Origin of the sequence: Bradyrhizobium sp. 35 (assembly GCF_023073215.1) — a bacterium.
In the GTDB taxonomy this organism is placed as follows: domain Bacteria; phylum Pseudomonadota; class Alphaproteobacteria; order Rhizobiales; family Xanthobacteraceae; genus Bradyrhizobium; species Bradyrhizobium canariense_D.
The window spans coordinates 455,608-569,417 of sequence record NZ_JADPJC010000157.1 but is presented as its reverse complement, the minus strand read 5'-3'; the positions used below and the strand labels follow the sequence as shown (position 1 = coordinate 569,417).

Here is a 113,810-nt window from a genome sequence, read left to right as displayed (position 1 = left end):
CGAGAAGCCTGGCTTCAACGTCACGATAGAGCGCGGCTTCGACCCCGCCGCAGGCATGGTCGATATCTATCCGCAGGAAATTACGCGAGTCGTCCTCAATCTGATCTCGAATGGCTTCTACGCCACTGCCCAGCGCAAGGAGAGCGCCGCAGACGCCTTCGAGCCCACCCTGCGCGCAGCAACCAGAACGCTCGGCGACAGGGTCGAAATCCGCATTCGCGACAACGGCACCGGGATCCCGTCCGAGGTGAAGGAGAAGATGTTCAATCCCTTCTTCACCACCAAGCCGGCCGGCGAGGGCACCGGGCTCGGCCTTTCCATGAGCCATGACATCGTGGTGAAACAGCACGGCGGCACGATCGACGTGAACACCGCACCAGGCGTATTCACCGAATTCATCATCACCCTGCCGCGCGTAATGGCGGCGGACGGCACTTCCGGAGGCAAGACTTGAACGTTTACATCCTGGTCGTCGATGACGAGCCCGACGTCGAGGCGCTGTTCCGGCAGCAGTTTCGGCGCGATTTGCGCGCCGGCCGCTTCCAGATGGAATTCGCGTCGTCGGCACCCGATGCGCTGAAGCTCGCCGCCGAGGTGCGCGATCCCTCGTTGATCCTGATTTTGTCCGACATCAACATGCCCGGCATGAGCGGGCTCGACATGCTGCCGAAGGTGCGTCTTGCGCATCCGGACGTTCCCGTCATCATGATCACCGCCTATGGCGACGCCGAGACGCGCCGGAAGGCGATCGAGCGCGGCGCGGTCGCACTCCTCACCAAGCCGATCGATTTCGCGCTGCTGCGGCAGGAAATCGACACAAGGCTCGAGAAAGCCGCATGACCGCGACCATCCTCTTCGTCGACGACGAGCCGGATCTCGAGGCGTTGGTCCTGCAAAAATTCCGCAAGCAGATTCGCGATGGGTCGGTGACCATCATGTTCGCGCGAGACGGCGTCGAGGCGTTGCAATCGCTCGAGCAGAATCCGCATGTCGACATGGTGGTCTCCGACATCAACATGCCAAGGATGGATGGGTTGTCGCTGCTGGCGAAGCTCCAGGAAGCGGACGACAAGAAGTCCACCATCATCTTGTCGGCCTATGGCGATATGAGCAACATTCGCACTGCGATGAACCGCGGCGCGTTCGACTTTCTGACCAAACCGATCGATTTCGCCGACCTGGAGATGACGATCGAGAAGACCATCCGCCATATCGAGATGCTGCGGGAGGTGCGGCGCCGCCAGACGGAAGCCGAGCGCGCTCACGCCGCGCTCTCGCGTCATTTCTCGCCCGAGCTCGCCAAGCGTCTGGCGGCCGGCGGTGAGAGCGAGGGAATCGAAGTGCAGTGGCGCGATATCGCGACCATCTTCACGGATATAACGGGCTTCACCTCGCTGGTCGAGAGTGCGCCGCCGGAGACGCTGGGCGCGCTTCTCAACGAATATGTCGGCGGCATGACCGAAATCGTCTTCACGCATGAGGGGACGGTTGCCAAGATCATCGGCGATGCAATCCAGGTGCTCTTCAATGCGCCCGGAGATCAGCCCGATTATGCGACGCGTGCGGTTGCCTGCGCGCACGAGCTCGACGCCTGGGCGGAGGATTTTTCCGCGCGCTGGAAGCCGAGAGGGGTGAATTTCGGCACCACCCGCATCGGCATTCACGCCGGGCCGGCACTGGTCGGAAATTTCGGCGGCAACCGGTTTTTCGACTACACCGCGTATGGCGACTCCATCAACATCGCGGCGCGACTGGAAGCCGCGAACAAGCATCTGGGCACGCGGATTTGCGTCAGTGCCGGCATCGCCGAGGCGGCTGAGAATTTTCGAGGTCGTCCCGTCGGGGAGCTAATGCTGCGCGGACGCAGCGAAGCGTTGCGCGCGTTCGAGCCGCTGACGCCGGCCCAATTCGCTGCGCCGGAAACGGCGCTGTATTCCGAAGCTTTTGCCAAGATGGAAGCCGGGGATGCCGCCGCCATGCCGGCTTTCGCGGCGCTGGTCGGCATGCATGCCGGCGATTCCCTGGCCGGCTTTCACCTGAAGCGCCTGCTTAACGGCGACAAGGGCATTCGCATGCAACTGGAATAGGAGTCCGACATGATTGGTGAATTCTCCGCCGGCAACTATCGTTTCATTCCGTCCGTATTCCAGTATTCGGCCGGTGCGGCCGCGGACGACGGCTATGAGATCGAGCGCGTCCGCTTCGACCGGCTGGTGCCGCTCGCCGAAGGCTTTGCGCTTGCCGCGAAGCATATCCAGGAGGCGGGGCGGCCGCTGACGGCCTTCTGCGCTTGCGAACTGCGCTCGCCCGCGGCCTTCAGCGAAGAAGGTTTTCGCGCGTTCAACCTGCACTATGTGAAGACGTTGTCCGAATGGGGCATCTTCGACGGCACCACCAATCCGGTGGCGCGCAGCAATGTCTGTCCAGAGATCGATCCACCGGCCGAGCCGTCGTTCTACGCGTTCTCCTTCACGCGGCCGACAAGCTCGAAGACGCCGAGCTTCGTGATTTCCGGCGGCGCCGAGGCGCGCGAGGGCGGCGGAACCTATGTCGAGCGCACCGTGCGCTACCGCGACCTCAGCCCGGAAGGCCTTCGCGAGAAGGTGCGCTTCACGACGACGTCCCAGATGGAGAACAGGATGACGGCCTTCGGCTTCGGCTGGAAGGACACGACCGGCGTGCAGGCCTATTCCGTGCACGACTTCCACCACGCGCTGGTCGACGAACTCGTCCGCCGCGGGGCGTTGCGGTCCGGCCTGACCTGGCACTATGCCCGGCCGCCGGTGGTCGATCTCGAATACGAGATGGATTGCCGCCGCGTGATGCGCGAGGTCGTGATCTAGCGCTGGCGTGGATCGAGCGCGTCGCGCAGGCCGTCGCCGAGCAGGTTCAGCGACAGCACCACGAGGAAGATCGCAAGCCCCGGCCAGATCGCCATCCACGGCGCCTGGGTCAGGAAGCGCTGCGCTGCGTTGAGCATGCTGCCCCAGGATGGCGCCGGCGGCTGCTGGCCGAGGCCAAGGAAGGACAGCGCGGCTTCGGCGATAATGGCGGCCGCAATCGACAGCGTCGCCTGCACTAGGAGCGCCGGCAGGATGTTCGGAAGGATGTGCGAGAACGCGATCCGCCACGGCGGATTGCCGAGCGCGCGCGCCGCCTCGACATAGTCCTCAGCCTTGACAACCAGCACCTGGCCGCGGGTCAGGCGGATGAAAATCGGGGTTGCCGAGATGCCGATCGCGATCATGGCGTTGCCAAGGCTCGGACCGAGGAATGCGGCGAGTGCGATCGCCAGGATCAGGAATGGGCAGGCCAGCATCGCGTCAGTCATCCGGCTGATCAGTGCATCGACGAAGCCGCCGCGATAGCCGGCAAGCAGGCCGAGCGGAACGCCGACGCCCAGAGCGATCGCCACCGAGGTGAGGCCGGCGAGCAGCGAGGCGCGGGCGCCGTAGACGACGCGGCTCAGGATGTCGCGACCGAGCTCGTCGGTGCCGAACCAGTGCGCCGTCGTGGGCGGCTTGCGAACCAGGCTCCAGCTCGTCGCGATGGGATCGTAGGGAACGACGAGCGGCGCGAGAGCCGCGAAGCCGACGAACAAACTGATCATGACAAGTCCGAACACTGCGGCCTTGCGTTTGAACAGGCGCCGCCGGGCGCGACGCGCCGGGCTGTCCAGCTCGTCAGCTTGCGCGATGGGAGCAGCGGGCAGGGCGGCATCGGTCATGAGTCTAGCCCCGTAGCCGCGGATTGACGAGGATGTAGGCGACATCGGCAACCAGGTTCAGTGTGATGTAGACCGTCGCCGTCACCAGCACGACGCCCTGTACCACCGCGTAGTCGCGGTTGAACACGGCGTCCACGATCAGTTTGCCGAAGCCCGGAATGGAGAAGATCTGCTCAGTCAGAACCGCGCCCGACAAGAGCGTGCCGAGCTCGAGCGCGCCGAGCGTAATGATTGGCGTGAGTGCGTTGCGCATGGCGTGCTTGAGGATGACCGAGCGTTCGGACAATCCCTTGGCGCGCGCGGTGCGGACATAGTCGCTTTCCAGCACCTGCAGCATGGCGCTCCGGGTGTGCCGCATTAGGACCGCGGAAATTGCGTTGCCGAGCACGAAGGCCGGCATGATGGTGGCGGCGAGGCTCGCGCGCCAGTTCTCAGTCAACGGCACGTAGCCGGACGCCGGCAGCCAGCCGAGTTCGATCGAGAACAGGAAGATCAGCATGATGCCGAGCCAGAAATTCGGCGTCGAGATGCCCCACAGCGCGAACAAATTGGCACCATAATCCCAGACGGTGCCCCTTTTCACGGCGGAGACGATGCCGGCGGGAATGCCGATCAAGAGCGCGATCAACATTGCCATCGAGCCGAGCTGGAGCGTCACCGGCAGCTTCTGCGCGATCAGCTCGCGCACCGGCATCTTGTTGCGCAGCGATTCACCGAAATTGCCTGATAGAACGCCCTTGAGCCAATAAACGTACTGCACGGGGATCGGCTGATTGAGCCGGTATTGCTGGCGGATCTGCTCGATCACGGCGGGATCGCGCTCCTCACCGGCCATCACCAGCGCTGGATCACCTGGCAACAATTGCTGGAGCGAGAAGATCAGCACCGACACGAAGAACAGTGTCGGCACGATCTGCGCGATGCGGCGGGCGAGGAAGTTCAGCATGGCGCCGGCCGCGTGTCAGGCGAGGCCACGCTCACTTGAACTTCAGCCCGACCACGCGCACGAGGCCATCTGGCATCTGCTTATAGCCCTGGAGCTTGGTCGTGTGCGCAATCAGAAGCGTGCGGTGGTAGATGTAGATGATCGGCAAATCGTTGAGCACGATCCCGGTCAGCTTTTCGTAGATCGCCTTGCGCTCATCGAATTTGGCGGTCAGCCGGCCGTCTTCCATCAGCTTGTCGGCTTCCGGGTTCGAATAGACGCCATCGTTCTGCGGTGCCTTGCTGCGCATGAAGATGTAGGAGTTGCCGTCGGGATCGATGCGGCCGCTCCAGTTGATCTGGAAGATCTGGAACTCGCCGGCCTGGGCCTGCTTGAAGGTGGTCGCGAATTCGACCGCGCGGATCTTGATGTCGAAGCCCGCTTCCGCCGCCATCGACTGGATCACCTGGGCAACCGCTTCGTTCTCCGCGCCCTTGGGGATCATGTAGTCGACGGTCACCGGCGAGGTGATGCCCGCTTCCTTCAGCAGCGCCTTGGCCTTCGCGACGTCGCGGCCGTGGACCGGGAACGCCTTCTGGTAATAGGGATGTGTCGGGCTGACCCATTGATTGCCTGGGGTGAACTCGCCGTTAAAGACAACTTGGTTGAGAGCTTCGCGATCGATCGACAGATCGAGCGCTTGGCGTACTTTCGCCGACTGGCTGAGCGGCCCCTTTGCTTTGTCGTTGCCGATATTGACGGTCAGGCCGTAATAGCCGAGCTCCGGTGCCGTCGACAGCACGAGCCGCGAATCCGCACGCACGTCCTTGATGTCGGTGGCGAGCACGCGCTCGATCAGATCGAGTCCGCCGGACTTCAGGTTGGCAAGGCGCACCGTGGCGTCAACGATCGGCAGGAAGACCACCCGGTCGATATGGATGTTGTCCTTGTTCCAATAGTCGGCGAATTTTTCGAAGACCATGCGGTCCTGCTGCACGCGCTCGACGAACTTGTAGGGACCGGCGCAGACCGGATGCAGGCCGAACTTGTCGCCGGCCTCCTTGGCAGCCTTCGGCGACACCATCATGCCGGAGCGGTCGGTCAGCTGGGCGATCAGCGGGGAGTAAGGTGTCTTAAGCACCAGCTTGATGGTCAGAGGGTCTACGATTTCGACATGGTCGACGCTGGCGAGCTCGGACTTGCGGAACGAGGTCGGCAGCGTCATGTGACGCTCGATCGAGAACTTTGCGGCTTCCGCGTCGAGCGGCTCGCCGTCGTGGAATTTCACGTTGGGCCGGAGCTTGATCGTCATCTCCTTGCCGTCGGGCGAGGTCTGATGCGACAGCGCGAGCTGCGGCACGATGTTGAGCTTCTCGTCGATGTCGAACAGCTTGTCGCAGAAGGCGGAGAACACGATGCGGCCGACATAGGTGCGGCCGATGCTGGGATCGAGGATGTCAGGATCCTCGGCGATGCCGATGCGAAGTGTGGTCTGGGCTTGGGCCGCGCCTACGAGCGACGTCAGCAATGCCGACGCCAGGAGTGCCAAACGCATAGGACTCATCGCTCTCAACCTCTGTTTTACGGCTATGCCGGGTTCGTCCCCAATGAACTAACCCCGCTGCCGCGGACTGCTTCCGGGCCGCCGCTGAAGGCGGCGACCAATTTTTCGAGAACCGGGGAGAAGCCGCCGTCCGTTGGGACGATCGCCTCGGACGACGGCAGTCCCGACGTTCGGTGGCATGCCGTTGCATGTCCGATGCCATCCTGCACGAGCTGAGGCATTTCGTTGCGGCAACGGTCGACCACGTAGGGGCAGCGGGTGTGGAAGCGGCATCCCGGCGGCGGATTGAGCGCGCTGGGGATTTCGCCCTGCAGCACAATGCGGCTGCGCTTTGCCCGCGGTTTAGGCACGGGAATCGCGGACAATAGAGCCCGGCTGTAGGGATGACGCGGTGCGGCAAACAGCGCGTCCGCCGCCGCCGTCTCGACGATCTGGCCGAGATTCATCACCGCCACGTGGTCGGCGATGTGCTTGACCACCGCGAGGTCGTGCGAGACGAAAATGTAGGCCAGCCCGAGCCGGTCCTGCAGCTCGCGCAGCAGATTGAGGATCTGCGAGCGGATCGAGACGTCGAGCGCCGAGACCGGCTCATCGCAGATGATCAATTTCGGCTCGACCGCGAGCGCGCGGGCGATGGCGATACGCTGGCGCTGGCCGCCGGAAAACTCGTGCGGGTAACGACGCGCCAGCCGCGGCTCCAGCCCGACCAGCCGCAGGATCTCCTCGACGCGTTCGCGCCGCCGGGCGGGCGGCACCAGATTGTGCAGCGCCAGCGGCTCGGTCAGGATCTGGCCGACGGTCATGCGCGGATTGAGCGAGGCGTAGGGGTCCTGGAAGATGATCTGCGCCTCGCGGCGAAAGGCGCGCAGTGCGCCGGCGTCGAGCGAGAGCAGATCGCGGCCTTCGAAACGGATCGTGCCTGCATCCGGCTCGATCAGCCGCAGCACCAGGCGGCTAACGGTGGATTTGCCGCAGCCGGATTCACCGACCAGCGCTAGCGTCTTGCCGGCATCGAGCGAGAAGGAAACGCCATCGACGGCTTTGACATGCGCCAGCGCCCGGCCGAACAGCGAACGCTCGGCGACGAAATGCTTGAGCAGACCCTGAACCTCGAGCAGAGCCATCACGACACCAGACGTTCGAGCGGGGCGCGCAGGCAGCGCGAGAGGTGGCCGGGGCTGACTTCGAGCAGCGGGGGCGGCGCCTTGGTGCAGGCGTCCAGCACGAAGGGGCAGCGTGCGGCGAAGCGGCATCCCGCGGGCGGCTGCATCATGTTCGGGACCATGCCCTCGATCGTGGCGAGCTGGTCGGCGCGATGGTCAAGCCGCGGGATCGAGCCGAGCAGGCCGACGGTGTAGGGATGCTGCGGCGCTGAGAACAGCTCGTCCACCGGCGCGCGCTCGACGATCTCGCCGGCATACATCACCGCGACCTCGTCGCAGACTTCGGCGACGACGCCGAGATCGTGGGTGATCAGGATGATGGCAGCGCCGCTCGCCGCCTTCAATTCGCGCATCAGCTCCAGGATCTGCGCCTGCAGCGTGACATCGAGCGCGGTGGTCGGCTCGTCCGCGATCAGCAGCCGCGGGTCGCAGGCGAGCGCCATCGCGATCATGACGCGCTGGCGCATGCCGCCGGAGAGCTTGTGCGGATATTCGTCGATCCGCCGCTCGGGCGAGGGGATGTGGACGCGACGCAGCAGATCGATCGCCCGCTCGCGCGCACTCCTGCGCGAACCGCCGCGGTGGCGCAAAATCGTCTCGATGATCTGGTCGCCGATGGTGAAGCTCGGATTGAGCGAGGTCATCGGCTCCTGAAAGATCATCGCGAGCCGGTTGCCGCGGAGGTCCCGCAGCGTCTGGTCCGACGTCTTAAGCAGGTCGAAACCGTCGAAGCGGATCGCGCCGGAGATCTCCGCGCTCTGCTTCGGCAGCAGGCCCATGATCGCCAGCGACGTCACGCTCTTGCCGCAGCCGGATTCGCCGACGAGGCCGAGCGTCGCGCCATTGGCGACGCTGAGATCGACGCTGTCGACCGCATGGGTGACGCGGCCGTCGTCGCCGTGAAAACGAATGCGCAGATCGCTGATCTCGATGAGGGGGCTCGGGTTCATGAGCGTATTGCGCGCGCTGCGGCGATGCTGGCGTCGATGACGCTGCGATCGGTGTTGCCGGCAGGGTTCTGCCGGGTTGGCATGGAAACGCGGAAGTGGACCCAGAGTTCGTGGCTGACGCGCTCGAGCCGCTCGAGCTCGCCGAGCGGATCGGGATGATCGTCGGCGCGCAGGTCCAGCGCCGGCCATTCCTCCTCGCCGTGGATCAGGAGCGCGGCGGACTGCTTGCCGCGCTTGTCGCCGCCAGCGGCCTCGCCCGCGCGCAGCGCGGCAAGCAGGCGGCGCGGGAAGGGCAGGCTGTCATTGGCGATATAGGTTTTTGCGGTCTCGTCGAGCACGTCGGCGCCCGCGAGCATGTTGCCGGCGATCGAGAAGCCGCTGCCCGCAATGTGCCCGCACCAATCCACGCAGTCGCGCCCGGTATGCGCGGCAATCGCGCCGCTGGCGTCCATGATGTGAATCTGGCGGCTCTCGCGGCCGTCGTCGGTCGCGAGCAGGGCGGCCAGCACGTCGTGCGCGTTGAGGCCCTCACGCAGCAGCTTGACGCCGTCGATACCGTAATAAGGATTGACGAAAGCCTGCGTCGCGATGGCGCCAAGGCCCGCCGCGATGTAGGGGACACGCGCGCCGACGGCGAAGAAGCGCGTGGCAACGGCGATGCCAAACTGGCCGGTAGCAGAATCGCGCGCGATGATCGACCAGGTCATGTGCTGCCTTTAGCGTCCTGCGGCGTAGCCCTGCATGCCGCGCGGATTGGCGGCGGCGCGGCGGCGCGGACCGACGCGCGAGGCCGCGGTGAGGCGGCCTTCGGACCAGTCCGGACCGACCTCGACGATATGTCCGCGCTCACGCAGGTTCTCGATCGTCGCCTTCGGCACGCGGTTCTCGATCACGAGCACGCCGGGGCGCGCGGTGCGGGGCCAGAACGAGATCGGGAAATGCTCGGAATGCCAGGCCGGCGCGTCGATCGACTCCTGGAGATTGAGATTGCAGTGGACGTGTCGGAGGAAAAACTGCGTGATCCACTGGTCCTGCTGGTCGCCGCCGGGCGAGCCCCAGGCGAGATAAGGCTCGCCGTCGCGCAGTGCCATGGTCGGCGACAGCGTGGTGCGGGGCCGTTTGCCCGGCGCGAGCGAGCTCGGTTGGTTCTCCTCCAAATCGAACATTTGTGCGCGGCTGCCGAGGCAGAAACCCAGCTCGGGAATGACAGGCGAGGATTGCAGCCAGCCTCCCGACGGCGTCGAGGAGACCATGTTGCCGACCTTGTCAATGATGTCGAAATGCACGGTGTCGCCGTGCACCTCGCCGAAGCGCCCCACGGTCGGCTCGCCGGCGCCGAGCGCGCCGACGGCCTCGCGCTGGCCCTCAGCTCGGCGCAGCTTGACCACGCCGCCAAGGCCCTCGACCGTGCCGGGCCGGAGATCGAGCGAAGCTTTCTCGGTAACCAACTTACGACGTTCGTCGTTATAGGCATCTGACAGCAGCGTTGCGATCGGGATTTCGCTGAACTTGGGGTCGCCGTAGAATTTTTCGCGATCGGCAAAGGCGAGTTTTGCGCATTCGATCTGGAGATGGATGAACTCCGGTCCGGTCGGATCGAGCCCATCGAGGGCAAAGCCCTTCAGCAGCGCGAGTTGCTGCAGCGTCACGGGACCCTGGCTCCAGACCCCGGCCTTGCAGACCGTGTAGCGGCCATAATCGTAGGTGAGCGGAGCCTCGACCGTCGGCTGCCAGCGCGCCATGTCGTCGGCCGACAGCACACCTCGATGCGGCGAGCCGCTGACGTCCATCACGTCCTGCGTCCGGCAGAATTTGTCGATGGCTTCCGCGACGAAGCCCTGCGACCAAGCCTTGCGTGCGCGCTCGATCTCGGCATCGCGGCCGCCGCCGCCGCTTTCGGCCTCGCTCAGGATTCGCGCATAGGTCGCCGCAAGTGTCTTGTTGGTGAAGAGCGTGCCGGGCTTTGGCACTTCGCCGTTCGGGAGATAGACGGCGGCCGATGTCGGCCAGTGCGTGCGGAATAATTGCTCGACGGTCTGGATCGTGGCGCAGGCGCGCTCGACCAGCGGATAGCCGTCGCGCGCATAGGAGATCGCGGGCTCCAGCACATCGCGCACGCGCATCGTGCCGTAGTCACGGAGCAGCATCATCCAGGATTCGAAGGTGCCGGGGACGCAGGCCGCGAGCAGGCCGGTGCCGGGCACCATGTCGAGGCCTTCGCTCTTGTAATGCGCGATGGTGGCGCGGGCCGGTGCCGGGCCCTGGCCGCAGATCACCTCGGTGCGGCCGCGCTTCACGTCGTGCACGATGATCGGAACGTCGCCGCCGGGGCCGTTCAGATGCGGCTCGACCACCTGGAGCGTGAAAGCGGTGGCGACGCCGGCGTCAAAGGCATTGCCGCCCTTTTCCAGAATGGCCATCCCGATAGCGGTCGCGATCCAGTGCGTGGTCGCAACGACCCCGAAGGTGCCTTCGATCTCGGGGCGTGTCGTGAAGGGATCGGGATTGACGATGCTGGCCATGGACTACCTCATTTGCGGCGCGCGCAATTGATCACAGGGCCAGGCCGCCGCCAAATGCGCAGGCTGCATGGCACGCGCGCGTCACGCCGGTACCGGCGCGGTGTTGACCGCGTGGCAGGCGACGCCGTCGATCAATTCAGGTGCTTCCCTACGGCAGAGATCGAACGCCAGCGGGCAGCGCGGATTAAAGGCGCACCCGGACGGCGGGTTGATCGGGTTCGGGATCTCGCCCTTCACGGGGATGCGCTGGCGGCCGCTCATGGCAAGATCAGGCACGGCGCCAAGCAGCATCTTGGTATAGGGCATGCGCGGATGGGCAAACAGCTCGCGCCCTTCCGCGATCTCGACGATGCGGCCGAGATACATCACACCGACGCGGCTCGCCATGTGGCGGACGACGGCGAGGTTGTGGCTGATGAACATGTAGGTCAAGCCGAACTTGTCCTGGAGGTCGCGCATCAGGTTCAGGATCTGCGCCTGCACGGAGACGTCAAGCGCGGAGGTCGGCTCGTCGCAGACGATAAACTCCGCGTCGGAGGCGAGCGCGCGCGCGATCGCGATGCGCTGACGCTGGCCGCCCGAGAATTCGTGCGGAAATTTCAACCTGTCGTCGGGATGCAGGCCGACGAGGGTGAGAAGCTCTCCGACCCGCGCCTGGATGTCGCGCTCGCCCTCGATCAGGTCGAACGCGCGGATTGGCTCGGAGATGATGGCGTCGACTCGGAAGCGTGGGTTCAGGCTCGCATAGGGATCCTGAAAGATCATCTGGATGCGGCGGCGCAGTTTCCGCCGCGCCTGGGCCTGCCGCGGATCGGTCATTGAGATGCCGTCGATCAAGACGTTGCCGGAGCTTGGCGGCAGCAAGCCGACGACCATCCGCGCCACCGTGGTCTTGCCCGAGCCGGATTCGCCGACCAGTGCAAAGGTCTCGCCCTTCCTGATGTCGAAGGTGACGCCATCGACGGCCTTGAGATATTCGAGCTGCCCGCCTTCGAGCATGCGGTTGAGCCAGGGTTTCGAGACGTCGAAGACGCGGCGCAGATTCGTGGCCTGGATGAAGGGAGCGCTCATGCCGCGCTCTCCGCCGGCACGCCGTCATAGAGATGGCAGGCGACGGCTTGCGTGCCGCGCGGCAGCGGCTCCGGCCTCTCCACGCGGCATCGGTCGAATGCGAATGCGCAGCGCGGATTGAACGAACAGCCGCGCGGGATCGCCGACAGGCGCGGCATGGAGCCGGGGATCTGCACCAGACGCTTGTCGTCGCCGGCAAGCGTCGGGATCGCTCCCATCAGGCCCTTGGCGTAGGGGTGCAGCGGGTTCCTGACCACGTCCTGCACCGGACCGATCTCGGCGACGCGGCCGGCATACATCACCGCGACCCGGTCGGAGGTCTCGGCGATCACGCCCATGTCGTGGGTCACCAGCATCACCGCAGTGCCGTGATCGCGGCCGAGACGCTTGATCAGCGAGATGATCTGCGCCTGCACGGAAACGTCGAGCGCGGTGGTCGGCTCGTCGGCGATGATCAGCTCCGGTTCGGCGCAGATCGCGAGCGCAATCACCACGCGCTGGCGCATGCCACCGGAGAATTCGTGCGGATAGCCGTCGATGCGCTTTTCCGGAGCCGGGATTCCAACTTCGGCGAGCAGGTCGATGGCTCGGCGGCGGGCGGCGGTCTCGGACAGGTTCAGATGCGTTCTGATCGTCTCGATAAGCTGGTCGCCGACGCGGTAGAGCGGATTGAGCGAGGTGAGGGGGTCCTGGAAGATCATGCCGATCCGTTTTCCCCGGATACGGCGCAGCTCCTCTGCCGGCAAATTGTCGATGCGCAGGCCCGCAAGGCGAATCTCGCCGCCGGCGATGCGGCCCGGCGGATCGATCAGGCCGATCACAGCCAAGCCCGTGACGGACTTGCCGGCGCCGGATTCGCCGACCACGCCGAGTACCTCGCCCTTGGCGATGTCTAAGGAGACGCCATCGATGGCGCGTAGCGTGCCGCGGCGGGAGGCGAACTCGACCTGAAGATTACGCACGGAGAGGATGGGGTCGGTCATGAGCGAGACGCTCTCATCCAGGTTTTGCTCATCCGAATCATGCTCATCCAAGTCTCGCTCATCCGAGTCTTGCTCATCGAAATGTTGTTCATCGGAGCTTCGGGTTGAGCGCGTCGCGCAGCCAGTCGCCGAGCAGGTTGATCGACAGGATCAGGGCAGCGAGCGCGATACCAGGGAAGGCCACAATCCACCATTCGCCCGCGAACAGGTAGTTGTTGCCGATGCGGATCAACGTGCCGAGCGAGGGCATTGTGTCGGGCAGGCCGACGCCAAGGAAGGACAGCGTTGCCTCGGTGATGATGGCGAGCGCAAGGTTGATCGTGGCGATGACCAGGATCGGACCCATCGTGTTTGGCAGCACATGGCGGAACATGATCTTTGGTGCGGGAAGGCCGATCAATTGCGCGGCCGCCACGTAATCCTTGTTCTTCTCGACCATCACGGAACCGCGCACCGTGCGGGCATACCCGACCCAGAAACTCAGGCCAATCGAGATCACCAGCACCACCAGCATGCTGGTTGCATCCAGCCGGTTGCCGAGGATCGATTTGGCGATGCCGTTGACCAGCAGCGCGATCAGGATGGCGGGAAAAGTGAGTTGCACGTCGGCGATCCGCATGATCACGCCGTCCACCGCGCCCCCGAAATAGCCGGCGACCAGGCCAAGCGCGATGCCGAGCGCGCCGGCGAAGATCACGCCGGCCACGCCGACGGCGAGCGAGATGCGCAGCCCGTAGAGAATGGCGGAGAACACGTCGCGGCCCTGCTCGTCGGTGCCGAGCAGGAACGGGCTCTGCCCCTCGGCGGTCCAGAGCGGTGAGATCCGGGAATTCATCAATTGGAGCTGTGCCGGATCGAACGGGTCCTGCACCGCGAGCGCGGAGGCAAAGATCGCGAGCAGGAAGAACAGCACGGTAATGACTGCCGCCACCATGGTCAGCTTGGATCGGCGAAACGAATAGAAGATGTCGCTGTTGAGTGCGCGACTGAACCAGCTGCGGGCGGCATGCGTCGGCAGCGTGCTCGGCTTGTCGGGATGAGAGGCGACCACTTCGGACATACAGGCTGCCTTATGTGGCGCGGCCGACGGTCGCGCGCAGGCGCGGATCGACGACGGTGTAGAGGATGTCGACCACCAGATTGATGGTGACGAAAATCAGTGAGACCATCAGCAAGTAGGCGGCCATAATCGGGATATCGACGTTTTGCACGGCCTGTACGAACAGAAGTCCCATGCCGGGCCATTGGAACACGGTTTCGGTGATGATCGAAAATGCAATAACCGAGCCAAACTGCAGGCCGGCTACCGTGATCACCGGAATCAGCGTGTTCTTCAGCGCGTGGCCGAAATGAATGGCACGGGTTGTCAGCCCGCGGGCGCGGGCAAAGCGGATATAATCTGTCCGAAGCACTTCCAGCATCTCCGCGCGCACCAGCCGCATGATCAGGGTCATCTGGAACAGGCCGAGCGTGATCGAGGGCATGATCAGCGCCTTCAGGCCCGACAATGTGAGCAGGCCCGTGGTCCACCAACCCAGCTTGACGACTTCGCCCCGGCCGAACGAGGGCAACCAGCCCAACGTCACTGCGAACAGGTAGATCAGAAGGATGCCGATCAGGAAAGTCGGCAGCGAGATGCCAATCAGCGAAACCGCCTGGAATAATTTGGCGAGCAGGGTGTCGCGCCTGAGCGCCGAATAGACGCCCATCAGGATGCCGGAGATCATTGCAAATACGGTCGCGCAGATCGCAAGTTCCAGCGTTGCCGGCATACGCTCCATCAACAGCGTCGAGACCGGCTGGCGGAATTGATAGGAGACGCCGAACTTGAATTGCGCCGCATCGGCGAAATAGCGCACGAACTGCACCGGCACGGGATCATCGAGGCCCAGCGACTTGCGCACGGCGGCGCGTTCGGCCGCCGGCGTATCAAGCGAGACGATCTGGTTGATGGGGTCGCCGGCGAAGCGGAACATCGAGAACGCGATGATGCCGACGGCGAACATGACGCCGATGGCCTGAACGGCCCGGCGAAGAGTGAAAGCGAGCATGCCTTCCACTTTCCTTGAGTGTGCGTCTGGCCGACGTCTTTGTCAGCCGAAAAAGGAAAGGTCCCGGTAGCCTGACGCTGCCGGGACCTTGTGTTCAACTGACGCTATTCCTTCTTGGTCGCCCAGTGGAACATGACCAGATTGTCGGCGCGCTGCGGCAGGTTGACCTTTTTCGATACGCCCCAGGCCAGCGCCTGCTGGTGCAGCGGAATATAAGCCCAGTCCTTGATGCTGATCTCATACGCTTGCTTGATCAGCTGGTTGCGCTTTGTGGTCTCGGTTTCGACCAGCACCTTGTCGGTGATGGCGTCGAATTCCTTGTTGCAATAGCCGCCGAGATTGGCCTCGCCGCGCGATGATTTCGCATCGTCGCGACAGCCCATGATGTCGTAGAGCACGTTATGGGAGTCCATCGTGCTCGGCGTCCAGCCCAGCATGTAGAACGAGGTCTGATAGCCGCCCTGCTTCAACACCTTGGCGAAGTATTGCGCCTTGGGCTGCGCCAGCAGATTGATCTTGACGCCGATGCGGGCAAGCATGCCCACGACGGCCTGGCAGATCGCCGCGTCGTTGACGTACCGATCGTTCGGGCAATCCATGGTGACCTCGAAGCCTTCGGGGTACCCGGCCTCGGCCAGGAGCTTCTTGGCACCATCTGGATCGAACTTCGGCCGGGTGAACTCCTTGGACAGCACGAACAATTCCGGAGCGATCATCAGCGCCGAGGGCGTGGACAGCCCGCGCATCACCCGCGTCTTGATCAGCTCGATGTCGATGGCTTTGTAGAAGGCTTCGCGGACCTTGACATCCTTGAACGGGTTCTTGCCCTTGATGTTGGAGTAGAGCAGCTCGTCACGCGTCTGATCGAATCCGATGAAGATGGTGCGCAACTCAGGGGCCTTCAGCACCTGGGCATTCGGGCTCGCATCGACGCGGGAGATGTCCTGGATCGGCACCGGCTCGATCACGTCCACTTCACCCGAGAGCAGCGCGGCGACGCGGGTGGCATCGGACGAGATCGGGGTGAAGATAATCTCCTTCAGATTACCTTCCATCTTGCCCCAGTAGTTGGGATTGGCCTTGAACACGGTCTTCACACCGGGCTGATGGCTTTCGATGATGAAGGGACCGGTGCCGTTCTCGTGAAGCGAGGCATAGCTCGGAGAGGTCGCGGACACCGGCGTCGGCTCGACCGCTTTGTTCTCCTCAGCCCATTTCTTGTCCATGATGTACCAGACATCCCACGACGAATGCAGAATGGGATTGGGCGAGGGCAGGACGAAATCGACGGTGTAGTCGTCGACCTTGACGACCTTGACGTTGGGCGCCAGCCGGGTCTGCATGTTCGAGTTCTTGTTGCGGACGCGATCGGCGGAGAACAGCACGTCGTCGGCGGTGAAGGGGTCGCCGTTATGAAATTTGACGCCCTTGCGCAAATGGAAGCGCCAGCGGGTCGGCTCCGGTGTCTCCCAGCTCTCAGCCAGCGCCGGGATGATCTTCAGGTCCTTGTCGCGCGCGGTGAGGCCTTGATAGACGTGACCGAGATGAGCGTGCGTGGTGGACTCGTTCAGCGAATACGGATCAAGCGACTTGAGATCGCCCTGGTTGGCGTAGCGCAGCGTCTGGCTCGACGCCGGCGAGACCGCCAACGCAAGCATACTGGCGAGCGTCGCCGCAAACAGACTTCGTCCGACTGACATTCTTGACCTCTCCACTCGCCCGCACCGTCATTTTTGATTGTTCGGCGGGGCTGATCGAACCATGTTGCCCAGAGTTCTCGACCCGTGCAAGCGTCATTCCAGCAAGGAACGCGCCAAGTTGCACCGCTGTGCAGCAATGCTGACCGGCATGACGGGAGGACGGGCGCGGCCGCGGCCGATTTTGATTGACCATATCCGCCGATCGGGGAAGCCGGAGCGCCGCCACCGGCTTCAGGTCGCTTGCGTTGTACACCGCCTCGCGGCGATACTGCAGTAGGCCGCTCGAATCTCATCTGGAGGGGACATGAAAGTTAACATCGAAATCGACTGTACCCCCCTCGAAGCCCGTCAGTTCATCGGATTGCCCGACCTGGCACCAATGCAGACGGCGGTCATGGACAAGCTGCAGCAGCAGGTTCTGAGCAACATCGACAAGGTCTCGCCGGAATCGCTGATCCAGAGCTGGTTCACCTTCGATCCAAAGCTTGCCGAGCGATTTCAGGACATGTTCGTCACCATGGCCGGCCTCGGCGGCACGCGCAGCGGCGATAAGAAGAAATAATGCCGCCCGGTCCGGACGGGCCGCAGACCTCAGGCCGGCTTCGTCCGCCGGGCCTTGCTTTGCTGCTCGCCGAAGCCCGTGGGTTGCTCGAACTCAACGCCAGCCTGCTGCTGTCGCCGGTCCTGATGCGGGCGCCAAAAGGCGACGGCCATCCGGTGCTGGCGCTGCCTGGCTTCCTCGCCAGCGATCTCTCGATGGCGCCGATGCGGCGCTATCTCAGCGAGCTTGGCTATGAGGCACATGCCTGGCGGATGGGCCGAAATTTCGGCGGGTTCGGACGGATGCGGGATTCGTTGCGCGCCCGTCTCGCCGAAATCCATGCTGCGAGCGGCCGCAAGGTCAGCCTGGTCGGATGGAGTCTCGGCGGCGTCTATGCGCGCGATCTCGCGCTCCAGGCGCCCGACATGGTCCGCAATGCCATCACGCTCGGCAGCCCTTTTGCCAATGACATACGGGCGACCAATGCGACGCGGCTCTACGAGATGATGTCCGGCGAGCGTGTCGAGGATTTCGCCGAGCTGCGCGTGGCGGTCGCCGGCGATCTTCCGGTGCCAGCGACGTCGATCTATTCGCGCGCCGATGGGATTGTGAACTGGCGGACCTGCCTGCTGCGTCCCTCCGACCGTGCCGAGAACATCGAGGTGCACCTGGCGAGCCATATCGGGCTTGGGGTGAATCCCGCGGCGCTGTGGGCCGTGGCGGACCGTCTTGCGCAACCGGAGGGAGAGTTCTGGCCATTTGACAGGGCAGGGCCGTTTGCCATTGCATATGCCCCGCCGGAACAGGCAGTATCGGCCTGACGAGAAGCGCCGCCTAAGGGCGCCCGTCAAATTCGGGAGGGAACTATGGCTGACGGTAAGAAGCTGTCGTCGCTGGACGCGTCGTTTCTCTATCTGGAAACGCCGGAAATGCCGATGCATGTCGGGAGCATGGCGATCTTTCGTCTGCCGGACGACTACAAGGGCGACTTCTTCGAAGATTTCAAGGCGATGATCGTCTCGCGCCTGCACATCGCGCCGATCCTCAAAGCGCGGCTGGAGAAGGCGCCGCTCGATATCGATCATCCCTCCTGGATCGAGGACGATCAGTTCGACATTGACCGTCACATCTTCCGCGCCAGCCTGCCGCAGCCGCGCGACCGCGCTACGCTCGAACGCATCGTGGGCTGGATGCACGCCAAGCTCTTGAACCGTGCCCGCCCGCTCTGGGAGTTCTACGTGTTCGAGGGCATGAAGGACAACGAGGTCGGGCTCTATTCCAAGATGCATCATGCCGCCATCGACGGCGGCGCCGGTGCGGCGCTGACCAACATGATCTACGACATCTCGCCGATCCCGCGGAAGGTCGATCCGCCGACCGCGGGAGCGAAGCCCGGGCAGGAGCCGCGCGACATCGCAGCGAACCTGGTCGATTCCTACCAGCAGCTTTTCACCCAGCCGCTCGATGCATCGGCGGCCGCGAAGAATCTGCAGCTGCCACGCACCGGCAAGAGCGATATCGGTTCGATCCTGTTCGACAATGCGATGTACCAGATCGAAAGTGCGGTGCGCTTTGCCGGCAACATCCCAACCATGGTCAAGAGCGTCTCGGACGTGCTCGGCAAGATATCCGATCCAAAATCGCGCGAGAGCCTCGCCAGCATGGTCTCGCCGCCGACCATGCTCAACAAATCGATCTCGTCCGAGCGCAGCTTCGCCGGTGTCTCGATTTCGCTGTCGCGATCCAAGGCGCTGGCCAAGCAGGCCGGCGGCAAACTCAACGACGTCGTGCTGGCGCTCGCTTCCGGGGTGGTCCGGCGCTACCTGCAGCAACATGGAACGCTGCCGGCGAAGTCCTTGACCGCTGCCGTACCGATCTCGCTGCGCGAGGAGGGCAACACCGACGCCAACAACCAGGTGTTCGGCATGATCTGCTCGATCGCAACCAACATCGACGATCCCAAGGCACGCCTGGAAGCCATTATCGCGCAATCGACCAAGTCCAAGGAGATGTCGCATCCGCTGCGGGCTCTGATGCCGCAGATCTCCAATATCTCGATGCTGGGCGCGCCGATTGTCGTGCAGATCATGGCGCTGCTCTACAGCCGCTCCGACTTGTCGAATGTGTTGCCGCCGGCTGCGAACATTACGGTGTCCAACGTGCCGGGGCCGCGGCAGACGCTCTACGCCGCGGGCGCGGAGCTGTTGCACATCTTCCCGGTATCGATCTCGACGCACGGACAGGCGCTCAACATCACCGTGCAGAGCTATCGCGACCAGCTCGATTTCGGCTTCATCGTCGGCGCCAACATCATTCCGCACGTGGAGGTGATGTGCGACATGCTGCCGGAAGAATTCGCCGCGCTCGAGGCTGCCTATGCTTCGCCCGCGGCGGACATCAAGGGCGCCGCTGAGTAGGAATGTTCCGATGATTGAAATGCCACCGCTCAAGTTCGTACAGACGAACGGAATCCGCATGGGCTATTACGAGGCGGGCCCGGTTACAGACAAGCCGCCGATGGTGCTGTGCCATGGCTGGCCCGAACTCGCATTTTCCTGGCGCCACCAGATCAAGGCGCTGAGCGAGGCCGGCATCCGCGTGATCGCGCCGGACCAGCGCGGCTACGGCGCGACCGACCGGCCAGAGCCGGTCGAGGACTACGACATCGAGCACCTGACCGGCGATCTGATCGGCCTGCTCGACCATCTTCAGATCGATAAGGCGATCTTCGTCGGCCATGACTGGGGCGGTTTTATCGTCTGGCAGATGCCACTCCGGCACATCGACCGGGTCGCCGGCGTGGTCGGCATCAATACGCCTCATACCAACCGCGCCTGGGCCGATCCGATCGAGCTCCTGCGCGCGCGCTTCGGCGAAAAGATGTATATCGTGCAGTTCCAGGATCCCGCGCGTGAGCCCGACAAGATCTTTGGCAGTCGCGTCGAGCAGACCTTCGATGCCTTCATGCGCAAGCCCGTAGCGCGCCCGGCAGATGCTCCGGCGGAGGAAGTCGTCGCGGGTGTCGGTGCCTCCCCGCGACTGAACCTGGCATTTCCGCAGATGATCGCGGGCTACGATGCGAAGCACGATCCTCGCACGCCGATCCTGTCGCCGGAAGAGAAAAAGGTGTTCGTGGACAATTTCACCAGGACGGGCTTCACCGGCGGCATCAACTGGTACCGCAATATGTCCCGCAACTGGATGCGCGCCGAAGGGCTCGATCATACGGTGCGCGTGCCGTCGCTGATGATCATGGCCGAGAACGACGCGGTGTTGCCGCCGTCTTCCGCCGATGGCATGGACAAGCTGATCCCCGATCTGGAAAAATATCTGGTCCGCGACAGCGGCCATTGGACGCAGCAGGAGAAGCCGGAGGAAGTCAGCGCCAAGCTGATCGAATGGCGTAGAAGGCGGTTTGGCTAGCTCGCAACGACGGCGTTGAATACCGAGGCAGGGGAAGCACTTTTAATGTCATCGAAGAACCGTCTGGACCCGATCCCGCAGCCGCCGACCAAGCCGGTGGTCGGCAACATGCTGTCGCTGGATTCGGCCGCACCGGTGCAGCATCTGACCCGGCTTGCCAAGGAGCTGGGGCCGATCTTCTGGCTCGACATGATGGGCTCGCCGATCGTGGTCGTCTCCGGCCACGATCTCGTCGACGAGCTCTCCGACGAGAAGCGTTTCGACAAGACGGTGCGCGGTGCCCTGCGGCGGGTGCGCGCGGTCGGCGGCGACGGCTTGTTCACGGCCGACACCAGGGAGCCGAACTGGAGCAAGGCGCACAACATCCTGCTCCAGCCTTTCGGCAACCGCGCCATGCAGTCCTATCACCCGAGCATGGTCGACATCGCGGAGCAGCTCGTGGGCAAATGGGAACGGCTCAACGCCGACGACGAGATCGACGTCGTCCACGACATGACGGCGCTGACGCTGGATACCATCGGCCTGTGCGGCTTCGACTACCGCTTCAATTCGTTCTACCGGCGCGATTACCACCCCTTCGTCGAGTCGCTGGTGCGCTCGCTCGAAACCATCATGATGACGCGCGGCCTGCCGTTCGAGCAGCTCTGGATGCAGAAGCGGCGCAAGACCATGGCTGAAGATGTCGACTTCATGAACAGGATGGTCGACGAGATCATTGCGGAGCGCCGCAAGGGAGGCGAGGCGACCGACGACAAGAAGGATATGCTTGCGGCGATGATGACGGGCGTCGATCGCTCGACCGGCGAGCAGCTCGACGACGTCAACATCCGCTACCAGATCAACACGTTCCTGATCGCAGGCCACGAGACCACCAGCGGCCTGTTGTCCTGCGCGCTCTATGCGTTGCTCAAGCACCCCGACATTCTCAAAAAAGCCTATGACGAGGTCGACCGCGTCCTCGGTCCCAATGTCGACGTGCGTCCGACCTATCAACAGGTCACGCAGCTCACTTATATCACGCAGATCCTCAAGGAGGCGCTGCGGCTATGGCCGCCGGCGCCGGCCTATGGCATCTCCCCACTGAACGACGAGGCTATCGGCGGCGGCAAGTACAAGCTCAGGAAGGGCACGTTCACCACCATCCTGGTGACCGCGCTGCATCGCGATCCCTCTGTCTGGGGTCCCAACCCGGATGCGTTCGATCCGGAGAATTTCAGCCGGGAGGCGGAAGCCAAACGGCCGATCAATGCCTGGAAGCCGTTCGGCAACGGCCAGCGCGCCTGCATCGGCCGCGGCTTCGCCATGCACGAGGCCGCGCTCGCGCTCGGCATGATCCTCCAGCGCTTCAAGCTGGTCGACCACCAGCGCTACCAGATGCATCTGAAGGAAACGCTCACGATGAAGCCGGAAGGCTTCAAGATCAAGGTCCGTCCGCGCGCCGATCGCGAGCGCGGCGCCTATGGTGGACCTGTAGCGGTGTCGTCGGCGCCGAAGGCACCGCGCCAGCCCACCGCGCGCCCCGGCCACAACACGCCGATGCTCGTACTTTACGGCTCCAATCTCGGCACCGCCGAAGAGCTGGCGACGCGGATGGCCGACCTTGCCGAGATCAACGGCTTTGCCGTGCATTTGGGGCCGCTCGACGATTACGTCGGCAAGCTGCCGCGGGAGGGCGGCGTCCTGATCATCTGCGCCTCCTATAACGGCGCGCCGCCGGACAATGCGACACAATTTGTCAAATGGCTCGGCGACGAGCTGCCGAAGGATGCGTTTGCCGATGTGCGCTACGCCGTGTTCGGCTGCGGCAACAGCGACTGGGCCGCGACCTATCAATCGGTACCGCGCTTCATCGATGAACAATTATCGGCGCATGGTGCGCGCGCGGTCTATCCGCGTGGCGAAGGCGATGCGCGCAGCGATCTCGACGGCCAGTTTCAGAAATGGTTCCCGGCGGCCGCCCAGGTCGCGACCAAGGAATTCGGCATCGACTGGAATTTCACCCGTACCGCGGAGGATGATCCGCTCTACGCGATCGAGCCGGTCGCGGTGACCGCCGTCAACACCATCGTCGCCCAGGGCGGCGCGGTGGCCATGAAGGTGCTGGTCAATGACGAGCTTCAGAACAAGGCCGGTTCCAATCCGTCGGAGCGCTCGACGCGCCACATCGAGGTGCAGCTGCCGTCCAACATCACGTACCGCGTCGGCGATCATCTGAGTGTGGTCCCGCGCAACGATCCGACGCTGGTGGATTCGGTTGCCCGTCGCTTCGGCTTCCTGCCGGCCGACCAGATCAGGCTTCAGGTCGCCGAAGGCCGCCGCGCGCAATTGCCGGTCGGCGATGCCGTGTCAGTGGGCCGCCTGCTCAGCGAGTTCGTCGAGCTCCAGCAAGTGGCGACACGGAAGCAGATTCAGATCATTACCGAGCATACGCGTTGTCCGGTCACGAAACCAAAACTGCTGGCCTTCGTTGGCGAGGAGGCTGAAACACTCGAGCGTTATCGCACCGAGATTCTGGCGAGGCGAAAATCGGTGTTCGATCTGCTGCTCGAATATCCGGCCTGTGAATTGCCGTTCCACGTCTATCTGGAAATGCTCTCCCTGCTGGCGCCGCGCTATTACTCGATCTCGTCTTCGCCGTCGGTCGACCCGGTTCGTTGCAGCGTCACGGTCGGCGTGGTTGAAGGACCGGCCGCCTCCGGCCGCGGCACGTACAAGGGTATCTGCTCGAACTATCTCGCCAATCGACGCGCGGGCGACGTTATCCATGCAATCGTGCGTGAGACCAAGGCCGGCTTCCGGCTCCCGGACGATCCATCCGTGCCGATCGTCATGATAGGCCCGGGCACGGGACTGGCGCCGTTCCGCGGCTTCCTCCAGGAGCGCGCCGCGCGCAAGGCCAACGGCGCCGCGCTCGGCCCGGCCATGCTGTTTTTCGGCTGCCGTCATCCCGGTCAGGATTTTCTCTACGCGGACGAGCTGAAGGCGCTGGCGGGGAGCGGCATCACCGAGCTGTTCACGGCGTTCTCGCGCGCGGAGGGGCCAAAGACCTACGTGCAGCACGTCCTCGCTGCGCAGGAGGACAAGATCTGGCCGCTGATCGAGCAGGGCGCGATCGTCTATGTCTGTGGCGACGGCAGCAAGATGGAGCCCGACGTGAAGGCGGCGCTGGTCGCGATCCATCGCGAGAAGAGCGGCAGCGATGCCGCCACGGCTGCCCGCTGGATCGAGGAGATGGGTGCAAAGAACCGGTATGTGCTGGACGTATGGGCGGGTGGATAACCCGGCAGCCGGACGTGCTAAAGCTCTCGCATGATTCCCTGGGAAAAGATCGATACCGCCAAAATCCCCGGCTCCGATGAAGAGCTTCGCCTGATGCGGCGAGGCAAGGAGTTCTCCATCAAGCTCGGCACCGACGAGCTGATGAACAACCGCCTGTCGGGCTCCGAGGCCGCGCTCGCCACGCTCGCGGCGAAGCAGATCGAGACGGTCGCAAAACCTGTCGTCCTCATCGGGGGCCTGGGCATGGGTTTTACGCTGCGTGCTGCGCTGACCGTGCTCGGAAGCAAGGCGAAGATCGTGGTTTGCGAGCTCGTGCCGGCGGTGGTCGCCTGGGCGCGGGGTCCGATGGCGCAGGTGTTCGGCGACAGTCTCGATGACGTCAGGGTGAGCATTCGGGAAACCGACGTTGGCGAAATCATCCGGGCGCAGCGGTCGGCATTCGATGCCATCCTCCTCGACGTCGATAACGGGCCGGAAGGGCTGACCCGGAAGGGCAATGATGCGCTCTACAATGCGAGCGGGTTGAAGGCGGCGAAGACGGCGCTGCGGACGGGCGGCGTGCTCGCGGTCTGGTCCTCGGGGCCCAACCCGGCCTTCACCAAGCGGCTCGGGAGCGCCGGATTCGAAGTCAACGAAGTCAATATCCGCGCCACCGGAAGAGGCGGTGGCGCACGTCACGTGATCTGGCTGGCGAGGAAGAGCTAGGCCGCCTGCCCAGCAACCGGTTCGATCCGTCAGAACATCGTGTTGTTGTTCGCCGGATTTTCCGGGATCGGTTGCACGACGTCCCAGTGTTCGACAACCTTGCCGTTCTCCAGCTTGAAGATGTCGACGATCGCATTGCCCCTGCTGCCGGGCTCGCGAACCGCGTGAACGTGCAGGATGACGTAGTCGCCATCCACGAAGCTGCGCTTGATCTCGCTGTGCGAGTTCGGGAATTTCTCGCGCAGGAAGCCAATGAACTTTCGGAAGCCGTCCGGGCCATCGGCTGCGTTTGGATTGTGCTGGACGTAGCGGTCGCCGATGTGGGCGAGGGCTGCATCGGCGTCCTTTTGGTTGAGCCCCTTCTCGTAGAACGCAAGCACAGTTTTGCGATTGGCTTCTTCTTGCGCGCCACCCGCCATCGCGGCGCCGCTGGCGAGGGACAGCGAGAGGACTGAAGCAGCGACGATTGCGGCCGACCGGACGATGAGATGCATGTGAACTCCGAGAGGCCGCGGCCTCTTTGTTGGCGATTGAGGTTCTCGGCGATTGAAGGAGGCCTGTATAGCTTTCGCACCGGCACGCGTTAAGAGAGTAACCGGCAGCTCACATGGTCACCGTGAGGAGACTGTCTGCGTCGGTCAATCTACGCCGCCTGCACCTCCGCGCCATGGGCGTGCTTGGCGATGGCGTCGATGATGTCCGGCCAGAACCGCATCGGCAGCGCGTGGCCCATGCCGTCGATCATCAGCAGCTTGGCCCCCGGAATTGACTCTGCCGTGTCCCTGCCGCCCTCGGGGCGGACCAGCGGATCGACGGTGCCGTGGATGACGAGTGTCGGCGTCTTGACGCCATGCAGCCGCTCCTTGCGGCTACCCGAGGCGAGCACCGCGCGGAGCTGCCGGCCGACACCGGCCGGATTGAGCCCGCGCGCGAACACGCGCTCGGCACGACCGGGATCGAGCGCCTCTTCCTCCGGGAAGGACCCGGCCCGCAACACGTTCCAGGTCTGGCCGTAGCGGACGATGAACTCCTCCTTGCTGCGCGGCGGCGGCGCCATCAGCATCGCGGCGGCCTCGCGTGTCGGGGGCGGCAGGCGCGGATTGCCGGTCGTCGACATGATCGAGGTGAGCGAGCGCACCCGCTCGGGAAACGACAACGTCACTTCCTGCGCAATCATGCCGCCCATGGACGCCCCGACCAGGTGCGCCGACTTGATGCCGAGCGCATCCATCAGCCCGATAGTGTCTTTTGCCATGTCGATCAGCTTGTAGGTTGCGGCCACGGGAATCCTGAGGAATCGGAGCTTCAACAGCTCGAGCGGCGTCAGACGCTTGCCGCCTGTGAGATGGCTCGACTTGCCGATGTCGCGATTGTCGAACCGGATGACGCGAAAGCCGTGCGCGGCGAGCTGCTCACAGAACGCATCGTCCCAGTGGATCATCTGGGCGCCTAACCCCATGATCAGAAGCAGCGGCTCGGCACTGTCGTTGCCGAAAGTCTCGTAACAGATGTCGATGCCGTTGGCGTGGACGGTTTGCGGCGGATGATAGGCGTTCACGGGTGCGTTCCCTCGGCTTTTGATTAATGCTGTATCGCACGGTTTCCCCTCGCAATGAAGCCGCGTCCGCGACACCGGACCCGCTGCTTGCCGGTTGACCGGCACCTCGCAACGGTGTGGTATGGCGAAAAAGGAAGGGCATCGAAGCTCTCGCTTTCAGGAGGACGCCGATGACCGACAAAAGCAACGACCCCATTGCCATGTGGCAGAAGATGGTTGGCGAGATGGAGAAGGGGTTCAACTCCTTCGCCAATCAGGCCATGTCGTCGCCCGAGTTTTCGCAAGCCGTGAACCGGGCCGGCGGCGTTGCTGCAGGTGCTCAGAAGCAGCTCGGCGACCTCATGGAGAAATATCTGGTCTCCATGAATCTGCCGAGCCGGGACCAGGTCACCGGCCTTGCGGAACGGCTACAGTCCATCGAAGGACAGATCGGTGAGATCAAGTCGATGCTGAGCCAGATGGCGGCAAGTTCCGGAATTTCTCAGGGCTCCGATACTGCATTGCGCCCGCCGCGCACCAAGCGCCCGCCGTCTGAAGGCGGAGAGAAGACATGAATGCACCCGCCGGATTAGACTTCGCAGGGATCCCGGAGCGCATCCAGTCCGAGGTGCAACGCGCCATCCAGAGAAGCATCAAGGGCGTCGAATATTTCTCGACGTCCGGCCCCACGCTCGGGTCGACGCCGAAGGACATGCTGCATTCACGCGGCACGATGAGCCTCTACCACTATCGACCGATGTCCGACGAGATCTATCGAATTCCGATTTTGATCGTGATGGCGACCACCAATCGCGGTTACATTCTCGACCTCGTGCCCGGCCAGAGTTTCATCGAGTTCCTGTTGAAGCGCGGCTACGACGTCTACATGCTCGACTGGAGCGCGCCACGGCCGGAGGAGAAGAGCCTCCGCATGGAGGATTATGTCCTCGACTTCATCCCGGACTGCATCCGCCGCGTGCAGCAGGATTCCGGCGAACAGGACGTCTCCGTCATCGGCTATTGCTTCGGCGGCGTGCTGTCGCTGCTCTACGGCTCGATCCACAAGGATGGGCCGATGAAGAATTTGATCTGCTTCACCACGCCGATCGACTTTCGCGAGATGAAGCTGTTCTCGAACTTCTCCGACCGTCGCTATTTCGACGTCGATCGCCTCGTCGACAGCGTCGGCAACGTGCCGCCCGAGATGATCCTGTCGTCGTTCGAGATGCTGCGCCCGGCCTCCCGCACCGTCAGCCAGATCCAGCTCTGGGAAAACATCTGGAACGACGAGTTCGTCAAATCCTACCGGATGTTCGACCGCTGGGCGACCGACACGCTGCCGCTGGCCGGCGAATATTTCCGCACCATCACCAAGGACCTGATGTGGGACAACAAGCTGTTCAACGACACCATGTCGGTCGGCGGCCGTGCGGCGAAGCTCGAGGACATCAAGGTGCCGTTCCTGCATGCGGTCGCCGAGCATGACCACATCGTGCCGTATGAGGCGGCAAAGCACCTGATCGCCAAGATCGGATCGGAGGACAAGGAGGAGGTGATGCTGAAGGGCGGTCACGTCTCGCTGGTCGCCGGCGCCAATGCGGTGAAGCGGCTGTGGCCGAAACTGGATTCCTGGCTGGGGAAGAGATCGACATGAGTGAGCAGCGTTCCTATCCGCGCCATGTGAAGACGGACGCGGGCGATATCGAGATCCGCCTGATGTCCCCGGCGGACGAAGCCGCGGTGCTCGCCTTCGGCAAGGGCCTGCCGACCCACGACCTGTTGTTCCTGCCGCGCAACATCAGTGAGCCGAAGGTGCTCTCCGCCTGGGTCAAGGAGATCGCGCGCGGCGCGATCACGAGCCTGCTCGCGGTCAGGGACGGCACGGTCGTCGGCTGCGGCACGCTGGTGCGCGATCCGCACTCCTGGTCGCCTCATGTCGGCGAGATCCGAATGGTGGTTTCGCTCGACGTGCGCGGGAAGGGGGTGGGAAGGACGCTGTCGCAGGAGACCTTCGCCCTCGCGCTCGGGGCCGGCCTCGAGAAGCTCTCGGTCCAAATGACGGTCGATCAGCAGGCGGCGATCACGCTGTTCGAGAGCCTTGGCTTCAAGGCCGAGGCACTGCTGCGCGACCATGTTCGCGACGTCGACGGCAAGACCCACGATATCGTGGTGCTCGGGCACAACATCGCGCAGGTCCAGGCCCAGATGGAGGCCTATGGGCTGCTTGGCGCCGCCCAGCATTGAGAACCGCTGGACGGTGTTCGGGAACCCGGATGGTCAGGGAGGCGCCAGATCCCTCTCAACATGGCTATTCACGGTTTCGTGATATCGCACTGCAATATGGATATTGCATCGCACAATTAACTATGGCATATAAGCCGTGCCCCGGGCCAAAACCGGACGGGGTGAGCCCATAGCTCAACCAATGAGGATGGAGAGACCCCCAATGACCACCGAAACCAACACCGCTTTCGAAGGCTTCAAGGACGCGTTCAAGAACATCCAGAACCTGGAAGTTCCCGAGGCCGCCCGCGAGTTCGTCAAGAAGTCCGCCAACACTGCCAAGGATCGTGCTGCCGAGGTGTTCGCTGGCTCCGAGCGCGTGACCGCCGCCGTCGAAAACGCGGTGACCGAGACCGTCACCGAAGCCGGCAAGATCAGCCGCAACATCCAGCAGGCGATCTACGAGGACGCCGAGGCATTCTTCGCGGGCATCGACAAGCTCGCGTCCGCCAAGTCGTTCAGCGAAGCTGTCGAGATCCAGTCCGGCCTGCTCCGCGCCCGCGGCGAAGCGTTCGTCTCGCGCGCCAAGGCGACCACCGACTATTTCGGCAAGCTCGCCGCTAACGGTGCGAAGTCCGCTCAGGACAATTTTGCCAAGGTCTACAACAAGACCGCCTGATACGGCCCCCTGAGTAAAAACTGAATTTGAGGCCCGCTTCGGCGGGCCTTTTGTTATTCCGCCGTAGCTGTCATTGCGAGCGAAGCGAAGCAATCCAGTCTGCCTCCTTGGAAAGACTCTGGATTGCTTCGCTTCGTTCGCAATGACGGATAGGGTGATGCTGTGATGACTCCATCAGGCGCCTTCTCTTTCGACACTCCCGGCGATGCCGAACGCGCAGCCGAATTGCGCCGCGTGAAAGCGCTGGCGACGCTGGTGCTGGGCTCGACGCTTGTCCTGTTCGTCGTTGCGAAATGGCTGCTGCCCGTACATCCCGTGTTCGGATTCATCGCGGCCTTCGCCGAAGCCGCGACCATCGGCGGGCTCGCCGACTGGTATGCGGTGGTCGCGCTGTTCAAGCGTCCACTCGGCCTGCCGATCCCACACACCGCGATCATCCAGAGCAACCAGGCCCGTATCGCCGACAAGCTCGGCGAGTTCATCCAGGTGCATTTCCTCGAGGCCGCTCCCGTCGAGGCCAAGCTGAAGGAGATCGATTTCGGCTCCTTCGTCGCCGACTGGCTGCGCGATCGCAAGCGCAGCGATGACCTCGCGCGCTTTGCGCTGCGCCTGCTGCCGGAGGCTGTCTCCGCGACCGAGAGCTCCGGTCTGATGACCTTCATCATCCGCCGCATGTCCTCGCAGCTCCAGGCCGTCGATCTGGCGCCGCTCGCGGCCGGCACGTTGCGCGGCTTCGTCGCGGAAGGGCGGCACCAGATCCTGTTCGACGATCTTCTGCGCGTGATGCACGAGACGCTGAACCAGACCGAGACGATGGCGATCATCCGCGAGAAGGTGCGCGCGGAATTGCCAACCTTGCTCAGGCTCTATCGCGCCGACAAGTTTCTGGTGAACAAGATCGTGGCCTCCGCCACCGCGTTCTTCAATGAAGTGCGCAGCGATCCCAAACATCCTTTTCGCGGCGAGTTCGATCGCATGGTGCTGAGCTTCGTCGACCGGCTCGGCACCGACCAGGCCTATATCGACCGCATCGACGGCTTGAAGCGCGATCTGCTCGCGCGTCCCGAGCTTGCCGATCTCGCCCGCACCGTCTGGGCCAATACGCGGTCCTTCATCGAACGTAGTGCAAGCGGCGAGACGCAGGTGCTGCAGCATCATCTCGCGGGCATGTGTGTCGCGGCGGGCGAAGCGCTTGCGGGCGATGCCGAGCTGCGCGGCGAGATCAACAAGGGGCTGGTCGCGGTGCTGCGCAGTTTCGTCGCGGACCAGAAGAGCGGCGTCTCGACCTTCATCTCCGACCAGGTCAAATCGTGGGATATGGCGCAGCTGATTTCGCTGATCGAAATCAACATTGGCCGCGACCTGCAATACATCCGCTTCAACGGCTCGCTGATCGGCGGGCTGGCGGGTCTTGCGCTTTACTCCGTAGAATTCCTGCTTCGATTGTTGTGACTTTTGCGTCACGGACGTCAGCATTAACGCGCGGGCCTATTGTGGCCCGGGGTGTCTCCCGCTTGAATGTCGGGAACCCGCTGCCTAGCTGATTCATGTTGCGTTGCGGAACGATCAAGAAGCCGGCGTGTTGGAATCCCATACCCATTTGCCGGCAAACAACCGGTGGCCTTTTCAGCAATTTTCCCAAGGGGACCATGGATGACCGCTACTGCCCAGACGCTGAGCCCGCCGTCTCGCACCCTGATGTTCCTGGAAGGGCGAGCGATCCACGAGTTCGGCGCCTTCCTCGGCGCGCTGCCGCTGCTCAGCCTCGCGCCGCGCGGCGATGGGCATCCGGTGCTGGTTCTGCCGGGCCTCGTGGCCTCCGACGGGTCCACGCGTGCACTGCGCACCTTTCTGTCCGGCAAGGGCTATGCGGTGAGCGGCTGGCGCCAGGGCCGCAACTATGGCCTGCGCGAGGGCGTGCAGCACGCGATGGTGGATCTGGTTCAGGAGCTCAGCGACAGGCACGGCCGCAAGATCAGCCTGGTCGGCTGGAGCCTCGGCGGTCTCTATGCGCGCCAGCTCGCCAAGATGATGCCCGACCGCGTACGCCAGGTGATCACGCTCGGCAGCCCCTTTGCCGGCGATCCGCATTCGACCAATGCCTGGCGCGTCTATGAATGGGCGAGCGGGCGGAAGTCCAACGAGGTCGATCCGCAGTTCGGTGGCGATCTCGCCGTTCCGCCGCCGGTGCCGACCACGGCGATCTTCAGCCGCACCGACGGCGTCTGCGCCTGGCAGGGCTGCGTGGAGAAGACGGGCGCACAGACCGAGAGCATCGAAATCGAGAGCAGCCATTGCGGCATGGGCCATCATCCCGCCGCCGTCTTCGCGGTGGCTGATCGCCTTGCGCAGAAGGAAGGCAGCTGGCGGCCCTTCGACCGCAGCGGCTGGCGCAGCGTGGTCTATCCCGATCCGCATCGGTAATTCTTTGCCTCTCTCCGTAAGAACGGGGCAAGGGAGAAGAGCGTCGCACCCGTCCATTGTCGTGCCCGCACCAAACGCGCTATGCCTCGCGCATGGCGCATCCGTTGTCCCGCATCATCGATCAGCTCAAGCGCGAGCCGTCGCGCACCGGCTCTATCGTCATCACGGTATTCGGTGATGCCATCGTGCCGCGTGGCGGTTCGGTATGGCTCGGCACGCTGCTGGAATTCTTCGAGACCCTGGACATCGACAGCGGCGTGGTGCGTACCGCGATGTCGCGGCTTGCTGCCGATGGCTGGCTGACGCGCGAAAAGGTCGGCCGCAATAGTTTTTACCGCTTGGCCGACAAGGGCCGCCAGATCTTCGAGGCCGCGACGCGGCATATCTACGATCCGCCGCCGTCCGACTGGACCGGGCGCTTCGAGCTGCTTCTGATCGGCAATGGGGAGGATCGCGATGCCTCGCGCGAGGCGCTCCGCAATGCCGGCTTCGGCAGCCCGCTGCCGGGCGTGTGGGTCGCCCCGTCAGGCGTGCCAGTGCCCGGCGAGGCCGCGGGCGCCATCCGTCTGGAGGTCTCGGCCGAGGATGACAGTGGTCGCCGGCTGCTCAGTGCGAGCTGGCCGCTGGATCGCACCGCGGACGCCTATCTCAAGTTCATGAAGACGTTCGAGCCGCTGCGCGCCGCGATCGCGCGCGGCAGCGACTTGTCCGAGGCCGACGCCTTCACGGCGCGCATCCTCCTGATCCACCATTATCGCCGAGTCGTGCTGCGCGATCCGCTGCTGCCCGAAAGCCTGCTTCCGGCGAACTGGCCAGGCAAGGCCGCCCGTGCGTTGTGCGGCGACATCTATCGCGCGCTGCTTGTCCCATCGGAACAATGGCTTGATGGTCATGGGACCAATGAAAAGGGGCCATTGCCGCCGGCGCGGAAACTCCTGGAGAGGAGATTCGAGACTTGATTGTTATGTTACAGAAATATCTTGCGTGATCTGATTCTTGTTATATATTGCCCCTCAATAAAATGGGAGGATGCGCATGTATACCCAGGCGCTGAACACGGCCGAGACCGATGATCGCGGCCTCGAGGATGCGGCCAACGCTGCGCAGTTCCAGACGCGCATCGATGCCGAGGAGCGCATCGAGCCGAACGACTGGATGCCGGCGGCTTATCGCAAGACGCTGACCCGCCAGATCTCCCAGCACGCTCATTCCGAAATCGTCGGCATGCTGCCCGAAGGCAACTGGATCACGCGAGGGCCGTCCTTGCGCCGCAAGGCCGCGCTGCTCGCCAAGGTGCAGGACGAGTGCGGCCACGGGCTTTACCTCTATGCCGCGGCCGAGACGCTCGGCACTTCGCGCGAAGAGCTGGTCGACGCCATGCTCGCGGGCAAGGCAAAATATTCCTCGATCTTCAATTATCCGACGCTGACCTGGGCCGACATCGGCACCATCGGCTGGCTGGTCGACGGCGCCGCGATCATGAACCAGATCCCGCTGTGCCGCTGCTCCTACGGTCCCTATGCCCGCGCGATGATCCGCGTCTGCAAGGAGGAGTCGTTCCACCAGCGCCAGGGCTACGAGATCATGCTGACGCTGTGCCGTGGCTCGGACGAGCAGAAGGCGATGGCGCAGGATGCCTTGAATAGGTGGTGGTGGCCGGTGCTGATGATGTTCGGCCCGCCCGATGCCACCAGCCAGCACAGCGACACCTCGACGAAGTGGAAGATCAAGCGCTTCTCCAATGACGAGCTGCGGCAGAAGTTCGTCGACGCCACCGTGCCGCAGGCGCAATATCTCGGCCTGACCATTCCCGATCCCGGCATGATTCAGGACGCCGACGGGCACTGGCGCTACAGCGAGATCGACTGGACCGAGTTCAAGCAGGTGCTCGCCGGCAACGGCCCATGCAACCGGGATCGCATCGCGGCACGCCGCAAGGCGCACGATGAGGGCGCCTGGGTGCGCGAGGCGGCAGCTAGCTATGCCGCAAAGCGCACGCAGCGTCGAACTGCACAAGCGGCAGAGTAGGGAGATCGCGATGGCCACGCCGAACACGCCGCTGTGGGAAGTCTTCATTCGCAGCCGCAACGGGCTCGCGCACAAGCATGTCGGCTCGCTGCATGCGAGCGACGCCACGATGGCCTTGCAAGCCGCCCGCGATATCTACACGCGTCGCGGTGAGGGCCTTTCGATCTGGGTGGTGCCGTCGACGGCGATCACCGCAAGCGATCCCGCCGAGAAGGGCATGATGTTCGAGCCGGCGGAATCAAAGATCTACCGCCACCCGACGTTTTACGAGGTGCCTGAGGAAGTAGGACACATGTGATGGCGAACATCGAGGTCTCCGAAACACCGCTGGTGCTCTACGCATTACGCCGCGCCGACGACGCGCTGATCCTCGGCCACCGCCTGTCGGAATGGTGCGGGCATGCGCCGATGATGGAAGAGGACATGGCGCTCTCCAACATCGCGCTCGACCTCATCGGCCAGGCCCGCGAGCTCTACACCTACGCAGCCAAAGCCGAAGGCAAGGACAACGACGAAGACAAGCTCGCCTACCTTCGCGATGTCAGGCAGTATCGCAATCTGCTGCTCCTCGAGCAGCCGAACGGCGACTTTGCCCAGACGCTGGTGCGGCAGTTCTTCTATTCCGCCTTCGCCGATCTCTACTGGCGCGCCATGATGACCTCGCGCGATACGACGCTCGCTGCGATTGCCGCGAAGTCGGAGAAGGAGAGTGCCTATCACTTGCGGCATTCCTCGGAGTGGATGATCCGGCTCGGCGACGGCACCGACGAGAGCCATGCCCGCGCGCAGGCTGCGATCGATCATCTCTGGGCTTTCACCGGCGAGATGTTTGCCGTCGACGACGGCGAGCACGCCTTGATCCATGCCGGTATCGCCGTAGACCCAGGCACCTTGCGGGGTCGTTGGCTGACGACACTTTCGGATGTGATCGGCGAAGCAACGCTCAAGCTGCCGCAGAACGACTGGATGCAGCAGGGCGGCCGCGTGGGCCGGCACAGCGAGCATCTCGGCCATCTCCTCTCAGAGCTGCAATCGATACAGCGTACCTTCCCGGGGCAGACATGGTGACGGTGCTGGAGCCCCATAGCGACCTGCGCCGACGGGCCTGGGATGCCGCGGCGAGCGTGGTCGATCCCGAAATCCCGGTTTTGACCATCGCCGATCTCGGGGTGCTTCGTGATGTCGTCCTCGACGGCGATCAGGTCGAGGTCGCGATCACCCCGACCTATTCGGGCTGTCCGGCCATGAACATGATCGCGCTGGAAATCGAGGTCGCGCTGGAGCGCGCCGGTTTCCGCAGTCCAAAGGTCCGCACCGTGCTGTCGCCGGCCTGGACCACCGACTGGATGAGCGAAGAGGGCCGCCGGAAGCTTCATGCCTACGGCATCGCACCGCCGCAGGCCTCGAATTCACGCCGCGCGCTGTTCGGCGAGCAAGCCGTTGTGTGCCCGCAATGCGGCTCGGCGAATACCGAGCTGCTGTCCGAATTCGGCTCCACCTCCTGCAAGGCACTCTGGCGCTGCAGGGCGTGCCGCGAACCCTTCGATTATTTCAAGTGTCATTGACCATGTCAGCAGTCGCACCACGCTTTCATCGCCTGGCCGTCAACGACCTCCGCCGCGAGGCGTCGGACGCCATATCGCTGACATTCGCCATCCCGACGGAGCTTGCGACCGACTACGCTTTCACGCCCGGCCAATACCTCACACTCCGCACCATGCTGGATGGCGAGGAAGTGCGCCGCTCCTATTCGATCTGCTCCGGCCCCGACGACGGCGAGATACGGATCGCCGTCAAGAAGGTTGATGGAGGCGCGTTTTCGAGCTGGGCAGCGGACGATTTGAAGTGTGGCGACGCGCTGGACGTGATGACGCCCACGGGACGCTTCGGCGTGATCCCGCCGGCCGGCGGCGGCCGCATCCATGTCGGCTTTGCCGCTGGGTCCGGCATCACGCCGATCCTGTCGATCGTCAAGGGCGTCCTCGCGCGCGAAGCCGACAGCCGCTTCTTCCTGTTCTACGGCAATCGCACGACCGACAACATCATGTTCCTCGAGGCGCTCGAAGAGCTCAAGGATCGCTTCATCGACCGCCTCTCGATCTTCCACGTCATCTCGGGCGAGGAACAGGACATTCCGATCCTGCACGGCCGGCTCGACGGCGACAAGGTGAGGGTGCTGCTGCGCTCGCTGGTACCGGCGGAAAGCGTCGATCACGTCTTCATCTGCGGTCCGTCCGGCATGAGCGAGGACATCGAGGCGACCTGTCGCGATCTCGGCATCGCGGAGGAGCGTATCCATGTCGAGCGGTTTGTCTCGGAGTTCGGTGGCAAGCCGCGGCCGAAGAAGATCGTTGCGCCGCACGCGCCGCCGAAAGCGATCGCGTTGCTGATCATCGACGGCAAGCGCCGCGACGTGCCGGTGGCAGAGGACGAGGCGATCCTCGATGCGGCGCTACGCGCCGGTGTCGATCTGCCCTTCGCCTGTAAGGGTGGCATGTGCTCGACCTGCCGTGCCAAACTGGTGGAGGGCGAGGCGCCGATGGACATCAACTACTCGCTGGAACCCTGGGAGCTGAAGGCCGGCTTTGTCCTGACCTGTCAGGCCAAGCCATCGTCGGAGCGGGTCGTGGTCGACTACGACCACGTTTGACAGTTTTAGCCAGGCAGCAGAACATCGTGTCCAAACAATCGGACGGGAGAAGCGCGTGAACGTCAAAGCCGCCTTGTCGCCCGAGGATATTGCCCGCGCCTGCGCCGATGCGATGTGGGCGGAGGACGATGCCTCCAAAGGACTCGGCATGGAGATCGTCGAGATCGGCCCGGGGTTCGCGACGCTGGCGATGAATGTGCGGCCGGATATGGTCAACGGCCAGCGCATCGCCCATGGCGGCTTCATCTTCACGCTGGCCGATTCCGCCTTCGCTTTCGCGTGCAACTCGCACAACGACCGCGTCGTGGCGGCGCAGGGCCAGATCACCTTCATCAAGCCAGGCAAGCTCGGCGATCGCCTCGTCGCAAAGGCCCGCGAGGTCACGCGTGGCGGCCGCTCCGGCATCTATGACGTGCGCGTCACCGCCGGCGATACAGTCATCGCCGAATTCCGCGGGCATTCGCGGGTCATTCCCGGAAACTGGCTGCCGGCGCAGGATCAATAAAGAAAAACAATGATACGGGGAAACGAGGATGGCTCTGACGAGGCTCAAGGAAGGTGGCAACACCTATAAGGCCGAGCTGGATGCGCACGAGCGCGCATCGCGCGACGAGATCATGGCACTCCAGGTGCAGCGGCTGGCCTGGTCGCTGAAGCACGCTTACGACAACGTCGCGCACTATCGCAAGGCCTTCGACGCGGCCGGCGTGCACCCGTCCGACTTTCGCGAGCTCTCGGATCTTGCGAAATTTCCGTTCACCGTAAAAACGGACCTGCGCGACAATTATCCCTTCAACATGTTTGCCGTGCCCCGTGAGAAACTGGTGCGCGTGCATGCGTCCTCCGGCACGACGGGCAAGCCGATCGTGGTGGGCTATACGCAACGCGACATCGACACCTGGTCGGACGTGATGGCACGCTCGATCCGCGCCGCGGGCGGCCGCACCGGCATGATCATCCACAATGCTTATGGCTACGGTCTTTTCACAGGCGGGCTTGGCGTGCACTACGGCGCCGAAAAACTCGGCTGCACTGTGGTGCCGATCTCCGGGGGCATGACCGAGCGGCAGGTGCAGCTCATCAACGATTTTCGGCCCGACATCATTACGGTGACGCCGAGCTATATGCTGGCGATCCTCGACGAGTTCAAGCGTCAGAAGCTCGATCCGCGCCAATGCTCGCTCAAGGTCGGCATCTTCGGCGCGGAGCCGTGGACCAATGCGATGCGCGGCGAGATCGAAGATGCCTTCGACATGGATGCGACCGACATCTACGGTCTCTCCGAGGTGATCGGCCCCGGCGTCGCGCAGGAATGCATCGAGACCAAGGACGGCCTGCATATCTGGGAGGATCATTTCTATCCCGAAGTGATCGATCCCGACACCGGTGCGGTGCTGCCCGACGGGGAGAAGGGCGAACTGGTGTTTACATCGCTCACCAAGGAAGCCTTTCCGGTGATCCGCTATCGCACCCGCGACCTGACGCGGCTTCTGCCGGGCACGGCGCGGCCCGGCATGCGGCGGATGGAGAAGGTCACGGGGCGCTCGGACGACATGATCATTCTGCGCGGCGTCAACCTGTTCCCGACCCAGATCGAGGAGGTTCTGCTCGCCACCGACTGGTGCGGCGGGCATTTCATTCTGGAATTGACTCGGGAAGGACGCATGGACGAGTTGACCATCATTGCCGAGGCGCGGCCGGAGAGTTGGGATGGCCGTGGTCTCCTCGACCATGCCGATCGGATCTCAACCCATATCAAGAACACGATCGGGATCAGCTCCAACGTGCGGGTGGTTGCGCCTGCGACGCTGGAACGCTCGCTCGGCAAGGCGAAGCGGCTCTACGACAAGCGGCCGAAGGATTAAGTTGACGGGATTGACTTGACGGATTGACTTGACTGCCCTCAGAGGCGACAAGGCCCGCGAGAAATCGCGGATCTTTTCCATGTCATCAGCCAATCCCAAAGCCGTCGAGGCGCGCTGCGTCCGCGTCCATGCCAAGGCCGAGAACGCCGCTGGGATTGCACCTCGCGTCGAGCCTCATACGCTCGCGCGCGGTCCGAACGATCTCCTGATCGAGGTCAAGGCCGCCGCCGTCAATCCGTCCGACGTCAAGGCCGCGACGGGGCTAATGCCCTATGCCATCTTCCCGCGCACGCCGGGGCGCGATTACGCCGGCGTGGTGATCGACGGGCCGGCCGGTACGATGGGCCGCGAGGTGTTCGGCTCCTCCGGCGATCTCGGCATCCGCCGCGACGGCACTCACGCCAGCCATCTCGTCGTTGAATCCGACGCGGTGGTGGAGAAGCCGAAGACCGTGTCTTGGGAGGAGGCCGCCGGCATCGGCGTGCCCTTTGTCACCGCCATGGAGGGTTTTCGCCGCGCCGGCATTCCAAAGCCCGGGGAAACGGTGCTGGTGTTCGGCGCCAACGGCAAGGTTGGTCAAGCGGCGGTGCAGATCGCGACCTGGCAGGGCGCGCGTGTCATCGGCGTGGTGCGCAAGGCGGAACCTTATGAGGGCCACACCAACGCATCCATCGAGGTGATCGACGCTTCCGCGACCGACGTCGCCACACGCGTGCGCGAGTTGACCGATGGCAAAGGCGCCGACATCGTCTTCAACACGGTCGGCGATCCCTATTTCCAGGCGGCGCACAAGTCGCTCGCGCTTCGCGGCCGCCAGATCCTGATCGCCGCCATCGACCGCATCGTGCAGTTCAACATTCTCGAATTCTACCGCGGGCAACACACCTATGTCGGCATCGACACGCTCGGCCTGTCGTCGATCGCGACAGGCGCTGTGCTGCGTGACCTCGGCCCGGGCTTCGCGAGCGGGCACCTGAAACCGTTTCCGATCAACGCGAACGCCGTCTATCCGCTCGAACGCGCGAAGGAGGCCTATGTCGCCGTTGCAGGCTCCTCGCGGGATCGCGTGATCCTGAAACCTTGATCATGGATTCGTCTCCCCAACTCATCATCCTCGCCGGCCTCGTCATCGGCCTGGTCTACGGCGCTGTCGGCCTGCTCAGCGGCTTCTGCCTGATGAGCAGCATGCGCGGCTGGTTGTCGGAGGGGGATGGGCGGTTGGTCCGAACCTATGCGCTGGCGATCGCGGTTGCGACCACAGCGAGCCAGTTCCTCGCCGGCACCGGCATGGTCAATCTCGGCAAGTCGATTTACCTGCAACAGTCCTTCTCGATGCCGGTGCTGTTTCTCGGCGGACTTCTGTTCGGATACGGCATGGTACTGTCCAACGGCTGCGGTTCGCGCGCGCTGGTGCTGCTCGGTCGTGGCAATCTCCGCTCCTTCGTCGTGGTGGTCGTGCTCGCCATCGCCGCGCAGATGACGCTCAAGGGCCTGATCGCGCCGGCGCGCATCGCCCTTGTCCAGGCCTCGCAAACCACGGTCAACGTGAATTCGCTGCCGTCATTGTTGGCCATGTTCGGTCCGGCTGAAGCGCTTTCGCGCGCAATGGCTGCTGCTGTCGTTGTCGTCACGCTGATCCTGTTTGCTTTCGCGCACCCAGCGTTCCGACGTTCGCCCGGCCAGATTGCAGCCGGTGTCGTCGTCGGTCTCCTCGTCGCCGGCGGCTGGTTCGTCACCGGCTATCTCGGCGCGGATGATTTCAACCCCGTCCCCGTGACCTCGCTTACCTTCGTCGCGCCGATCGCGGACAGCCTGCAATATGTCATGCTCTCGACGGGCCTGACGCTGAATTTCGGCATCGCGACGGTTGCAGGTGTCTTCGCCGGCAGTCTGGTCACCGCGCTTGCGACGGGCCGTTTCCATCTCGAAGGCTATTCCTCGCCACGCCATATGCTGCGATCGGCGGCTGGCGCCGCACTGATGGGCATCGGCGGCGTGATGGCGTTCGGCTGTTCGATCGGCCAAGGGCTCACCGGCGTGTCGACGCTCGCGCTCGGCTCATTCGTCGCCGTCGCCGGTATCCTGCTCGGCACGACGGCGGGATTGCGCGGGATGCTGCGCGTTCAGCCGTTCGCGGTAGCCTGACCACGCACCAGGCGATCGCCGAGCGTCGCGAGACCGATGCCGGTGATGATCAGCGCGGCCGCTATCACCAGACTCATGTCGATCGGCTCGCCCAGCAGGATCGCGGCGCTGGCGATGCCGACGAGCGGCGTTGCGGTGGTGCCGAGCGAGGTCGTCAGGGCCGAGATGCTCTTATTCACCATCGACATCGCCCAATAGGCGAGCACCGTCCCGATCAGCCCGGAATACAGGAACAGCAAAACGAGTCTCCACGACCACTCCACATGCGGCAGGCCATCCGCGATGGTCGCGCTCACCGATAGCACGATGGTTGCCACGAGCACTTGCCAGATCAGAAGCTGGAGCGGCGAGGCAATCCAGCGATGGGCGCGGATATAGATAATGTTCGCGGCCCATGAGATCGCGGCCAGGATCACCATGCCGGCGCCGAGCACGACATTGGTGTTGGTCCAGTCGATCGAGGCCGGGTTCAGGATGACGACCAGCCCGATCAGGCCCAGCAGCGCGCCGGCGACCTTCGGCGCCGTCAAAGTGTCCTTCCCGAGCAGCGGCGCGGCGATCGCGACCCAGAGTGGCGTGGTGTAGCCGAGCACAACGGCCTTGCTTGCGGGTAGGAAGCGCACACCGGCCGCAACCAGGACCGAGAACACGGTCATGTGCAGCAGTGCGACGCTCAGGACCACCGGGATGTCGCGACGCTCCGGAATCACCAGATTGTTGCTGAGCCCGAGGATCACGAACAATCCAGCCAGCGCGATCCAACTCCGGATCGCTGAAGCCCACAGTGGTGGAAGGAATTGGACGAGTTGCTTCGTCACCGACCAGTTTATGCCCCAAGCCAGCACGACGATGAGAAACAGGCCAACGGCTGCGCGGGGGGATAGGGAGTTCATTTCGGAGGTCCTTGAAGCAGTCCAGTCCAGCGGATAGCATCTCGTCTGGCACCTGAAACAGTGCCAGATCGGAAAGGAATAGGGTGCCAGTTCCGGACAGCATGATCTCCGCCCTGATCGACCTGAACCGGGCCGACGACGAGGGGCTGGTGGCTCAACTGACGAGCCAGCTCCGAAGCTTGATCGCGACCGGGCGTCTCGTCAAAGGCCGCACGCTGCCGTCGAGCCGTGGGCTTGCGAGCGATCTCGGCGTCTCGCGCAACACCGTCAGCTATGCGTTCGAGCAACTCGCCGCCGAGGGATATCTCGAAGCCTCGCACGGCCGCCGTCCGATGGTTGCGGTTGACGGCGGCGAGCGCGTCACAGAGGCTGGCGCCGTCGCATCTCGCATACGCCCTGGCAAGCCGCGGCTTTCGCCCTGGGCGTCGAGCCTCACGCAGACCGACTGGCCGATGTCTTATCAGGCGCGACTGAGACCCTTGCGTCCCGGACATGGCGATTTCAGGGAGTTTCCCAACGACGTCTGGGCGCGCTGCCTGCGCCGCAGCGCTGTGCGCGCGGCGAGGCGCGAGCTCGGACCGGTCAATCGGCCGCGCCTGCGCGAGGCACTGGCGCATTATCTTGCGACCAGCAGGGGCGTGCGCGCGAGGGCGGATCAGATCCTGATTCTGCCGAGCGCGCAGGCTGCGCTGACCCTGATCGCGGCCGCCGTCATCACCCCCGGCGACGATGTCTGGGTCGAGGATCCCGGCTATCCCGGCGCCGCGGCCGCCTTCCGCGCATCCGGTGCGCGCGTGATCGGGATGAGTTTGGACGAGCAGGGCATGCAGCGGATTCGTGGCTTGGCGGCCCCGACCTTGATCTTCATGACGCCGTCGCATCAGCACCCGACCGGCCGCCTGATGTCGCTCTCGCGCCGCACGGAGTTTCTTGGCCTGAGCAGGCCCGGCAAGACCTGGATCGTGGAGGACGATTACGACGGCGAATTCCACTATGATAGCCGGCCGGTGCCGGCCTTGCAGGGACTCGATGCCCACGGCCGCGTGTTCTATGTCGGCACGTTCTCCAAGGTCATGACCTCGGATATCCGGCTCGGCTACCTCGTCATACCGCGGGCCATGGTCGGTACTCTCGAGATCGTACAGCGGCACATCGGACTGATCGCCGCGAGCCACATCCAGGAGGCGCTGGCCGAGTTCATTGCCGACGGGCATTTCCTGGCGCATCTGCGCCGGGTGCGCCGGATCTATCACGCCCGCCGCGATCACCTCGTGGAGGGATTGGAGCGCCATTTGGGCGATGTGCTCTCTGCCGAAGTGCCCCCCGGTGGCATTCAGCTCGTCGCGCGTCTCAAGCGCGGTCGCGCTGATCAGGTGGCGGTCAAGCGGCTGGTCGAAGCGGGCGTTGAAACGCGTGCCCTGTCCGGCTTGGCACTGGGCAGGCCGCGCGACCACGGCCTGCTGCTCGGCTTCGCGGCCTGGCGCGAGAGCGAGATCACCGCGGCGGTGGGAACAATGGCGTCGTGCTTCTAGCGCAGTCGCGCTAATCCACGGCCTTGGTCACGATGCGGATTTCCGACGTCAGCGTCCGGTGCACCGGGCACTTGTCGGCGATCTCCATCAATTTCTTGCGCTGCTCGGCATCGAGCGCGCCGTCCATCGCGATGTCGCGCTCGATCTGGTCGAGCATGCCATCGCGCGTCTCGCATTCCGCGCAGTCTTTTGCATAGATCTTGGAATGCTTCAGTGAGACGGTGACACGATCGAGCGGCAGCGACTTGCGGTCGGCATAGAGGCGCATGGTCATCGAGGTACAGGCCCCGAGGCCAGCGAGCAGGAGATCGTAAGGACCAGGGCCGGCATCCTCGCCGCCGGCGGCGACCGGCTCGTCCGCGACGAGCTGATGCGGACCGACGGAGATGGTCTGGTTGAACTTGCTCTTGCGGGTCTCCTGCACCACGACCCGGCGCGGCGCCTCGGGGAGATCCATCGCCTTCGCAGGTTTGGCCGCGTCGATGTACCGGCTCGCCCAGGCCGCGATCACGTCGGCTGCATAGAGCGCGTCGGCCGGCTTGGTCAGGAGATGATCGGCATGGTCGAGCGAGACGAAGCTCTTGGGATGCCTGGCGGAGACGAAGAGCTTCGTCGCATTGTCGATACCGACGGTATCGTCGACCGGAGAATGCATCACCAACAGCGCCTTGTGCAGGCCGGCGACGTCTTTCATCAGCTCGTGCTCGGCGATGTCGTCGAGGAATTCGCGCTTGATCCGGAACGGGCGTCCCGCAAGCGAGACTTCGACCTCACCTTGCGTGCGAATGTCGCCGAGATGCTCTTTGAAAAGGCCGGTGACGTGGGCGGGATCGGATGGTGCTGCAATGGTCACAACCGCCTTGGCTTCCGGGATTCGTCCTGCTGCCGCAAGGATCGCGGCGCCGCCGAGGCTGTGACCGATCAGAATCGACGGCGCCTTGCGGACGCTACGCAGATGATCGGCGGCGCGCACGAGATCGGCAACGTTGGAGGAAAACGTCGAATTGGCAAAATCCCCCTCGCTGGAGCCGAGCCCGGTGAAGTCGAAGCGCAGCACCGCGATGCCCTTGGCGGCCAGCGCGACCGAGATGCGTTTGGCGGCCAGCGTGTCCTTGCCGCAGGTGAAGCAATGCGCGAACAGCGCGAAGGCCCCGGGCTCGCCGTCGGGTAGCTCCAGCGCGGCCGAAAGCTGATGGCCGCCTTCGCCGGTGAATTGAAAGCGCTCTGTCGGCATGGGTTTCCCCCGTTCCTTGCTGAACCTAGTCGCCCGAATAGCGTTGCTCTGCCCAGGGATCGCCGCGGTTATGGTAGCCACGGACTTCCCAGAAGCCCGGCGCGTCCTCGGTCAGGAATTCGATCGACTGAACCCATTTGGCGCTCTTCCAGAAATACAGATGCGGCACGACCAGCCGTACCGGGCCGCCATGTTCGGCCGACAATGGCTCACCGGACCAGCTATGGGCGAGCAATGCGTCCTCGGCGGCAAAGTCGTCCAGCGCGAGGTTGGTGGTGTAGCCATCATGGGAATGCAACACGACGAAGCGCGCGTCCGGGCGCGGCTGGCAGGCCGCGAGCAGCTCGCGCGTGGCGAGCCCCTCCCACTCATTGTCGTAGCGCGACCAGGTGGTGACGCAGTGGATGTCGGAGATGAACTGCGCCCGCTTCTGGGCGGCGAACTCGGCAAAGGTCCAGAACACGGGGTTCTCGATCGCGCCGTAGACGTCGAGCCGCCAGCGCTCGCGCGAAATCGGCGGTACGACTCCGAGATCGAGCACTGGCCAGTCCTTTGTCTGGTGCTGGCCGGGCGGCAGGCGCTGATCTTCCGGGCGCGTGATCTTGCCTGTCAAAAAGCGGCCCTCGCGCGCCCATTTTTCCTTGGTGCGCGTCAGCTTGCTGTCGGGCGGCTCGTTGTCTTCGGCCATCGGCTACTCGTGGCGGTGCATCGCGGAGGCATGCTTGGTGTCGCGCATGGTAGATGCTCAGCGACAGGCAGATGATACCAGCGAGATAATAGTAGAACCACTCCTCATGCCCGATGGTCTTGAAATAGAGCGCGATCGCCGGCGCCGTGCCGCCGAACATCGAGACGGTGATCGCACAGGGCAGCCCGACGCAGAGGTTGCCGATCGAGCCGATGAAGATCGCCTTGATCCGCGCTGGGCGCTGGCGATATCAAAATGCTCAGAGGCCGGTTTGATTGCTTGCTCAGTCAAGTCCGGCCTCTCCGTATCACTGTTTGGAGAGGTCTACATCGCCTTTCCAAGCAAAAATGGCAACTGGCGGGGGCCTCTGACGGTTCCTTGGGACCAGGTCACCGTGCCTGCCGGATCGAGGGCGAAGTCCGGAATGCGCTTCAGCCATTCCTCGAGCGCAACCTGCATCTCCATGCGCGCAAGGTTCGAGCCGACGCAGCGGTGGATGCCGAGGCCGAAGGCGGCGTGGCGGTTCTCGCGGCGGTCAATCACGACCTTATCAGCATCCGGAAACATTTTCGGATCCCGGTTGGCGGCCGGGAAGGACAGCAGCACCATGTTGCCTGCCTTGACCGGGCAGCCTGACACCGTGGTCTCCTTGACCACTTCGCGCGCCATCGTCACCGGCGAATAGGCGCGCAGCAGCTCCTCCACCGCGGTCGGGATCAGCTCGGGCTCGGCAACCAGGCGCTCGCGGTCGGCGGGCGTCCGGGCAAGGTGCCAGAGCGAGGAGCCGATCGCGCTCCAGGTGGTGTCGATGCCGGCAATCAGGAGCAGGCGCAACGAGCCCAGCACATGCGAATCCTCGAGCGGATTGCCGTCCTTGTCCCTGGCATTCATCAGGTAGGAAATCAGATCGTCGGTTGGCTTGTTCTTGCGCGCTTCGATATGGGCGCTGAAATAGGCGCTCATCTCGTGCACCGCCTGGAGCAACGTGTTTTCGTCCTTGATGCCAAGTTCCAGGATCATGTGGATCCATCGGATGAAGAGATCGCTGTCCGTCTCGGGGATGCCGAGCATGTGTGCGATCGCGCGAACCGGAATGTGCTTGGTGTAGCGCTCTGCCGCGTCAAGTCGGCCTTCAGTGATGAAGCCGTCGATCAACTCGTTGCAGATCGCGCGCACCCGCGGCTCCAGCTTCTTCATCGCGTCCGGCGTGAACGGCGGCAGCAGCAATTGCTTGGCTGGCTTGTGCACCGGCGGATCGGACGTGATCGGCGGGGCGGAGTTTCTGCTGGTGATCTCCGGCCGAACGTCCCGGACGATGATGCGGCGCGAGGAGAAATGCTCGCTGTCGTTGGCGATCTCGCGCACTGCCTCATAGGTCGTCGGCATGTAACAGCCGAGGAAGCGTTCGGTATGCACGACCGGGCTTGCGGCGCGCAGCTCGTCCCAAATCGGGAAGGGATCTTCCGTCCATTGCGGATCGGTGTGGTCGAAATCATGGACCCAGTCGGTCACGGGCGGATGGGCGGTGGGCTGGCTGATGTCGGACATCTCGAAATCCCTTGAAATCCCTTGGGGGCTCGTGGTCGCGGAAGGCACGCGGGCAGAAGCGGGCGCGCTACTCCTCGATCACGTCGATCGCGATTTCCGGGCAATTGGACTTGGCGAGCCAGGCCTTGTCTTCGAGGCCGGGCGGGACCGTGCCGTCGCCGGCTTCGTGGGCGTTGCCGTATTCGTCCAGCTCGAACAGCTCCGGCGCCAGCGCCTTGCAGCGCGCGTGCCCCTGGCATTTGTCGGGATCAACGTGAACCCTCAGTCGCTCTGTCATGGCGGCTTCCTCGATGGTGTGCACTCCGGCCCGAAGGCGGCGCGCGCTCCCATTTGAGTTTTTGTTCAAGTTATAGGCTATTACATTCGCGGCAGGCTTCCCCTGTCAAGCGCAAACTTATAGGCTCTGCGCAACATGCGTTCACAACTTGCCCGCAAGCCCGAGAATACCTACCACCACGGCGATCTCCGCGACGCCTTGATCAAGGCCGCGCTGCGCGAAGCCGAGCAGGGCGGGACGGAGGCGATCAGCATCAAGGCGCTGGCAAAGCAGCTGGGTGTTTCGCAGCCGGCGCCCTACCGGCATTTCGCCGATCGCGAGGCGCTGCTTGCGGCGGTGACGGCGGAGGCGTTCCGGCAGCTCAACGGGATATTGCGGGCGGCGATGGCAAAGCCGTCGAAGCGGTCGAAGCTGTCGCTGCTGGCGCAGGCGACGCTGGATTTCGGCTTACGCCGCAATGGCATCTACCGCTTGATGTTCGCCTCGCGCACGGTGTCGTGTGCGGCGAAAGGCAGCGAGCTGCACGAAGCGACCCGCGAAACCTTTGCGCTCGTGGTCGACGCATTGGAAGCCCCGGCCGTTGATTATCTGCGCGAGCGGCAGGCGCTCAAGATCTGGGCGGCGGTGCACGGCGTGGTGATGCTGGCTGAGCAGGGACTGTTCACCGGCGAGGCGGCCCATGCCACGCGCGAAGACCTGGTCGAGGATTTTGTCAGTGAAACCAAGGCCGCGCTTGCGGCGGCGATCAAAGGCGCGCGGCGCCGGAAACAGGCTGGCGCTTAAGCCCTCGCCGCCAACAGCTTCATCAGCTTCTCGACGGCGCTGTCGGGCGTGGTCACGACAGGGCGGCCGGTGGCTTCTGCCACGAGAGGCGCGGTTGCCGCGATGCTGAACTGCGCGAGCGCGACGACGTCGCAATCGCGCAAATCGCGTGCGGCTTCCACGATCAGCCGGTCATGCGTAGCGCGGTCGCCACGGTCGAGCGCGGCCAGCGCGCCTTCGGCGAGTTTCGGCACGATCTGGACGGAGGCCGGAAATTCCGGCGGCATCGAAGCCAGCGTCGGCGGGAAGGTCGAGAGCAGGCCGATCCGCTGGCCCATCGTCATCGCGCGCTCGATCATGGCTTCGTTCGGCTTGAGCACCGGCATCGGCGCATGTGCGCGCGCAACCGCCTCGATGCAGGAACCGAAGGCCGAGCAGGTGAACAGGATCGCGTCCGCGCCTGTCGCCGCGGCGTAGTGGCCGAGCGCAAGAAAGCGTTCGGTCATGGCATCGTTGAGCTTGCCGTCACGCGCCAGATCCGACGACAGGCTGTCGTCGAGCAGGTTCATCAGCCGCGCTTCCGGCCACACCTTCGCGAACGCAGCTTCGATCGGGGCGATGGAATGCTTGAGGGCGTGGATCAGCGCGATGCGAGGAGACTTCGTCATTGAACGTTACCTGATGGAAGGTCGCGAGCTCCGGACGCAACGCGTCCGGGACACGCAAAACGTTTACTTGAACGGCACCGCGTACATCAAGCCGCCCTTGCTCCAGAGACCGTTGAGGCCGCGCTCGAGCTTGAGCGGGCTCGCCTTGCCGACATTGCGCTCGTAGATCTCGCCGTAATTGCCGGTGGCCTTGATGGCCGTGACCAGCCATTTGTTGTCGAGCCCGAGCCGCGAGCCGAGATCGCCGGAGGCACCGAGCAGGCGTTGGATCGCGGGCGTCTGCGACTTCGCCATCTCATCGACATTGCCTTGTGTGACGCCGAGCTCTTCGGCCTCGATCAAGCCGTAGTGCAGCCAGGTGATGATGTCGCTCCAGACCTCGTCGCCATTGCGGGTGAAGGGGCCGAGCGGCTCCTTGCTGATGGTCTGCGGCAGCACGACGTAGTCGGCCGCGTTCGGCGCCGCGGTCGTCACGGCGCCAGCAAGCGCGGAAGCGTCCTGGGTCATGGCATCGCAGCGGCCGCCGAAGAAGGTCTGGTACATGGTGTCGACGCGGTCGAACACCAACGGCTTCCAATCGATGCCGTTGGCGCGGCCGTAATCGCCGAGCGTGACCTCATGCGTGGTACCCTGCGCGACGCAGACGGTGGCGCCCTTGAGGTCCTTGATCTCCTTCACGCCGAGGTCTTTCTTCACGACAAAGCCCTGACCGTCGTAGAAGTTGATTGGACCTTGCCGCAGGCCCAGCGTGACACCGCGCAGATAGGTCTGCGTCGAGTTGCGATAGAGCACGTCGATCTCGCCGGACTGGAGCGCGGTGAAGCGGTTCTGCGCGGTCAGCGAGACGTAACGCACCTTGCTGGCATCGCCGAGCACGCCGGCGGCGAGCGCGCGGCAATAATCGACGTCGAGACCCTTGTAGTTGCCTTGCGAATCCGGTGCGGAGAAGCCGGCGAAACCGGCGCTGACGCCGCATATCAGCGTGCCGCGGCTTTTCACCGTGTCGAGCGTTGCCGCCGACGCCACCACCGTCGACGCCGCGAGCACGCCGGCTATGATAACCACTTTCCTCATCATGCTTTTCTCCCCTCAGTGATTGACACGACGCAATACGCTGTCGACGGCCGTGCCGAGCTTGTCGACGATCAGATCGATCTCCTCCGCGGAGGTGATATAGGGCGGCGCCAGCAGCACGTGGTCGCCACGGATGCCGTCTGCGGTGCCGCCGCCGGGATAGCAGCCGAGGCCGTTGGCGAAGGCCTCCGCCTTGATCTTCTGATTCAGCTTCAGCGCGGGATCAAACGAGGTTCGGCTGGCGCGATCGGCGACGAGCTCGATCGCCCAGAACAGGCCGCGGCCCCTGATGTCGCCGATATGGCGGTGATTGCCGAAGCGCTCGGTGAGCCGCTGCTCGAGCTGCTTGCCGCGCTCCTTGACCCGGTCGAGCAGGCCCTCCTCGCGGATCACGTCCTGCACCGCGAGCGCGGCGGCGCAAGCGAGAGGGTGCGCCAGATACGTGTGGCCGTGCAGGAAGGCGCCCGAACCTGAGCGGATTGTGTCGATGATCCTGCCGCTCGCGAGCATTGCACCGATCGGCTGGTAGCCGCCGCCGAGACCCTTGGCGATCGCCTGGATGTCGGGTGCCACGCCTTCCTGCTCCCAGGCGTGCGTGGTGCCGGTGCGGCCCATGCCGCTCATGACCTCGTCGAGAATGAGCAGCGCGCCGTGTCGGTCGCAGATCTCGCGCACCGCCCTGAAGTAGCCGTCCGGCGCCGTGACGGCACCTGCGGTGGCGCCGACGACGGGCTCTGCGAGGAACGCGGCGACGGTGTCGGGGCCAAGCCGCTGAAACTCGGCTTCGAGTTCGGCGGCGAGCCGCGCCACGAACTGCGCGTCCGATTCACCATCGTGCTTCTCGTGATAGGCGAAGGCCGGGGTCACATGGCTGAAGGCGTCGGAGAGCAGCGGCGCATAGGGCGCACGCCGCCAGGCATTGCCGCCGGCGGCCAGTGCGCCAAGCGTGTTGCCGTGATAGCTCTGGCGCCGAGCGATGAAATGCTGCCGCTGCGGCTCGCCGCGTTCGATGAAAAATTGCCGCGCGAGCTTGATGCTGGCCTCGATCGCTTCCGATCCGCCGCTGACGAAATAGGCGTAGGCGAGGCCACCGGGCTCGTGGCCGACCAGCGTCTCGGCAAGCGCCTCCGCCGGCTCCGACGAGAAGAAGGCTGTGTGGGCATAAGCGAGGGTCGAAGCCTGCTTCGTGATCGCTGCGATCACGCGTGGATGCTGGTGGCCAAGGCAAGAGACCGCCGCGCCGCCGGAGGCGTCGATCACGCGGCGTCCGTCCTCGGCAAAGAGATAGACGCCTTCGCCGCCGATTGCCTTGGGCGGCGTTTCGCGCAGCGAGCGATGCAGCACGCGGCTGGTGCGGGCGGCCATGGGTCAACCTTTCTCTGATACGTAAGTTGAAGCCGCGGCCAGCCGGGCCTCGGTATTCTCCAGGCGCTTTTTCGCGGCCGTGCCGCCGAGCGAAAACGTCACGGCGGCGAGCGATTGCGCGATCGCGATGGCGCCGGTGAGGCTCGGGAAAAAGCCGGGAGAGGAGGCCGCCTCGAACAGCAGCACGTGGTCGGCACCTTCAGCCATCGGCGCCGATGGGCTATCGGCGATCGCGATCAGGGCCGCGCCGGCGCGATAGGCGGCCTGCGCGACCCGGACGCTCGCGTGGGTGTAGGGCATGAAGCCGATGACGATGACGGCCTCGCCGGGCCGGAACGCGCCCATATCGAGATCGTCGGGGCCGGACGCGCCGACGAGCTGCACCTGTTCGGGACGAAACAGCCGGAGCTCGTAGTTCAGCAATTCCGCGACGCTGCGGCAGCTTCGGTAGCCGGTGATCCAGATCCGCTTGGCGTGGTGGAGTGCGCGCGCCGCCTCCGCGATCGGCCGGGCCGGGATGCGCGGAAGGCCGGCGGCCTCGGCCTCCAGCTTGTCGGTGATGAGCGCGACATCGGCGTTCGGGCCGTGGCGGCGGCCCTTGGCGCGGCCGGAGAAAGGCGCTAGCTGCGAGGGCCGCCGCGCCTCCGTCAACGCCGCGCGCAATTCATCCCAACCCGAATAGCCGATCGCCTTGGCAAGCCGCGTGAACGCGGCGGGATCGGCGCCGGCAACCGCTGCGAGATCGCGCATCGAACGCGTGGTGGCGTCGTAATCGTTGGCTGCAACGAAACGCCCGACCTCCTGCAACCGCATCGGAAGCGATGGCAATGCAATGCGCAGTTCGCTCAGTGGCGAGGATTTCGCGGGCTCGGCCATGAAACATTTGTTGCACGAAGCTGAGTTTGGTGCAACAGTTGACGTGCGCTGCCGGAAATCGCCGTCTTGAGAAGGATTTTTGTGCTGTGACGTCAGACGGTCCGAGACCGCCGCCGCGCCGTCGCTTCTTCGGCGCCTTCGGGCAGCGCGAGCTGAAAGGCCTGTTCTGGCAGGTTCTGGTGGTGGGGATCGTAGTCGCGGTCATCGTGTTCCTCTGGTCCAACACCGTCACCAATCTCTCCGTGCGCCGCATCACGACCGGTTTTGCCTTCCTTGGCCGTGAGGCCGGCATGCCCATCGCCGACAGCCTGCTCGCCTACAATCCGAGGGACTCATATCTCTGGGCCTTTGTCGTTGGCATCGCCAATACCCTGCGCGTCGCCGTGATCGGAATCGTGCTTGCAACGATCCTGGGCACGGTGATCGGCATCTCGCGGCTGTCGGCCAATTGGCTGCTGTCGCGGCTCGCCGCGGTGTATGTCGAGACGCTCCGCGACATCCCGCTGCTGCTCCAGCTCCTGTTCTGGTACGTGCTGATGCAGGCGCTCCCGGCCGCGCGCGCGGCATGGCGGCCGATTGAGGGCGTGTTCCTGTCCAATCGCGGGTTGATCCTGCCGGCGATTCCCATCGGGACGCCGCAGCTTTGGGTGCTCGGCACCGCAGTGCTCGGACTTGTCGTGTTCTATGTGATCCGGCGGCGGCTCATCGCGCAGCAAATGCGCGACGGCAAGCCGCGGCCGGCCTGGCCTTTTGCACTCGGCTTGCTCGTTGTGCTGCCTGCGGCGGTGTCCGTGCTGCTGGGCGTGGCCTGGACGATCGAATGGCCTGAGTTGCGCGGCTTCAACTTCGTCGGCGGACTGACGCTCGCGCCGGAATATTTCGCGCTGCTGATCGCGCTCGTCACCTACACCTCGGCCTTCATCGCCGAGATTGTGCGCAGCGGCATCCAGTCGGTGCCGCGCGGCCAGTGGGATGCCGCCAACGCGCTGGGACTGCGCCGCAGCTTCATGCTGCGGCAGATCATCCTGCCACAGGCGCTACGCGTCATCGTGCCGCCAATGACGAGCCAGTACCTCAACCTGACCAAGAACTCTTCGCTCGCGGTGGCGATCGGCTATCAGGACGTGGTCTCGATCGCCAATACGACATTGAACCAGACCGGGCAGGCGATCGAGGCCATTGCCTTGATCATGGCGGTGTTTCTCACCATCAGCCTCGGCATCAGCTTTTTCATGAACTGGTACAATTCGCGCATCGCGCTGGTGGAGCGCTGACCATGACGGCGATCGCCGACATTCCGGAAGCACCGCGCGCCGTCCGCCGCCCGCAGATTGGTAACCCGGTGCTGCGCTGGCTGCGCACCAATCTGTTCTCGTCGATCCCGAACGGCATCCTCTCGGTCGTGTTGCTGGCGGTGCTTGCAAAGGGCCTCTTCAGCTTCGTGCAATGGGGTATCGCCAATGCGGTCTGGGTCACCCCGGCGAACGATTCCAGCGCCTGCCGCGCGGTACGCGGCCTCGGTGCATGCTGGGCAATCATCCCCGAAAAATACCGCTTCATCCTGTTTGGCACCTATCCGTTCGACGAGCAGTGGCGGCCGGCACTGGCGGTGCTGCTGTTCATCGCCCTGTTCTATCTCTCCAGCCGCCGCGCCTTATGGCGGCGCGAACTGGCCTATCTCTGGATCGGAGCGCTCGCGCTGATCAGTATGCTGATGTGGGGTGGCATACTCGGTCTGTCGTTCGTCTCGCAGGACCGTTGGGGTGGTTTACCGGTGACGCTGATCCTGGCGACCTTTGGTCTGGCCTTCGGCTTCCCGCTCGGCATCCTCGTCGCACTAGGCCGGCGCTCAAAACTGCCGGCGATCCGCTCGCTCAGCGTGCTCTATGTCGAGCTGATCCGCGGCGTGCCGCTGGTCAGTCTGCTGTTCATGGCGAGCGTGATGTTTCCGCTGTTCATGCCGAACGGATTCAACATCGACAAGCTCTTGCGCGCGCAGGTCGCGATCATCCTGTTCGCGGGTGCCTATCTTGCCGAAGTCATCCGCGGCGGCCTCCAGGCCGTGCCCCGCGGGCAATACGAGGCCGCCGAGGCGCTCGGCCTGTCCTACTGGCGCAAGAACCGGCTGATCGTCCTGCCGCAGGCGATCCGTCACGTCATCCCGCCGCTGGTCAACACCTTCATCGCCTTCTTCAAGGACACCAGCCTCGTTCTGATCATCGGTATCTTCGACCTGCTCACCACGGCCAAGACCGCGATCATCGATCCGGCGTGGCAGCAATTCTCCGTCGAAGTCTACATCTTCGTCGCCGTGATCTATTTTGTCTTCTGCTTCGCGATGTCGCGGTATAGCCGGAGCCTGGAGGCGACGAGCGGAAGGTGAAGGCCGCGCGTGTTCCGGACAAGGTGCGGCGCAAAGCGCTGCACCGCAGAGCCGGGACCCAGAGATACACGGGAAGTCCTGGAGACTTGGGCCCCGGCTCTGCAGCGCACCGCCGAAGAGGCGCTGCGCCGCGTGCGGGGCACGAGAGCGGGAACCTAGTTCTTCACCCGCGGATCAATCGGCGTCGTGCCACGCACGCCCAAAATATCCTCCAGCGTCTTCGCGCCGGCGATCACCTGCGCATCCGCGCGCGGAGCCCCGACGACCTGCAGGCCGACCGGAAGTCCCGATGCGGTGAAGCCGCACGGCAACGACAGCGCGGGACAGCAGGCGAGCGTGATGGCATAGACGATGCCGAGCCACTCGACGTAATTGTCGAACTTCTTGCCGGCGCATTCGGCGACATAACGGTGCTCGATCGGGAAGGGCGGCACGATCGTGGTCGGTACCAGCAGCAGATCGTAGCGCTTGAAGAACTCGATCGCACGCGCTGTCATGCCGACGCGCTGCGCCTCGGCGCGTTCGAGCTGCTCGGTCGTGAGCTTGAGGCCTTCCTCGATGTTCCAGATCACCTCGGGCTTGAGCAGGTCGCGCTTGGTGCGCAGCAGCTGCGCCTTGCTGATCGCGAAGTCGAACGCGCGCAGCACGTGGAAGCACTCATGCGCATCGCGCCAATCCGGATGCGCCTCCTCGACGATGGCGCCGGCTTCGGCAAAGCGTTCCGCCGCTTTCCGCGTGATCGCTTTGACTTCGGGATCGACCGGTGTGATGCCGAGATCCGCCGAATAGGCGATGCGCTTCGGTTTGCTGCCTGACTGCGCCGCCGAGAGAAACGACGTCAAGGGCGTCGGCAGCGACAGCGGGTCGGCGGCATAGTCGCCGCTCATGGCGTCGAGCAGCAGCGCGAGATCCTCGACGTTGCGTGCCATCGGACCGACGACGCCGAGGTTACGATCGATGGCCGCTTTCGGCGTGTGCGCGACGCGGCCGATGCTCGGCCGCATGCCCACGACGCCGCAGAAAGCTGCCGGACTGCGCAGACTGCCGCCCATGTCGGAGCCTTGCGCGAGCCAGGCCATGCCGGTGGCGAGCGCAACGGCCGCGCCGCCTGACGAGCCGGCTGCCGATTTGGACGTATCCCAGGGATTGAGGGTTGCACCGAACACCTCGTTGAAGGTGTTGGCGCCCGCACCGAATTCCGGCGTGTTCGACTTGGCATAGACGACCGCGCCGTTGGCCTCGAGATTTTCGACCAGGATGTCGGACGTCGCCGGGATGTTGTCCTTGAAGATCGGCGAGCCCTGTGTGTTCAGCACACCTGCAACATCGGTCAGATCCTTGATCGGCACCGGCAGGCCTGCGAGCAATCCGCGCGCACCGGCCGGCTTCCGCATCAGCGCCTTTGCGCTATCCCGCGCGCGATCGAAGCACAGCGTCGGCAGCGCGTTGACCTTGCCATCGACTTCGGTGATGCGCTTCTCCAGCACATCCAAGAGCTCCAGCGGCGAGACGTCGCCGGAGCGCAGCTTGTCGACGACGGCGCAAGCGGATTCGCGGATCAGGTCCTGAGACAACTATTCTACTCCTGTGCTTATTTTAGGCGTTATTGCGAGGAGCGAAGCGACGAAACAATCCAGACTTTTGCCGCAGATACATTCCTGGATTGCTTCCGCCTTCGCTAAAGCTTCGGCGGACAAGTCGCTGCGCTCGCAATGACGAGGATAAAGTTAACCCCATCCTGCGCTGATTCCGCCATCCACCGTATAGATGACCCCCGACGTATAGCCTGCGCGATCCGACGCCAGGAACGCCATGAGATCGCCGATCTCGCGCGCATGCGCAGGCCTGCCGAGCGGCAGGCTCTTCTGGAATTCCTTGTAGCGGCTCTCGTCGCCGAACTGGTGGTTTGCCCGCGTCTTCAGCAGGGTGACGTGACGGTCAGTGCCAACCGGGCCGGGATTGATGCCGACCAGACGGATGTTGTCGGCGAGGCTCTTGCCCCCGAGCGCGCGGGTGAAGGCCATCAGCGCGGCATTGCCGGCGCTGCCGCAGATGTAGTTGGCGTCGAATTTCTCGCCGGCGGCGCCGATGTCGTTGACGATCACGCCGCCGCCCTTCGCCTTCATCTGCGCATAGATCATGCGCGTGAGGTTGATGTAGCCGAACACTTTCAATTCCCAGGCGTGCCGCCAGGTGGCCTCGTCGATCTTGTCAATGGAGCCGCCGGGAATGTCGCCGGCATTGTTGACGAGCACGTCGATGTCGGCGGCTTCCTTGGCGAGCCGCGTCAAATCCTCGCTCCTGCGCAAATCCACAATGCTCGTGGCGGCATCGATCTGGTGCGCCGAGCGCAAGCGCTCGGCCAAAGCCTTGAGCTGATCGCCATTGCGGGCGGCGAGGAGGAGATGGCAGCCTTCCTCGGCAAAGGCCTCGGCGGCGGCTGCGCCGATACCCTTGGACGCGCCCGTGATCAGGACGCGCTTGCCACGCAGGTGCAGATCCATGGGAGTTACTCGCAGGAGAGGAACGGGAATAAAATCAGTAGGCGGTCGGCCGCGCCATGGTCAACATTGCAGTGCAGCGTTGCACTGCCGTCGCGTTTGGTCCATTGCAGTGCGGTCAAAAAGACGGCGGCTGCCGGACCAATCAAGGACGTTCTCGATGAGCAAGAAACAATACCGGATCGCGGTCATTCCCGGCGACGGAATCGGCAAGGAAGTGATGCTCGAGGGCCTGCGCGTTCTGGAGACCGCGGCGAAGAAGCACGGCGTGTCCCTTCATTTCGATCATTTCGACTTCTCGTCGTGGGACTATTACGAGAAGCACGGCCAGATGATGCCGGACGATTGGAAGGATCAGATCGGCAAGCACGATGCGATCTATTTCGGCGCGGTCGGCTGGCCGGCCAAGATTCCGGATCACGTCTCGCTCTGGGGATCGCTGATCAAATTCCGCCGCGAGTTCGATCAGTACGTGAATTTGCGCCCGGTGCGGCTGATGCCGGGCGTGCCGTCGCCGCTGGCCAACCGCAAGCCCGGCGACATTGATTTCTGGGTGGTGCGCGAGAACACCGAAGGCGAATATTCCTCCGTCGGCGGCCGCATGTTCCCGGACACCGACCGTGAATTCGTGACGCAGCAGACGGTGATGACCCGCATCGGCGTCGATCGCATCCTGAAGTTCGCATTCGAGCTCGCGCAGTCGCGGCCGAAGAAGCACCTGACCTCGGCCACCAAGTCGAACGGCATCTCCATCACCATGCCCTATTGGGACGAGCGCGTGGAGGCGATGGCGAAGAAGTATCCAAGCGTGAAGTGGGACAAGTATCACATCGACATCCTGACCGCGAACTTCGTGCTGCATCCGGATTGGTTCGACGTCGTCGTCGGCTCCAATTTGTTCGGTGACATCCTGTCGGATCTCGGCCCGGCCTGCACCGGCACCATCGGCATCGCGCCGTCAGGCAACATCAACCCCGAGGGCAATTTCCCGTCGGTGTTCGAGCCGGTGCACGGCTCGGCGCCCGACATCGCGGGGCAAGGCATCGCCAATCCGATCGGAGCAATCTGGTCCGGCGCGATGATGCTCGAGCATCTCGGCGAGAAGGAAGCCGGCAAGTCGATCGTCGATGCGATCGAGCGCACGCTGGCAGAGCGCACGCTCCGCACCAAGGATCTCGGCGGCAATGCCGACACTACGGCTTGCGGCAAGGCGGTCGCGGATATGGTGGATTAGAGCGCTGCTTTCCCTCCCCCCTTGTGGGGGAGGGTGGCTTCGATGCGAAGCATCGAAGACGGGTGAGGGGTTGTCTCCGCGGAGACAGACCTCTCAATTGTGCATTTCCCTTCGCGGACAGAACCCCTCATCCGGCGCTTCGCGCCACCTTCTCCCACAAGGGGAGAAGGGAAGAGCACCGTGCTCCGCCTCACTACCCCGCGATCTTCTCGATCGCCGCCTGATCCAGCCCGAACTTCTTTCCGGCCTCCAGAATCTCCTGCCAGGTGGTCGGATCGACAGGGATGCCTTCCGCGAGCCGCTTCTTCTTCGTCGCGCGCTCGGGCTCACCCGCGATCTTCACCTTGTCGACGCCTGGGGCCGGAGGTGAGCCGGTGTGCCAGGCGACGAAGCTCTCGACTTCGCGCGCGAGATTCTCCGCGGTGCCGAGCTTGCCGGGGTCGATGATGATCGAGAGCATGCCGTTGAGGACGTTGTGCTTGCCATCGGACGGACCCTTGACCACCTGCCCGCCGGAGAGCGCGCCGCCGAGGATTTCGCAAACCAGCGCGAGCCCTGAACCCTTGTGCTCGCCGAACGGCAGGATGGCGCCGTATGGCGGGATCACGGTGTAGCGCGGGTTGGTGGTCGGCTTGCCCTCATTGTCGATGATCGTGCCGGGCTCCAGCTCGACGCCCTTGTTGTGGGCGACGCGGGTCTTGCCCTGCGCGATCCTGCTGGTGGCGAAGTCGAGCACGATGGGGTCCTTGCCCGCGCGCGGGATGCCGACGCAGAACGGGTTGGTGCCGTGGCGCGCATCGCTGCCGCCCCAGGGCGCCACGATGGGACGCGAGATCACGTTGACGAAGTGGATCGAGACCAGCCCATGGTCGATGCACTGCTCGGCCCAGTGGCCGATGCGGCCGATATGGTGCGAGTTTGAGAGGCCGACGAGACACACGCCGTTGCGCTTGGCGCGCTCGGCTGCCAGCTCCATCGCTTCATGGCCGATCACTTGGCCGTAGCCGGTGAGCCCGTCGAGGGTGAGAAGCGGACCGGTGTCGAGCACGACCTTGACGTGCTGGTTCACGGCGAGGCCGCCCGTGGTGACGCTCTGGACATAGCGCGGGATCATGCCGACGCCGTGCGAATCGTGTCCCTTGAGGTTGGCCTCGACCAGATTGGTGGACACGAGCTCGGCCTCGCGGTCCGTAGACCCGCCGGCCTTGACGATGGCGCTGATAGCTTCGATGAGCGGCTGTGCCTTGATGGTGCGGTAATCGGCCATTGTTGTTGCTCTTATTCCTTCACGATCCGGCGGCAGTGCTCCCATGCCGCGCCAATCAGGTTCTCGCTCGCCTCTGGGGTCCGGAACGCCGAATGCGCCGACAACGTCACGTTCGGCAGTTTTGTCAGCGGATGATCGCCGGGCAATGGCTCGATATTGAACACGTCGAGGCCGGCATGGCGGATGTGGCCCGACTTCAGGGCATCAATCATGGCGGCCTCGTCGACGACGGCGGCGCGGGCGGTGTTGATGAGGATGACGCCCGGCTTCATCTTCGCGATCATCTCGCGGGTGATCATGCCGCGCGTCTCGTCGTTGAGCAGCAGATGCAGCGATACGACGTCTGCTCTCGCCAACACCGTGTCGAGATCGGCGAATTCCACGCCCGGATAGCTCTTCGGCGAGCGGTTCCAGGCGATCACCTTCATGCCGCTGCCCAAGGCAATGCGCGCGACCTCCGCGGCAATACCGCCGAAGCCGATCAGGCCGAGCGTCTTGCCAGTGAGCTGCATGCCGTCTTCGCGGAGCCAGTTTCCGCCGCGCATCTCGCGGTCCATCATCGCGATGACGCGGGCCGAAGCCCACATCAGCGTGATCGCGCATTCCGCGACCGCCGTGTCGCCATAGCCCTTGATCAGGTGCACGGAGATGCCGAGCTCAGCGAGCTCCTCCGGGTTCATGTAGCTGCGCGCGCCGGTGCCGAGGAACACGACATGCTTCAACCCTGTGCACTTCTTTGCGACGTCGGTAGGCAGCGCGGTGTGGTCGACGATCGCGATCTCGGCGCCGTCGAGGATTTCAGGATATTGTTCGGGTTTGATGTCGGGATCCCTGTGGATCCGCACCTTGGGATCGCCGGGCTGCTCCAGCCGCTCCATGATTACGGCGAGAGCTTCATTGGCGTCGACGAAAACTCCGCGCATGGTTCTCTCCGGTCAGGATGCGACGCCGGCGATCGCCAGCACCGTGTGCATGAGGACGTTGGTGCCCGCGGCGCAATCGGGCTGCGTGGCGTCTTCCAGCTCGTTGTGGCTGATGCCGTCCTTGCAGGGCACGAACACCATTGCGGCCGGCATGATTGTGTTGAGATTGCAGGCGTCGTGGCCGGCGCCGGAGGTGATGCGGCGAGAGGAGTAGCCGAGCGTCTTCGCCGCGTTCTCGACTGCGGCAATCAATTTGGGATCGAAATGCGTCGGCGGCTTGCGCCAGACCAGGTCGATCTTCACCTCGACCTTGCGGCGTGCGGCGATCTCGGCAATCGCGCTGCGCAGATCGCGATCGAGCGCATCCATGATCGCGCCATCCGCACTGCGGCAATCCATCGTGAAGGCGATCTCGCCGGGAATGACGTTGCGCGAGGGGTTTGCGATCACGGCCTCGCCGATGGTACCGACGGCCTTCGGCCCGTACTTCCTCGCAATGGCCTCCATCGCCAGCACGATCTCGGACAGCGTCGCCAACGCGTCGCGCCGCAGCGGCATCGGCGTCGATCCGGCATGGCTCTCGAAGCCGGAAATCTTGCCGTCGTACCAAAGCACGCCCTGGCCGGAATCGACCACGCCGATGGTCTTGCCTTCGGCCTCCAGGATCGGGCCCTGCTCGATGTGCAATTCGACGAAGGAACCGAGCTTCTGGAACCCGACCGGCTTGTCGCCGCGATAACCGATGCCATCGAGCGCCTGGCCGACGGTGGTGCCATCAGCGTCCCTGCGCGACAAGATGTCATCGGTGGTGAAGTCGCCGACATAGGCAGCGGAGGCCATCATCGCGGGAGCGAAGCGCGAACCCTCTTCGTTGGTCCAGTTGACGACGCAGATCGGCGCCTCGGTTTCGATCCCGGCGTCGTTCAGCGTGCGGATCACTTCGAGCGCACCGAGCGTTCCCAGAATGCCGTCATACTTGCCGCCGGTCGGTTGCGTGTCGAGATGCGAGCCGATGCCGACGGGCGGCTTCGACATGTCGCGTCCCTTGCGCAGCCCGAACTGCGAGCCGAGCGCATCGGTGTGCACCTCCAAGCCGGCGTCCTCGCAGGCCTTGCGGAACCAGTCGCGTACCAGCTTGTCCTCCGCGCTCAGCGTCAGCCGCCGCACGCCGCCCTTGGCCGTCGCGCCGAACTGCGCGGTCTCGTGGATGGAGCCCCAGAGGCGGGCGGAATCGATTTGCAAATTGGTGGCGGCTCGGCTCATGCGGTCAGTCTCTCAATTGTCCGGCGCCTGTTTCAATGACGCGCCGGCGCGGGCGCGTCAACTGCGAGGCTGCTCTGCGCAATCTGACATGCAAGCTCTGCGACCCGCTCCACCGCCACGACATCGGGCGAGGCGAGCCAGCTCGCGGTGAATGTCAGCGGCGCGATTTTGAGATCGGTGTCGAGCAGTTGCAACCGCCCGTCTGCGAGCTCGTTCTCGACGATGGCGTCGGGGATCACGGCGATGCCGAGGCCCTCGACCGCCATGTGGATGACGGTCGCAAGCGAGGCGGAGGCGTGCAGCCGGATCGGAGGCAGCTCCGGCCGGTCGAACACTTCGCGCACGACCTCGTAGGGACGCGTCTTCCGCGGGAAGGTAATGATCGGAAACCGCGCGAGCTCAGCCCGCGTCACCGGTCCATCGCCGAGGCCGAGCGAGGGGCTGGCGAGAAAACCGATCGGATAGTCGGCGAGGACGCGATTGTGCACCCCGGAGGCCGAGAGCGGACCGACGACGAAGGCAAGCTCGATCTCCTGCGCAAGCAGGCGCGCGGTCAGGTTCGGCGTGATGTCGACCTCGATCTCCAGCGACAGGTTTGGGTAGACGTCGTTCATGCTCTTCACCAGCCGCGGCAGCCAAGTGTGCACGATGGTTTCGGCGACGCCGAGTCGCATCACGCCGCGCATCGCCGAGCGGTCGCCGATCTCGGCGATCATCGCGGCGCGCAGGCCGATCAGCTTCTCCGCATAGACCATCATCTGTCGGCCGCTCGGTGTCGGCGAGGCCACGCGGTGGTCGCGATTTAGGAGCTTCACCCCCATCTCGCGCTCGAGCTGGGCGATGCGCTGGGAGATCGCCGGCTGAGTCGTGTTGAGGCGTGCTGCGGCGCCGCGAAAGCTGCCGAGCTTCACAACCCAAAGGAACGTCTCGATCGATCTGAAGTCCAGCATTGGAAGGATTCCCGTCCGATAAATGAAATTTATCGATATTGATTAGAAAGGAAGATTAGACTTTATAGCACGCGTGGTGTTGGCTTGTCTTTGTCGAGTTTATAGGCAGGTCGATCCCATGACTGTTTTGGTGGCAGTGCAGCAAACTGAAACGCCCGACACGCTCCCGAGCCGCAAGGCGCGGCTTGCCTACCGCGAGGGGCTGGTCGCCTCCACCGCCGGCGTTGCCCCCGGCTTCGTCCAGGGCAATCTGGCAATCTTGCCGGCGGAATATGCCGGGGCGTTCCATCGCTTCTGCCAGCTCAATCCCAAGCCGTGCCCGATCATCGGCATGTCCGATGTGGGCAGTCCGCACATCCCGGCGCTGGGCGCCGATCTCGACATTCGCACCGACGTGCCGCGCTATCGCGTCTGGCGCGACGGCGAAGTCGTGGACGAGCCGACCGATGTCACCAAATACTGGCGCGACGATCTCGTGACCTTCGTGCTCGGCTGCTCGTTCTCGTTCGAAGAGGCGCTGCTCGACGAGGGCATGCCGATCCGCCACATCGAGCACAATGTGCGCGTGCCGATGTATCGCACCAACATCGCTTGCGGCGAGTCCGGTCCCTTCGCCGGTCCCATGGTGGTGTCGATGCGTCCGTTCAAGCCGGCGGATGCGATCCGTGCGGTGCAGATCACCTCGCGCTATCCGGCCGTGCACGGCGCGCCCGTGCATCTCGGCCATCCGCACCTGATCGGCATCAAGGACATCGCCAAGCCCGATTACGGCGATCCGGTGCCGGTCGCCGACGACGAGATCCCGGTGTTCTGGGCCTGCGGCGTGACACCGCAATCGGTCATCAACGCTGCCAAGCTGCCGTTTGCGATCACGCATTCGCCCGGCCTGATGCTGGTGACGGATCTCAAGAACAGGACCATGGCCGTGATTTAGTGGGCAGCGTTTGCTGCTTCTTCGAGCTTTACCGCATCCATCAATCGCTTCATTCGATCGGCTGAAATTCAGTAACAGGGGACTTTGCCATGACGATCACTCGCCGCGACGTATTGTTGGGAGCCACCGCTACGGCCGCGCTAGTGCCGCTGGCAGCGCGCGCACAGACTTCGGAAGTCGTGATCGGCGTGATCTATCCGTTCTCCGGCGGCAGCGCACAGCAGGGCGTCGACGCGCAGAAGGCCTATGAAACCGCGCTCGAGGTCATCAACAAGGACACCGATTTCGACCTGCCACTGGCGAAGGGCGAGGGCCTGCCGGGTCTCGGCGGCGCAAAGGTCCGCCTCGTTTTCGCCGACCACCAGGCCGATCCGCAGAAGGGCCGCGCCGAGGCCGAGCGCCTGATCACGCAGGAGAAGGTCTCCGCCATCATCGGCACCTATCAGAGCGCGGTCGCCGTCACCGTCAGCCAGATCTGCGAGCGCTACCAGATCCCGTTCGTCTCGGCCGACAACTCCTCGCCCAGCCTGCATCGCCGTGGCCTGAAATATTACTTCCGCGCCGCGCCGCATGACGAGATGTACTCGGCCGCCATGTTCGACTTCTTCGATGCCTTGAAGAAGAAGGGCACCAAGATCGAGACGCTATCGCTGTTCCACGAGGACACCATCTTCGGCACCGATTCCGGCAACGCCCAGGCCAAGATCGCCGGCGAGCGCGGCTACAAGATCGTCTCCGACATCAAGTATCGCGCCAACTCGCCCTCGCTCTCGGCCGAGGTGCAGCAGCTCAAGAGCGCCAACGCCGACGTGCTGATGCCCTCGAGCTACACCACTGATGGCATCTTGCTGGTGAAGACCATGGGCGAGCTTGGTTACAAGCCGAACGCGATCGTGGCGCAGGACGCCGGTTTCTCCGAGAAGGCGCTCTACGACGCTGTCGGCGACAAGCTGGAAGGCGTGATCTCGCGCGGCACCTTCTCGCTCGACCTCGCGCAGAAGCGTCCGATGGTTGGCAAGATCAACGAGATGTTCAAGACGCGGTCGGGCAAGGATTTCAACGACCTCACCTCGCGTCAGTTCATGGGCCTGATCATCCTCGCCGACGCCATCAGCCGCGCCAAGTCGACTGACGGCGAGAAGATCCGCGACGCGCTGGCCGCCACCGACATCCCGGGCGAGCAGACCATCATGCCCTGGAAGCGCGTCAAGTTCGACGAGATGGGCCAGAACAACGACGCCGACCCGGTGCTGCTGCAATATGTCGGCGGCAAGTTCGTCACCATCTTCCCGCCGCAGGCCGCGATTGCCGAGGCGATCTGGCCGATGAAGTGAGCGCTGCGGGAGCACAGATCGTAGCTCCCGCCCTCATCCTGAGGAGCGGGCGCAACCCGCGTCTCGAAGGACGAGGGCTGGGCCATCCTTCGAGACGCGCGCGGTGCGCGCTCCTCAGGATGAGGACGTAGTTCGGGGGACAGACTTTTGACAGCCCAAACCATTATCCAAAGTCTCGCGAGCGGCCTCCTCATGGGCCTGCTCTACGGACTGATCGCCGTCGGCCTCGCGCTGATCTTCGGCCTGATGGACGTCGTGAACTTCGCTCACGGGGAGTTCCTGATGATCGCGATGTATGTGAGCTTCTTCCTGTTCACGTTCTTCGCCATCGACCCCTTGCTGTCGGCGCCGCTCGTGGCCGCCGCGCTGTTCGTATTCGGAGCGGTCGTCTATCTGTTGATCGTGCGCTTCGCCATGCGGGCCAAGGCCAACGCGGGCATGGTGCAGATCTTCTCCACCTTTGGCCTCGCCATCGTGATGCGCGGCCTCGCGCAGTTCTTCTTCACGCCTGACTATCGCAGCGTTCCGCAGTCCTGGCTCGGCGGCAAGACGATCTCGATCGCCGGCGTCTTCCTGCCGGAGCCGCAGCTCATGGGTGCGCTGGTTTCGATCCTGGCCTTTGCTGGCCTCTACTTCTTCATCCATCGCACCGATTTCGGTCGCGCGCTGGAGGCCACCCGTGAAGATCCCGGCGCGGTGGCCCTCGTCGGCATCGACAAGAACCGCGTGTTCGCGCTCGGCTGGGGGCTTGGTGCCGCGCTGGTCGGCCTCGCCGGAGCGATCATGGCAAGCTTCTTCTATATCTATCCCGACGTCGGCGCGTCCTTTGCGCTGATCGCCTACGTCACGGTCGCGCTCGGCGGCTTCGGCAGCGTGTTCGGCGCGTTCGCCGGCGGGATCATCGTGGGCCTCGTCGAGGCCACCACCGCGCTGGTGCTGCCGCCGTCGCTGAAATCGGTCGGCATCTACGCCGTCTACCTGCTGGTCGTCTTCATCCGGCCGCGTGGCCTGTTCGGATCGATGTGATGGACAAGGATTTTGCCGCGCGGCGCCGCCGCGACCTCATCATCGCCGCGGTGCTGACCGCCCTGGCGGCGCTCGCTCCGCTGTTCATCAAGGACGTCTACGTCCAGAACATCCTGATCCTGACCTTGATGTATGCGGCGCTGTCGCAGAGCTGGAACATTCTCTCTGGCTATTGCGGGCAGATCTCGCTGGGACATGCGCTCTATTTCGGCATCGGCGCCTACACCACCGAACTCCTGTTCACTAAGTTCGGCGTGCTGCCATGGTTCGGTATGCTCGCCGGCGGCGCGGTCGCGGCCGCGATTGCGATGGGGCTCGGCTATCCCTTCTTTCGGTTGCGCGGCCATTACTTCGTGATCGCGACCATCGTTATCGCCGAGATCGGGCTGCTGTTGTTCCAGAATTGGGAATGGGCGGGGGCTGCGATGGGAATCACCATTCCGGTGCGCGGCGACAGCTGGCTGAAGTTCCAGTTCATGCGCAGCAAGCTGCCTTACTTTTATTTCGCGCTGGTGCTGTGCAGCCTCGCCTGGTTCGTCACCTGGTGGCTGGAGGACTCCAAATGGGGCTTCTGGTGGCGCGCGGTAAAGGACAATGCGGAAGCGGCCGAGAGCCTCGGTGTCGTCGTGTTCAACTCCAAGATGGGCGCGGCCGCCGTCTCCGCTTTCCTCGTCGCCATCGGCGGCGCCTTCTATGCCCAGTTTCTCGCCTATATCGATCCTGAAAGCGTGATGGGCTTCCAGTTCTCGCTGCTGATGGCGTTGCCCGCCGTGCTTGGCGGCATCGGCACCCTGTGGGGACCCGTGTTAGGGGCGGCCATCCTGATCCCGATGACGGAGCTGACGCGCTCCTATATCGGCGGCTCCGGCCGCGGCGTCGACCTCATTGTCTACGGCACGCTGATCGTGCTGATTTCGCTCGCCCTGCCGCAGGGTCTGGTGAGCCTGTTCTCTCGTGCGAAGCGGAAGGGAGCCACGCGATGACCCCGCTGCTTGAAACCCGCGGCGTCTGGCAGCGTTTCGGCGGCCTCGTCGCCAACAGCGACGTCTCGATCTCTGTGGGTCGCGGCGAGATCGTCGGCCTGATCGGCCCGAATGGTGCCGGCAAGTCGACGCTGTTCAATCTCATCGCCGGCGTGCTGCCGCCGACGCAAGGCTCGATCTGGTTCGACGGCGAGGATGTCACCAGCATGCCGGCCGCCGAGCGCTGCCAGCGCGGCATCGGGCGCACCTTCCAGGTCGTCAAGAGCTTCGAGACCATGACGGTGATCGACAACGTCATCGTCGGTGCGCTGGTGCGCAACACCGTGATGCGCGAGGCACGCCGCAAGGCGCATGAGGTGCTCGAATTCACCGGCCTTGCTGCCCGCGCCAACGTGCTCGCGAGCGACCTCGTGCCGGCCGAAAAGCGCCGCCTCGAAGTCGCGCGCGCGCTTGCGACTGAACCAAAGCTGCTGCTGCTCGACGAAGTCCTCACTGGTCTTACGCCGACCGAGGCGCAGACCGGTGTCGCGCTGGTGCGCAAGGTGCGTGACGCCGGCATCACCGTGCTGATGGTCGAGCACGTCATGGAGATCGTGATGCCGCTGGTCGATCGTGCCATCGTGCTCGACCTCGGCAAGGTGCTGGTCGAGGGCAAGCCCACTGAAATCGTCCGCGATCCCAAGGTGATCAGCGCATATCTGGGAGATCGTCATGCTGTCGGTGCGTGAAGTCACGACCGCCTATCAGGGCCTGGTCGCGATCTTCGCGATCAGCATCGAAGTCGCCAAGGGCGAGATCGTCTGCGTCGCCGGCGCCAACGGCGCGGGCAAGTCGACGCTGCTGAAATCCATCGCCGGCGCCGAGCGCCCGCGCTCGGGCACGGTGACGTTCGACGGCAAGCGCCTCGACGGCATGGCGCAGCACCACATCACGGCGACCGGCATCGCCTATGTGCCGGAGAACCGCCGCTTGTTTCCGCGCCTCTCCGTGCGCGACAATCTGCGCCTCGGCAGCTATCTCTACCGCGGCGAGGCCGACCGCGAGAGCCCGCTCGATCTCGTGTTCCAGCTATTTCCGCGCCTCTCCGAACGCCTCGAGCAGCGCGCCGAGACGCTAAGCGGCGGCGAGCAGCAGATGCTCGCGATCGGCCGTGCGCTGATGACGCGCCCGCGGCTGTTGATGCTGGACGAGCCCTCGCAGGGCATCATGCCGAAGCTGGTCGACGAGATCTTCCAGGCCGTCAAGCGCATCCGCGATGCCGGTATGACCGTCTTGATCGTCGAGCAACGCATGGCGGAGTGCCTGGAAATCGCCGACCGCGCCTACATCCTGCAAACCGGCCGCGTGCTGATGCAGGGCGCGGCAAGCGAGATCAAGGGCAATCCCGACGTGCGCAAGGCCTATCTGGGGCTGTAGCCGCGAAGCGTTGGGCACGTCGCGCAACACACTCGGCGTCATCGCCCGCGAAGGCGGGCGATCCAGTATTCCAGAGGCCGCTGTGATTGAGTCGAGAAGCCGCGGCGTACTGGATTCCCCGCCTTCGCGGGGAATGACAGCGGTGAGTAGGGCGGTGTTAGTTCGCCCACGGCTGCACGAGGCTCAATGCTCGTGCCCATGCTCCGGCAGTGTCAGCCCAAACACCTTCACCAGATCATTCACCTGCTCCGGCGACAAATACCGCGGGTTCAATCCGCGCAGCAGGAGGTACAGCTTCGCCGTCTCCTCCAGCTCCTCGGTCGCGAACACGGCTGCTTCCAGCGTGTCGCCCGCGACGACCGGACCGTGATTGGCGAGCAGCACGGACGAATATTCCCCCGCCAGACCCCTGATCGCATCGGCGACCGCGGGATCGCCAGGGCGGTAATAAGGCACGAGCGCGGTGGCGCCGCATTTCATCAGATAATAAGCGGTCATCGGCGGCAGCGCGGCGCGCGGGTCGATCTCCGGCAGCATCGACAGCGCGACCGAATGGGTGGAATGCAGATGCACGATCGCCCTTGCGCTCCCGCGCGTGGCGTAGAGTGCATTGTGCAGCGGAACTTCCTTGGTCGGCGCATCGCCCGAAACCAGTCGGCCCTGATCGTCCAGCCGCGACAGTTTTGCGGGATCGAGGAAGCCGAGCGAGGCATTGGTCGGCGTCACCAGCCAGCCGCCGCCGTCCAGCCTGGCGCTGATATTGCCGGAGGAGCCGGGCGTCAGCCCACGCTCGAACAGCGACCGTCCGAAGCGGCAAATGTCTTCGCGCAGCAATGTCTCGTTGCTCATGGCCGTCATGTCCGTTTGTCTCACGCTTTGGCAGCGCGGCCAAGCCGTGTTATTCGGTTGCCAAGCTGCCGCAAAAGGCGGCCGTCCGGGAAACGTTGCAAGGATCAGTTGTATGTCCGCCTCCACGTCACAGAATCAGCGCATCGCCGTCATCGGGCTCGGCTCGATGGGGTTCGGCATGGCGAGCTCGCTGAAGCGCGCCGGTCATGTCGTCACCGGCTGCGACGTCTCGGCTGATGCGGTCGCGCGCTTCGTGACGGAGGGCGGCGCCGGCGCCAAGACGCCGGCTGAAGCCGCCAAGGGCGCCGACATCGTCGTCAGCGTCGTCGTCAATGCCGCGCAGACCGAGACGATCCTGTTCGGCAAGGATGGCGTCGCCGAAACCATGGCCAAGGACAGCGTCTTCCTGTCGTCGGCGACCATGGATCCCGACGTGGCGCGGCGTCTCGCCAAGCAGCTGGAGGCGACCGGCCGGCACTATCTGGATGCACCGATCTCCGGCGGGGCGCAGCGCGCAGCGCAGGGCGAGCTGACGATCCTCGCCTCCGGCAGTCCGGCTGCGTTTGAGAAAGCGCGGCCCGCGCTCGATGCCATGGCCGCGAAGCTCTACGAGCTTGGCGATGCCGCAGGCCAGGGCGCCGCCTTCAAGATGATCAACCAGCTGCTCGCCGGCGTGCATATCGCCGCTGCCAGCGAGGCGATCGCGTTCGCGGCCAAGCAGGGTCTCGACATCCGCAAGGTCTATGAGGTGATCACGGCGTCCGCCGGAAACTCCTGGATGTTCGAGAACCGCATGCCGCACGTGCTCGACGGCGATTACACGCCGCGCAGTGCGGTCGAGATCTTCGTCAAGGATCTCGGCATCATCCAGGATATGGCGCGCAGTGCCAGATTCCCGGTTCCGGTCTCCGCCGCAGCACTTCAGATGTTCTTGATGACGGCAGCCGCCGGCATGGGCCGCGACGACGATGCGTCGGTGGCGCGGATGTATGCGCAGGTCACCGGCGTCAAACTGCCCGGCGACAAGTAGACAAGAGGATTCCAATGCCCCGTTTTGCCGCCAATCTCTCGATGATGTTCACCGAGGTGCCGTTCCTCGACCGCTTCGACGCCGCTGCGGCAGCCGGCTTCACCGCCGTCGAGTTTCTCTTTCCCTATGAGCATCCCGCCGAGGCGGTCGGCGAGCGGCTCAAGCGCAACGGCTTAACCCAGGCGCTGTTCAACCTGCCGCCGGGCGACTGGAATGCCGGCGAGAAGGGCTTTGCGGCGCTCCCGTCGCGATTCCCCGAGCTGAAGGCGAGCCTGGAAACTGCGCTGCCCTACGCCAAGGCGACCGGCGTCAAGCGGCTGCATTTGATGGCGGGCATCGCCAACCGTGGCGAGCGCGTCGCGATCGAGGCGTTCTACAAATCAGTGGCGTGGGCCGCCGAGTTCTTTGCGCCGCACGGCATCGACATCGTGCTCGAGCCGATCAATGCGCGGAACGTGCCCGGCTATTTCCTCAATGATTTCGGCTTCGCGCGCGACCTGATCCAGGAGCTGCGGCTTCCGAACCTGAAACTCCAGTTCGACATTTATCACTGCCAGATCATCCACGGCGACGTTACGATGCGGCTGCGCGAGATGATGCCGGTGATCGGTCACATCCAGATCGCCAGCATTCCCTCGCGCAACGAGCCTGACGGCGAGGAGCTGAACTATCCGTTCCTGTTCGACGAACTCGACCGGCTCGGTTATGCCGGCTTCGTCGGCTGCGAATATAATCCGCGAGGCAAGACCACCGACGGCCTTGCCTGGTTCAGGCCTTATGCGGGAGTGAAGCCGTGACATTTGCAGCGAAAATATCCCTTGGCTGCATTGCCGACGACTACACCGGCGCCTCCGACCTCGCCAACACGCTGACGCGCGCCGGCCTGCGCACGGTGCAGACTATCGGCGTGCCCGCGGACGATCTCGCGCTGCCCGAGGTCGACGCCGTCGTGGTGTCCTTGAAGAGCCGTTCGATCGAAGCCGGTCTTGCCGTATCGCGCTCGCGCGCGGCGGACAAATGGCTGCGCAGCCGTGGCGCCGGCCACGTGCTGTTCAAGATCTGTTCGACCTTCGATTCCACCGATGCCGGCAATATCGGCCCGGTGATGGACGCGTTGCGCGCCGATTGCGGCGAGACGGCCGTGCTGGTGACGCCGGCCTTTCCGGAGACCGGCCGCACCGTCTACCAGGGCAATCTGTTCGTCGGCGCCGTGCCGCTGAACGAGAGCCCGCTGAAGGACCATCCGCTCAACCCGATGCACGATTCCAACCTGGTCCGCGTGCTCGCGCGCCAGAGCAAGGCGCAAATCGGCCTGGTCGACCTCGCCATCGTCACGCGCGGCGCGGATGCCGTGCGGGCGCGGCTGGCCGAACTCGCGGGCAAGGGCATTGGCGCGGCGATCATCGACGCCGTGTTCGATCGCGACCTCGAGACCATCGGCCTCGTCGCTGCCCAGCATCGGCTGTCGGTCGGTGCCTCCGGCATGGGTCTTGGGCTGGCGCGGGCGCTGATGTCCACAGGCAAGGTCACATCGACCGCGGCGAGCAGCGCCGCGGGAGCCGCCGTCGGCGGACCGGCGGCGTGCCTTGCCGGAAGCTGCTCGCAGGCGACGCTTCAGCAGATCGCCAATGCCGAGCGCGTCATGCCGGTGCTGCATCTCGACCCGGACCGTATTACTACGGGCGAGGACGAGGCGCAGCGCGCGCTGGCCTGGGCAAAGCCGCGGCTGGCGGACGGTCCGGTCCTGATCGCATCGAGCTCGACGCCCGATCAGGTCGCCGCCCTCCAGGCGCGCCATGGTCGCGACGCGGCCGGTCACGCCATCGAGCAGGCGATGGCCGACATCGCCGAGGGTCTGGTGCGGGCCGGCGTGAAGCGCCTGGTCGTCGCCGGCGGGGAGACATCCGGCGCCGTGGTCGACCGGTTGAAGATTCCCGGATTTCTCGTGGGAGCAGAGATCGCCGCGGGCGTTCCAGTGCTGCGCGCGGTCGGTGCTGAAAAAGGCGACATGTTGCTCGCCTTGAAGTCCGGAAATTTCGGCGGCGCGGAGTTTTTCTCCGACGCGCTTGGGCTCATGCGCTGAGCGCAGGGCATTTTTAGCGCCCTGTTCATTTGTTTCGGGCTTCGTACTCGTACGGAGTCGTCGTTAACATCTGCTCAGGTGCTCTCGTGTTGGATGTCGGTTCTGCTCCCTTAGGTTGATTCGTAAAAGTTCCGGACGCCGCCGCGCCAACGCAAAGAGACCGATTATGCTCGCCACCATTTCCATTCGTGCCAAGATCATCAGTGTCGTGGCGTTCCTGCTGGTCGCGATGGCCGGCATGGGCCTGCTCGCCGTCATGAAGATGCGGTCGATGAATGCCAATACCACCGAGATCACCACGAGCTGGATGCCGAGCGTGAGGGTGCTGGGCGAGCTTCGGGCATCAGTCATCACCTATCGCAACGTGGTTCGTCAGCACATGCTGTCGGAAATCCTTGAAGACAAGCTCGCAAACGAGAAGACGGGCGCCACGGTAATCGAGGCGCTCGCCAAGGCCCGCAAGGCCTACGAGCCGATGATCACCTCTCCGGAGGAACGGAAGCTCTACAACGATTGGGCCAAGCTCTGGGAGGACTACAAGAAGGGCACCGAAGATGTCATGGCGCTCTCGCGTAAGGAGGCCGGCAAGGTTCCGCATGAGGCCCAGGAGCTGAACACCAAGACGGTCAACAAGATCGGCCTTGAGGCCGACGCGATCCTGACCAAGGACATCGAGCTCAACACCAAGGGCGGAGACCAGGCCGCGCAGGATGCCGCCGACAGCTACTACTATGCCTTCATGCTGGTCTCGATCATCCTCGGCGCGGCCGTCGTCGTCGGCATCGGCGTCGGCTTCTACCTCGTCCAGGACGTCTCCAGCGGCATCAATTCGATCATCGAGCCGATGCAGGCGCTGGGCAAGGGCGAGCTTTCCGCCGAAGTCCCTCATCGCGGTGAGAAGACGGAGATCGGCGCCATGGCCGACGTGCTCCAGATCTTCAAGGAAGCGCTGATCGCCAAGAAGGCTGCGGACGAGGCTGCCGCTGCCGATGCAGAAGCCAAGATCGAGCGCGGCCGCCGCGTCGACAACATCACTCGCGAATTCGAGACGATGATTGGCGAGATCGTCCAGACCGTGTCGTCGGCCTCGACCCAGTTGGAGGCCTCGGCCTCGACGCTGACCTCGACCGCCGACCGCTCGCAGCGGCTGGCGACCACCGTTGCCGGAGCGTCGGAGGAAGCCTCGACCAACGTGCAGTCGGTGGCCTCGGCGACCGAGGAGATGGCCTCGTCCGTCGGCGAGATCAGCCGTCAGGTGCAGGAATCTGCGCGGATGGCGGGCGATGCCGTCGGCCAGGCCCGCGCCACCACCGAACGCGTCAGCGAACTCTCGAAGGCAGCCTCACGCATCGGCGACGTCGTCGAGCTCATCAACACCATCGCCGGCCAGACCAACCTTCTGGCGCTGAACGCGACCATCGAAGCCGCACGTGCCGGCGAAGCCGGCCGCGGCTTTGCGGTGGTCGCCTCCGAGGTGAAGGCGCTCGCCGAGCAGACCGCGAAGGCGACCGGTGAGATCGGCCAGCAGATCTCCGGCATCCAGGCGGCGACCAACGACTCGGTCGGCGCCATCAAGGAGATCTCGTCGACCATCGAGCGTCTGTCGGAGATCTCGTCGGCCATCGCGGCGGCCGTGGAAGAGCAGGGCGCTGCGACCCAGGAGATCGCCCGCAACGTCCAGCAGGCGGCGCAGGGCACCCAGCAGGTCTCCTCCAACATCACCGACGTGCAGCGCGGCGCAACCGAGACCGGCACGGCCTCCTCGCAGGTGCTGTCGGCGGCACAGATGCTCTCCAACGACTCCGGCCGGCTCAAGACCGAGGTCAGCAAGTTCCTGACCAACGTTCGCGCGGCTTAGGCCGGGCAGGCACGGAGTTGCTGAAAGCGGCGTCCTTGGGCGCCGCTTTTTTTTATGGATGGACCGCGGCATCTGTCATCTTTCGGGGCGCGAGGTGCATATCTGGAATGCTATTTCGCAGTGCGATAGCAGGGAATTGACCGCTCGTGACGCAGTGCCGTTGGCCATTTGGGCGGTCTTCAGGTAAATCAGCCGAGGAACCCGCGGGGGCGGTGTTTCCTGTCCCTGATCTGGAATTGCCCAACGAATGATTGCTCTGGTCCGTATTGCCCTGAGCCGGCCCTACACGTTTGTCGTGCTCGCGCTCCTGCTCCTGATCATCGGACCGCTGGCGGCGCTGCGGACGCCGACCGACATCTTCCCGGACATCCGCATCCCTGTGATCGGCGTGGTCTGGCAATACACCGGCCTGCCGCCCGATCAGATGTCGGGCCGCATCACCACGCCGTTCCAGCGCGCGCTGACGACAACGGTCAACGACATCGAGCACATCACCGCCAATTCCTATAATGGCTTTGGCATCATCAAGATCTTCTTCCAGCCGAACGTCGACATCCGCACCGCCAACGCGCAGGTCACCGCGATCTCGCAGACGCTGATCAAGCAGATGCCGCCGGGCGCGACGCCCCCTCTGATCCTGAACTACTCCGCCTCCACCGTGCCGATCGTCCAGGTGGCGCTCTCGGGCGATGGCCTCACCGAGCAGAACCTCGCCGATATCGGCATCAACCAGCTCCGTACGCCGTTGGTCACCGTGCCCGGCGCCGCGATCCCGTACCCGTTCGGCGGCAAGCAGCGCCAGGTCCAGATCGACCTCGACCCGACCGCGCTCCAGGCCCGCGGCCTGTCCGGCCAGGACGTCGCCAACGCGCTCGCGGCCCAGAACCTGATCACGCCGGTCGGCACCCAGAAGATCGGGCAGTTCGAATACATCATCCAGCTCAACAACTCGCCGCTGAAGATCGAGGAGCTCGGCAATCTGCCGATCAAGACCGTCAACGGCGCGATGGTCTATGTGCGCGACGTCGCGACCGTCAGGGACGGCAACCCGCCGCAGACCAACATCGTCCATGTCGACGGCAACCGCTCGGTGCTGATGATGGTGCTGAAGGCGGGCGCGACCTCGACGCTCGACATCATCGCGGGCATCAAGCAGAAGGTGATCGACGTCAAGGACCAGCTGCCGGACGCGCTCAAGATCGGCTTCATCGGCGATCAGTCGGTGTTCGTCCGCGGCGCCATCGAAGGCGTCGCGTTCGAGGGCGTGATCGCGGCGCTGCTCACCAGCGTCATGATCCTGCTGTTCCTCGGCAGCTGGCGCTCGACTGTGATCATTGCGGTCTCGATCCCGCTCTCGGTGCTCGGCGCCATCATTATGCTGTCGGCGATCGGGGAGACGCTGAACATCATGACGCTCGGCGGCCTGGCGCTCGCGGTCGGCATCCTCGTCGACGATGCCACGGTCACGATCGAGAACATCAACTACCATCTGGAGCAGGGCAAGCCGGTTGAGCAGTCGATCCTCGACGGCGCCAACCAGATCGTGACGCCGGCCTTCGTCTCGCTGCTCTGCATCTGCATCGTGTTCGTGCCGATGTTCTTCCTCACCGGCGTGGCGCGCTTCCTGTTCGTGCCGATGGCGGAAGCGGTAATGTTCGCGATGATCTGGTCGTTCCTGCTGTCGCGCACGCTGGTGCCGACCATGGCGAACTATTTATTGCAGGCGCATGTCCATCACGAGAACGGTCCGCCGAAGTCGCGCAATCCACTGGTCTGGTTCCAGCGCGGTTTCGAGGCTCGCTTCGAGCGCATTCGCGGCGGCTACCACAATTTCCTCGGGCTCGCGCTCGCGCACCGTCCGGTGTTCGTGATCGGCTTCCTCTGCGTGGTCGGCGCGTCCTTCGCGCTGGTCCCGTTCCTCGGACGCAACTTCTTCCCCGCGGTCGATGCCGGCAACATCCTGATGCACGTCCGCACCCAGGTCGGCACCCGCGTCGAGGAGACAGCGAACCAGCTCGCCGACGTGCAGAAGGCGATCCGCAAGCTGATCCCGGGTGAGATCGAAACGCTGACCGACAACATCGGCATGCCGATCTCCGGCATCAACATGACCTACAACAACACCGGCGTGATCGGCCCGCAGGATGGCGACATCCAGATCAAGCTGAAGGAAGGCCACAAGCCGACCGAAGAGCATGTGCGCGTGCTGCGTGAGCAATTGCCGCGGCTGTTCCCCGGCGTCAGCTTTGCCTTCCTGCCGGCCGACATCGTCAGCCAGATCCTGAACTTCGGCGCGCCGGCGCCGATCGACCTGCAGATCCGCGGCGCCAATATCAGCGCCAACTTCGTTTATGCCAACAATCTGCTGGCCAAGGTTCGCAGGATTCCCGGCGTCGCCGATGCGCGCATCCAGCAGTCACCGAACAATCCGACCTTCAATATCGATGTCGACCGCACCCGCGCGCAGTATGTCGGGCTGACCGAGCGTGACGTCACCAACAGTCTCGTGGTCAACCTTGCCGGCTCCTCGCAGGTGGCGCCGACCTACTACCTCAATCCGGACAACGGCGTATCCTATTCGATCGTGATGCAGACGCCGCAATACCAGATGGATTCGCTCAGCGCGCTTCAGACGTTGCCGATCACGGCGGCCGGCAATTCGCAGTCGCCGATCCTCGGCGGCATCGCCGATATCAAGCGATCGACTTCGAGCGCGGTGGTCTCGCAATACGACATCCAGTCGATGGTGCAGATCTTCGCCACGACCTCGGGCCGCGATCTCGGTGCGGTCGCGACCGACATCCGCCAGGTGATCGCCGACACCGCCAAGGAGGTGCCGAAAGGCTCTTCCGTGGTGCTGCTCGGCCAGGTGCAGACCATGAACAGCGCCTTCACCGGCTTGTTGTTCGGCCTGCTCGGCGCGGTCGTCCTGATCTATTTCCTGATCGTCGTGAACTTCCAGTCCTGGTCCGATCCCTTCGTGATCATCACGGCGTTGCCCGCAGCACTCGCCGGGATCGTCTGGATGCTGTTCGCCACCGAGACGACGCTGTCGGTGCCGGCGCTGACCGGCGCGATCATGTGCATGGGCGTTGCCACCGCCAACAGCGTGCTCGTGATCTCGTTCGCCCGCGAGCGCTACGAAGAGCTCGGCGATCCCATCGCCGCGGCGCTCGAAGCCGGCTTCGTCCGGTTCCGCCCGGTGCTGATGACCGCGCTCGCCATGATCATCGGCATGGCGCCCATGGCGCTGGGGCTCGGCGAGGGCGGCGAGCAGAATGCGCCGCTCGGCCGTGCCGTGATCGGCGGCCTGATCTTTGCAACCTTCGCCACGCTGATGTTCGTTCCCGTGGTGTTCAGTATGGTACACAAGAAGCAAGGCGCCAAAGGCGCCGCCTCCCTGGAGCCCCCGCATGTCGCCCACTGAACCCCGCTCCCCGGTGTCGCACCGGAAACTGGGCATTTTCGGCGTGGTGGCGCTAATCGCGGCCGGCTTGGTCGTGGGCACCGGCATCCGCGCCCGCGAGGAGCAGGGCTCCAAATTGAAGGCATGGACCGATGATCAGGCTGTTCCCAGCGTCGCGGTGACGCTGCCTAATGCCAAGGCTCTCAATGCGACCATCGACTTGCCGGGCCGTCTCGAAGCCTATTATCGCGCGCCGATCTTTGCCCGTGTTCCCGGCTATCTCAAAAGCTGGAGCGCTGACATCGGTGCGCGGGTGAAGGCCGGTCAGGTGATCGCCGAGATCGAGGCGCCCGACCTCGACCAGCAACTGCTTCAGGCCCGCGCCGACCTCGCCAGCCAGCAGTCCAGCGCCAGGCTGTCGGAAGCCACCCTCAACCGCCGCAAGACGCTGGTCGCCTCCAACTTCGTCTCCGCGCAGGAGATCGACGAGCGTACCGCCGATCTCTCCAACAAGAACGCGGCGGTTCGCTCGGGCCAGGCCAACGTCGAGCGCCTCGAAGCGCTGGCCGGTTACAAGAAGATCACCGCTCCGTTTGACGGTGTGGTCACGGCGCGCGACACCGACGTCGGTGCGCTGATCAATTCAGGCGGCGGCTCGGGCCCGGCAATGTTCGTGGTCTCCGACATCACCAAGCTGCGCGTCTACATCAACGTGCCCCAGAACTACGTGCCCGCGATCAAGATCGGCGCCAAGGCCGCCATCGTGCTGCCGGAGTATCCGAACCGGACCTTCCAGGCGACGGTGGAGGCCTCCTCGCAGGCGGTTGACGTCGCCTCCGGCACGACGCGCATGCAGCTCGGTCTCGACAATTCCTCAGGCGAGCTGATGCCCGGCGGCTATGCTAGCGTGAAGCTCAGCCTGCAGCGCGACGCCGCGCCGCTCAGCATTCCCGCCAGTGCGCTGATCTTCAACGGCAGCGGCCTGCGCGTCGCAACCGTCGGTCCGGACGACAAGGTCCTGTTCAAGCCCGTGACCATCGCCCGCGATCTTGGCAAGGAGATCGAGCTCGCCTCGGGAATTGCAGCGGATGACCGCGTCATCACGGCACCACCGGACGGCCTCTCCGACGGCGACCAGGTCCGCGTGACCGGCGCCGGCGCCAAGGGCAAGCCCGCGACGGCGTCGGAGAAGCAGGCGCCGAAGGGGTAGCCTCGGTTTCGTAGGGTGGGCAAAGCGAAGCGTGCCCACCATCTCTCTGCGATCCTAAAAAAGATTGGTGGGCACGGCGCAAGAGCGCCTTTGCCCACCCTACGAGAGCTACGCCACCCTCCATTCCGGCACGCCATCTACCGTCATCGTGATCTCGCCGAGCGAACCCACCGGCGTGCGATCCATGTCGAGCAGATGCGCCAGCGTTGCCGCATCGCTCGCGGGAATCTGCGCCAGCGTGCGCCTATCGTTTTCCGTCCGCAGCATCACCACGCCATGCTCGACCTCGCCGCCGCGGCCGTAGAGCACCGTAAAGCTCTCCACCTTGCCCCTGCCTGAGACATCCGTGACGAACTCCGGCACCGCGCGCTTGTTGCTGTCCGCCGCCGCCTGCACGCTGGTCTCCTGTGCCAATGCTTCACGCGGCGGCGCCTTCGACACCACCAGCGCATGATGCTTGGTGACGAAGCCGCCCTGGCCGTAGAGCAGGCCGAGCTTTGCGCCGTCGCGCACACGCCGCACCATCGCGCAGGCCGCATGGGTCATGTAGGTGTTGAGCGGCGCGCCGAAGAAGGTGAGGCCGCCAGTCACGGTCGGCTGCACGTCCGCGCCTAGGCCCAGCGTCCGCCGCGCCATCTTGGGCACGCACGGGAAACAGCTATAGAGCTCGATCGCGTCGAACTTCCTGCCGTCGCCGCCGGCGAGATCCATCACGGCCTTCAAAACGGCGTTCTGCGGATGGCTCTCGTAAAACTGGTCGCGCAAGAGATAGTCGCGCGGTTCCTCGGCCGAGGCGCCGCCAAGCGGATAGACCAGTCTGTCATCGGCGATGCCGGCCGCACGCGCTTTGGCGAGGCTGGTCAGCAGCAGCGCGCCGCCCATGTTGACGCTCGGGTTGGCAACCATGAGCTTGTTGTAAGGCCACGCGATGAGACGGTTGTCCGCGGTGGGCGTCGTGATTTCGTCAGGCGTATAGCGCCGCTTCAGCCAGGCGTTGGGATTCTGCGCGGCGGCCTCGGAATAGCGTGACCATAGTGTACCCGACTCTGCCATCGCCTCGCGCGGCGTCTGTCCCCAATGGGCGGACGATGCCGCTTCGTAGAACGGATAGACGGTGACGGGGCGGAACACGCCGAGCTTCACGGCCAGCGGCTTCTGGAACGCCGCGCCGCGCTTCGGCTCCTCGACGTCATGGGCGAACGGGGTCCATGGCAGCTTTGCCCCGGCGCGCTCCGCCTTGGTCGCCGTCGACTGTGCCTCCGCGCCGCAAACCGCGGCGACGCTGCATTCGCCGCGCGCAATGCGCTTTGCTGCCTCGTGGATGTAGCGGATCGGGCTCTCGCCGCCGACCGGGCCGTAATAGCAATGCGAAGGCGTGATGCCGAGCCGTTGCGCCAGCAGCTGCTCCGGATCGCGATAGCGCCAGCTCAGGAAGTTGACGATATCGAGCGATTGCACCTCGTCGAGCAGCTTTGCGCCGGCATCTGCTTCCGCGCGCCGCAGCGCCTGTTCGAGCAGGTCGAGCGGCTCGAGGCCATCGGTGACCTCCTTGGGACGGTCGACGATCTCGCCGACGCCGACGATGACGGGGATGCGGTCTTCGGGGATATGCTTCTTATCTGTCATGCTTCAATTCACGATGTCAGTTTTTTGTCATTGCGCGCGTAGCGAAGCAATCAGGGTCTTTCCGCGATGGTAGTCTGGATTGCTTCGCTGCGCTCGCAATGACGGTGTGTGGCAATCACTACGCCACCAGCGCATTCATGTGCTCGACGGCTTCGGCAAACTCTTCCTTGAACTCCTGCACCACCGCACCGGCCGACTTCACGCTGTCGATCAGCCCGACGCCCTGGCCGACGAAGTAACTCACGAGATCGCGCGCCTTGGCGTTGCCGCCCGCCGCGGCGCGGTCGATCGAGTTGAAGGCGTCGCGGCTGACGATACTTTGCAGCGGCATCGGCAATGCGCCGGGGCTCTCGGCTGCGCGGTCCCAGGCGTCGGTCCAGACCGAACGAAGTTGCCGTGCCGGCTTTCCAGTGCGGCCCTTAGAGCGCACCGCATCGCGCGACGATGCCGCGATCATCTTCTCGCGAAAGATCTCCGTGGTCTCGGACTCGACGGTCGCAAGCCACACCGAGCCGGTCCAGGCGCCCGCGGCACCCATCGCCATGCAGGCCGCCATCTGTCGTCCCGTCATGATGCCGCCGGCCGCCAGCACCGGCACGTCGCGGATATTCTTGATCGCCTTGATCACCTCGGGCACCAGCACCATGGTCGAGACCTCGCCGCAATGGCCGCCAGCTTCGGTGCCCTGGACCACGAGGATATCGACGCCGGCCGCGACCTGGCGCAGCGCGTGCTCCTTGGCGCCGACCAGGGCCGCGACCGGCACGCCGTGCTTCCTGCCCATCTCGATCATGGCCTTCGGCGGCACGCCGAGCGCATTGGCGATCAGGCGGATCGGGTGGTTGAACGAGACCTCCAGCAGCTCCAGCGCGGTCCTGCCATCGAACGGCTGCGGCTGGTTGTCGGCGACCTCGGTGGTCGTGAGTTCGATGTCGTATTTCTTCAGGAGATTGCGCGTGTAGTTGCGGTGCTCCTGTGGCACGCGCGCCTCAAGGCTCTTCCAGGTGACGTCCTTCTCGCCCGCAGTCGAGATGTTTTCGGGGATCAGCACGTCGACGCCGTAAGGCTTGCCGTCAACGTGCTTGTCGATCCATCTCAGCTCGCGTTCGAGCGTATCCGGCGTGTGCACGGTCGCACCTAACACGCCAAACCCACCGGCGCGGCTGACAGCCGCGACGACATCGCGGCAATGGCTGAAGGCGAGCAGCGGGAAATCGATGCCCAGCATGTCGCAGATCGGCGATTTCATCGTTCTCTCCCGGCGGCCTCGCGTTGCTGTTGTCGCAATCTTGAGCGAAGGCTCATCGACGCTAGACCATCGTCTTGCGCTATGCCAATCCGGATTTGGCGGCGCATCTTGCGTGCACACGCCGTGTTGCGCGAAGCCGTACGCCCGGCTCGACAGATGCGGCTTCTCGTGATGGCCGTCCTCGGCAACGTCGGACGCATGACGCGGTCGCGAGGCCCGCGCCGGACGCAGGGCCGGCAGGGCTTGCCATCCGCCGTCCGCGGGCTAATTAATGCAGACGCATCTTTTTGCCGGAGCCCTCGCATGACCGACACCCCCGCCTACGTGCCGCCCAAGGTCTGGACCTGGAACAAGGAGAACGGCGGACAGTTCGCCAGCATCAACCGCCCGGTCGCCGGTCCCACCCATGACAAGGAGCTGCCGGTCGGCAAGCATCCCTTCCAGCTCTATTCGCTGGCGACGCCGAACGGCGTCAAGGTCACCGTGATGCTGGAGGAGCTTCTGGCGCTCGGCCACAAGGGCGCGGAATACGACGCTTGGCTGATCAGAATCGGTAACGGCGACCAGTTCGGCAGCGGCTTTGTCGACATCAATCCGAATTCCAAGATCCCGGCGCTGATGGACCGCTCCGGCCCGGAGCCGATCCGGGTGTTCGAGTCCGGCTCTATCCTGTTCTACCTCGCCGAAAAGTTCGGCGCCTTCCTGCCGAAGGACATCAAGAGCCGCACTGAAGCGATGTCGTGGCTGTTCTGGCAGATGGGCAGCGCGCCCTATCTCGGCGGCGGCTTCGGCCATTTCTACGCTTACGCGCCGACCAAGATCGAATATGCCATCGACCGTTTCGCGATGGAAACCAAGCGCCAGCTCGACGTGCTCGACCGCCGGCTCGCCGACAACGAATATCTCGCCGGCAGCGAATACACCATCGCCGACATGGCGGTGTGGCCCTGGTACGGCGCGCTCGCCAAGGGGCTGGTCTACGGCGCCGGCGAATTCCTGTCCGTGCAGGACTACAAGCACGTGCAGCGCTGGACCGACCAGATCGCCAAGCGCCCGGCCGTCAAGCGCGGCCGCATGGTCAACCGTGTCTCCGGAGATCCCGCCAGCCAGCTTCACGAGCGGCATGACGCCAGCGATTTCGAGACCAAGACGCAGGACAAGATCGGCGAGGTGGCCGCGTCGTAGTCCTTCATCCCAACCTTCTCCCCGCAAGTGGGGAGAGGGGGAAGAAGGACCTCACGCCATGCTCAGCTCGTGGCGTCCCACCACCATCCAATGCACCTCGTCCGGGCCGTCCGCGAAACGGAGATGGCGGACGTCCTGGTACATTTCGGCGAGCGGGGTCCAGTGCGAGATACCGGTGGCGCCGTGCATCTGGATCGACTGGTCGATGATCTTGCAGGCGCGCTCTGGCACCATGGCCTTAACCATGGAGACCCAGACGCGGGCCTCCTTGTTGCCGAGCACGTCCATGGCCTTGGCGGCCTTCAGCACCATCAGCCGCATCGCCTCGATCTCGCAGCGCGCCTGCGCGATGATCTGCATATTGCCGCCGAGATGGGCGATCTTCTTGCCGAAGGCTTCGCGGGTGAGGCCACGCTGCACCATCAAATCGAGCGCCTTCTCGGCCTTGCCGATAGTGCGCATGCAGTGATGGATGCGGCCCGGGCCTAGCCGAAGCTGCGAGATCTCGAAGCCGCGGCCTTCGCCGAGCAGAATGTTCTCCTTGGGCACGCGCACGTTGTTGAAGCGCATGTGCATGTGGCCGCGCGGCGCGTGGTCCTGGCCGAACACGTACATGGGACCGAGCACCTCGACGCCGGGCGTGTCGCGCGGCACCAGAATCTGCGACTGCTGCTTGCTCGGCGCCGCGTCCGGATTGGTCTTCACCATTACGATGAGGATCTTGCAGCGGGGATCGCCTACACCGGAGATGTAATACTTCTCGCCGTTGATGACCCATTCGTCGCCAACGAGCTTTGCGCTCGTCGAGATGTTCTTGGCATCGGAGGAGGCGACGTTCGGCTCGGTCATGACATAGGCGGAGCGGATCTCGCCGTTCATCAGCGGCTTCAGCCACTTCTCCTTCTGCTCCTTGGTGCCGACGCGCTCCAGCACCTCCATGTTGCCGGTATCAGGCGCCGAGCAGTTCATGCTCTCCGATGCCAGTGGGCTCTTGCCGAGCTCGGATGCGATATAGGCGTAGTCGAGATTCTTCAGGCCCTGGCCGGTCTCGTCGTCGGGCAGGAAGAAGTTCCAGAGGCCTTCCTGCTTGGCCTTGTTTTTGGCCTTCTCCAGCACCTCGAGCTGCTTCGGCGTGAAGCTCCAGCGATCCTCTTTGCCTTCGCCGGCCTTGGCGAATTCGGTCGACATCGGCTCGACGGTGTCGCGGATGAACTTCCTGACGTGATCGTAGAGCGGCCGGACCTGGTCCGACATCCGGAGGTCGTTGAGCTCGTCGCCGGGATTGAGGGTGTAGTTGGTGGTGCGGGGAATATAGGTGTGTTTTGTCATTGTTCCTCCCGGGGTCGCTGAGATCGCGTTGCGCCGGAGAATAGTCGCAGCGTCGCCAAAGTGCGAGCGCGCATTTTTTTCAACGCGAGCCATGCCATGCGATGGAATATCGCGGACGTTTGAAATGTTGTTTGAATGGGCGGCATTCTCGCTGTCATCGCCCGACTTGATCGGGCGATCCAGTACTCCGAGGCGTATGTGATCTATCGAGAAGCTGCGGCGTACTGGATGCCCCGGCCAAGCCGGGGCATGACAGCGGTGGTTGCGGCCGGCCTAGCTTGCCATCCGGTGCATCGCGCAGATCTTGTTGCCGTCGAGGTCACGCAAATAGGCAATATAGAGGTTGACGCCCGGGCCTTGACGGATACCAGGAGGATCTTCGCAAGGAACGCCGCCGGCGGCGATGCCGGCCGTATGCCATGCATTGACCTGTTCCGGCGAGTTGGCGGCAAAGCCGATGGTGCCGCCATTCGCAGGCGTCGCCGCTTCGCCGTTGATCGGCTTTGTGACCGAGAACACGCCGGTCTTGGTAATGTAGAAGATGCGATGGCCGTCGACCCGCGCCGGCCGCACCTCGAGCGTGGACAGCAAATTGTCGTAGAAGGCCTTGGCCTTGTCGAGGTCGTTGGTGCCGATCATGACGTGTGAAAACATGTGCCCGTTCCCCTCATTATGAAAATCAAAACGCCGTATAACCGCCGTCGATCACGAACGTATCCGCCGTGTGGTACGACGAGGCCTTGCTCATCAGATACACCGCGATGCCGCCGAAGTCGCTGGCCTCGCCGAAGCGCCGCACCGGAATTCGCGGCATCACGTTGGCGACGAATTTCTCGTTGGCCATCAGGCCCGAGGTCATGTCGCTCTTGATCCAGCCCGGCAGGATCGCGTTCGCGGTGACGCCGTGACGCGCCAGCTCGACGCCGAGCGCACGCACCAGCGCGTTGATCGCGGCCTTGGTCGCGGCATAGTGCTCGTTGCGCGCGGTGCCGAAGATCGAGGCGAGGCTCGAAGTCGCCACCAGCCGGCCGAAGGGATCGCCGGCCTCGGCGCGCTGGGTCATGTGCTTTGCGGCGGCCTGGAAGGCGTGGAACACGCCGTCGAGATTGGTCGCAAACATCCTGCGCCATTCCTCTTCGGTGCGTTCGATGAAGGAGCGCCGGCCGCCGCCGCCGATGCCGGCATTGGCGAAGCAGCCGTCGACCCTGCCGAACAGGTCGAGCGTGGCCTTCATCGCGGCATCGACCGAGGCCGCGTCGGTGACGTCGCAGACCCGCGCGTCGACCTTGCCTGATAGACCCGCCAGGCTCGCGGCAGCAGCCTTGTTCTTGTCAGCATTGCGGCCCCAGATCGAGACGTTGCAGCCCTGGCCGGCGAGCGCCTGCGCGATGCCGAGCCCGATGCCGCCATTGCCGCCGGTGATCACGGCGACGCGTCCCGAAAGGTCGAAAAGGTTCATGGCGCGTTTCCTGTTTTTGCTTCGTGCGCATCAGCCGCTGCGCGCAAGATTGCTTGCTAGGCTCCGATCACCATGGACAAGACCGCGCCAAAAATCAAATATGCGCCCCGGCAAATCAATTCCGGTCTGCGAAACTGGCACAGGCCGCAACTCACGAGGAAACCATGCAGTTCAAACACGTCACGCTCGATCTCGATGGTTCGGTCGCGATCCTCAAGCTCGACCATCAGGAGGTGATGAACGCGGTCTCCGTGGACATGCTGGGCGGTCTCTCAGAAGCGCTCGACACGATCGAGGAGAAGAAGGACGAGGTGCGCTGCGTGGTGCTGACGGGCGCAGGGCGGGCGTTCTGCACCGGGGCGAATCTCCAGGGCCGCAACAACCAGTCGAAGAAGACCAAGGCCGGCCTGACGCTCGAGACCGGCTTCCATCCCTTCCTGCGCCGCATTCGCAATCTGCATTGCCCGATCGTGACCGCGGTCAACGGCCCGGCGGCCGGCGCCGGCATGAGCTTCGCGCTGCTCGGCGACATGATCCTGTGCGCGCGCTCGTCCTATTTCCTGCAAGCGTTCCGCCGCATCGGTCTGGTGCCGGATTGCGGCTCGACCTGGCTCTTGCCGCGGCTGATCGGCAAGGCACGCTCGATCGAATTGTCGTTGATGGGCGAGCGGCTCCCGGCCGAGAAGGCGCTGGAATGGGGCCTCGTCAACCGCGTCTATGATGACGGCGTGCTGATGGAGGAGGCGATGAAGCTTGCGCGCGACCTCGCCAGCGGCCCGACGGTCGCGCTGTCGCTGATCCGCAAGCTGTACTGGGACAGCCCCGAGAATTCCTTCGAGGATCAGCTCAATCTCGAATTTCAGTGCCAGCTCCGTGCCGGCGACACGGATGATTTCCGCGAAGGTGTTGGCGCCTTCCTGGAGAAGCGTCCGGCGCAGTTCAAGGGCAAATGATCGAGGCTGAGCTTTCCCGCAGCGTTGCGCGCTGGTGCGAGGGGGCCGCCGGCGTGACCGGCGCGGCCAAGCTGTCCGGCGGCGCCAGCCAGGAGACCTGGCGCTTCGACATCGTGCATCCCGACGGGCCGATCGGTGCGATCCTGCGCCGCTCGCCGAAGGGGTATGGCGCGGCGCCGACGCGCGCGGCAGGTCTCGGCGCGGAAGCGCAGCTGATGCAGCTTGCCTATGAGGCCGGCGTGCCGTCGCCGCGCGTGATGCATGTGCTCCCGCCGGACGACGATCTCGGCACCGGCTTCATCATGCAGCGGGTCGAGGGCGAAACCATCGCGCGCAAGATTCTGCGCGACGACGAGTTTGCGGCGGCGCGGCCGCGTCTCGCACGGCAGATCGGCGGCGTGCTCGCGAAGCTGCACGGGCTACCGCGGGACAAATTGCCCGAGCTGCGCAGCCGGTCCGCGACGGAGGAGATCTCTGAGTTCGGACGCGATTATCGCAGCCTGGACTGGCCCAAACCCGTCTTCGAGCTGGCGCTGCGCTGGCTCCGCGACCACGATCCGGGCTTTTCGGCCGAGACGACGCTGGTGCATGGCGATTTCCGCAACGGCAATCTCATCATTGGCGCCGACGGCGTGCGCGCGGTGCTGGACTGGGAGCTCGCCCATCTCGGCGATCCCATGGAGGATCTCGGCTGGGTTTGCGTCAACTCCTGGCGCTTTGGCGAGATCGACAAGCCGGTCGGCGGCTTTGGCTCGCGTGAGGAGCTGTTCGCCGGCTATGAGGCGGCTGGGCGGAAGGTCGATCCATCGCGTGTCAAATTCTGGGAAGTGATGGGCACGCTGCGCTGGGGCATCATGTGCGGCGGCATGATGCAGCGCTTTCGCGAAAGTCCGGACCATTCGATGGAACGCGCCATGATCGGCCGTCGCGCTTCCGAGACCGAGATCGATCTGTTGCGGCTGCTGGCGCCGCGGGGGAGTTGACCATGCAGGACGAGCCGACCCCGATCGAGCTGACGAAGTCGGTCGCCGATTTCCTCCGCAACGACATCGCGCCGCTGATCTCCGGCCACCAGGCCTTCAAGCTGCGCGTGGCCATCAACATCCTCGATCTCGTGACAAGGCAGTTGACGCGGGAGGAGGGGAGCGACGCCGCGGAGGTGGAGCGGCTGCGTGCTCTGCTCGGCATGGACGGCTCGGTGACCGATCTCAACCGCACGCTGGCCGAGCGCATCGCCAAGGGCGAGGTCGATCTAGCGAGGCCCGGCCTTGCCGAGCATCTGTGGCAAACGACCATGGACAAGCTTGCGGTGGACCAGCCGAATTACGCGTCGTACAAACGCGAACTCTCGCGAAGCGGGTAGGCGGTACTACACTCTCTGCTGTCATCGCCCGCGAAGGCGGGCAATCCAGTATTCCAGAGGCGGCATTGATTGAGCCGAGAAGCCGCGGCGTACTGGATGCCCCGGTCCAGCCGGGGCATGACGGCGGTGATGAGCCGAGCGACCCTTCACTTCCCCACCCATTTCGGCGGCCGCTTCTCCGCAAACGCCTTCGGACCCTCGATGTAGTCCTGGGACGCAACCATCGCCTTCACGGCCGGATATTCCCGCTGCTCCTCGATCGCCTGCTCCAGCGACACGCCGAGGCCCTTCTGGATCGCCTGCTTTGACGCGCGGATCGACATCGGCGAATTCTTGGTGATCATCTCGGCCCAGCGCAGCGCGGCCGTGAGCGCTTCGCCCTGCGGCACCACCTCGTTGACGAATCCGAGTTCGAGACCCTCCTTGGCGCTGACATGACGCGCGGTGAGGATCATGCCCATGGCGCGCTTCAGCCCGATCTGGCGCGGCAGCCGGTGCAGGCCTCCGGCGAGTGCGGCCAGCCCGACGCGCGGCTCGGGCAAGGCGAAGGTCGCGTTCTCCGAGGCGATGATCAGGTCGCAGGCCAGCGCAATCTCGAAACCGCCGCCCATCGCCACGCCATTGACCGCGGCGATGATCGGCTTGTCGCAGTCGAAGCGCGCGGTGAGGCCGGCGAAGCCGCCCTTGTCCCAGCCCCGCTTGCCGCCGGCGGCCTGCCATTTCAGATCGTTGCCGGCGCAGAACGCCTTGTCGCCGCTACCGGTGACGATCGCGATCCACTGCTCGGGATCGGCGGAGAAATCGTCAAACACCTTGTTGAGCTCGAAATGCGCGTCGGTGTGCAGCGCGTTGTAGACCTCGGGCCGCGACAGCGTGACGATCGTGATCGGCCCCTTGCGTTCCACCTTGGAAAATTTCAGCTCCATCGTGCGCTCCCGCAGTTTCTCGTGAAGGAATATTGCCGGAATACTACCGCGCCTCCGCGCTGGAGCACCATCGAATTGCGCAATGCGCCTTGCGCATCTCACACGTCTCCCATTGCTTGACTTGGCGGCGCTCTTCTCACCTTAATCGTGCGAAGCAAAGCTGCGCCCAGCGCCTTAACGCAAAACGAAAAAATCATCCGGGAGAGAGCCGTGGATTTCTCGCTGCCTGCCGATCTCGTCGCCTATCTCGCAGAGCTCGACCTTTTCATCGAACGCGAGATCAAGCCGCTGGAGGCGGTCGACGATAACATCCGCTTCTTCGATCACCGCCGCGAATGGGCGCGCACCGATTTCGAGAATGGCGGCCTGCCGCGCCACGAATGGGAGGCGCTGCTGCGCAAGGCCAAGGATCTCGCAGACGCCGCCGGTCATTTGCGTTTTGCGGTGCCGAAGCAATATGGCGGCAAGAATGGCTCCAACCTCTGGATGGCGGTCATCCGCGAGCACTTTGCCGCCAAGGGGCTCGGCCTGCACAACGACCTCCAGAACGAGCATTCCATCGTCGGCAACTTCCCCGTCGCCACCATGCTCGATCGCTACGGACGCGACGACCAGAAGGCGATGATCGACGGCTCGATCAAGGGCAAGTACCGCATCACCTTCGGCCTGACCGAGCCAAATCACGGCTCCGACGCCACCCATATGGAAGCGCGCGCGGTGCCCGCGACCCGTGACAACGTCAAGGGCTGGATCATCAACGGCGAGAAGATGTGGACGACCGGCATGCACGTCGCCACGCATTGCGCGCTGTTCGCGCGCACGTCAGGCAATGACGGCGATGCCCGCGGCATCACCTGCTTCCTGGTGCCGGCCACGAGCCATGGCGTGAAGATCGAAGAGTATATGTGGACCTTCAACATGCCGACCGATCATCCCCGCGTCAGCTTTACGGACGTGTTCGTGCCGGAGGATGCGCTGTTCGGCGAGGACGGTCGCGGCCTGTCGCTGGCGCAATGTTTTGTCCATCAAAACCGCATCCGGCAGGCAGCGAGTTCGTTGGGGGCAGCGGTCTACTGCATCAACGAGAGCGTGAAGTATGCGCGCGAGCGAAAACCGTTCGGCAAGGCGCTGGCCGAGAACCAGGCGATCCAATTCCCGCTGGTCGAGCTTGCGACGCAGGCCGAGATGCTGCGCCTGTTGATCCGCAAGACCGCCTGGGAAATGGACAAGCTCACCGAGGAGCAGATCGAGCGCACGCTCTCCGACCGCGTCTCGATGTGCAACTACTGGGCAAACCGCCTGTGTTGCGAGTCTGCCGACCGCGCCATGCAGGTTCACGGCGGCATGGGCTATTCACGCCACAAGCCGTTCGAGCACATTTACCGCCATCACCGCCGCTATCGCATCACCGAGGGCAGCGAGGAGATCCAGATCCGCAAGGTAGCGGGATTTTTGTTCGGCTATATGGGGCCGGGGAAGCATTGAGGGATTGTTGCGCGCAGTCTCTCCCCGGAGTCGTCCCGGCGAAGGCCGGGACCCATTACCCCACGGAGAAGTCGTTGCGCGAGACGGCAACTCCGAGTTTTCGCAAAACCCAATCCTGTGGCTATGGGTCCCGGCCTTCGCCGGGACGACGATGTGGCTGGAGTGGTGCTAATTCACCCTTCTATCCTTCCCCGCCCAATACGGCTCCCGCAACTGCCGTCGCAAAATCTTGCCTGAGGGATTGCGCGGCAGCGCCGGCAAAAACTCCACGCTCTTCGGCGTCTTGAAGCCGGCGATGCGCTCGCGCGTGAAGTTGATGATGTCGGTGGCGGTCGCCTGCTTGCCGGGCTTCATCACCACAACGGCCTTCACCGCCTCGCCCCATTTGTCGTCGGGTATGCCGATCACGGCAGCTTCCGCGACGTCGGGATGATCGCACAGCGCGCTCTCGACCTCGGCCGGGTAGATGTTTTCGCCCCCGGAGATGATCATGTCCTTGATGCGGTCGTGGATGTAGAGATAACCGTCTTCGTCCATGTAGCCGGCATCACCCGTGCGCAGCCAGCCGTCGCCGCGCAGCGTCGCGGCGGTCGCTTCCGGCAGGTTCCAGTAGCCGGCCATGTTGGAGCCCGAGCGCGTCGCGATCTCGCCGACCTCGCGCGGCGGCAGCGGCTTGCCGTCAACGTCTAGGATCGCGATCTCGATGCCCGGCAGCGCCTTGCCGGCCGAGCGCATCCGCTCCAAGCCCTCGATATGATCCTCCGGCGGCAGCGCGACGATGGTGCCGGTGGTCTCGGTCATGCCGTACATTTGCACGAACCCGCATTTGAAGATCTCGATGCATTCTTTCAGCAGCGCCGCCGGTATCGGCGAGGCGCCGTACAGCATGTATTTCAACCGGGAGAAATCGATTGTCTTCGCGCGCGGCTGCCGCACCACGAACTGCATCGCCGCCGGCACCATGAACAGCTTTGTGATGCCGGACTGCTCGAAGAAATCCAGCACCTTGGTCGGATCGAACTCGCGCGCGATCACGCCGCGGGCGCCGTGGTAGAGCCCCATCACGCCCCAGCCGGAGCCGCCGATATGGAAGATCGGCATCGCGACCAGCGACACGTCGTCGGTCGACCATCGGTTCCACTCCGGCTTGTCCTCGGCATTGCCTGTTTGCACCAGGTTGAGGAAGTTCGCATGCGACAGCATCGCGCCCTTCGGCTTGCCTGTCGTACCCGAGGTATAGAGCTGGATCGCGATGTCCTTAGTGTCGATCGGCACCTTGGGATCGTCGCCACTCTGTGCATCGCGCCAAGCTGTAAAATCCTGCCATTCCGGCGCGCCGCCTTCGGTGGTGATGACGCTGCGCACGCCCGGCAACTGGTCCTTGATCTGGCGGACCTGGGTGATGAACTCAGGTCCCACGAACAGCACCGGCGCTTTGCAGTCGCTCACGATGAAGGCGACCTCGGGGCCCGCGAGCCGCCAGTTCACCGGCGCCATCACCACGCCGGCCTTCATGGCACCCATCAGCAGCTCGAAATAGTTGTCGCTGTTCTTGCCGAGATAGGCGATGCGCTCGCCCTTGTTCACACCCATCGCGATCAGCGCATTGGCGACGCGATTCGTCTTGATGTCGAACTCGGCGAAGCTGGTGACACGACCTTCGAACTCGAAGGCGATGGCATTGCCGCGGCTCTTGGCGCGCTCGCGCACCATGTCGGCGAGGTCAGCCAATGGCTGTGTGGTGGACATGTCTCTCCCGTGACGTCTTGTTCTTATGCCGCGGAGTGTGGCGTCATCCGCGGGCGAAAACAAGATGGGAGAGGGTACGCCATGGCTTCAGCGTCGTCGTCTTGGCGAAAGCCAGGACCCATAGCCACAAAACGCAATTCGGCGAAGACTGGCCATGGCCAATCTTCGCCAAAGAACATTCGGTGATAATGGGTCCTGGCTTTCGCCAGGACGACTACGGAGAGAGCCTCAGCCCCGCTTCGCACGGTCCTTTTCATTCTGCGCCATGATGCTCTCGCGTGCGGTTTTCCAGTCGTCGTCGCTCCAGTCGCGGAGCTGGTAGAAATTGCCGCCCATCGCGAGCGCCTGCGCGCCGTCCATGGCGATGGTCTCGCCGCTGATCCAGTCGCAACCGCCGGAGATCAGGAACACGGCGACGTTCTGCAATTCCTCCATGGTACCGACGCGGCCCATCGGGTTCATCGCCTTGGTGCGCGCGCCCGCTTCGTCGCCGGGCTTGATGCGCTTGCTCATGCCCTCGGTCGGGATCTCACCCGGCGCGATCGTGTTCAGCCGGATGCCATAGCGGCCCCATTCGGTCGCGAGCGACATCGTCATGGCATGGATCGCCGACTTGCTCATCGCCGACGGCACCACGTAAGGCGATCCGTTGCGCACCCAGGTCGTGGTGATCGAGACGACGTTGCCGGGCTGCTTCAACGCGATCCAGCGCTTGCCGACCGCCTGCGTCACGTAAAACGTGCCGTGCATGACGATGTTGGCGACGGCGTCAAAGCCGCGCGGCGACAGCTCCTCGCTGCGCGAGATGAAATTGCCGGCGGCGTTGTTGATGAGGTCGGTGAGGGGGCCGTCGCGAAAGATGGTCTCGATCATCTCCTCGACCGCGAGCGCGTTGCGGATGTCGACGCCGTGGCTGGTGACGCGGCCGCCATGCTCAGCCATCAGCTCGGTCGCGGTCTCGTCGCAGACGATCTTGCGCCGGCCGCAGATGTGCACTTCCGCGCCGAGCTGGAGAAAGCGCGCCGCCATCGACTTGCCGAGCCCGGTGCCGCCGCCGGTCACGAGGATGCGCCGCCCCGCCAGAAGATTTTCCTTAAACATGGCTGTTTCCCCCGTCGCGATTGTCGGTTAATTGATCGATTGACTAAATCCGGCCGCCGGCTTCCTGTAAAGCGGCACCGAACAAGAACAGCCGGGAACCAGGGGAGAATTCATCCATGGAAGAGCGCGTCTCGATCTCGATCTCGGAAGGCGTCGCCGACGTGCGGCTGGTGCGCGCGGACAAGATGAATGCGCTGGATCAGGCCATGTTCGAGGCCCTTGTGGCCGCAACGGATCGGCTTTCGAAGGAAAAAGGCGTGCGCGTCGTGGTGCTGTCCGGCGAGGGCCGCGCCTTCTGTGCCGGTCTCGACATGGGGCGTTTTGCCGCCATGAAGGAAAAGGGGGGCAATGGAATTCCGGGTGGCGAAAATCGCGACCTCACCAAACGCACGCACGGCCAGGCGAATTTTGCGCAACAGGCCGTGTGGGGCTGGCGCCAGCTTCCGGTCCCCGTGATCGCGGCGATCCAGGGCGTCGCCTTCGGCGGCGGCTTCCAGCTCGCACTCGGCGCCGACATGCGCTTCCTCACGCCCGATGCGCGAATGTCGGTGATGGAAATCAAATGGGGTCTGGTACCCGACATGGCGGGCACGCCGATCCTGGCTTCGCTCGTGCGCGACGACATCTTGCGCGATCTCACCTACACCGGCCGCATCTTCTCCGCGCAGGAGGCGATGGCTTACGGTCTCGCCACGCGCATCTGCGACGACCCGCGCGCTGCCGCGCTCGACGTCGCGCGCGAGATCGCGGGAAAAAGCCCCGATGCGATCCGCGCCGCGAAACGCATGCTCAACAATCTCTCGGTCGATCCGGGCCCCGCGCTACTCGCCGAGTCCGTCGAGCAGCAGAAGTTGATCGGCAGCGCGAACCAGACCGAGGCGGTGCGTGCCAATCTCGAGAAGCGCGCGCCGAAGTTTGCGGATTAGCGCAGACCTCATCCCGAGGAGCCGCGAAGCGGCGTCTCGAGGGATGGGCCACGGGCTCTCATGGTTCGAGACGGCGCCTTGCGCCTCCTCACCATGAGGGGCAACTTCAACAACAAAGAAAAACAACAATGAGCGAAACCTCAAATTTCCTCGGCATCGTCTCCGGCGGGCGCAGCCGCTCCCATGCCGAGGTCGCTGATCGTGCCGACCGCATCGCGAGCGGTCTCAGCCAGATCGGCGTCAGGCAGGGCGATTGCGTCTGCATGCTGATGCGCAACGACATCGCCTTCATCGAAGCCGCCTATGCCGCCATGCGGCTGGGCGCCTACGGCGTGCCGATCAACTGGCACTTCAAGCCGGAGGAGGTCAACTACATCCTGAACGACACCGGCACCTCCGTGCTGATCGGCCATGCCGACATGCTGCATGCCTTGCGCGATGCGATTCCCCAAGGCGTCACCGTGCTCAGCGTGCCGACGCCCCCGGAGATCCTGTCCAGCTACAAGATCGATCCCGATCATCTGAAGACGCCGGACTTCGCGATCGATTTCGAATCCTGGCTCGCAGAGCACCAGCCCTATGACGGCCCGGTCGTGCCGCAGCCCATGAACATGATCTACACCTCGGGCACGACAGGCCACCCCAAGGGCGTACGGCGCAACGCGCCGACGCCGGAGCAGGCGGCTGCCGGCGAGCGCATGCGCGCGATGATCTACGGGCTCAAGCCCGGCGCCCGCACGATCCTGCCGGGCCCGCTCTATCACTCCGCGCCGAACTCGTTCGGCATTCGCGCGGGAAAACTCGGCGGCGCACTGGTGCTGATTCCCCGCTTCGAGCCCGAGGAATTTCTCGAGCTGATCGAGCGCTACAAGATCGACACCATCTTCATGGTGCCGACCATGTTCATCCGCCTGATGAAGCTGCCGGAGGAGGTGCGCAAGCAATACGACGTCTCCTCGCTCCGCCACATCATTCACGCCGCAGCACCCTGTCCGGCGGACGTCAAGCGCGCCATGATCGAATGGTGGGGGCCGGTGATCTATGAATTCTACGGCTCGACCGAATCCAGCGCCGTCACCTTCGCGACCTCCGAGGACGCGCTGAGGAAGCCCGGCACCGTCGGCAGGATTTCGCCCGGCGCCGAGCTGCGCTTCATCGGTGAGGACGGACGCGTGCTGGGTGTAGGCGAGATCGGCGAGATCTACTCGCGCATGGCCGGGATGGCCGATTTCACCTACCACAACAAGCCGGAGAAGCGCGCCGAAATCGATCGCGACGGCTTCATCACCTCCGGCGACGTCGGCTATATCGACGAAGAGGGCTACGTCTTCATCTGCGACCGCAAGCGCGACATGGTGATCTCGGGCGGCGTCAACATCTATCCGGCCGAGATCGAGTCCGTGCTGCACGCGGTGCCCGGCGTGCATGATTGCGCGGTGTTCGGCATCCCCGATGCCGAGTTCGGCGAAGCGCTGATGGCGGTGGTCGAGCCGCAAGCCGGCGTTACGCTGGATGCCGCCGAAATCCGCACCCGCCTGAAGGCCTCGCTTGCCGACTACAAGGTCCCAAAGCACATCGAGATCCGCACCGGGCTGCCGCGCGAAGACTCCGGCAAGATCTTCAAGCGGCGCCTGCGCGATCCCTATTGGGAGCAGGCGGGGCGGAAGATCTAGCGGTGCGTAGCCCGGGTGAGCGAAGCGATACCCGGGATAACAACCAGTAAGACCCGGATGTCGCTTCGCTCATCGGGGCTACACGAGCACGCGAATACGTGAGCGGCTTTATCGATCGCAACCTCGCGCATCGTGCTATACTCACGGGATCATCGACCTTCGGATCATCCCATGGCTCCCGTTTCCATCCTGCTCAACCTGCTCTGGATTCTCATTGGCGGCGCCTGGATGGCGCTCGGCTGGCTGGTCGCCGCGGTCATCATGGCGGTCACCATCATCGGCCTGCCCTGGGCGCGGGCGGCGTTCAATATCGCCGTCTACACGCTGATGCCGTTCGGCTCGCGGGCGGTCAGCCGCTATGAGGTCACCGGTGTCGAGGATGTCGGCACCGGCCCGCTCGGGGTGATCGGCAACATCATCTGGTTCGTGCTCGCCGGCTGGTGGTTGGCGCTCGGCCACCTCTTCACCGCCGTGGCCCTCGCGATCACCATCATCGGCATTCCCTTCGCCTGGGCCCACCTCAAGCTCGCCGGCATCGCGCTCTGGCCGATCGGCAAGGTGATCGCGCCGGCTTAAGGCAAACTCGTAGGATATCCTACGCCTCCGCAAGGCGTCACATTTCCTTGCAACTTTTTCCCGACTTCATTGTTGACGAGCGGGAGTGAACGCGGCCGCAATGTGCCGCGGCTGGCCCTTGGTTCATTCTTATCGGGAGGCGATTGCATGAAGTGGCTTTGCTTGGTGGGCTTTGTGGCGGGGGCCGTTGCTTTGACACCCACACCTTCTGCTTCGGCGATGCCCGTTGCCAAGCCGGACACACTGGGCGCGTCTCAGACTGACACGATCGAGGTCAAGGGCGGCCACGGACATGGCGGTGGCCACGGGTGGGGTCATCGCGGCGGCCGTGGTCATCATTACGGCTGGGGCAGAGGCCGAGGCCATCACTATGGTTGGCGGCACCATCACCACTGGTAAGCGTCACTATTGTCCCGAGATTGAAGTCGGGTGGCAGCTCAATGCTTCCGACCCACAATCCCTCGCGTTGCCCGACGGGCAAAACCCGCCACATGCAGGTCAATCGATCGGTTCTCCAATATTCTGATTGACCGAATTCGCTTCTTCGGGTAAACCGCAAACTATTCCGGCCCGCTAAAAAGGGCGTTTCGCGATCGTCACGATACGTGAGCCGAGATGCGATGGACGCGGCAGCGCCGGCGCGTGACGAGGTGGCAGGGCGGGCTACGCCTGTGAGCCATCGCGATCCGCGCGAACGACCCGGCGCGGTCACAGCGTTTCTATTCGACTTCGGGGGCGAGCACGCGCGAGCTTCCGGATGTCCGGGGAGGGACGTCCGCGGACGGCAAAAGCGTGTGGTCCTGACGCCCGGGGTCTGTGCGTCAAGGCTTGCGGTGATGTGCGGCCCGACCGGGTGCGCGCATCGATCATCTGCAAGGCGACGGGGGCAATAGTGCATCGCTCCCCGGGGAGAGCGCGCCATAAGCCGTAAACCATTGCGCAGGGAAGGCCGGGATGTTCCGGCATCACCTGTGGTCACCCCCGCGTGCGTCTTTCGCGTGCGGACCTTGGGTGCCAGCCGGCGCCCGGCCTTCCCTGCGCCCTTTCTTATCGATGAGGGCGAAACGGACAGCAAAACTCGGGCCCCTGCGCCGCGAGACCGCGGACGTGTGCGCGCGCCGTTCAGCAAGGCGCATTTCTCCCATGATCGGTGATGTTGCCGCGCCGCCCCCAACTTCATCTTGCGCTGCGGCAAAAAACTTGCACACTCGGCTGAGCCGGGCAGCCAAGCGAGCTCGAACAGCGGAGCGAGCCAATGTCCCTCCAGACCATATCATCCGACACCGCCGATCAGCGCCCCAACCGCCCCGAGGACGTCCAGGCGCTGGAAGCGGACGTGCGGCTGCGGGACGACATCCGCCTGCTCGGGCGCATTCTCGGCGACACGGTGCGCGACCAGGAGGGGCCTGAATTGTTCGATCTGGTCGAGCGCATCCGGCAGACCTCGATCCGATTCCACCGCGACGAGGACCGGCTCGCCCGCCGCGAGCTCGAGCAGATCCTCGACAGCATGTCGACCTCCGAGACGGTGCGGATCGTCCGCGCCTTCAGCTATTTCTCCCACCTCGCCAACATCGCCGAGGACCAGAACAACATCCGCCAGATGCGCGCCAACAAGGGCGGCGGCTCCGGCGTGCTGGCCGAGACGCTCGCCCATGCGAGGGCTGCGGGCATCGGTGCCGATGCCCTGCGCAACTTCTTCAAGAGCGCGCTGGTCAGCCCGGTTTTGACGGCGCATCCGACCGAGGTCCGCCGCAAGAGCACGATGGACCGCGAGATGGAGGTAGCTAGCCTGCTCGATCGTCGGGAGCGCGTCGCGCTGACGGCGGAAGAGGCTGCCGCCAGCGACGAGCAGCTCCGCCGCGAGGTGCTGACGCTGTGGCAGACCAACCTGCTGCGCCGGACCAAGCTCACCGTGCTCGACGAGGTCGCCAACGGCCTGTCGTTCTACGATTACACGTTTCTCCGCGAGGTGCCGCGGCTGGTCAACGCGCTGGAGGACCGGCTGGAGGAGGGCGGCGAGCAGGCGGCCGGCGAGCTCGCCTCGTTCCTGCGCATGGGCAGCTGGATCGGCGGCGACCGCGACGGCAATCCCTTCGTCACCGCCGACGTGATGCGCGGCACGCTGCGACTGCAGTCGAGCCGGGTGATGCAGTTCTATCTGAACGAGCTGCACGTGCTCGGCTCGGAATTGTCGATCGCGGCCCACCTCGCCGACGTCTCCGAGGAGCTGCGCACGCTCGCTGAGCGCTCGCCCGATACCTCGCCGCACCGGAGCGGCGAGCCCTATCGCCTCGCGGTCTCCGGCATCTATGCGCGCCTCACTGCCACGGCCGAAATGCTTCAGGTCGAGATTACGCGCCGGCCGGTCGGCAAGGGCGCGCCCTATGACAGCGTCGGGGAGCTCAAGGCCGATCTCGACGTGCTGCACCGCTCGCTGATCTCCAACAACGCCGGCGTCATCGCCCGCGGCCGGCTGCGGCTGCTGCGGCGTGCGGTGGACTGCTTTGGATTCCATCTGGCCCGGCTCGATATCCGGCAGAACTCGGCGGTGCACGAGCGGACCATTGCCGAGCTGATGGATGCCGCCAATCCCGGCATGTCCTATCTCGCGCTCGGCGAGGACGCCCGCATCTCGCTGCTCACCAACGAGTTGCGCTCAACGCGCTCGCTGGTGTCGCCGTTCGTCAAGTACAGCGACGAGACGATGGGCGAGCTCAACGTGTTCCATGCCGCCGCCGAGGCGCACGCGAAGTTCGGCTCGGACGCCATCCCCCAATGCATCATCTCGATGTGCAAGGGCATGTCGGATATGCTCGAGGTCGCGGTGCTCCTGAAGGAGGTCGGTCTCGTCCATCCCTCCGGGCGCAGCGCCATCAACATCGTGCCGCTGTTCGAGACCATCGAGGATTTGCAGACTTCCAGCACCATCATGGACCGCATGCTCTCGCTGCATGATTATCGCCGCCTGGTCGACAGCCGCGGCAGCGTGCAGGAGGTCATGCTGGGCTATTCCGACTCGAACAAGGATGGCGGCTTCGTCACCTCGGGCTGGGAGCTCTACAAGGCCGAGATCGGCCTCGTCGACGTGTTCGAGCGCCACGGCGTGCGCCTACGCCTGTTCCATGGCCGCGGCGGTTCGGTCGGCCGCGGCGGCGGACCGAGCTATGATGCCATCATCGCCCAGCCCGGCGGCGCGGTGAACGGCCAGATCCGCATCACCGAGCAGGGCGAGATCATCTCGTCGAAATACTCCAACGCCGAAGTCGGCCGCAACAATCTGGAGATCCTGGCAGCCGCAACGCTGGAGGCGAGCCTGTTGCATCCGCGCCAGAGCGCGCCGCGCCGCGAATATCTGACCGCGATGGACGAGCTTTCAAGCCTCGCCTTCAAGGCCTATCGGGGCCTCGTCTACGAGACCGACGGCTTCGTCGATTATTTCTGGGCCTCGACGGTCATCAACGAGATCGCGACGCTCAACATCGGCAGCCGCCCGGCCTCGCGCAAGAAGACCCGCGCGATCGAGGACCTTCGCGCCATTCCCTGGGTGTTCTCCTGGGCGCAATGCCGCCTGATGCTGCCCGGCTGGTACGGCTTTGGCAGCGCGGTCGAGCAATGGATCGCGGAGCATCCCGACAAGGGCATGCCGTTCCTCAAAGAGCTCTACAAGGAATGGCCGTTCTTCCGCATGCTGTTGTCGAACATGGACATGGTGCTGGCCAAGAGCTCGATCGCGATCGCCTCGCGCTATGCCGAACTCGTGCCCGACGAGGCGCTCCGCGAAAAAATCTTCAGCCGCATCCGCCGCGAATGGCATTCCTGCATCGAGACGCTGCTGGACATCATGGGCCAGGACCGGCTGCTGCAAGGCAACCCGCTGCTGGAGCGCTCGGTGCGCCACCGCTTCCCTTATCTCGACCCGCTCAACCATGTGCAGGTCGAGCTGCTGAAAGAGCATCGCGCGCAGAACCCGGATGAGCAGGTGCTGCGCGGGATTCAGCTGACGATCAACGGGATCTCGGCGGGATTGAGGAATACGGGGTAGAGACATGGTGAGTGGCGAGTGGAATCCATTCGCCACTCACCATTCGCTGCACTCAACAGAAATGCGCGCCCTGCGTCTCCACATACACCGCATAGAGCGACTGGCTCGCGGTCATGAACAGGCGGTTGCGCTTCTTGCCGCCGAAGCAGACGTTGGCGCAGGTCTCGGGCAACAGGATCTGCCCGATGCGCGCGCCGTCGTTTGGCGCGAACACCTGCACGCCGTCATAGCCGGGGCCGACCCAGCCGGCGCCGACCCAGATGTTGCCTTCGGTGTCGACGCGCAGGCCGTCGGGGAAGCCTGATTTGCCGTCGAGCGTCATGTCGATCAGCTTCTTCGGGTTCGAAAGCTTCGCCCCATCGATGTCGTACGACCACACCACGTTCTTGGCTTCAGGATAATGCGTGATGCCGGTGTCGCAGACATAGAGCTTCTTGTAGTCCTGACTAAAAGCGATGCCGTTCGGCTTGAACGGCTCGTCGGCCACCTTCGCGACCTGGCCGCTCTGCGGATCAATGCGATAAACCGCTTCCTTCTGATGGGGCTGCAGCGAGCCGGTATTGGCAAGCTTGCCCTCGTAGATACTGATCGCGCCGTAGCCGGGATCGGTGAACCAGATCGCCTTGTCGTTGGGATGCACCACCATGTCGTTGGGGCCGTTGAGCGGCTTGCCGCCGGCCTGCTCGGCCAGGGTCGTCACCGAACCGTCGTGCTCGTAGCGGACGAGCCGGGTGCGCTCGGCACTGAGCTGGCGCCCCTCGGTGTCGAACGAGTTGCCGTTGGCCTCGTTCGACGGCTTGTGGAACTGCTCGGAGATGTGGCCGTCGTCATCGAGGTAGCGCAGCTGCCGGTTGGCGGGGATGTCACTCCAGACCAGATATTGCCCTTGCGCATTCCACGCTGGCCCTTCCGCCCACAGGCAGCCGGTATAGAGCCGCTTGATTGCGGTGTTGCCGACCTTCGCTTTGAAGCGCTTGGGATCGATGGCAATGATGTCAGGATCGGGATAGCGCTGCGGCTCGGCATTGGCGCCGAAGTCGCGGGCGTCCGCGCGTGAGGCGAGCAGGGCGGATGCGGCAACGGTCGCGGCGCCCTTGAGGAGCGTGCGGCGGGCGAGGCCGCTGCCTGCAGTCGTGTCGTCGGAGTCGGTCAGCATTCTTGTCATGGTTTCCTCCCAAAGTTGTGTTGGGAGGAAATGATCCGCCAGCAATCGGGCGTAAAGCGGAGCGATCTCCGGACTAGGCAGCCGGAGATCGCAGAGCAGGAATGCCGGAAGTGCGGCTCGACGGGATCCTTACACGGGATCCCACGGGAAGATGTCGGCGGAGCGGTCGAGCTTGTAGAATGATCCCTTCAGCGCCGGCATGCCGTGTTCCGCGATCGATTGCGGCGTCCAGCCCTCGCTCCGGTGCACCGAGCGCAGCGGACGGTTCTGGCTGAACAGGAACAGCTCGTTCATGCGCGCGCCGAAGATCTGCCCGGACACGTCCTTGGCGGCATCGGAGAGCAGATAGGCGCAGACCGGCGCGATCTTCTCCGGGCCCATCTGCTTGATCTTCTCGACGCGCGCCTTCTCGGCTTCGGTCTCGGTCGGGATGGTCCCGATCATGCGGGTCCAGGCGAACGGCGAGACGCAGTTGGAGCGAACGTTGAAGCGGCCCATGTCGAGCGCAATAGACTTCGACAGGCCGACGATGCCGAGCTTGGCGGCGGCGTAATTGGCTTGTCCAAAGTTGCCGATCAGGCCGGAGGTCGAGGTGAAGTGCACGAACGAGCCGGACTCCTGCTCGCGGAAGATCCGCGCCGCGGCGTGGCTGACGTAGAACGAGCCCATCAAATGCACCTTGATGACGGCCTCGAAGGCTTCCACGCTCATCTTGTGGAAGATCATGTCGCGCAGGATGCCGGCATTGTTGACCACGCCGTCGAGCCGGCCGAAATGATCGGTCGCGGTCTTCACGATCTTGCTGGCGGGGATGGCTTCGGCCACCGACTCGAAATTGGCGACGGCGGTGCCGCCGCGCTTCTTGATCTCCTCGACCACTTCCTCGGCGGGCGCGGCGCTGGTGCCAGCGCCGTCCGCGGCGACGCCGGGATCGTTGACGACGACCTTGGCGCCCTCGCCGGCGCAGAGCAGCGCGATTTCGCGCCCGATGCCGCGGCCTGCGCCGGTGACGATGATGACCTTGTCTTGCAGTGATTTCGTCATGTGGATTACCTCTCGTTCGTAAACACGATCGTGCCCGACGCGGCGAACATGCCGCCGACGCCGTGACACACCGAAATCTTCGCGTTGGCGACCTGCGCCGGCGCGATACCGCGCATCTGCCGCACGCTCTCCTGGAGCGCGTACATGCCGTACATGCCCGAATGCATGTAGCTCAGGCCGCCGCCATTGGTGTTGAGCGGCAGCTTGCCGCCGGGCCGCGTGTTGCCGTCGGCGATGAACTTTCCGGTCTCCTCGTGCGGCATGAAGCCGAGGTCGCCGAGGCCGAACAGCGGCAGATGCGCAAAGGCGTCGTAGATCATGAGATGGTCGACATCCTTATGCGCGATGCCGGCCTCCTTGAAGGCGAGGGGCCCCGCGGTCTTGAACGCGCGCGAGGAGTTGAACGTCTCCATCTGGCTGACCATCGGCGTCTCCACGCTCTCGCCGGTGCCCATGATGTAGACGGGCTTGCGCGGAAAATCCCTGGCACGGTCCGCCGAGGTCAGGATCAGCGCGCCGCCGCCGTCGGTGACGAGGCAGCATTGCAGCAGGCGGAACGGATAGGCGATCATGCGCGAGTTGAGGACGTCCGCGACCGTGATGGGATCCTTCATCATCGCGCGCGGATTCTTCGCCGCCCACTCCCGCTGCACCACTGCGACCGAGGCGAGCTGCTCGTGCGTGATGCCATAGGTCTTCATGAAGCGAAGCACGGGGATCGGGAACATGCTGGGCGGGCCGTAGACACCGAACGGCGCCTCGAACTGGCCTTGCAGGCTGTCGGCAGGAATCGAGCGCGGCGCCTTGCCGATCATCGACTTGCCGCTCTCGGCATGGGTGATCAGCACCGTCTTGCATAGGCCGGCCTCGATCGCTGCGGCGGCATGGCGGACGTGCAGCATGAAGGAGCAGCCGCCGACCGAGGTGCCGTCCACCCAGGTCGGCTTGATGCCGAGATAGTGGCAGACCTGCTGCGGCGTTTCGACGGCGGTGGCGAAACCATCGATGTCGGACAGCTTCAGCCCGGCATCGGCAATGGCATTGAGCGCCGCATCCGCGTGAAGCTGGAGCTGCGAGACGTTGGGGATGACACCGAGTTCGGTGGTCTCGGCCGCGCCGACGACGGCAACCTGATTGCTGCGCATGCTCTATCCCTTCGCCGGACGGAATACGGGGAGGGTGATCTTGTCGTCGAGCGCCTCGAAGGCGACCTCGAGCTTCATGTCGAGTTCGAGCGCCTCCGGCGTCTGCGGGCAGTCGATGATGTTGCTCATCATCCGCGGTCCCTCTTCGAGCTCGACTACCGCAATCGCGTAAGGCGGCGTGAAGCCGGGCGCGGCGGGACGGTGGTTGATCACGTAGCTGTAGAGAAAGCCGTTGCCGCTCGCCTTGAAGATGCTGACCTTGCGCGAGGCGCAGGACGGGCAGAACGGGCGCGGCGGGAAATAGACATGCGCACAGGCGTCGCAGCGCTGCAGGCGCAACTCGCCCGCCTTGGTGCCGTCCCAGAAATGCTGGGTCTCCGGCGTCGGTTTCGGTCGCGCGCGATGCGGTTCGGCCATCTCGGCAGGTCCTCCCAAGGCCAAGCGAAGCCCGGCTGTTGCGATCTTGATCCGACAATCGACCATGGCGCGTCAACGGTCCAGCAATGCGCATGCATGCCATCATGCGCACAATGCTTGTGTCGAAGTGAGGCAGCGCTATACATTGCGCGCAAATATTCCGTGAGACAGACATGCCCGATTTTTCGACACTGAAGAAGCTCGCCGAAGACCTCGAAAGCGGCCGCACCAGCTCCCGCAAGCTGGTCGAGGCTTGCATCGCCAAAATCGCCGATCCGGCCGGCGAGGGGCAGCGTACCTTCATCCATGTGGACAGGGACGCCGCGCTTGTGGCGGCGGATGCGATGGACGGTTTGCGCAAGGTGAAGGCGGCGCCGTCGCGCTACGCCGGTATCCCGGTCTCGATCAAGGATCTCTTCGACATCAAGGGCCAGGTGACGCGCGCCGGCTCCCGCGCGCTCGATGATTCCTCGCCGGCCGAGCAGGATGCCCCCACGGTAGCGCGGCTGCGCAAGGCCGGCTTCGTCGTGATCGGGCGCACCAACATGACCGAGTTCGCCTATTCCGGCATCGGCATCAATCCGCATTACGGCACGCCAAAGGGCGCCTGGAACCGGGCCGAGGGCCACGTGCCCGGCGGTTCGTCCTCGGGTGCCGCGGTGTCCGTGCTCGACGGCATGGCGCATGGCGCGCTCGGCACCGACACCGGCGGCTCCTGCCGGATTCCGGCGGCCTATAACGGCATCGTCGGCTACAAGCCGACGCAGCGGCGCGTGCCGCTCGACGGGGCTGTGCCGCTGTCGTTCTCGCTCGACAGCATCGGGCCGCTGGCACGATCGGTCAGTTGCTGTGCCATTCTCGATGCCGTGCTCGCCAACGAGCTGATCGGCCCGCTGAAGCCGCGACCTGTCAAGGGCATGCGGCTGGCGGTGCCGACCACGATCGCGCTCGATGACCTCGACGCGGCTGTGGCCGGGACATTCGAGCGTGCGCTCAAGAGCCTTGCCGATCACGGCGCGATCATCGAGCGCATGGAGATGGCCGAATTCCACGACATCGGACCGATGAACGCCAAGGGCGGCTTTGCGGCTTCCGAAAGCTACGCCTGGCACCGCTACCTCCTCACATCCAAGGGTGACGTCTACGATCCCCGAGTCTCCGTGCGCATCATGCGCGGCGAGGCGCAGAGCGCGGCGGACTACATCGATCTTCTCCACGAGCGCCGCTCGCTGATCGCCCGCGTCAATGCGCGGATCGCGCCCTATGACGCGCTGGTGCTGCCGACCACCGCCAACACGCCGCCGAAAATCGCCGATCTCGCCGACGACAAGGAGTTCACCAGGGAAAACCTGCGGGCGCTCCGCAATTGCACCCTGATCAACATGATCGACGGTTGCGCCATCTCGCTGCCGGCGCATCGCGAGGGCGAAATTCCCGTCGGCCTGATGCTGGCGGGCGCGGGCGGATCGGACCGCCGTATCTTCGAGCTTGCTGCCGGCATGGAGGCCGTAATTCGTGTTTGACCTGACCTTCACCGTTGACGCCCAGGACACCACCACGCCGCTGACGCTGGCGATCGACCAGATGGTCATCGCCGGCTGGACCGGCCGCGATCCGGTCGCGCGCGACAAGCACATTGCCGAGCTGCAGGAGATGGGTATCGCGCCGCCGGCCTCGACGCCGATCTACTACCGTGCCTCGGCGCGGCGGCTGACGCAGGAGGACAGCATCGAATGCACCGGCGGCGATTCCTCCGGCGAGGTCGAGTTCGTGCTGATCGGCTGGCAGGGTCGCATTTTCGTCGGCTGCGGTTCCGACCACACCGACCGCAAGGTCGAAGCCTACAACGTCACGGTGTCCAAGCAGATGTGCGACAAGCCGATCGCATCCACCGTGTGGGAGCTCGAGGACGTCATCGGCCATTGGGACAGGATGATCCTGCGCTCCTGGGCCACGATCAAGGGCGAGCGCGTGCTCTACCAGGAGGGCACGCTCGACGCGATGCTGCCGGTCGTCGACCTCATCGCGCGTGGCTTCGACGGTGGGAAATTCCCCGACGGCTGCGCCATGTTCGGCGGTACGTTTGCGGCGAAGGGCGGCATCCGTCCCGCCGATCGCTTCGATTTCGAGCTGGAGGACCCCGTGCTGAAGCGCACGATCAAGCACGGCTATGACGTGGTGACGCTGCCGGTGCGGGGCTAAAGTCTCTCCTTCGTCATTGCGAGGAGCTCTTGCGACAAAGCAATCCAGACTGGTTCCGCGGAGGAATTCTGGATTGCTTCGCTCCGCTCGCAATGACGGGGAGAGAGACGGAAATCGGGTGGTAGAGGACGGGGCGGTCCTGCGAAGGTCAGAGAGCCATGACAGCAACAGCACGCAAATCGCCTCAATCCCCGTCAGCGGATACTGCCGCCCATGTCGATGCCCTCGACTGGCCGCAAATCACCGGCGAGCTCGACACCCACGGCTCCGCCGTCCTGAAGGGCCTGCTCACGCCGGAGCAGTGCCGCGCCGTCGCCGCGCTCTATCCCGACGACACCAACTTCCGCAGCCGTATCGTCATGGGCCGCCACGGCTTTGGCCGCGGCGAATACAAATATTTCTCCTATCCGCTGCCCGATCTGATCGCGCAGTTGCGCCCGGCGCTCTACGCGCATCTCCAGGGCGTCGCCAATCGCTGGAACGAGGCGATGGGGATCGACATTCGCTATCCCGCCACTCACGCCGCGTTCCTGAAACGATGCCACGAGGCAGGCCAAACGCGGCCGACGCCGCTGCTGTTGCAATATGAGGCCGGCGATTTCAACTGCCTGCATCAGGATCTCTATGGCGAGCACGTGTTCCCGCTCCAGGTCGCGATCCTCTTGTCCGAGCCGGGACGCGATTTCACCGGCGGCGAGTTCGTGCTGACCGAGCAACGCCCGCGCATGCAGTCCCGCGCCGAAGTGGTTCCGCTCGCGCAGGGCGACGCCGTTGCCTTCGCTGTGCATCATCGTCCAGTGCAGGGGACACGCGGCACCTACCGCGTTAATCTCCGCCATGGCGTCAGCCGGATTCGCTCTGGCCAGCGCTACACGCTGGGTGTGATCTTTCACGATGCGAAATAAACGCTGCCGCTGATGGGGGATTTGTTCGATAATGTCGCCGAAGCTCAGCCGTCGCGCGAGAAGATCGCCGACGGCGCCGTGCTGCTGCGCGGCTTCGTCAAGCCGATCGAAAGCGAGTTGATCGATGCGGTGCGCGCCATCGTGGCGCAGTCGCCGTTCCGGCGCATGACCACGCCCGGCGGGCATCTGATGTCGGTCGCCATGACCAATTGCGGCGAGCGCGGCTGGATCACCGATCATACCGGCTATCGCTATGATCCCATCGACCCGCGGACCGGGGCGCCGTGGCCGGCGATGCCACCCGTGCTCCGCGATCTCGCCCGCCGCGCGGCGGAGCAGGGCGGCTTTACTGGCTTTGCGCCCGATGCCTGCCTCGTCAACCGCTATGAGCCTGGCACGCGGCTGTCGCTGCATCAGGACAAGGACGAGCTGGATTATTCGGCGCCGATCGTCTCGGTCTCGCTTGGGCTACCTGCGACCTTCCTGTTCGGCGGCCTGGCACGCAACGACAAGCCGCGCCGGTTCCGGCTCGTCCATGGCGATGTCGTGGTCTGGGGCGGGGCTAGCAGGCTCGCCTATCATGGCGTCGCGCCGCTCGCCGATGGTGAACATGCGTTGCTCGGGCCTAAGCGGATCAATCTGACGTTTCGCAGGACGCGCTGATCTTCCTTCTCCCCTTTTGGGAGAAGGTGCCTTCCCGAAAGGGAAGGCGGATGAGGGGTCTCCATCCGCGGAGACAGCCCCTCATCCGTCTCGCCGCCGCTGCGCGTCAGCGATCCACCTTCTCCCGCAAGGGGAGAAGGAAAGAGTTCCGGAACGACGATGCTTCGTTTACGGCTTCGGCGGGTGGATGAATGCCCACGGGCTCACTTCCGAATCCCGCGTCACTTCCACCGAGATCAGATACGGCCCGCCATGGGCGAGCGCCTTCTCCATCGCCGCCTTGAACTGATCCGGCGCGGTGACGCGCGCAGCGGCGACGCCAAAGGACTCCGCGAGTTTGACGAAATCCGGATTGACCAGATCCGAGGCCACCACGCGGCCGTCGAAGCGCTCGCGCTGGTCGCGGCGGACATTGCCGTAGGCGTTGTTGTTGAACACCAGCGTCACCACGCCGATGTTGAACTGGACGGCGGTGGCCAGCTCCTGCACGCCGAACATGAAGCCGCCGTCGCCGGTGATCGCCACCACCGGCTTGTCGGGATTTGCGACCTTGGCGCCGAGGGCGGTCGGGAAGCCCGAGCCGAGCGTGCCCTGATAGCCTGATGTGATGAAGGTGCGCGGCTCGTAGATCGGAAAGCCGTACCAGGAGGCGAAACCGAACTGGGACAATTCATCGGTCACGATCGCGTTCGCCGGCAGCACCTCGCGCAGGATGTTGAGATACGCCATTTGCGGCTGGATGCGTTGGATCTCGGCGTGCGCTGTCGCAGTGGCCTCGCGGATCGCTCCCCGCCGGCCGCTGGTCCTGGCATAGCCGGCCTTCTTCACGGCTGCGACCAGATCGGCGGTGCCGGCTTTGGCATCGGCGACGATAGCGACATCGGAGGCGAGCCGGCGCATCTCGGCCGGATCGATATCGACACGAATGGATTTCAGTCCCTTCGGCTGATACGGCCAGCGGAAGCCCGATGCCGGCAGTTCGGCGCGCGTGCCGATCGCGATCATCAAATCGGTCGTCGGCCACACCTTGTAGGCCGCCGCCATGGTCAGGCCGAGCTCATGCGCATTGGAGACGATGCCGCGGCCGCTGCGGAAGGCGACGACGGGCGCGTCGATCATCTCGGCGAGTTCGAGAATCTCCTCGCGCGCTTCGATTGCGCCGCTACCGACGAAGATCATCGGCGCCTTGCTGTTCTTGATCAGCGCGGCCGACTGCTTGATCATATCAGGGTCGGGCTGCGGCGCCGGCAAAGGTTCCAGCACCTGTGCTGCAGCCGTGTCCGCGCGTTGGGTGAAGACGTCCCAGGGCATTTCGACCGAGGCGGGGCCACGCCGTCCGGATGTCATCTCCTGGAAGGCGCGCGCGACGGTGGTCGGCGCGTTGCCGGGATATTCGATCCGGTCCGCCCATTTCACATAGGTGCGTAAGGTCGCGAGCTGGTCCGGCATCTCATGCAGATGGCCGCGGCCCTTGCCGAGAAATTGCGTCGGCACCTGGCCGGTGACGCACAGCACCGGCTCGTTGCAGCCGAAGGCGGTGAGCAGCGCGGCGCTGGCGTTGAGCACGCCGGGGCCGGGCACCACGCTGAACACGCCGGGCCTGCCGCTGGAACGGGCATAGCCGAACGCCATGTAGCCGCAGGCCTGCTCGTGCCGCGCGCCGATCACCTTGAGCTGGGCCTGGTGGAAGGCGTCGAACAGGCCGTAGACCTGCGCGCCGGGCAGGCCGAACACGGTGTCAACGCCATGAGCGACAAGGCCGCTTACGATCGCTTCGCCGCCGGTGAGGGTGGTCATGGCATTATTCCATTTCAATCGGTGTTCAGGCTTCGTTGACGACGCCGTTTCGCAAGGTCCCGATGCCATCGGACGCGACTTCGATAACATCGCCCGGCTTCAGATAGCGCGGCGGATCGAACCGCGCGCCGGCGCCGGTCGGCGTGCCCGTGACGATGACGTCGCCGGGGACAAGCGTTGCGAAGGTCGAGATATAGCTGATGAGATAGCGGAACGGGAACATCAATCGGCTGGTGCGGTCGTCCTGGCGCAGCTCGCCATTGACATGCGTGGTGAGGCGGATGTCGGCAATCTGCGATTCCTGCGTGTAGGGCACCAGCCACGGGCCAAGGCTGCCGCTGGAATCGAAGTTCTTGCCCTGCGTGACGTTGAACTTGGCATGGCGCAGCCAGTCGCGCACCGAGCCTTCGTTGCAGAGCGTCAGCGCGGCGATGTGATCGAGCGCAGAACTTTCCGGAATGTGTCGGCCTTGCTTGCCGATCACCAGCACGATCTCGCCTTCATAGTCGAGCTGCGCGGAGGCGCGCGGGCGCACCAGCGGCGTGTCGTGGCCGACGAAGGAGCGCGGCGAGCGCATGAACATGCTCGGATATTTCGGCGCGTCCTGGCCGTCCTTGTACTCGGCATTGCGGTCGGGATAGTTGACGCCGATGCAGATGATCTTTTCCGGCGCGGGCACCGGCGGCAGCCAGATGATGTCGCCGAGTGTGTGATCGGGCGTGCGGCCGGCAGCCTCTTCGGCGAGGCTCGCGAGCTTTCCCGCCGCGATCACCTCGCGCAGCGTCGGATAGTCCTTGGCGTGGCGCGCGGAGAGATCGACAATGCCGCCGTCAACGACGGCGCCGTAGCTGACGGCACCCTTGACGGAATAGGTGGCGAGGCGAGGGAGTGTCATTGCTTAATCCGCCACCAGCACGTCGGCCACGAACTTCGGCTCGCGCACGGCTTGCCCGGCGAACGGCGAACCCTGCTCGAACCAGGAGCGCGGGGCCGGCGCGCCCCACAATGTCTGGCGGCGCGGATCGCGCAGCGACCAGCGCAGCGGCTCGTGGTCGTGATCGCCGGTGAAATAGTCGCTGGTGTAGAGCTCCAGCCGGTGGCCATCGGGGTCGCGAACATAAAGGAAGAACGCATTCGAGATGCCGTGGCGGCCGGGGCCCCGCTCGATGTTCTTCACGAAGCCCTGCGAGGCCATGACATCGCAGAGATGGATGATGTTCATCGCCGTCGGCGTCCAGTACGCGAAGTGGTGCAGCCGCGGGCCCTTGCCGTTGGTGATGGCAAAGTCGTGGACATTGCCCTTGCGATGCATCCAGGCGGCGGCGATGCGCCCGTTCGGTCCGTCCTCCTCCGCGTATTCGGTGAGGCGAAAGCCGAGCCGGGCGTAGAATTCGACGGTGTCCTGCACCTCGGCGGCGAACACGTTGAAATGGTCGAGCCGCTGCGGATGGCAGCCCCTGTAGAGATCGTAGCGGCGCAGCAGATGCGGCCGCCGGTCCATCGACGCATATAGCTCGATCTGGAAGCCGAAGGGGTCGGTGAACTGCAGCGTGCGGCCCTGGAACGGCTGATCGACGAAGGCGTAGCCAAGGCCGTTCTCGGACAGGAACTTCGCAGCCTTGTCCAGATCCCCGTCGTTGCCGACCTTGAAGCCGAGGCGGTTGCAGGCAGGCGCGGCCGCCTTGCGCAACACCAGCGAGTGATGCTGATGCTCCTCGGCGGCGCGCAAGTAGACGACCTTGTCGTCGGCGTCCTCGACATGCAGGCCGACAACGCTTTCATAGAACTCGCGGCTGAGCTTCACGTCGGTGACGTCCAGCACGGCGTGGCTGGAGCGGATGATGTTGAACGGCGGCTCGAAGATATGTTGCGGTACGGGCATTGCGTTTCCCCTCTCTAGACCCAGCCATTCCTCGTTGGCGCTCCGCGCGCCGAGGAACCGCGGGCGTTAGATTCCCAGCTTCTGAATCTTATGCGTGCCCCGCGCCAGCGAGACGTGCTTGGTTTCCATGTAGAAATCGAACGAGTAATCGCCGCCGTCGCGGCCGATGCCGGAGGCCTTCATGCCGCCGAACGGCGTCGGCAGATGGCGGACGTTTTCCGAGTTCAGCCAGATCATGCCGGCTTCCAGCGCATCCGCGACACGCAACGCGCGGCCGACATCGTTGGTCCAGACATAGCCGGTCAGGCCGTAGCGGATGTCGTTGGCGATCTCGATCGCGTCTGCTTCGTCCTTGAAGGGCAGCACGGTGAGGAAGGGGCCGAACACCTCTTCCTGCGCCACGCGCATCTTGCCGTGTGCGCCGGTCACCAGGGTCGGCTCGACATAATATCCGCCGCCCGGGCCATCATAGGCCTTGCCGCCGACGGCAATCGTCGCGCCGTCCTGGCGTGCGACGTCGAAATAGGAGCAGACCTTCGCGAGATGACGTTCGTGGATCAGCGGCCCGATCTCGGTGGCGGGATCGAGGGGATGGCCGACCTTCAGCGCTTTCACCCGTGCGGTCAGCTTTTCGACGAATTTTTCGGCGATGCCGGCCTGGATCAGCAAGCGGCTCGACGACGTGCAGCGCTCGCCGTTGAGCGAGTAGATCATGAACACGACCGCATCGAGCGCGCGGTCGAGATCGGCGTCGTCGAACACGATCACCGGGTTCTTGCCGCCGAGTTCGAAATGCACGCGCTTCAAGGTCGGCGCGCCCTGAACCATGATCGCCGAGCCCGTCGAACTTTCGCCGACGAAGCCGATCGCCTTGATGGCGGGATGCTCGGTCAATGCCTTGCCGGCCTCTTCGCCAAAGCCATGTACGGTATTGAGCACGCCGTCGGGCACGCCGGCTTCCTTGACGAGCTTCGCAAGAATGGCCGCCGTGATCGGCGACCATTCCGCCGGCTTGTGCACGACGGTGCACCCGGCCGCGAGGGCAGGGGCGATCTTCCAGGTCGAAAGCATGAACGGCGTATTCCACGGCGTGATCACGCCGACCGGGCCGATCGGCACGCGCGTCGAGACGTTCCAATGCTCGTCGCTCGGTGTGTTCTGGCCGTCGCGCGCCTCGCCGCATCTGTCGGCGAAGAAGCGGAAATTCTCGGCGGCGCGGATCGCGGCCTTGGCCATGAAGCGATAGGCCTGGCCGGTGTCGATGCATTCGAGCACCGCGATGTCCTCGGCATTGTCCTCGATGGCGTCGGCCACGCGATGCAGCAGCTTCTTCCGCATCGCCGGCCCCATGTCGCGCCAGGATTTGAAGGCGAGTGCGGCAGCGGTGGCGGCGCGATCGACATCCTCGGCATTGCCGCGGGCGACGCTCGCCAGCGTCGCGCCGTCGACCGGCGATTTCGTCTCGAACGTCTCGCCGGAGATCGACGGCACGATCTTGCCGTCGATCATGTGGCCGATACCGTCGGCACGCAGCGTCTTCAGCAGCGGTGCGATGCGGTCGCGATTGGCCTGGAATACGTCGGTTTTCGGCGTGGGCTTATCCATAGGCGGCCTCCGCTTTCAGGGCGTCGTGGATGTTGTTGCGCTTCCAGCTCGTATCCTTGTCGTTGATCTGCATGTCGAACGAGAGCGCGAATTTCGAGCTTGCGAAGACGGGATCAAGATGGCGGGAGAGCGCCTGGAAGATTTGTTCGCCGGCTTTCTTGCGGGTTGGCAGATCGCGGCCTTCGCCGATGCGCAGCACCATGTCGAGAAAGCCGTAATCCTGCCGCGCGTCCGCAATCGCATAATGCTCGCATTTGACAGCGCGGACGCGGATGCCGCCGAGCGGGAAGATGCCGGTCTCGACCGCAGCCTTGCGCACCACCTCACACGCCGCGCCGATGTCGAGGCGGTCGTCGAGATTCGCCGAATATTCGATCGTGAAATGCGGCATCGCGGTTTCACTCCCTGTCTTTTTGGTCGTCTAAGCGAAGTAGCAGCTCACCGAGCCGTAGGCGCCATAATCGGCTTGAATTGTGTCGCCCTTGCGGGTCTCGATCGGACGGATGAAAGAGCCGGCGAGCACGATTTGCCCGGGCTCAAGCGCAAGGCCGAGCGGTGCGATCTTGTTGGCGAGCCAGGCGACTGCAGTCGCGGGATGATTGAGCACGCCGGCGGCAAGGCCGGTCTCTTCCAGCTGGCCGTTCTTGAAACAGAGCGCGCCGATCCAGCGCAGGTCCGCGTCCGGCGGGCGGATCGGCCGTCCGCCGAGCACGATGCCGGCATTGGCCGCGTTGTCGGCAATGGTGTCGAAGATCTTTCGGGTCGCCTTGGTCTGGGGATCGACGCGCTCGATCCGCGTGTCCAGAATCTCCAGCGCCGGCACCACGAAGTCGGTGGCGTTGAGCACGTCGAACAGTGTGCAGTCGGGGCCCGCGAGGCGTTTGCTCATGACGAAGGCGAGCTCGGCTTCCACGCGCGTCGCGATGAAGCGCTCCGTCGGGACGAGGCCACCATCGGCGAAGAACATGTCGTCGAGCAATACGCCGGAATCCGGCTCGTTGATGCCAAGCGCGCTCTGCATCGCCTTCGAGGTCAGGCCGATCTTGTGTCCCCGGACGATGCGCCCCTCGGCGACCTTGACGTCGACCCAGGCCTTCTGAATCGCGTAGGCGTCAGCGATGCTGATGTCGGGAAAGTCCTGCGAGAGCTGCCGGATCTGCGTGCGGGTCTTCTCCGCCTGGTGCAGACGGTTCGCGCAAGCTCGGATATCGTCGTTCGAAAGCGCCATGTGTAATCTTACAAATCGTGGTGCCGGAAAATACTTAACATGTTAAGTTAATGCGTCAATCGCAAATTGGCTTGCTGCACTGCAAACGTTTCGCGGCTTGAAAGGGCGTCATGACGAAGAGACCGGCTGATCCTGCGAATGGAAGCGAGCCCGCCGTGCGGCAGGTGCCGATGCGTGACTTCTCGCGTTCGCTGCCGATGTCGTTGCTGCGGGCACGCGAAGCGGTGATGCGGCAATTCCGTCCCTCGCTGCGCACGCATGGCCTGACCGAGCAGCAATGGCGCATCCTGCGCGCGCTCGCGGCGATCGACACGGTCGAGGTCACGGAACTCGCGCGCACCGCGTTCCTGCTCGGCCCGAGCCTGTCGCGCATCCTGCGTGATCTCGAGG

The 113,810-nt window shown here is 64.3% G+C and carries 106 protein-coding genes and 1 pseudogene (2 of these 107 only partly in view); 58 read left to right on the top strand and 49 right to left on the bottom strand.

The window, feature by feature from the left end:
- The 4 genes in view from IVB36_RS34950 to IVB36_RS34935 are tightly spaced (at most 9 nt apart) and all read left to right on the top strand, a layout consistent with a single transcriptional unit that may run on beyond the window.
- On the top strand, window positions 1-454 hold the end of the coding sequence (locus IVB36_RS34950) for an ATP-binding protein (RefSeq protein ID WP_247394650.1). 2,144 nt of this gene lie to the left of the window's left edge; only the last 454 of its 2,598 coding nucleotides appear in the window; the start codon falls outside the window, past its left edge; its stop codon occupies window positions 452-454.
- Window positions 451-840 (top strand): response regulator, encoded by a 390-nt coding sequence (locus IVB36_RS34945; protein ID WP_018457048.1) that lies wholly within the window; start codon window positions 451-453, stop codon window positions 838-840. Before IVB36_RS34950 ends, IVB36_RS34945 begins: the two co-directional genes overlap by 4 nt.
- On the top strand, window positions 837-2,087 hold the full coding sequence (locus IVB36_RS34940) for an adenylate/guanylate cyclase domain-containing protein (RefSeq protein ID WP_018457047.1): 1,251 nt from the start codon (window positions 837-839) through the stop codon (window positions 2,085-2,087). Before IVB36_RS34945 ends, IVB36_RS34940 begins: the two co-directional genes overlap by 4 nt.
- A gap of 9 nt (window positions 2,088-2,096) precedes the next feature.
- Window positions 2,097-2,843, top strand: coding sequence for a hypothetical protein (locus IVB36_RS34935; RefSeq protein ID WP_085352145.1), 747 nt, complete (start codon window positions 2,097-2,099; stop codon window positions 2,841-2,843).
- Here the strand turns inward: IVB36_RS34935 and IVB36_RS34930 are convergent.
- From IVB36_RS34930 to IVB36_RS34875, 12 genes are all read right to left on the bottom strand, one after another.
- A complete protein-coding gene (locus tag IVB36_RS34930) occupies window positions 2,840-3,727 on the bottom strand; it encodes an ABC transporter permease (RefSeq protein ID WP_085352146.1) in 888 nt (295 codons plus the stop codon). The genes IVB36_RS34935 and IVB36_RS34930 overlap by 4 nt on opposite strands.
- Window positions 3,728-3,731: 4 nt before the next feature.
- Window positions 3,732-4,673, bottom strand: coding sequence for an ABC transporter permease (locus IVB36_RS34925; RefSeq protein ID WP_247394418.1), 942 nt, complete (start codon window positions 4,671-4,673; stop codon window positions 3,732-3,734).
- A 31-nt stretch (window positions 4,674-4,704) separates the two neighbouring features.
- Window positions 4,705-6,216 carry an ABC transporter substrate-binding protein gene (locus IVB36_RS34920; RefSeq protein WP_247394416.1) on the bottom strand — a complete coding sequence of 504 codons (1,512 nt, stop codon included), beginning with the start codon at window positions 6,214-6,216 and terminating at the stop codon, window positions 4,705-4,707.
- A 23-nt stretch (window positions 6,217-6,239) separates the two neighbouring features.
- On the bottom strand, window positions 6,240-7,340 hold the full coding sequence (locus IVB36_RS34915) for a dipeptide ABC transporter ATP-binding protein (protein ID WP_247394414.1): 1,101 nt from the start codon (window positions 7,338-7,340) through the stop codon (window positions 6,240-6,242).
- Entirely contained in the window at window positions 7,340-8,329 is a 990-nt protein-coding gene (locus tag IVB36_RS34910) for an ABC transporter ATP-binding protein (protein WP_085362287.1), read from the bottom strand. Before IVB36_RS34910 ends, IVB36_RS34915 begins: the two co-directional genes overlap by 1 nt.
- The gene (locus IVB36_RS34905; RefSeq protein WP_085362288.1) at window positions 8,326-9,036 is read right to left on the bottom strand and encodes a DUF1028 domain-containing protein; all 711 of its coding nucleotides are present in this window, start codon (window positions 9,034-9,036) and stop codon (window positions 8,326-8,328) included. Before IVB36_RS34905 ends, IVB36_RS34910 begins: the two co-directional genes overlap by 4 nt.
- A gap of 9 nt (window positions 9,037-9,045) precedes the next feature.
- Entirely contained in the window at window positions 9,046-10,851 is a 1,806-nt protein-coding gene (locus IVB36_RS34900; protein ID WP_247394411.1) for a gamma-glutamyltransferase family protein, read from the bottom strand.
- A gap of 81 nt (window positions 10,852-10,932) precedes the next feature.
- Window positions 10,933-11,922 carry an oligopeptide/dipeptide ABC transporter ATP-binding protein gene (locus IVB36_RS34895; RefSeq protein ID WP_018457038.1) on the bottom strand — a complete coding sequence of 330 codons (990 nt, stop codon included), beginning with the start codon at window positions 11,920-11,922 and terminating at the stop codon, window positions 10,933-10,935.
- Window positions 11,919-12,905, bottom strand: a complete 987-nt coding sequence (locus tag IVB36_RS34890; protein WP_247394409.1) for an ABC transporter ATP-binding protein — start codon at window positions 12,903-12,905, stop codon at window positions 11,919-11,921. Before IVB36_RS34890 ends, IVB36_RS34895 begins: the two co-directional genes overlap by 4 nt.
- 88 nt (window positions 12,906-12,993) lie before the next feature.
- Window positions 12,994-13,965: an ABC transporter permease gene (locus IVB36_RS34885; protein ID WP_018457036.1), complete on the bottom strand. Its 972-nt coding sequence runs from the start codon at window positions 13,963-13,965 to the stop codon at window positions 12,994-12,996.
- 10 nt (window positions 13,966-13,975) lie between these two features.
- Window positions 13,976-14,956 carry an ABC transporter permease gene (locus IVB36_RS34880; RefSeq protein ID WP_085362290.1) on the bottom strand — a complete coding sequence of 327 codons (981 nt, stop codon included), beginning with the start codon at window positions 14,954-14,956 and terminating at the stop codon, window positions 13,976-13,978.
- Between the two features lie 104 nt (window positions 14,957-15,060).
- Window positions 15,061-16,656: an ABC transporter substrate-binding protein gene (locus IVB36_RS34875; protein ID WP_247394407.1), complete on the bottom strand. Its 1,596-nt coding sequence runs from the start codon at window positions 16,654-16,656 to the stop codon at window positions 15,061-15,063.
- Window positions 16,657-16,960: 304 nt separating this feature from the next.
- Here IVB36_RS34875 and IVB36_RS34870 point away from each other — a divergent pair, with 304 nt between their 5' ends.
- The 6 genes from IVB36_RS34870 to IVB36_RS34845 are packed head-to-tail and all read left to right on the top strand — an operon-like array spanning window position 16,961 to window position 24,604.
- Window positions 16,961-17,218 carry a DUF6489 family protein gene (locus tag IVB36_RS34870; protein ID WP_007593837.1) on the top strand — a complete coding sequence of 86 codons (258 nt, stop codon included), beginning with the start codon at window positions 16,961-16,963 and terminating at the stop codon, window positions 17,216-17,218.
- Window positions 17,218-18,018, top strand: a complete 801-nt coding sequence (locus tag IVB36_RS34865; RefSeq protein ID WP_247394404.1) for an alpha/beta hydrolase — start codon at window positions 17,218-17,220, stop codon at window positions 18,016-18,018. The genes IVB36_RS34870 and IVB36_RS34865 overlap by 1 nt, the downstream gene beginning before the upstream one ends.
- A gap of 45 nt (window positions 18,019-18,063) precedes the next feature.
- A complete protein-coding gene (locus tag IVB36_RS34860) occupies window positions 18,064-19,614 on the top strand; it encodes a wax ester/triacylglycerol synthase family O-acyltransferase (protein ID WP_247394401.1) in 1,551 nt (516 codons plus the stop codon).
- Between the two features lie 10 nt (window positions 19,615-19,624).
- On the top strand, window positions 19,625-20,620 hold the full coding sequence (locus tag IVB36_RS34855; RefSeq protein WP_085385882.1) for an alpha/beta hydrolase: 996 nt from the start codon (window positions 19,625-19,627) through the stop codon (window positions 20,618-20,620).
- Window positions 20,621-20,665: 45 nt separating this feature from the next.
- Entirely contained in the window at window positions 20,666-23,899 is a 3,234-nt protein-coding gene (locus IVB36_RS34850; protein WP_247394643.1) for a cytochrome P450, read from the top strand.
- 30 nt (window positions 23,900-23,929) lie between these two features.
- Window positions 23,930-24,604, top strand: a complete 675-nt coding sequence (locus tag IVB36_RS34845) for a spermidine synthase (protein WP_247394381.1) — start codon at window positions 23,930-23,932, stop codon at window positions 24,602-24,604.
- Between the two features lie 29 nt (window positions 24,605-24,633).
- Here the strand turns inward: IVB36_RS34845 and IVB36_RS34840 are convergent, their stop codons facing one another.
- Together IVB36_RS34840 and IVB36_RS34835 are read right to left on the bottom strand one after the other, a co-directional pair.
- A complete protein-coding gene (locus tag IVB36_RS34840) occupies window positions 24,634-25,098 on the bottom strand; it encodes a nuclear transport factor 2 family protein (RefSeq protein ID WP_247394638.1) in 465 nt (154 codons plus the stop codon).
- A 149-nt stretch (window positions 25,099-25,247) separates the two neighbouring features.
- Window positions 25,248-26,162, bottom strand: a complete 915-nt coding sequence (locus IVB36_RS34835) for an alpha/beta hydrolase (RefSeq protein ID WP_247394634.1) — start codon at window positions 26,160-26,162, stop codon at window positions 25,248-25,250.
- A gap of 170 nt (window positions 26,163-26,332) precedes the next feature.
- On the opposite strand from IVB36_RS34835, the gene IVB36_RS34830 reads away from it, so the two are divergent.
- The 16 genes from IVB36_RS34830 (at window position 26,333) to IVB36_RS34755 (ending at window position 40,155) form a co-directional block, all read left to right on the top strand.
- Window positions 26,333-26,716, top strand: a complete 384-nt coding sequence (locus tag IVB36_RS34830; protein ID WP_018457027.1) for a hypothetical protein — start codon at window positions 26,333-26,335, stop codon at window positions 26,714-26,716.
- On the top strand, window positions 26,713-27,795 hold the full coding sequence (locus IVB36_RS34825) for an alpha/beta fold hydrolase (protein ID WP_247394374.1): 1,083 nt from the start codon (window positions 26,713-26,715) through the stop codon (window positions 27,793-27,795). Before IVB36_RS34830 ends, IVB36_RS34825 begins: the two co-directional genes overlap by 4 nt.
- Window positions 27,792-28,385, top strand: coding sequence for a GNAT family N-acetyltransferase (locus IVB36_RS34820; protein ID WP_247394372.1), 594 nt, complete (start codon window positions 27,792-27,794; stop codon window positions 28,383-28,385). The genes IVB36_RS34825 and IVB36_RS34820 overlap by 4 nt, the downstream gene beginning before the upstream one ends.
- 202 nt (window positions 28,386-28,587) lie before the next feature.
- Window positions 28,588-29,043 (top strand): phasin, encoded by a 456-nt coding sequence (locus IVB36_RS34815; protein WP_204510614.1) that lies wholly within the window; start codon window positions 28,588-28,590, stop codon window positions 29,041-29,043.
- A 165-nt stretch (window positions 29,044-29,208) separates the two neighbouring features.
- Window positions 29,209-30,495, top strand: a complete 1,287-nt coding sequence (locus IVB36_RS34810; protein ID WP_018457023.1) for a DUF445 domain-containing protein — start codon at window positions 29,209-29,211, stop codon at window positions 30,493-30,495.
- A gap of 201 nt (window positions 30,496-30,696) precedes the next feature.
- On the top strand, window positions 30,697-31,467 hold the full coding sequence (locus tag IVB36_RS34805; RefSeq protein WP_085362298.1) for an alpha/beta hydrolase: 771 nt from the start codon (window positions 30,697-30,699) through the stop codon (window positions 31,465-31,467).
- Window positions 31,468-31,559: 92 nt separating this feature from the next.
- Window positions 31,560-32,426, top strand: a complete 867-nt coding sequence (gene paaX / locus IVB36_RS34800) for a phenylacetic acid degradation operon negative regulatory protein PaaX (protein WP_247394365.1) — start codon at window positions 31,560-31,562, stop codon at window positions 32,424-32,426.
- A 76-nt stretch (window positions 32,427-32,502) separates the two neighbouring features.
- On the top strand, window positions 32,503-33,495 hold the full coding sequence (gene paaA, locus IVB36_RS34795; protein ID WP_247394628.1) for a 1,2-phenylacetyl-CoA epoxidase subunit PaaA: 993 nt from the start codon (window positions 32,503-32,505) through the stop codon (window positions 33,493-33,495).
- Between the two features lie 10 nt (window positions 33,496-33,505).
- Entirely contained in the window at window positions 33,506-33,793 is a 288-nt protein-coding gene (paaB, locus tag IVB36_RS34790) for a 1,2-phenylacetyl-CoA epoxidase subunit PaaB (RefSeq protein ID WP_008136594.1), read from the top strand.
- Window positions 33,793-34,563: a 1,2-phenylacetyl-CoA epoxidase subunit PaaC gene (gene paaC, locus IVB36_RS34785; RefSeq protein WP_085352161.1), complete on the top strand. Its 771-nt coding sequence runs from the start codon at window positions 33,793-33,795 to the stop codon at window positions 34,561-34,563. Before paaB ends, paaC begins: the two co-directional genes overlap by 1 nt.
- On the top strand, window positions 34,557-35,060 hold the full coding sequence (gene paaD / locus IVB36_RS34780; RefSeq protein ID WP_018457018.1) for a 1,2-phenylacetyl-CoA epoxidase subunit PaaD: 504 nt from the start codon (window positions 34,557-34,559) through the stop codon (window positions 35,058-35,060). Before paaC ends, paaD begins: the two co-directional genes overlap by 7 nt.
- Window positions 35,061-35,062: 2 nt before the next feature.
- Complete coding sequence (gene paaE, locus IVB36_RS34775; RefSeq protein ID WP_247394347.1) at window positions 35,063-36,145, top strand: 1,2-phenylacetyl-CoA epoxidase subunit PaaE; 1,083 nt, start codon at window positions 35,063-35,065, stop codon at window positions 36,143-36,145.
- A 55-nt stretch (window positions 36,146-36,200) separates the two neighbouring features.
- A complete protein-coding gene (paaI, locus tag IVB36_RS34770) occupies window positions 36,201-36,650 on the top strand; it encodes a hydroxyphenylacetyl-CoA thioesterase PaaI (RefSeq protein ID WP_247394313.1) in 450 nt (149 codons plus the stop codon).
- A 28-nt stretch (window positions 36,651-36,678) separates the two neighbouring features.
- Window positions 36,679-38,010 carry a phenylacetate--CoA ligase PaaK gene (gene paaK / locus IVB36_RS34765; RefSeq protein WP_247394310.1) on the top strand — a complete coding sequence of 444 codons (1,332 nt, stop codon included), beginning with the start codon at window positions 36,679-36,681 and terminating at the stop codon, window positions 38,008-38,010.
- Window positions 38,011-38,089: 79 nt separating this feature from the next.
- Window positions 38,090-39,094 (top strand): zinc-binding alcohol dehydrogenase family protein, encoded by a 1,005-nt coding sequence (locus IVB36_RS34760; RefSeq protein ID WP_247394622.1) that lies wholly within the window; start codon window positions 38,090-38,092, stop codon window positions 39,092-39,094.
- 2 nt (window positions 39,095-39,096) lie between these two features.
- Window positions 39,097-40,155 (top strand): YeeE/YedE family protein, encoded by a 1,059-nt coding sequence (locus tag IVB36_RS34755; RefSeq protein WP_247394272.1) that lies wholly within the window; start codon window positions 39,097-39,099, stop codon window positions 40,153-40,155.
- On the opposite strand, the gene IVB36_RS34750 is transcribed toward IVB36_RS34755, so the two are convergent.
- Window positions 40,134-41,048, bottom strand: coding sequence for a DMT family transporter (locus IVB36_RS34750; protein WP_247394269.1), 915 nt, complete (start codon window positions 41,046-41,048; stop codon window positions 40,134-40,136). The two genes, IVB36_RS34755 and IVB36_RS34750, sit on opposite strands and share 22 nt — an antisense overlap.
- 101 nt (window positions 41,049-41,149) lie before the next feature.
- Between IVB36_RS34750 and IVB36_RS34745 the strand changes: the two genes are divergently transcribed.
- On the top strand, window positions 41,150-42,580 hold the full coding sequence (locus tag IVB36_RS34745; RefSeq protein ID WP_247394682.1) for a PLP-dependent aminotransferase family protein: 1,431 nt from the start codon (window positions 41,150-41,152) through the stop codon (window positions 42,578-42,580).
- Between the two features lie 10 nt (window positions 42,581-42,590).
- Here the strand turns inward: IVB36_RS34745 and IVB36_RS34740 are convergent, their stop codons facing one another.
- From IVB36_RS34740 to IVB36_RS34720, 5 genes and pseudogenes are all read right to left on the bottom strand, one after another.
- A complete protein-coding gene (locus IVB36_RS34740; protein ID WP_247394266.1) occupies window positions 42,591-43,814 on the bottom strand; it encodes a bifunctional alpha/beta hydrolase/OsmC family protein in 1,224 nt (407 codons plus the stop codon).
- Between the two features lie 25 nt (window positions 43,815-43,839).
- The gene (locus IVB36_RS34735) at window positions 43,840-44,502 is read right to left on the bottom strand and encodes a sulfite oxidase-like oxidoreductase (protein WP_247394618.1); all 663 of its coding nucleotides are present in this window, start codon (window positions 44,500-44,502) and stop codon (window positions 43,840-43,842) included.
- Window positions 44,503-44,505: 3 nt separating this feature from the next.
- Window positions 44,506-44,737 (bottom strand): annotated as a pseudogene (locus IVB36_RS34730) (alpha-ketoglutarate permease); the annotation flags it as partial.
- An 89-nt stretch (window positions 44,738-44,826) separates the two neighbouring features.
- Complete coding sequence (locus IVB36_RS34725; protein ID WP_247394263.1) at window positions 44,827-46,050, bottom strand: cytochrome P450; 1,224 nt, start codon at window positions 46,048-46,050, stop codon at window positions 44,827-44,829.
- Window positions 46,051-46,117: 67 nt separating this feature from the next.
- On the bottom strand, window positions 46,118-46,327 hold the full coding sequence (locus IVB36_RS34720; protein WP_007607931.1) for a ferredoxin: 210 nt from the start codon (window positions 46,325-46,327) through the stop codon (window positions 46,118-46,120).
- Between the two features lie 135 nt (window positions 46,328-46,462).
- Between IVB36_RS34720 and IVB36_RS34715 the strand changes: the two genes are divergently transcribed.
- Window positions 46,463-47,110, top strand: a complete 648-nt coding sequence (locus IVB36_RS34715; protein WP_018457006.1) for a TetR/AcrR family transcriptional regulator — start codon at window positions 46,463-46,465, stop codon at window positions 47,108-47,110.
- On the opposite strand, the gene IVB36_RS34710 is transcribed toward IVB36_RS34715, so the two are convergent.
- The 4 genes from IVB36_RS34710 to IVB36_RS34695 all read right to left on the bottom strand — a co-directional run bounded on the left by IVB36_RS34710 (window position 47,107) and on the right by IVB36_RS34695 (window position 51,072).
- Window positions 47,107-47,757 carry an aspartate/glutamate racemase family protein gene (locus tag IVB36_RS34710; protein ID WP_247394615.1) on the bottom strand — a complete coding sequence of 217 codons (651 nt, stop codon included), beginning with the start codon at window positions 47,755-47,757 and terminating at the stop codon, window positions 47,107-47,109. The genes IVB36_RS34715 and IVB36_RS34710 overlap by 4 nt on opposite strands.
- A gap of 63 nt (window positions 47,758-47,820) precedes the next feature.
- Window positions 47,821-48,834, bottom strand: coding sequence for an amino acid ABC transporter substrate-binding protein (locus IVB36_RS34705; RefSeq protein WP_085352170.1), 1,014 nt, complete (start codon window positions 48,832-48,834; stop codon window positions 47,821-47,823).
- Window positions 48,835-48,846: 12 nt separating this feature from the next.
- Entirely contained in the window at window positions 48,847-50,196 is a 1,350-nt protein-coding gene (locus IVB36_RS34700; RefSeq protein ID WP_247394260.1) for an aspartate aminotransferase family protein, read from the bottom strand.
- A 3-nt stretch (window positions 50,197-50,199) separates the two neighbouring features.
- Window positions 50,200-51,072, bottom strand: coding sequence for an SIS domain-containing protein (locus IVB36_RS34695; protein ID WP_204510624.1), 873 nt, complete (start codon window positions 51,070-51,072; stop codon window positions 50,200-50,202).
- Between the two features lie 86 nt (window positions 51,073-51,158).
- Here IVB36_RS34695 and IVB36_RS34690 point away from each other — a divergent pair, with 86 nt between their 5' ends.
- Window positions 51,159-52,346 carry an ABC transporter permease subunit gene (locus tag IVB36_RS34690; protein ID WP_018457001.1) on the top strand — a complete coding sequence of 396 codons (1,188 nt, stop codon included), beginning with the start codon at window positions 51,159-51,161 and terminating at the stop codon, window positions 52,344-52,346.
- Between the two features lie 2 nt (window positions 52,347-52,348).
- On the top strand, window positions 52,349-53,455 hold the full coding sequence (locus IVB36_RS34685; protein WP_204510626.1) for an amino acid ABC transporter permease: 1,107 nt from the start codon (window positions 52,349-52,351) through the stop codon (window positions 53,453-53,455).
- A 155-nt stretch (window positions 53,456-53,610) separates the two neighbouring features.
- Here the strand turns inward: IVB36_RS34685 and IVB36_RS34680 are convergent, their stop codons facing one another.
- Both IVB36_RS34680 and IVB36_RS34675 read right to left on the bottom strand, forming a co-directional pair.
- The gene (locus tag IVB36_RS34680) at window positions 53,611-55,029 is read right to left on the bottom strand and encodes an amidase family protein (protein WP_018456999.1); all 1,419 of its coding nucleotides are present in this window, start codon (window positions 55,027-55,029) and stop codon (window positions 53,611-53,613) included.
- A 153-nt stretch (window positions 55,030-55,182) separates the two neighbouring features.
- Entirely contained in the window at window positions 55,183-55,959 is a 777-nt protein-coding gene (locus tag IVB36_RS34675; protein WP_204510627.1) for an SDR family oxidoreductase, read from the bottom strand.
- A gap of 157 nt (window positions 55,960-56,116) precedes the next feature.
- On the opposite strand from IVB36_RS34675, the gene IVB36_RS34670 reads away from it, so the two are divergent.
- Window positions 56,117-57,190, top strand: a complete 1,074-nt coding sequence (locus tag IVB36_RS34670; protein ID WP_247394612.1) for a tartrate dehydrogenase — start codon at window positions 56,117-56,119, stop codon at window positions 57,188-57,190.
- A 193-nt stretch (window positions 57,191-57,383) separates the two neighbouring features.
- Here IVB36_RS34670 and IVB36_RS34665 read toward each other — a convergent pair whose 3' ends face one another.
- The 4 genes from IVB36_RS34665 to IVB36_RS34650 are packed head-to-tail and all read right to left on the bottom strand — an operon-like array spanning window position 57,384 to window position 61,593.
- Entirely contained in the window at window positions 57,384-58,457 is a 1,074-nt protein-coding gene (locus IVB36_RS34665) for a malate/lactate/ureidoglycolate dehydrogenase (RefSeq protein ID WP_018456996.1), read from the bottom strand.
- An 11-nt stretch (window positions 58,458-58,468) separates the two neighbouring features.
- Window positions 58,469-59,380, bottom strand: coding sequence for an NAD(P)-dependent oxidoreductase (locus tag IVB36_RS34660; RefSeq protein ID WP_204510629.1), 912 nt, complete (start codon window positions 59,378-59,380; stop codon window positions 58,469-58,471).
- A 12-nt stretch (window positions 59,381-59,392) separates the two neighbouring features.
- Complete coding sequence (locus IVB36_RS34655; RefSeq protein ID WP_247394254.1) at window positions 59,393-60,643, bottom strand: Zn-dependent hydrolase; 1,251 nt, start codon at window positions 60,641-60,643, stop codon at window positions 59,393-59,395.
- A 32-nt stretch (window positions 60,644-60,675) separates the two neighbouring features.
- Window positions 60,676-61,593, bottom strand: a complete 918-nt coding sequence (locus IVB36_RS34650; RefSeq protein WP_247394251.1) for a LysR family transcriptional regulator — start codon at window positions 61,591-61,593, stop codon at window positions 60,676-60,678.
- A gap of 118 nt (window positions 61,594-61,711) precedes the next feature.
- Between IVB36_RS34650 and IVB36_RS34645 the strand changes: the two genes are divergently transcribed.
- From IVB36_RS34645 to IVB36_RS34620, 6 genes are all read left to right on the top strand, one after another.
- The gene (locus tag IVB36_RS34645; RefSeq protein ID WP_085352173.1) at window positions 61,712-62,527 is read left to right on the top strand and encodes a putative hydro-lyase; all 816 of its coding nucleotides are present in this window, start codon (window positions 61,712-61,714) and stop codon (window positions 62,525-62,527) included.
- An 89-nt stretch (window positions 62,528-62,616) separates the two neighbouring features.
- Window positions 62,617-63,861, top strand: a complete 1,245-nt coding sequence (locus tag IVB36_RS34640; protein ID WP_018456991.1) for an ABC transporter substrate-binding protein — start codon at window positions 62,617-62,619, stop codon at window positions 63,859-63,861.
- A gap of 147 nt (window positions 63,862-64,008) precedes the next feature.
- Window positions 64,009-64,887, top strand: coding sequence for a branched-chain amino acid ABC transporter permease (locus IVB36_RS34635; RefSeq protein ID WP_026233279.1), 879 nt, complete (start codon window positions 64,009-64,011; stop codon window positions 64,885-64,887).
- Window positions 64,887-65,870: a branched-chain amino acid ABC transporter permease gene (locus IVB36_RS34630; RefSeq protein ID WP_018456989.1), complete on the top strand. Its 984-nt coding sequence runs from the start codon at window positions 64,887-64,889 to the stop codon at window positions 65,868-65,870. The genes IVB36_RS34635 and IVB36_RS34630 overlap by 1 nt, the downstream gene beginning before the upstream one ends.
- Entirely contained in the window at window positions 65,867-66,598 is a 732-nt protein-coding gene (locus IVB36_RS34625; protein ID WP_018456988.1) for an ABC transporter ATP-binding protein, read from the top strand. Before IVB36_RS34630 ends, IVB36_RS34625 begins: the two co-directional genes overlap by 4 nt.
- Window positions 66,582-67,286: an ABC transporter ATP-binding protein gene (locus IVB36_RS34620; RefSeq protein ID WP_247394609.1), complete on the top strand. Its 705-nt coding sequence runs from the start codon at window positions 66,582-66,584 to the stop codon at window positions 67,284-67,286. Before IVB36_RS34625 ends, IVB36_RS34620 begins: the two co-directional genes overlap by 17 nt.
- A 183-nt stretch (window positions 67,287-67,469) precedes the next feature.
- On the opposite strand, the gene IVB36_RS34615 is transcribed toward IVB36_RS34620, so the two are convergent.
- Window positions 67,470-68,144, bottom strand: a complete 675-nt coding sequence (locus IVB36_RS34615) for an aldolase (RefSeq protein ID WP_247394235.1) — start codon at window positions 68,142-68,144, stop codon at window positions 67,470-67,472.
- 103 nt (window positions 68,145-68,247) lie between these two features.
- Here IVB36_RS34615 and ltnD point away from each other — a divergent pair, with 103 nt between their 5' ends.
- The 6 genes from ltnD to IVB36_RS34585 all read left to right on the top strand — a co-directional run bounded on the left by ltnD (window position 68,248) and on the right by IVB36_RS34585 (window position 77,722).
- Window positions 68,248-69,165 carry an L-threonate dehydrogenase gene (gene ltnD, locus IVB36_RS34610; RefSeq protein ID WP_247394607.1) on the top strand — a complete coding sequence of 306 codons (918 nt, stop codon included), beginning with the start codon at window positions 68,248-68,250 and terminating at the stop codon, window positions 69,163-69,165.
- Between the two features lie 14 nt (window positions 69,166-69,179).
- Entirely contained in the window at window positions 69,180-69,962 is a 783-nt protein-coding gene (gene otnI / locus IVB36_RS34605) for a 2-oxo-tetronate isomerase (RefSeq protein ID WP_247394228.1), read from the top strand.
- Window positions 69,959-71,248, top strand: a complete 1,290-nt coding sequence (otnK, locus tag IVB36_RS34600) for a 3-oxo-tetronate kinase (protein ID WP_247394225.1) — start codon at window positions 69,959-69,961, stop codon at window positions 71,246-71,248. Before otnI ends, otnK begins: the two co-directional genes overlap by 4 nt.
- 166 nt (window positions 71,249-71,414) lie before the next feature.
- Window positions 71,415-73,106, top strand: coding sequence for a methyl-accepting chemotaxis protein (locus IVB36_RS34595; protein ID WP_247394222.1), 1,692 nt, complete (start codon window positions 71,415-71,417; stop codon window positions 73,104-73,106).
- Between the two features lie 247 nt (window positions 73,107-73,353).
- Window positions 73,354-76,533 (top strand): efflux RND transporter permease subunit, encoded by a 3,180-nt coding sequence (locus IVB36_RS34590; protein WP_204510633.1) that lies wholly within the window; start codon window positions 73,354-73,356, stop codon window positions 76,531-76,533.
- The gene (locus IVB36_RS34585) at window positions 76,520-77,722 is read left to right on the top strand and encodes an efflux RND transporter periplasmic adaptor subunit (protein ID WP_247363463.1); all 1,203 of its coding nucleotides are present in this window, start codon (window positions 76,520-76,522) and stop codon (window positions 77,720-77,722) included. The genes IVB36_RS34590 and IVB36_RS34585 overlap by 14 nt, the downstream gene beginning before the upstream one ends.
- Before the next feature lie 108 nt (window positions 77,723-77,830).
- On the opposite strand, the gene IVB36_RS34580 is transcribed toward IVB36_RS34585, so the two are convergent.
- Window positions 77,831-79,348 (bottom strand): acetyl-CoA acetyltransferase, encoded by a 1,518-nt coding sequence (locus tag IVB36_RS34580; RefSeq protein WP_247394219.1) that lies wholly within the window; start codon window positions 79,346-79,348, stop codon window positions 77,831-77,833.
- 118 nt (window positions 79,349-79,466) lie between these two features.
- Window positions 79,467-80,597 carry a nitronate monooxygenase gene (locus IVB36_RS34575; RefSeq protein ID WP_247394217.1) on the bottom strand — a complete coding sequence of 377 codons (1,131 nt, stop codon included), beginning with the start codon at window positions 80,595-80,597 and terminating at the stop codon, window positions 79,467-79,469.
- Between the two features lie 303 nt (window positions 80,598-80,900).
- Between IVB36_RS34575 and yghU the strand changes: the two genes are divergently transcribed.
- Window positions 80,901-81,782: a glutathione-dependent disulfide-bond oxidoreductase gene (gene yghU, locus IVB36_RS34570; protein WP_247394215.1), complete on the top strand. Its 882-nt coding sequence runs from the start codon at window positions 80,901-80,903 to the stop codon at window positions 81,780-81,782.
- Window positions 81,783-81,833: 51 nt separating this feature from the next.
- Here the strand turns inward: yghU and IVB36_RS34565 are convergent, their stop codons facing one another.
- The 3 genes from IVB36_RS34565 to IVB36_RS34555 all read right to left on the bottom strand — a co-directional run bounded on the left by IVB36_RS34565 (window position 81,834) and on the right by IVB36_RS34555 (window position 84,570).
- Window positions 81,834-83,111, bottom strand: coding sequence for an acyl-CoA dehydrogenase family protein (locus tag IVB36_RS34565; protein WP_018456976.1), 1,278 nt, complete (start codon window positions 83,109-83,111; stop codon window positions 81,834-81,836).
- Between the two features lie 273 nt (window positions 83,112-83,384).
- On the bottom strand, window positions 83,385-83,765 hold the full coding sequence (locus IVB36_RS34560; protein ID WP_007593712.1) for a VOC family protein: 381 nt from the start codon (window positions 83,763-83,765) through the stop codon (window positions 83,385-83,387).
- Window positions 83,766-83,790: 25 nt separating this feature from the next.
- Entirely contained in the window at window positions 83,791-84,570 is a 780-nt protein-coding gene (locus IVB36_RS34555) for an SDR family oxidoreductase (RefSeq protein WP_247394195.1), read from the bottom strand.
- A 164-nt stretch (window positions 84,571-84,734) separates the two neighbouring features.
- Here IVB36_RS34555 and IVB36_RS34550 point away from each other — a divergent pair, with 164 nt between their 5' ends.
- Genes IVB36_RS34550 through IVB36_RS34540 form a run of 3 tightly spaced genes read left to right on the top strand, consistent with a single transcriptional unit; the run spans window position 84,735 to window position 86,886 of the window.
- The gene (locus IVB36_RS34550; RefSeq protein WP_085352185.1) at window positions 84,735-85,523 is read left to right on the top strand and encodes an enoyl-CoA hydratase/isomerase; all 789 of its coding nucleotides are present in this window, start codon (window positions 84,735-84,737) and stop codon (window positions 85,521-85,523) included.
- The gene (locus tag IVB36_RS34545; protein WP_247394602.1) at window positions 85,520-86,506 is read left to right on the top strand and encodes a phosphotransferase family protein; all 987 of its coding nucleotides are present in this window, start codon (window positions 85,520-85,522) and stop codon (window positions 86,504-86,506) included. The genes IVB36_RS34550 and IVB36_RS34545 overlap by 4 nt, the downstream gene beginning before the upstream one ends.
- Before the next feature lie 2 nt (window positions 86,507-86,508).
- Window positions 86,509-86,886 (top strand): DUF6285 domain-containing protein, encoded by a 378-nt coding sequence (locus IVB36_RS34540; RefSeq protein WP_247394141.1) that lies wholly within the window; start codon window positions 86,509-86,511, stop codon window positions 86,884-86,886.
- 146 nt (window positions 86,887-87,032) lie between these two features.
- On the opposite strand, the gene IVB36_RS34535 is transcribed toward IVB36_RS34540, so the two are convergent.
- On the bottom strand, window positions 87,033-87,812 hold the full coding sequence (locus IVB36_RS34535) for an enoyl-CoA hydratase-related protein (protein ID WP_085352188.1): 780 nt from the start codon (window positions 87,810-87,812) through the stop codon (window positions 87,033-87,035).
- A 210-nt stretch (window positions 87,813-88,022) separates the two neighbouring features.
- Here IVB36_RS34535 and IVB36_RS34530 point away from each other — a divergent pair, with 210 nt between their 5' ends.
- The gene (locus tag IVB36_RS34530; RefSeq protein ID WP_247368180.1) at window positions 88,023-89,297 is read left to right on the top strand and encodes an acyl-CoA dehydrogenase family protein; all 1,275 of its coding nucleotides are present in this window, start codon (window positions 88,023-88,025) and stop codon (window positions 89,295-89,297) included.
- A gap of 168 nt (window positions 89,298-89,465) precedes the next feature.
- Here the strand turns inward: IVB36_RS34530 and IVB36_RS34525 are convergent, their stop codons facing one another.
- Both IVB36_RS34525 and IVB36_RS34520 read right to left on the bottom strand, forming a co-directional pair.
- Window positions 89,466-91,046, bottom strand: a complete 1,581-nt coding sequence (locus IVB36_RS34525) for a fatty acid--CoA ligase (protein WP_247394599.1) — start codon at window positions 91,044-91,046, stop codon at window positions 89,466-89,468.
- A 228-nt stretch (window positions 91,047-91,274) separates the two neighbouring features.
- Window positions 91,275-92,147: an SDR family oxidoreductase gene (locus tag IVB36_RS34520; protein ID WP_018456968.1), complete on the bottom strand. Its 873-nt coding sequence runs from the start codon at window positions 92,145-92,147 to the stop codon at window positions 91,275-91,277.
- A gap of 116 nt (window positions 92,148-92,263) precedes the next feature.
- On the opposite strand from IVB36_RS34520, the gene IVB36_RS34515 reads away from it, so the two are divergent.
- The 5 genes from IVB36_RS34515 to ppc all read left to right on the top strand — a co-directional run bounded on the left by IVB36_RS34515 (window position 92,264) and on the right by ppc (window position 99,367).
- Window positions 92,264-93,073 (top strand): crotonase/enoyl-CoA hydratase family protein, encoded by an 810-nt coding sequence (locus tag IVB36_RS34515; RefSeq protein ID WP_018456967.1) that lies wholly within the window; start codon window positions 92,264-92,266, stop codon window positions 93,071-93,073.
- Between the two features lie 128 nt (window positions 93,074-93,201).
- Window positions 93,202-94,746, top strand: a complete 1,545-nt coding sequence (locus IVB36_RS34510; protein WP_247394597.1) for an acyl-CoA synthetase — start codon at window positions 93,202-93,204, stop codon at window positions 94,744-94,746.
- A 171-nt stretch (window positions 94,747-94,917) separates the two neighbouring features.
- Entirely contained in the window at window positions 94,918-95,322 is a 405-nt protein-coding gene (locus tag IVB36_RS34505; RefSeq protein WP_247394138.1) for a YccF domain-containing protein, read from the top strand.
- Window positions 95,323-95,614: 292 nt separating this feature from the next.
- The gene (locus tag IVB36_RS34500) at window positions 95,615-95,848 is read left to right on the top strand and encodes a hypothetical protein (protein WP_247394595.1); all 234 of its coding nucleotides are present in this window, start codon (window positions 95,615-95,617) and stop codon (window positions 95,846-95,848) included.
- 729 nt (window positions 95,849-96,577) lie between these two features.
- Complete coding sequence (gene ppc, locus IVB36_RS34495) at window positions 96,578-99,367, top strand: phosphoenolpyruvate carboxylase (RefSeq protein WP_247394593.1); 2,790 nt, start codon at window positions 96,578-96,580, stop codon at window positions 99,365-99,367.
- A 52-nt stretch (window positions 99,368-99,419) separates the two neighbouring features.
- On the opposite strand, the gene IVB36_RS34490 is transcribed toward ppc, so the two are convergent.
- The 4 genes from IVB36_RS34490 to IVB36_RS34475 form a co-directional block, all read right to left on the bottom strand.
- The gene (locus IVB36_RS34490; protein WP_026233273.1) at window positions 99,420-100,532 is read right to left on the bottom strand and encodes an SMP-30/gluconolactonase/LRE family protein; all 1,113 of its coding nucleotides are present in this window, start codon (window positions 100,530-100,532) and stop codon (window positions 99,420-99,422) included.
- A 129-nt stretch (window positions 100,533-100,661) separates the two neighbouring features.
- The gene (locus IVB36_RS34485; protein ID WP_007593675.1) at window positions 100,662-101,576 is read right to left on the bottom strand and encodes an SDR family oxidoreductase; all 915 of its coding nucleotides are present in this window, start codon (window positions 101,574-101,576) and stop codon (window positions 100,662-100,664) included.
- 5 nt (window positions 101,577-101,581) lie between these two features.
- On the bottom strand, window positions 101,582-102,721 hold the full coding sequence (locus IVB36_RS34480) for a thiolase (protein ID WP_247394128.1): 1,140 nt from the start codon (window positions 102,719-102,721) through the stop codon (window positions 101,582-101,584).
- A 3-nt stretch (window positions 102,722-102,724) separates the two neighbouring features.
- Complete coding sequence (locus IVB36_RS34475; protein ID WP_247394590.1) at window positions 102,725-103,138, bottom strand: OB-fold domain-containing protein; 414 nt, start codon at window positions 103,136-103,138, stop codon at window positions 102,725-102,727.
- A 173-nt stretch (window positions 103,139-103,311) separates the two neighbouring features.
- On the opposite strand from IVB36_RS34475, the gene IVB36_RS34470 reads away from it, so the two are divergent.
- The 4 genes from IVB36_RS34470 (at window position 103,312) to alkB (ending at window position 106,908) form a co-directional block, all read left to right on the top strand.
- Entirely contained in the window at window positions 103,312-104,661 is a 1,350-nt protein-coding gene (locus IVB36_RS34470) for an amidase (protein WP_085352193.1), read from the top strand.
- Window positions 104,654-105,340, top strand: coding sequence for a DUF2848 domain-containing protein (locus IVB36_RS34465; protein ID WP_085352194.1), 687 nt, complete (start codon window positions 104,654-104,656; stop codon window positions 105,338-105,340). The genes IVB36_RS34470 and IVB36_RS34465 overlap by 8 nt, the downstream gene beginning before the upstream one ends.
- A 158-nt stretch (window positions 105,341-105,498) precedes the next feature.
- Complete coding sequence (locus IVB36_RS34460; RefSeq protein WP_085352195.1) at window positions 105,499-106,245, top strand: 2OG-Fe(II) oxygenase; 747 nt, start codon at window positions 105,499-105,501, stop codon at window positions 106,243-106,245.
- A gap of 9 nt (window positions 106,246-106,254) precedes the next feature.
- A complete protein-coding gene (gene alkB, locus IVB36_RS34455) occupies window positions 106,255-106,908 on the top strand; it encodes a DNA oxidative demethylase AlkB (protein WP_204513909.1) in 654 nt (217 codons plus the stop codon).
- Between the two features lie 168 nt (window positions 106,909-107,076).
- On the opposite strand, the gene IVB36_RS34450 is transcribed toward alkB, so the two are convergent.
- The 6 genes from IVB36_RS34450 to hpaH all read right to left on the bottom strand — a co-directional run bounded on the left by IVB36_RS34450 (window position 107,077) and on the right by hpaH (window position 113,420).
- Complete coding sequence (locus IVB36_RS34450; protein WP_247394121.1) at window positions 107,077-108,705, bottom strand: thiamine pyrophosphate-dependent enzyme; 1,629 nt, start codon at window positions 108,703-108,705, stop codon at window positions 107,077-107,079.
- A 25-nt stretch (window positions 108,706-108,730) separates the two neighbouring features.
- On the bottom strand, window positions 108,731-109,600 hold the full coding sequence (locus IVB36_RS34445; RefSeq protein WP_247394105.1) for a fumarylacetoacetate hydrolase family protein: 870 nt from the start codon (window positions 109,598-109,600) through the stop codon (window positions 108,731-108,733).
- 3 nt (window positions 109,601-109,603) lie between these two features.
- Window positions 109,604-110,587, bottom strand: coding sequence for a 3,4-dihydroxyphenylacetate 2,3-dioxygenase (hpaD, locus tag IVB36_RS34440; RefSeq protein ID WP_247394102.1), 984 nt, complete (start codon window positions 110,585-110,587; stop codon window positions 109,604-109,606).
- A gap of 66 nt (window positions 110,588-110,653) precedes the next feature.
- A complete protein-coding gene (gene hpaE, locus IVB36_RS34435) occupies window positions 110,654-112,192 on the bottom strand; it encodes a 5-carboxymethyl-2-hydroxymuconate semialdehyde dehydrogenase (protein ID WP_247394099.1) in 1,539 nt (512 codons plus the stop codon).
- Entirely contained in the window at window positions 112,185-112,583 is a 399-nt protein-coding gene (locus IVB36_RS34430; protein ID WP_085362331.1) for a 5-carboxymethyl-2-hydroxymuconate Delta-isomerase, read from the bottom strand. Before IVB36_RS34430 ends, hpaE begins: the two co-directional genes overlap by 8 nt.
- A 30-nt stretch (window positions 112,584-112,613) precedes the next feature.
- On the bottom strand, window positions 112,614-113,420 hold the full coding sequence (gene hpaH, locus IVB36_RS34425; RefSeq protein WP_247394096.1) for a 2-oxo-hept-4-ene-1,7-dioate hydratase: 807 nt from the start codon (window positions 113,418-113,420) through the stop codon (window positions 112,614-112,616).
- A 110-nt stretch (window positions 113,421-113,530) separates the two neighbouring features.
- On the opposite strand from hpaH, the gene hpaR reads away from it, so the two are divergent.
- Window positions 113,531-113,810, top strand: partial view of a homoprotocatechuate degradation operon regulator HpaR gene (gene hpaR, locus IVB36_RS34420; protein ID WP_018456948.1) — the 5' portion only. The gene runs 239 nt beyond the window's last position; 280 of the gene's 519 nt are visible here — the first part of the coding sequence; its start codon is at window positions 113,531-113,533; its stop codon lies off the right edge, out of view.

Coding starts and splice junctions, on each gene's coding strand:
- IVB36_RS34700 (WP_247394260.1), bottom strand. CDS start 50,196: ATGGCCGCCCGCACCAGCCGCGTGCTGCATCGCTCGCTGCGCGAAACG.
- IVB36_RS34560 (WP_007593712.1), bottom strand. CDS start 83,765: ATGTTTTCACACGTCATGATCGGCACCAACGACCTCGACAAGGCCAAG.
- IVB36_RS34500 (WP_247394595.1), top strand. CDS start 95,615: ATGGCGGTGGCCACGGGTGGGGTCATCGCGGCGGCCGTGGTCATCATT.
- IVB36_RS34935 (WP_085352145.1), top strand. CDS start 2,097: ATGATTGGTGAATTCTCCGCCGGCAACTATCGTTTCATTCCGTCCGTA.
- IVB36_RS34540 (WP_247394141.1), top strand. CDS start 86,509: ATGCAGGACGAGCCGACCCCGATCGAGCTGACGAAGTCGGTCGCCGAT.
- IVB36_RS34445 (WP_247394105.1), bottom strand. CDS start 109,600: ATGACACTCCCTCGCCTCGCCACCTATTCCGTCAAGGGTGCCGTCAGC.
- IVB36_RS34490 (WP_026233273.1), bottom strand. CDS start 100,532: ATGACAAGAATGCTGACCGACTCCGACGACACGACTGCAGGCAGCGGC.
- IVB36_RS34510 (WP_247394597.1), top strand. CDS start 93,202: ATGAGCGAAACCTCAAATTTCCTCGGCATCGTCTCCGGCGGGCGCAGC.
- IVB36_RS34650 (WP_247394251.1), bottom strand. CDS start 61,593: ATGCTGGACTTCAGATCGATCGAGACGTTCCTTTGGGTTGTGAAGCTC.
- IVB36_RS34850 (WP_247394643.1), top strand. CDS start 20,666: ATGTCATCGAAGAACCGTCTGGACCCGATCCCGCAGCCGCCGACCAAG.
- IVB36_RS34515 (WP_018456967.1), top strand. CDS start 92,264: ATGGAAGAGCGCGTCTCGATCTCGATCTCGGAAGGCGTCGCCGACGTG.
- IVB36_RS34685 (WP_204510626.1), top strand. CDS start 52,349: ATGACGGCGATCGCCGACATTCCGGAAGCACCGCGCGCCGTCCGCCGC.
- IVB36_RS34615 (WP_247394235.1), bottom strand. CDS start 68,144: ATGACGGCCATGAGCAACGAGACATTGCTGCGCGAAGACATTTGCCGC.
- IVB36_RS34505 (WP_247394138.1), top strand. CDS start 94,918: ATGGCTCCCGTTTCCATCCTGCTCAACCTGCTCTGGATTCTCATTGGC.
- IVB36_RS34675 (WP_204510627.1), bottom strand. CDS start 55,959: ATGGATCTGCACCTGCGTGGCAAGCGCGTCCTGATCACGGGCGCGTCC.
- IVB36_RS34840 (WP_247394638.1), bottom strand. CDS start 25,098: ATGCATCTCATCGTCCGGTCGGCCGCAATCGTCGCTGCTTCAGTCCTC.
- paaC (WP_085352161.1), top strand. CDS start 33,793: ATGGCGAACATCGAGGTCTCCGAAACACCGCTGGTGCTCTACGCATTA.
- IVB36_RS34900 (WP_247394411.1), bottom strand. CDS start 10,851: ATGGCCAGCATCGTCAATCCCGATCCCTTCACGACACGCCCCGAGATC.
- IVB36_RS34715 (WP_018457006.1), top strand. CDS start 46,463: ATGCGTTCACAACTTGCCCGCAAGCCCGAGAATACCTACCACCACGGC.
- ppc (WP_247394593.1), top strand. CDS start 96,578: ATGTCCCTCCAGACCATATCATCCGACACCGCCGATCAGCGCCCCAAC.
- IVB36_RS34585 (WP_247363463.1), top strand. CDS start 76,520: ATGTCGCCCACTGAACCCCGCTCCCCGGTGTCGCACCGGAAACTGGGC.
- paaK (WP_247394310.1), top strand. CDS start 36,679: ATGGCTCTGACGAGGCTCAAGGAAGGTGGCAACACCTATAAGGCCGAG.
- IVB36_RS34710 (WP_247394615.1), bottom strand. CDS start 47,757: ATGACGAAGTCTCCTCGCATCGCGCTGATCCACGCCCTCAAGCATTCC.
- IVB36_RS34665 (WP_018456996.1), bottom strand. CDS start 58,457: ATGGCCGATTACCGCACCATCAAGGCACAGCCGCTCATCGAAGCTATC.
- paaD (WP_018457018.1), top strand. CDS start 34,557: ATGGTGACGGTGCTGGAGCCCCATAGCGACCTGCGCCGACGGGCCTGG.
- IVB36_RS34745 (WP_247394682.1), top strand. CDS start 41,150: ATGATCTCCGCCCTGATCGACCTGAACCGGGCCGACGACGAGGGGCTG.
- IVB36_RS34910 (WP_085362287.1), bottom strand. CDS start 8,329: ATGAACCCGAGCCCCCTCATCGAGATCAGCGATCTGCGCATTCGTTTT.
- paaA (WP_247394628.1), top strand. CDS start 32,503: ATGTATACCCAGGCGCTGAACACGGCCGAGACCGATGATCGCGGCCTC.
- IVB36_RS34485 (WP_007593675.1), bottom strand. CDS start 101,576: ATGACGAAATCACTGCAAGACAAGGTCATCATCGTCACCGGCGCAGGC.
- IVB36_RS34755 (WP_247394272.1), top strand. CDS start 39,097: ATGGATTCGTCTCCCCAACTCATCATCCTCGCCGGCCTCGTCATCGGC.
- ltnD (WP_247394607.1), top strand. CDS start 68,248: ATGTCCGCCTCCACGTCACAGAATCAGCGCATCGCCGTCATCGGGCTC.
- IVB36_RS34550 (WP_085352185.1), top strand. CDS start 84,735: ATGCAGTTCAAACACGTCACGCTCGATCTCGATGGTTCGGTCGCGATC.
- IVB36_RS34815 (WP_204510614.1), top strand. CDS start 28,588: ATGACCACCGAAACCAACACCGCTTTCGAAGGCTTCAAGGACGCGTTC.
- IVB36_RS34480 (WP_247394128.1), bottom strand. CDS start 102,721: ATGCGCAGCAATCAGGTTGCCGTCGTCGGCGCGGCCGAGACCACCGAA.
- hpaD (WP_247394102.1), bottom strand. CDS start 110,587: ATGCCCGTACCGCAACATATCTTCGAGCCGCCGTTCAACATCATCCGC.
- IVB36_RS34640 (WP_018456991.1), top strand. CDS start 62,617: ATGACGATCACTCGCCGCGACGTATTGTTGGGAGCCACCGCTACGGCC.
- IVB36_RS34875 (WP_247394407.1), bottom strand. CDS start 16,656: ATGTCAGTCGGACGAAGTCTGTTTGCGGCGACGCTCGCCAGTATGCTT.
- hpaE (WP_247394099.1), bottom strand. CDS start 112,192: ATGGATAAGCCCACGCCGAAAACCGACGTATTCCAGGCCAATCGCGAC.
- IVB36_RS34655 (WP_247394254.1), bottom strand. CDS start 60,643: ATGAGCCGAGCCGCCACCAATTTGCAAATCGATTCCGCCCGCCTCTGG.
- IVB36_RS34430 (WP_085362331.1), bottom strand. CDS start 112,583: ATGCCGCATTTCACGATCGAATATTCGGCGAATCTCGACGACCGCCTC.
- IVB36_RS34720 (WP_007607931.1), bottom strand. CDS start 46,327: ATGACAGAGCGACTGAGGGTTCACGTTGATCCCGACAAATGCCAGGGG.
- IVB36_RS34725 (WP_247394263.1), bottom strand. CDS start 46,050: ATGTCCGACATCAGCCAGCCCACCGCCCATCCGCCCGTGACCGACTGG.
- IVB36_RS34880 (WP_085362290.1), bottom strand. CDS start 14,956: ATGCTCGCTTTCACTCTTCGCCGGGCCGTTCAGGCCATCGGCGTCATG.
- paaE (WP_247394347.1), top strand. CDS start 35,063: ATGTCAGCAGTCGCACCACGCTTTCATCGCCTGGCCGTCAACGACCTC.
- IVB36_RS34940 (WP_018457047.1), top strand. CDS start 837: ATGACCGCGACCATCCTCTTCGTCGACGACGAGCCGGATCTCGAGGCG.
- IVB36_RS34590 (WP_204510633.1), top strand. CDS start 73,354: ATGATTGCTCTGGTCCGTATTGCCCTGAGCCGGCCCTACACGTTTGTC.
- IVB36_RS34890 (WP_247394409.1), bottom strand. CDS start 12,905: ATGACCGACCCCATCCTCTCCGTGCGTAATCTTCAGGTCGAGTTCGCC.
- IVB36_RS34825 (WP_247394374.1), top strand. CDS start 26,713: ATGAATGCACCCGCCGGATTAGACTTCGCAGGGATCCCGGAGCGCATC.
- IVB36_RS34895 (WP_018457038.1), bottom strand. CDS start 11,922: ATGAGCGCTCCCTTCATCCAGGCCACGAATCTGCGCCGCGTCTTCGAC.
- IVB36_RS34760 (WP_247394622.1), top strand. CDS start 38,090: ATGTCATCAGCCAATCCCAAAGCCGTCGAGGCGCGCTGCGTCCGCGTC.
- IVB36_RS34695 (WP_204510624.1), bottom strand. CDS start 51,072: ATGGCCGAGCCCGCGAAATCCTCGCCACTGAGCGAACTGCGCATTGCA.
- IVB36_RS34740 (WP_247394266.1), bottom strand. CDS start 43,814: ATGCCGACAGAGCGCTTTCAATTCACCGGCGAAGGCGGCCATCAGCTT.
- yghU (WP_247394215.1), top strand. CDS start 80,901: ATGACCGACACCCCCGCCTACGTGCCGCCCAAGGTCTGGACCTGGAAC.
- IVB36_RS34520 (WP_018456968.1), bottom strand. CDS start 92,147: ATGTTTAAGGAAAATCTTCTGGCGGGGCGGCGCATCCTCGTGACCGGC.
- IVB36_RS34865 (WP_247394404.1), top strand. CDS start 17,218: ATGCCGCCCGGTCCGGACGGGCCGCAGACCTCAGGCCGGCTTCGTCCG.
- IVB36_RS34705 (WP_085352170.1), bottom strand. CDS start 48,834: ATGATGAGGAAAGTGGTTATCATAGCCGGCGTGCTCGCGGCGTCGACG.
- IVB36_RS34855 (WP_085385882.1), top strand. CDS start 19,625: ATGATTGAAATGCCACCGCTCAAGTTCGTACAGACGAACGGAATCCGC.
- IVB36_RS34930 (WP_085352146.1), bottom strand. CDS start 3,727: ATGACCGATGCCGCCCTGCCCGCTGCTCCCATCGCGCAAGCTGACGAG.
- IVB36_RS34580 (WP_247394219.1), bottom strand. CDS start 79,348: ATGACAGATAAGAAGCATATCCCCGAAGACCGCATCCCCGTCATCGTC.
- IVB36_RS34920 (WP_247394416.1), bottom strand. CDS start 6,216: ATGAGTCCTATGCGTTTGGCACTCCTGGCGTCGGCATTGCTGACGTCG.
- IVB36_RS34805 (WP_085362298.1), top strand. CDS start 30,697: ATGACCGCTACTGCCCAGACGCTGAGCCCGCCGTCTCGCACCCTGATG.
- IVB36_RS34555 (WP_247394195.1), bottom strand. CDS start 84,570: ATGAACCTTTTCGACCTTTCGGGACGCGTCGCCGTGATCACCGGCGGC.
- IVB36_RS34475 (WP_247394590.1), bottom strand. CDS start 103,138: ATGGCCGAACCGCATCGCGCGCGACCGAAACCGACGCCGGAGACCCAG.
- IVB36_RS34535 (WP_085352188.1), bottom strand. CDS start 87,812: ATGGAGCTGAAATTTTCCAAGGTGGAACGCAAGGGGCCGATCACGATC.
- IVB36_RS34870 (WP_007593837.1), top strand. CDS start 16,961: ATGAAAGTTAACATCGAAATCGACTGTACCCCCCTCGAAGCCCGTCAG.
- otnI (WP_247394228.1), top strand. CDS start 69,180: ATGCCCCGTTTTGCCGCCAATCTCTCGATGATGTTCACCGAGGTGCCG.
- IVB36_RS34545 (WP_247394602.1), top strand. CDS start 85,520: ATGATCGAGGCTGAGCTTTCCCGCAGCGTTGCGCGCTGGTGCGAGGGG.
- IVB36_RS34860 (WP_247394401.1), top strand. CDS start 18,064: ATGGCTGACGGTAAGAAGCTGTCGTCGCTGGACGCGTCGTTTCTCTAT.
- IVB36_RS34630 (WP_018456989.1), top strand. CDS start 64,887: ATGGACAAGGATTTTGCCGCGCGGCGCCGCCGCGACCTCATCATCGCC.
- IVB36_RS34670 (WP_247394612.1), top strand. CDS start 56,117: ATGAGCAAGAAACAATACCGGATCGCGGTCATTCCCGGCGACGGAATC.
- IVB36_RS34625 (WP_018456988.1), top strand. CDS start 65,867: ATGACCCCGCTGCTTGAAACCCGCGGCGTCTGGCAGCGTTTCGGCGGC.
- paaX (WP_247394365.1), top strand. CDS start 31,560: ATGGCGCATCCGTTGTCCCGCATCATCGATCAGCTCAAGCGCGAGCCG.
- IVB36_RS34820 (WP_247394372.1), top strand. CDS start 27,792: ATGAGTGAGCAGCGTTCCTATCCGCGCCATGTGAAGACGGACGCGGGC.
- IVB36_RS34735 (WP_247394618.1), bottom strand. CDS start 44,502: ATGGCCGAAGACAACGAGCCGCCCGACAGCAAGCTGACGCGCACCAAG.
- IVB36_RS34460 (WP_085352195.1), top strand. CDS start 105,499: ATGACAGCAACAGCACGCAAATCGCCTCAATCCCCGTCAGCGGATACT.
- paaB (WP_008136594.1), top strand. CDS start 33,506: ATGGCCACGCCGAACACGCCGCTGTGGGAAGTCTTCATTCGCAGCCGC.
- IVB36_RS34645 (WP_085352173.1), top strand. CDS start 61,712: ATGACTGTTTTGGTGGCAGTGCAGCAAACTGAAACGCCCGACACGCTC.
- IVB36_RS34660 (WP_204510629.1), bottom strand. CDS start 59,380: ATGCGCGGAGTTTTCGTCGACGCCAATGAAGCTCTCGCCGTAATCATG.
- IVB36_RS34905 (WP_085362288.1), bottom strand. CDS start 9,036: ATGACCTGGTCGATCATCGCGCGCGATTCTGCTACCGGCCAGTTTGGC.
- IVB36_RS34750 (WP_247394269.1), bottom strand. CDS start 41,048: ATGAACTCCCTATCCCCCCGCGCAGCCGTTGGCCTGTTTCTCATCGTC.
- IVB36_RS34810 (WP_018457023.1), top strand. CDS start 29,209: ATGACTCCATCAGGCGCCTTCTCTTTCGACACTCCCGGCGATGCCGAA.
- IVB36_RS34620 (WP_247394609.1), top strand. CDS start 66,582: ATGCTGTCGGTGCGTGAAGTCACGACCGCCTATCAGGGCCTGGTCGCG.
- IVB36_RS34575 (WP_247394217.1), bottom strand. CDS start 80,597: ATGAAATCGCCGATCTGCGACATGCTGGGCATCGATTTCCCGCTGCTC.
- IVB36_RS34565 (WP_018456976.1), bottom strand. CDS start 83,111: ATGACAAAACACACCTATATTCCCCGCACCACCAACTACACCCTCAAT.
- IVB36_RS34915 (WP_247394414.1), bottom strand. CDS start 7,340: ATGGCTCTGCTCGAGGTTCAGGGTCTGCTCAAGCATTTCGTCGCCGAG.
- IVB36_RS34830 (WP_018457027.1), top strand. CDS start 26,333: ATGACCGACAAAAGCAACGACCCCATTGCCATGTGGCAGAAGATGGTT.
- IVB36_RS34925 (WP_247394418.1), bottom strand. CDS start 4,673: ATGCTGAACTTCCTCGCCCGCCGCATCGCGCAGATCGTGCCGACACTG.
- IVB36_RS34470 (WP_085352193.1), top strand. CDS start 103,312: ATGCCCGATTTTTCGACACTGAAGAAGCTCGCCGAAGACCTCGAAAGC.
- IVB36_RS34885 (WP_018457036.1), bottom strand. CDS start 13,965: ATGTCCGAAGTGGTCGCCTCTCATCCCGACAAGCCGAGCACGCTGCCG.
- IVB36_RS34450 (WP_247394121.1), bottom strand. CDS start 108,705: ATGACCACCCTCACCGGCGGCGAAGCGATCGTAAGCGGCCTTGTCGCT.
- IVB36_RS34595 (WP_247394222.1), top strand. CDS start 71,415: ATGCTCGCCACCATTTCCATTCGTGCCAAGATCATCAGTGTCGTGGCG.
- IVB36_RS34525 (WP_247394599.1), bottom strand. CDS start 91,046: ATGTCCACCACACAGCCATTGGCTGACCTCGCCGACATGGTGCGCGAG.
- IVB36_RS34845 (WP_247394381.1), top strand. CDS start 23,930: ATGATTCCCTGGGAAAAGATCGATACCGCCAAAATCCCCGGCTCCGAT.
- hpaH (WP_247394096.1), bottom strand. CDS start 113,420: ATGGCGCTTTCGAACGACGATATCCGAGCTTGCGCGAACCGTCTGCAC.